Source organism: Exiguobacterium sp. s95, from assembly GCF_018618655.1.
GTDB lineage: Bacteria > Bacillota > Bacilli > Exiguobacteriales > Exiguobacteriaceae > Exiguobacterium_A > Exiguobacterium_A oxidotolerans.
Window position 1 is genome coordinate 539,985 of sequence record NZ_JACSMM010000001.1, and the last position, 115,343, is coordinate 655,327.

The following is a 115,343-nucleotide window of genomic DNA, read 5'->3' on the forward strand; positions in this document are numbered from 1 at the left end:
AATCACTTGACGAAGGTCAAGAGGTTTCTTTCGAAGTTGAAGAAGGCCAACGCGGACCGCAAGCAACTAACGTTACTAAACTTTAATTTTTTTAAGACCTTGCTGATGCAAGGTCTTTTTTTAATTTCATTCATGATAAACTTCATACGTATAGAAAGGAGAATTTCCATGCAACTCTCAACACAAGAACAACTGCAACATGTCTTACAAGCAAGACACGACCATTTGATGGCTGGAAACCGAGAAGCGATGAACGAACTTTTAACTCCTAGTTTCTCGTTCATCGATGGACTTGGACGACAATTCGACGCAGAAACTTATTTAGACCACTATGTTGACGTTGATTTGATAAAATGGGTTTCTTCTATAGATGAATCGATGACTGTCGAGCTTTTTGAGACGACTGCCTTGGTACAAACATTGACAGAAGACCAGTTTCAATATGGGACGACGTCTTATGTAGGACGTTTTCGTATCGTTTCTCTTTATCAACTGACGGACACAGGCTGGAAGTGGCATTTTTCGCAAGCGACGTCGCTTGATCAAAATTAAATGACATGGATCCACTCCTCTCATTTACTGCGATGACGATCAACGGCCTTAACAAGGAATGGCTCTCTCACTTTTTCTCGGGTGAGACAAAAGCCCGTTTCCCTGCTCACTATGGACAGGGAAACGGGCCTATTTGTATCTGACGGTGCGAGCTCTTCCGTTTTATTCTGTAAAAGCCGCGTAAAACCGGAACCGTCCGTCACTGCAATTGGTTTTGGAGCAACTTTTGAGTCAGCCTCTTTATTTATTCGAATTCGGTACTTGAAATCTATCTGAAAGCAATTTGAAAATCCGTTTTCATTCCGTTACACTGAAGTTGCATGTATTTTCTGAAAATTAACGAGAAAGAAGGAATTGGATGACTGTTTTTAACTTTTCCGCAGGTCCAGCCGTTTTACCTGAACCTGTCTTACGTAAAGCACAATCGGAATTATTGAATTATCGAGGGTCCCATCAGTCTGTCCTCGAGCTCAGTCATCGCTCCGCCCTATTCGAAGCAATCTTAGACGATGCAACGTCGCTCGTCCGCGAACTGCTTGAAGTGCCGTCAGACTATGATGTCTTGTTCTTACAGGGTGGCGCAACGCTCCAATTCTCTATGTTGCCACTGAACCTTGCGACGACTCATCGTGTCGACTTCATCGATACGGGCGGCTGGTCGCAAAAGGCGATTGCCGATGCTGCTCCTTATGCATCGACACGCATCATCGCCTCTTCCCGAGACGATCACTATCGGTCGATTCCGGCCGGTCCTTTTACTTCGGATGCCGATTATCTACACGTGACATGGAACAACACGCTTGAAGGGACGACTTTTCAGGAAGCTCCACGTGTCAACGTCCCGCTCGTCGCTGATTTTTCTTCATCAATTTTATCAGAACCGATTGATGTCAGCGCGTTCGACGTCATCTATGCAGGCGCCCAAAAAAACCTCGGTGCTGCCGGTATGACACTTGTCATCATCAAAAAAAGTTTAGTCGAGCAGACACCTTCTGCTCTCGGTTCATACTTACGTTACGACGTTCATGCGAAACACCATTCACTCTACAATACACCACCTACGTATAGTATTTATTTAACGAAACTCGTTCTCGAATGGATAAAACAAGAGGGCGGATTACAGACAATCACGGCACGCAACCGTGCTCAAGCCGCCTCGCTTTATGATGCGCTCGACCACTCCGACCTGTTTTCGAATCAAGTCGCTCACGCAGATCGAAGTTTGATGAACATCCCGTTTTCGACAGGACAACAAGCCTTAGACGATGCCTTTATCGCATACGCCGAACGACACGGCTTAGTGAACCTACAAGGACATCGTTCTGTCGGCGGTATGCGGGCTAGCCTTTATAACGCGATGCCGACCACTGGTGTCGAAGCTTTACTATCCGTCTTACGTAAATTTGAACAGGGGGAACGTTAAATGTACCAAATCCAGTTGTGGAATGATTTGTCTGAAAAAGGACTGAGTCGCTTTACGGACGATTACCACGTCCATCGCCAAGTTGAGGCACCAGATGCTTTCCTCGTTCGCAGCAAGGACTTACACGGGATGCAGTTCGCCGACTCCTTGAAGGCGGTCGCCCGTGCTGGCGTCGGTGTCAATACGATCCCGCTCGACCAACTCGCAAATCGTGGGATCCCCGTCTTTTCGACGCCCGGTGCGAATGCGAATGCCGTTAAGGAACTCGTCATCGCCAGTCTTTTTTTAACAGCCCGAAAATTGATACCGAGTATCCTTTGGACGAATAATTTACGCGGACCAGACATCCCGGAACGGATCGAAGCCAACAAGCGGCAATTTGTCGGGACAGAGCTGTTAGGTAAACGAATCGGCATCGTTGGCCTCGGGGCAATCGGGGCAAATCTTGCTAATACGCTGCATGAGTTAGGGATGACCGTTTCCGGTTACGATCCGCATATGTCGATTGAATCCGCATGGCGGGTCTCAAATCAAATTCATCGGGTGACGAATCTTGAAGAACTTCTTGCGACGAGTGACTATGTCACGCTTCACCTTCCACTCGTCGATGCAACACATCACCTGCTCGATGAACGCTTGTTGTCGAAAGTCAAGCAAGGTGCGACGCTACTTAATTTTTCGCGTGGTGAGTTGATTGATGAAGCTGCACTCGCAACCGTCCTGAAATCTGGTCGCCTCGCGAACTATGTGACCGATTTCCCGAATGCCTTCATTTTATCATTACCGCGCGTCATCCCGTTGCCGCATATCGGGGCATCGACGGCTGAAGCGGAGGAAAATTGCGCCATCATGGCCGTCGATCAGCTAAAAACGTTTCTTGAGACCGGCAACATCCGTCATTCCGTCAACTTCCCGTCAGTCGAACTCGCCGATTCAGGTAAACGTCGCTTGACGATTGCCCATCAAAATATTCCGAACATGGTCGGTCAGATTGCTTCTGTCCTCGCGACGGAGCGTATTAACATCGCGAACATGATTAACGGTAGCAAAGGGCCGATTGCCTATACGATCATCGACATCGATAACCATCTTGACGAAACGATTTCCTTGACACAGCTCGATGCGATTCCCGGCATCTTAAAAACGCGACTACTTTAAAGGAGTGATCTCATGCCAACATTCGAACCTTTCCAGGCACTACGACCACAAAGCAAATATGCAGAAACGTTCTCTTCGCTACCTTATGATGTCTTCAACCGGGCTGAAGGACGGGTCGAGGTACGCCGTCGCCCTTTATCCTTCCTTCGGATCGACAAAGCTGAAGTGACGCTACCTGATCTAATCGATGAGCACGACATGCGTGTTTATCAACAAGCTGCCCTCCACTTCAAGGATGCACGCGATAGTCAAATCCTAAAGCTTGACGAAGACGAATGCTATTACCTCTATCGTCTCCGTGATGGCGAACATGTCCAAACAGGTTTTGTCGGTTGCGTGTCCGTAACTGATTACGACGACGGCTTCATCCGTAAACACGAATTTACGCGTCCTGATAAGGAGCGAGATCGCGTCCGTCAAATCGATGCGTTAGAGGCACATACCGGCCCCATCCTACTCGCCCATCAACCGGATGATGAACTCAATCGAATCGTTGCAGAACAGAGTACGAATGTCCCGCTCTATCAGTTCACCACCGAGGACGGGATTGAACATACAATCTTTAAAATTACAAATCGCTCTGACATGCTGACGATTGGGAGTCAGTTTGCTCGTCATGACGCACTGTACATCGCGGACGGACATCACCGGGCAGAAGCGGCATCAAAAGTTGCAAAATTACATCCGGACAACGAAGAGGCACAACTGTTCCTTGCTGTCTCCTTCTCAAGTGACCAATTAAAGATCATGGGGTATCATCGCGCTGTCGAAGATCTTTACGGACAATCGGTCGACGAATTACTCGAACGGATCAGTCAACGCTTCACCGTGACGGTTGGTCGTGCTGAGACGACGCAAAAACACCGGTTTGAGATGTATCTTAAGCAACAATGGTATACGCTCGATTACACGGCGCAACAGACGACTGTCAAAGACAATCTTGACGTCTCTATCCTTCAACATGAACTTTTGACACCCTTTTTAGGAATTGAAGATCCTCGGACCGATGCGCGGATTCAATTCGTCGGGGGCATCCGTGGGTATGCTGGACTAGAACAACTCGTTGATCACGGGACGATGGCAGTTGCCTTTCACTTACATCCGACCGACTTGACGGATTTGATGCAAGTCGCGGATGCAAATCAAGTCATGCCGCCAAAATCGACGTGGTTCGAACCAAAACTGCGTAGCGGTTTACTGATTCATCGCTTTTTCAGCTGACAATATAAAAGGATTGGCGCAAAAATTGCGCCAATCCTTTTTCTTATCCATTCTTTACTTGTAAGATCGTCCCATGGATTGGTCCTACGTTGATTTCACCAGCCCACTCCGTTCCGTCCAGTAAGTCGACTGCACGTCCTGAAAATTCGAATCGCGCTTCTTTCTCCCCATTATTGATGAGGATGAGATAGTCCCCATTTGGTGAGGAGCGCCGGATAACGAACTGATTTTTTTCGTCATCGATTTGCTCAAAGACATACGATGCTTCATTCGCGAGCGCCGGATGGGCTTTTCGTAACGCAATCAATTCCGTTACGTAGCTAAGCAGTTCTGTGTCTTGTTTTTCTTGATCCCACTCCATACATTTCCGGTTTGCCGGATCCTGCCCACCGGTCATACCGATTTCATCACCATAATAGATGACAGGACTTCCCGTGAAGGTTAAGAGCGATAATAACAGCAGTCGCATCCGTTCCTTATCGCCACCCGCTCGTGTCAATGCACGTGGTGTGTCGTGAGAGCCAACTAAGTTAAACATCACCTCGTTGACGTTCATCGCGTTTCCGTTCAAGTTCCGGACGACGGCATCACTAAATTCAGAGGCTGTCGTTTCTCGCGTCGCAAAGAAGGTCAAGAACGCTTCCGTCAGTCCGTAGTTCATGACGGCATCAAATTGATCTCCAAACAACCACTCTTGCGAATCCGTCCAGCATTCTCCAACGATATAGGCTTCCGGACTTGCCATACGTACTTCTTTTCTGAAGTCACGCCAAAAGGCATGATCGACTTCACTCGCGACATCGAGCCGCCAGCCGTCAATTCCAAACTCTTCGACCCAGTATCGTCCGACTTTCAACAGATAGGCTTTGACATCTGCATTCGCCGTGTTCAACTTCGGCATGTTGGCTTCAAAAGCAAATACTTCATAGTTCGGCGGGTCCATCTCGATCGGAAACGAATCAATCATGAACCAATCGGCATATTCTGAATCAGCCCCCCGCTTGATGACATCTTGGAACGTCGGGTGGTCGACACTGACATGATTAAAGACGGCGTCGAGTAATACGCGAATCCCGTTCGCATGTAACAATTCGACCATCTCACGAAACTTCTCTTCCGTCCCGAATGCAGGATCGAGTTTCAAGTAGTCAAGCGTGTCGTACTTATGATTGGAGGGTGCAGCGAAAACCGGACAGAAATAAATCCCGTTGATCCCCAAGTTTTTCAAATAACCGATGTTGTCAATCACACCTTGAAAATCGCCACCAAAGTGATTCTCGTAAGCCGGTGCTTCCGACGCCCACGGGACCGTTCCTTGTCGGTCGTTCGTAACGTCTCCATTCGCAAACCGATCAGGGAAAATTTGATACCAGACCGTCTCTTTGACCCATGCCGGTGCATCGAATACGTCGACTGCATTGATGTACGGAACGGCAAAATAATAACCGGGATGGTCAAGCGGAATCTCGTCGTACCATCCCCGTTCCGTGTAGATTGCCGTTTCCTCAGCAGTCGACAACTCGAATCCATAACGGACGCGTCTTCGACTCGGTTTTATGGCGACGAACCAATAGTCGTGCGTCGCGTCAGCACCTGTCCGAATCATCGGTGTTTGTTGCGTTTTCCAAAACTTTTCTTTATCCGGATCAAAGTTCCAGTCCCGATCTTCTTCTCGTTCTGCATCCCATTCGTATGGATCGCCATGAATCAGTCGGATACGGTCGACATCCCCTTTTGCTGTCGTCAACCTGATATGGACTGTTTCTTGATCGTACTTGTAGACATATGGCGACATCGCCCGGTGAAAAACTGCCTGCTTATTAATGATCCGTCACCCCTTCAGAATAGCTATAGATTTAATTCCTGTTCCCGACTTCGTACCTCTTATAAACGTTTTCCGCAAAAAGTCAGCTATTCCCTCACCATTTTGATTCAGTATGTGCCTGTTTTTGATGTATACTGATAACGCAGAGGAAGCCGTCTGGTTTCCAACTAAAATCGAAGTCATGTGAAAGAGAGAGTGGATTCTGATGGGTCGTAAATGGAATAACATTAAAGAAAAAAAGGCATCGAAAGACAAAAACACCAGCCGGATTTATGCGAAATTCGGTCGTGAAATTTATGTCGCTGCGAAACAAGGTGAACCGGATCCTGAATCAAACCAAGCACTTAAAGTTGTTCTCGAGCGTGCGAAGACGTATAACGTGCCACGGGCAATCGTCGATCGGGCGATTGAAAAAGCAAAAGGCGGCGCGGAAGAGAACTTCGATGTTCTCCGTTATGAAGGATTCGGACCAAGCGGCTCGATGGTCATCGTCGAGACATTAACGAACAACGTCAACCGGACGGCCTCAGACGTGCGGGCTGCCTTTGGGAAAAATGGAGGCAACATGGGTGTCAGTGGTTCCGTTGCCTATATGTTTGACGCGACTGCCATTTTTGCTTTTGAAGGAAAATCGGCGGATGATGTTCTTGAATTGATGATGGAAGCGGATATCGACGTCCGTGACATCCTAGAAGAAGAGGAAGCCGTTATCATCTACGCGGAACCCGATCAGTTCCACACGGTCCAGGAAACATTAAAAAATGCCGGTGTGACGGAATTTTCAGTTGCCGAGCTCGTTATGCTCGCTCAAAACGAAGTCGCTTTATCTGAAGAAGATGTTCAGCAATTCGAAAAAATGGTCGATGCACTCGAAGATTTAGAAGATGTGCAACAGGTCTATCATAACGTTGAACTTTAAACGATAAAAAAGCAGCCTTTTGGCTGCTTTTTCCTTTTTTAGCTGACGCTTGGTTTAACTATCCTTCCAATTACGCGCTACCTTATTTACAAAATACATTATGAAACGCGTTTCATGACAAGCAAAAAAAAGATTCTTTTTTTATGTTTAGTTCTTCAATTTAATGGGAAAATTATTAATCGGAACGGTTAATCTTTGGAATAGCCCGTTTGTTTTGTAAGAGAAGAAGGAGGAATAATCATGTCATATGCAGTCATTGAAACTTTTAAACACATCGTCAACGAGGCTACTCGCTTTAATCGGGTCGACTTTGGTGGTTACGATATTTATATGCAGACGAACGATGGTCGCCTAATTACTGCTCACATCCGTTTCGACGGTGGTGGTGAAGATCAAAACGAGGCGTATTTACTCCTCGAATCAAGCACCGGTCAACGCCGGATGACGACACTGACGTTACATCAGTTCGAACATCTTTCATCCTATACTGCCCATAGCGAACGAATTCAAGCCCTCGAAAGTACGAGTGCTTAAGTGGTTTTCTAATACATGTCAACAGCGCCTCCCATTACAGGACGCGCTGTTTTTTTACACTTCTTCGTTTTCTAGACGTTCACGTTCCGCATGTGTTTGCGGGAAACCATTCGCTTGCCACTCTGCTTTTTGGATAGAATCGAGTTGTGTTAAGCCAACTTCCGATTCATCTTGACCTTGATCGACACTCGGACGACGATCGAGCTCAGCTGAATCACTGATGCTTTGATTTTGTTTCGCGCATGAACGTTTATATTGCTTGATTCCGAAAACAGACACTGCGGCTAAGCTACCTACAAACAGACTGCGCTTTAATGTAGTATTCATGATTTTGTTCCCCCTGCTTTCCATAGTAGATGATCTTACTTGAATAATGTTCCCTCAATGATTGCAGATTAATCACTTTCTAACCAAGGCTAAAAATTTTTTTCAATCCTTTTCACCCGTGTTTCTACATATTTAATATTTCAATCTAAAAACACTGGTCTCCTTTGCTTCATGAGGGTTCTAGTCATGCAGAGACGGCAAATGTACGCTATACTTTTAACAGGTGCTCAATCATAAAATCGAATGAATATGGCTGAGAGGACAAGTCCCAAGCAGAACAAACGCTTGCGTACGAAGTCCTTCTTTCATTTACTCGGTTCATTTCAAAGGAGGGAATCTTGTGTCATTGCTTCATTTGGCCATCTTGTTGCCATTACTTGCTAGTATCTTCATCCCATTCTTGTACAAACAGTTTCGCTCCGTGCATACGGGATGGTTCGTCTTGCTCGTCCCTCTTTCGCTCGTTCTTTACTTTAGTCAATACATCAGTCAGACGATGGCTGGGGAGACTGTCACGCAATCGATGCAGTGGATCCCGTCACTCGGAATCAACTTCGTCGCTTACATCGATGGTCTCGGACTATTGTTCGCCCTGTTGATCACAGGAATCGGGACGCTCGTCGTTCTCTATTCCGTCTATTATCTTGATGCAAAAAAAGAGGCGCTGCATAATTTTTATGTCTACTTGCTTCTTTTCATGACGGCGATGCTCGGAATCGTCCTCTCCGACAACATGATCGTCATGTACATGTTTTGGGAGATGACTTCGATTTCTTCATTCCTGTTGATCGGGTATTGGTATGAACGGGAACGTTCCCGCTATGGTGCTCAAAAATCAATGTTGATCACCGTCTTTGGTGGACTTTCAATGCTCGGTGGAATCTCGATTCTTTCGTTACTATCCGGCTCCTTTAGTATCCGCGAGTCATTCAGTACACTCGGTACGTACAGTAATGATCCGATGTTTCTTGTTGCACTCGTCCTCTTTTTATTGGCAGCCTTTACGAAATCGGCTCAATTCCCGTTTCATATTTGGTTACCGGATGCGATGGAAGCGCCGACACCGGTCAGTGCTTACCTCCACTCGGCAACGATGGTCAAAGCCGGTCTTTATCTCGTCGCTCGGATGAGTCCGATCTTTGCCGAGACGCCACTTTGGTTCTATCTTGTCTCTGGCGTCGGAATGTTCACGCTATTCTGGGGATCTCTCAACGCTGTCAAACAAGTCGATTTAAAAGCAATATTAGCGTACTCGACGATTTCTCAACTCGGTCTCATCATGTCGCTCCTCGGTTTAGGAGCCGCCGCCTTGCAGGTCGAGGCATTGCCTGACAGTTTATATACGATCGCGACCGTCGCGGCCGTCTTCCACTTGATTAATCACGCAACCTTTAAAGGAAGCTTGTTCATGATGGCAGGAATCGTTGACCACGAAACCGGAACACGCGATTTACGTAAGCTCGGTGGTCTATCACAATTGATGCCGGTCACGTTTACAATTGCGATGATTGGAACATTGTCGATGGCAGGTGTCCCACCATTCAACGGTTTCCTAAGTAAAGAGATGTTCTTGACTGGAGTCAACGAAGTATCTGAATCCGGCTTATTCCACTTGGAAACGTTCGGCTTCTTATTCCCACTTTTCGCCGTCGTCGGAAGTATCTTTACGTTTGTTTATAGTTTACTGATCGTCTACCGGACGTTCCTTGGACCAAAACAGCACGATCAGTTACCAAAAAAACCACACGAAGCACCAATCGGGATGTTGATCTCACCTATCATTTTGGCTTCACTCGTCATCTTGATCGGTCTTTTCCCGAATATGTTGTCGGAAACGATCATCCGTCCGGCGGCCGAAGCGATCTTACCGCAGGTCCTAGCTGCTGGTGGTGAAATTGATGTCCACATTAAGCTTTGGCACGGATTGAATCTTGAACTTCTCTTCACCGTCATCATCATTACGGTCGGGTTCATCTTGTTCAAGACCTTCCCGAAATGGCAGTCACTCTATAACCGGATGCCGAAAAGTTTCTCGCTGAACCATCAATATGATGGCTTGTTACGCCGCGGTGAAAAAGTTTCGACGGCGATTCACGATGCGGTCATGACCGGATACATGCGGTCTTATCTCGTTTATATTTTCGGATTCATTGTCCTCCTTGTGTTATCGAGCCTGTTTTTCTTCGATGCCTTCGCCTTCGACGTCGATCCCTTAAGCTCGATTTCCGCTTACGAAATCATCTTAGTGCTCGTCCTCGTCAGCAGTGCGCTTTCGATCACGTTCGCTCGGTCGCGTTTGACATCAATCATTTTGCTCGGAGTCGCCGGTTATTCGGTCGCTTTGTTCTTCGTCTTGTTCCGGGCACCGGATCTCGCTTTGACGCAACTCGTCATCGAGACAGTTTCTGTCGCACTGTTCCTGCTAGTGTTCTATCACATGCCGGAAATCAGTCGTAAAGAAGAACGAATTAAATTTAAACTTGGAAATGCTGCGATTTCAGTATTGGTCGGTCTCAGCGTGACACTCGTTGCCTTGTCATCACTCAGCCAACGCTCGTTTGCCTCAATTGCTAAGTACTATATTGATAACGTGTATGAATTGGCGGCTGGCGGAAACATGGTCAACGTCATCCTCGTTGATTTCCGTGGTTTTGATACACTGTTCGAAATCAGCGTGCTTGCCATTGCTGGTCTTGGCATCTACGCGATGATTCACTTCAGAAAGACAGGAGGCATCGACAAATGAAAAAACCAATGAAAAAGAATACGAATGACGTCATTCTAGAGTCGGCGACGACGTTCATCACCTTCATTATTTTCTTGTTTGCCGTCTACTTGTTCTTCGCTGGACATTATACGCCAGGTGGCGGATTCATCGGTGGACTAGTCACTGCGTCTGCTCTCGTGTTGATTTTGCTTGCCTTCGACATCAAGACGCTTCGGCAAATCCTGCCGTTCGACTACAAGATGGTGACAGCCGTCGGGATGTTGATCGCTGTTTTGACGGCGTCCGGTGCCTTACTGTTTAATGTACCGTTCTTCACCCACGCCCATGGGTACTTTGATTTACCATTGTTCGGAAAAACGTCTTTGCATACGGCCATGTTATTTGACCTAGGTGTCTACTTCGTCGTCGTCGGCGTCACGATGACGATCATTCAAACGATTGGGGAGAGTGATTAACAGATGGAGATTATCATGGCGATAGCTGCAGGCATCTTGACGATGTGTGCCGTCTATCTCATTCTTTCAAAAAGTATTTTACGCATCATCATCGGAACCGGCTTGCTCAGTCACGCTGCCCACTTAATCGTCATGACGATGGGTGGACTGAAGACTGGTGCTGCGCCCGTCCTTGAAGACGGAGTGACGAAATATACCGACCCACTCCCGCAAGCGCTTGTCTTGACCGCAATCGTCATTAGTTTCGGGGTAACAGCATTTTTCCTCGTTCTTGCCTACCGAGCGTATCAAGAGCTTGGGACCGATAATATCGAGGAAATGAAAGGAACCGATACGAATGATTAATTTACCGCTATTACCGATTTTAATTCCACTGCTGACTGGTGTCTTGTTGATGTTTTTCACGAAACGTCTGTGGATGCAACGTATCGTGTCCTTCTTGTCGACGCTGTTGACGATTGGTGTCTCGCTTTACCTCGTCTCTCAAGTCAAGGCAAACGGGATTTTGACGGTCACACTCGGCAGTTGGCCGGCACCGTTCGGCATCACACTTGTTTCAGATATGTTATCCGCATTACTCGTTTTGACGACGAGCGTGCTCGTTTTCTTCGTCATTTGGTATTCGATGACGTATCTGTCGGAGCAACATCAACGTTTTTATTACTACATCGCCGTTCAGTTTTTGCTCGTCGGTGTCAATGGCGCCTTTACGACCGGTGATATTTTTAACATGTTCGTCTTCTTTGAAGTCTTCTTGATTTCATCGTATGTCTTGATTGTGCTCGGTGGTAAACCGGCGCAGTTACGCGAGTCGTTGAAGTATCTGTTGGTCAATGTCATTTCATCTGCTTTGTTCGTCATGACGGTCGCTTTTTTATACGGCATCATCGGCACGCTCAATATGGCAGATATCTCGCAAAAGATTTCTGAAATCAATCAGCCCGGAATCTTGAGTGTCATCGCGATTTTATTTTTAGTCGTCTTCGGCTTAAAAGGAGCGATTTTCCCGCTTTATTTTTGGTTACCTGGCTCGTATCAAGTGCCACCGACACCCGTCCTCGCCTTGTTCGGTGCTCTCTTGACGAAAGTCGGTGTCTATGGCATCTTGCGGACGTATAGTTTGTTCTTTTCGAACGAAATCGGGATCATCCACTCGCTTCTTGGGGGATTGGCACTGGCGACAATCATCATCGGTGTCATCGGCGCCCTCGCGACAAAAGATGCGAAACAAATCTTAATCTACAACATCATCGTTGCCGTCGGCGTCATTCTTTACGGCGTTTCCGTCATGACTCGTCAGTCGCTCGAAGGAGCCGTCTTCTACCTGTTACATGATATGTTAATCAAAGCAGCTCTCTTCTTGCTCGTCGGTATCATGGTCGGAATTGCGGGCTCGAGCCGTCTTAAAAGCATGGGTGGAATGATTAAGGCTTATCCGTTGCTTGGCTGGACGTATTTCATCGCTGCCTTGTCCTTGGCTGGTATCCCGCCGTTCAGCGGGTTCATCGGTAAACTACTGATCGTCCGTGGCGGGATTGAAGCCGGTGACCTCGTCGGACCGTTCATCGTCCTTGCGTCAAGTTTGCTTGTCCTCTATTCCGTCATGCAAATCTTCATTCGCGGATTTTGGGGTACACCGAAGACGTATACGGGTTCACGACGTCATCTCGTCAAACAATTGCTCGCTCCATCAATTCTTTTAGTAATGATTACCGTCGCGTATGGGGTCGGGGCAGAAGCCGTTCGTCCATTCATCACCCAAGCCGTTGATCCGCTCGTCGATCCATCACTTTATATTCAAGCTGTACTGAAGGAGGGCTAATCGATGCCATTTCAATTAATGCTCAATGCTTTTTTAGCCATCTTATGGATGTTTCTATCGAACTCCTTCACGACTTCGTCATTCATCGTCGGTTATCTACTCGGGTTGATTGCGATGTTCGCGATGCGTCGTGGTTTCAGTAGCCGGTTTTATCTCGGTCCGGTCATCGCTCTAGTTCGCCTCTCGATTCGGTTTCTTTACGAATTGGTCGTTGCGAATATCGAAGTTCTGGCCGTCATCTTAAAACCGCGACTCGATATTCAGCCCGGTATCTTTGCGTACGAGACGACGTTAAAGAAAAACTGGGAGATTACGTTACTTTCTATGTTGATTACGTTGACACCCGGAACACTCGTCGTCGATATCTCAGATGATAATAAAACACTGTATATCCACGCGCTTCATATGCCAGAAGCGGATGAAGCTGTCGCTGCCATCCGGAATAGTTTTGAAAAAGCGATTCTGGAGGTGAGTCGATAATGTTTGAAATGCTGATCTATATCGCACTCGGAGGCGTTTTCATTTCCATGCTCGGTTTGTTTTACCGCGTCATCAAAGGACCCTCGATTGCTGATCGCGTCATCGCACTTGATTCAATCGGCATCAGTTTAATCTCCATCGTCGGTTTAGTATCCGTTCTCTTACGGACAAGTGACTATTTAGAAGTCATCTTGTTAATCGGTATTTTAGCTTTCATCGGGACTGTCGCCTTCTCGAAATTCATTGAGAAAGGAGAGATCATCGAACGTGATCGCAATAAATGAAATCTTCGTAGTCGCCTTTGCTTTAATTGGAGCCTTTTTCAGCATCGTCGCGGCTCTCGGGCTGATTCGTCTACCCGATATCTATACACGCGCACACGCAGCCTCTAAGAGCGCCACACTCGGCGTCATGAGTATTTTGATCAGCGTCATCATTTTCTTCGTGACAGAAGAAGGACTCTTTTCATCACGAACATTTTTAGGTATCCTGTTCGTTCTGACGACAGCACCAATCGGAAGTCATTTAATCGCCCGTGCTGCCTACTACAGTGATGTTCCCTTATGGAAAGGATCCGTTCAAGACGACCTCTCGAAAAACAAAGAACATGTCATGCCGAAAAAACGCATCAACCGAGATAACTAATTCTTGTTAATTCAACGCAAAAAGGACATCATCCTCCGATTTTTTACGGGAGATGATGTCCTTTTTCGTGAACGTCGTCACGTGTTTACGATTGAACGGATGTCGTTTCTGATGCAAATAAAAAGGTTAACTCCTCTTTATTTTCAACGAGTTCTGCTAGTGAGTGTTGTTCGAGTTCTTTAAGAAACGCACGTAAAGCGCGTCCAAGAATCCCTTTTAAATGACAATTCGGCTCAATGATGCATCGGCCTTCTTTAGAAAAACATTCAACGATTTCCATCGGTTCCATCTCACGTACGACTTGTCCGATATTGATATTTGCCGGATCCTTTATCAATCGTAATCCACCTGTCCGTCCACGCGTCGATTCAACGTACCCGAGTTTCGTCAACTGTTGCGTGACTTTCATCAAATGATTCGCTGAAATTCCATAATGGCTCGCGATCATCGGCATCGGCGTAACTTTATCTCGATGAACACCGAGATAAATCAGGACCCGTAATCCATAATCCGTATATTGTGTGATGCGCATCCAACCCGTCCTTTCGCTCAAGCGTCTTAAAAAGTTTTAATTCATCCGAATTCTCTATGCCTAGCGTACCATTTTTTAGATAGAATCTGAAAATCAAATGTCCGATTTAAATTTTTTTCATCCTCACGCGTTTCGGCGAATTAACAGTTTTTCATACAAGCATACGTAAGCACATCGCTCTTGGATCGTTTTTTATGAACAATAAAAAAATCAGCTATCTCCTTCCATAACGGGAGACAACTGATTTTTCTGGTATTCATTTATTTCTTTTATTCAGGGCGTGCAACACTTCATTAAATCGATCGGCATAGTTTGTGAAGACTCCGGTTACACCGAAGTCAAGCATCCGCTCCATGTCGACTTTTTCGTTGACTGTATAGGGGTGGAGCAATAACCCACGCTCGCGGATCATCGCTGTATTTTCCCGCGTCAATCCTTTAAAGGACGGTCCGAGTCCGACTGCGTACGTCTGTAGCTCGTCGAGTGCCTCAGGCGTCATCGCTTTGACCGTCGCCGCGTCCATCAATTGAACGAGCGGAAGACGTGCATCCAGCTGCTTGACTTTCAACAAACTTTCTTGACTGAATGATTGAATCATAACTTGCCCCGGTTTGACGTGATCACTTGATAGACCATGACGTTGTAACGTTTTCAATAATTTTTCTTCCATTCCCGGGTAGACTTCAGGAGATTTTGTTTCAATATAATAGTTCGCATGTTTGCCATACGTATCAAAAATCTCATCGAGAGTCGGAACTTGAAGTCCCTTATATTCGTCCTTCGCATATTCAGGGTTCGCTGTATTGAACCAGCTTCCTGCATCAAGTCGCTTGATTTCTGCTAACGTCTTATCTTTGACGGCACCTGTTCCGTTTGTCGTCCGGTCGACCGTCTCATCGTGCATCGCAATCAGCTTACCATCCTTCGTCATCTGTAAATCGATTTCGATGTAGTCGGCTTTCAACTTTTTATGACTCAGTTGGTACGCCGTCATCGTATGTTCAGGTGCGTATCCAGAAGCACCGCGGTGGGCGATGTTGACGACTCGATTCTGATCGAGTAACCCATGTTTCTGTTGATGTGCCGAAGCATCGATGCTCCCGAAATTTGTTGCAACGATTGCTCCTGTAAGTACGGTAACGCCAATCTGTTTCATCATGTTGGATTTCCCCCTTAAAAGTAACTTACAGACTGAATCTTACGCTATGACTGTGAAGGAAACATGTAGTTCGGATGAAGAAGCTTTTAGAAACGATGACAAATACGCAACTACTGATGTCATCCTTTTCCCAAGCAAACAAAAAGGCGTCCTCCCTATTTAAAGGAGAACGCCGCACATGTAACGTTGATTACGCTTCAAAAATCAATGATTCTGGATCTTCAAGTAAATCTTTGATGTGTTTCAAGAACGTCACGGCTTCTTTTCCGTCCACGATCCGGTGATCGTATGAAAGTGCGACATACATCATCGGGCGGTTGGCCATCCGTTCTGCATCGATTGCGACAGGGCGCAAGTTAATCGCATGCATTCCGAGAATCGCAACTTGAGGACCATTCAAAATTGGTGTCGACATCAATGAACCGAATGTCCCACCATTCGTGATCGTAAACGTCCCACCCGTTAAGTCAGACAGCCCTAATTTGTTATCGCGTGCCTTAACAGCCAGACTGATGATATCTTTTTCAATCTCACCAAAATTCTTTTTATCCGCGTCACGAACGACCGGCACGACGAGTCCGTCTGGAGCAGACACGGCAATGCCGATATCATAGAATTTCTTAAGGACGATTTCGTCGCCTTGGATTTCAGCATTCAAGTACGGCATTTTTTTCAGTGCTGCGACGGCTGCTTTCGTAAAGAAGGACATGAAACCAAGTTTGACGTCGTTATCTTTAACGAATTTTTCTTGGCGTCGTTTCCGTAATGCCATCACGGCCGACATATCGATTTCGTTGAATGTCGTCAACATCGCTGCCGTCTGTTGCACTTCGACGAGACGGTTGGCAATCGTCTTACGACGACGTGACATTTTAATCCGTTCTTCCGGTTTACCTGGAGCTGCTTGTGCTGGTGCTTTCGGTGCCGGTGTTGCTTGTTTTTCCTTCACAGATGCTTGCTCACGTGGTGAAACTTCGAACGTCGCGACATCTTGAACACGAATCCGACCGAGTGGGTCTTGCGTCGCCACTTGTGCGAGATCAATTCCTTTTTCCCGTGCCAATTTCCGAGCCGCCGGAGAAGCGATCGGACGATCAGCCGCTGACGTTTTTTCAGTTGCTGCGACTGCGACCGGTTGTTCTTTTTCAGGTTGCTTGGCTTCTTCTTGTTTCGGTTCTGCTTTTGGCGCTTCTGCTTGTTTCGGCGCTTCCGCTTCTCCACCAACCGTGATGACGGCGATTGTTTCCCCGACACGCACTGTATCCCCTTCTGCTGCCATCACTTCTGATAATGTTCCCGCTTCGTCTGACGGTACTTCGATGTTTACTTTGTCCGTTTCCAGCTCAACGATTGCTTCCCCTTTTTCTACGTGATCGCCCGGTTGTTTCAACCATGAAGCGACCGTCCCCTCTGTAATTGATTCGGCAAGTTCTGGTACTTTGATTTCCATCGTTTTTGTCCCCCTATGACTATGGTTCAATCTCTGCTAAATCGCTTTCGTTACGCGTTCGTATTCGATGTTTGTTGTTCGTTCTCCGTCCGTGCTGCTGTCCGAGTCAACGCATCATGAATGGTACGCGCTTGTTCGACTTTGTGACCGGTCGGATCTCCTTCAGCTGTACTCGACCGGCGTCTGCGACCGATGTAACGCACTTGGGTGATCCCGTTTGGTGCGACGGACTCAAGACGTGGTTCGATATAAGACCACGCGCCCATGTTTTTCGGTTCTTCTTGGACCCATACGACTTCTGTCACATTCGGATAACGCGCGACTAACTCTTTCAACTGTTTCGCCGGGAACGGATAGATTTCCTCGACGCGGACGATATGCAGCCAGTCATATGACTCGTCCGACTTCGCGAGTGCATCCGCTAAATCAATCGCAACTTTACCCGTTGCGAACACAAGACGTTCGACGCGTTCCGGTGATTGACCTAACCCCTCTTGTTCGACGATTCGCTTGAACGAACCCGACGTCAATTCCGACAAGTCAGATGTCGCAAGCGGATGACGAAGTAAACTTTTCGGCGTCATCACGACGAGCGGACGAACTTCGTCTTTGCCGAGAATAGCGGCTTGACGACGCAACAAGTGGAAGTACTGCGCTGCACTCGTGACGTTTGCGACGGTCCAGTTCTTTTCACCGGACAATGTCAGGAAACGTTCCAAGCGACCACTTGAGTGTTCTGGACCTTGCCCTTCGTACCCGTGTGGCAAGAGCATGACAAGACCTGATGTTTGACCCCACTTCGCGCGACTTGCGGCGATGAATTGGTCAAAGATGACTTGCCCTGAGTTTGCAAAGTCACCGTATTGCGCTTCCCACAAGACAAGTGTCTCTGGCGCAAAGACGTTATATCCATATTCAAACCCGAGTACGCCAGCTTCCGATAACGGACTGTTATAGACGGCGAATGATGCTTGCGCTGATTCTAACTCGTGCATCGGTGAGAACGATTTCCCTGTTTTCACGTCATTCAAGTTAATGTTACGTTGTGCAAACGTTCCCCGTTCAGAATCTTGACCGCTGAGACGGATTGGTGTGCCATCTGACAGGATTGAAGCAAAGGCAAGCGTTTCTGCATGTCCCCAGTCAATTCCCTTGTGCGTCGTTAAAGCATCCGTTCGCCGTTTTAAAACTTTTTCAAGCTTATGGAAGACCGTGAACCCACTCGGCCATGCGAGTAGCTGGTCATTGTAATGAATCAATTTGTCCTTCTCGACCCCCGTCTCAATCGACGGAACCCCTTTGAATACGACATCCGGCATGATGCCCCCGTATTCTTTTTCGACGTTTGGTACTTTTTCGCGCGCCGCTTTCATCACATCACTAATCTCAGCTTCGATCGTTTTGACTTCCTCTTGCGATACTTCCCCGCGTTCGACAAGATCTTTTGCATAAAGGACACGCGCTGTGTCATGTTTATGGATCAACTCATACAGGACCGGGTTCGTATTCATCGGCTCATCCATCTCATTGTGACCAAACCGGCGATATCCGATCAAATCAATCAAGACATCCTTGTTGAACTTCGCACGGTATTCGCTTGCTAAGAGCGCGACTGCTAAACAGCTTTCCGGCTGATCCGCATTGACGTGGAAGATCGGAATCTCATAACCTTTCGCTAAGTCACTCGAATAACGTGTCGACCGTGAATCGGTTGGCTCTGTCGTGAAGCCAATCGTATTGTTGGCGATGATATGAATTGTACCGCCCGTGTTGTACCCCTTCAAGTTCGTCATGTTCAAGGTCTCTGCGACAATTCCTTGACCAGGAAAGGCAGCATCACCATGAATTAAAATCGCGGCTGCTTTATTTTGACTTTGCGTCGGCATCCCCTTGCTGGAGCGATCGTCTTGCGCCGCCCGCGTGAACCCTTCGACGACAGGATCGACGAACTCGAGGTGTGACGGGTTGTTCGCAAGTGTCACGCGGACGTTCGTCGATTGTTGTTCCATTTTGCGATTGAGCCCGAGGTGATACTTAACATCGCCTGTCCAACCATACGTAATTCCGATTGATCCTTCTGACGGGACAAGGTCATGATTTGGCGCGTGCTGGAACTCTGCGAAAATCATTTCGTACGGTTTCCCGAGCACGTGAGCGAGCACGTTCAAGCGTCCACGGTGAGCCATCCCGATATTGATCGTTTCTGAACCGTTCGCAATCAAGTGACCGATAATCGTATCAAGCAATGGAACCATCGCGTCGAGTCCTTCGATTGAAAAACGTTTTTGTCCGACATATGTTTTATGAAGAAACTTCTCGAACAACTCCGTTTCAGCTAGTCGTTTGAAAAGTTGTTTCTTTTGGTCATTCGTCAGTTTCGCCGTCAATGCGCCTTGTTCGACTTTTTGACGTAACCATTTCTTTTCGTCTAAATCATCAACGTGTTGGAGTTCGACTGCCGCCGCTCCCGTGTATTGCGCTTTTAAGTGCTCGATTGCTTCGAATGCGTCCGAAAGACCTGCAGGTGGATCTGGACAAACGAGTGAGACCGGCATCGTCCGTAAATCTGCCTCCGTTAATCCGAACTGCTCTAATTCAAGCAATTCGTTCTCACGCGGATGATCTTTCAACGGATAAATATCTGCCGCAAGGTGACCCTTCGCCCGAATACGTTCTGCGAGACGATGCGCGGCTAAATATTTTTCGAAATCCCCTGTTTCTACGTGCACTGGTGTGACAGTTTCTGTGACCGGAGCACCGTGTGTTTCAAAATAAGCACGCGTCTCTTCGTCAATCGAAGAAGCATCTTCTAAAAATCGTTCGTACATCTCGATGATGTACCCAAGGTTCGGTCCATAAAATGCTTGTTTCTCCTGTTCCCGGCTTGCCATGTACGGTTCCCCCCGTTTCATTCATTTCACCCTTTGAGCTGCTCAACACAGCCCGTTCCCAACTCTCTACCTGTTAGCGCTTTCAAATATAGTGGCATAAAAAATCGACAGTGGCACTTCCTCTATGAATTAAGATGGATGACCACGACTGAAGGCGTTTATACCAAAGTGTTTGCCTTAGTTATTATCTTACTACTTCTTAAGCCTCAGTGCGTTTCGAATTCCCAATTTCTCTGTGCTAAATGTATAAGTTTTTCTTATGATGTCAGCATCAGTGATTTATGATACAAACATTTCTTTCTCGGTAGTATCATTTCTGCACACGAAAAGAAACGCCCATGCCTATCTTTCAGGCACCGGCGTCCTCGTTTACAACACTTTACTTAAAAACGATTGGGTCCGTTCATGTTGCGGAGAATCAAACAGTTCACTCGGAACATTCTCTTCGACGATATAGCCGCCGTCCATAAAGAGTACGCGATCTCCGACCTCACGGGCGAAGCCCATTTCATGTGTCACGACAATCATTGTCATCCCTTCGATTGCCAATTGTTTCATGACTTCAAGGACATCCCCGACCATCTCCGGATCAAGTGCCGATGTCGGTTCGTCGAACAACATGATTTTCGGATTCATCGCGAGTGCACGGGCAATCGCGACCCGTTGTTTCTGTCCGCCTGAAAGTTCTCCAGGATAGTTGTCCGCTTTTTCGCGGAGCCCTACCTTATCAAGTAATGCAAGCGCACGTTCCTTTGCTTGTCCCTTTTCCGTTTTACGGACTTTAATCGGTGCGAGCATAACATTATCTAAAACCGTCTTATGCGGAAAGAGATTAAAGTGCTGAAAGACCATCCCAACTTCTTCTCGGACTTTATTGATGTCGACTTTCGGGTCCGTAATATTGTGCTTATCGATGATGACTGTCCCACCTGTAATGTCTTCCAGACGATTCAGACAACGAAGAAACGTACTTTTCCCAGAACCAGATGGACCAATGACGCAAACTACTTCTTTCTCTTCTACTTCAACGGAGATATCCTTTAGGACTTCATTTTTTCCGAATGACTTTTTTAAGTTATCTACTTGAATGATACTCATCGTAGCGTAAACCTCCGTTCCAAGAATTTCGCTAACATCGACAGCAGATAGATGATGACGAAATACATTAAGCCGACGACGGACCAGACGATGAACGGTTCAAACGTCGTCGCTTGCTGGACTTGTCCTTGTTGCGTCAAATCGGCGATGCCGATAATCGAGAGCAACGAAGTATCCTTTAAACTAATGATCGATTGGTTCGTAATGGTCGGCAACATTCTCCGAAAAGCTTGCGGTAAAATGATTTGGACCATCGTTTGACGGCCCGTCATCCCGAGCGATCGTGCGGCTTCGGTTTGACCTTTGTCAATCGACTGGATGCCGGCCCGGATGATTTCTGCAAAATAGGCCCCTGCATTGATCGCGACCGTCAAAATCCCCGCGTACATCCGGTCCATCGATAACCATTCGAGTGAGTTCAAACCAAAATAAATGAAGAACAGTTGAACGATGAACGGTGTCCCACGGATCACATCGATATAAACGATTGCGATCCCATTTAAAAGTTTTAATGGAGACAAGCGCATCAAGGCAACGATGAGACCAATCAAGAATCCTGCGATGACGGCGATGATAAAGATATATAAGGTAACTTGTAACCCATCTAAGAAAAACGGAAATGCAGCTTTTGCTACTTCCATCAGCAGCTCAACTCCCTCATCATTCACTCAATCGGGTGATTATTTTAAATAACGATCAACGATTTCGTCGTACTCGCCACTGTCTTTTAAATTCGCTAAACCTGTATTGATTTTTTTCATCAAGTCTTCGTTTTCCCCTTTAAGGACGGCAATCCCGTAATTATCACCATTTAAACGATCTCCCACGAGTTTCAGACCAAGGTTTTGTTGTTTGTTGGCATACGAGATGACTGGATAGTCTTCAATCAAGGCTGCTGCATTCCCATTTTTGACTTCCTGGAACATCGCTGGACTATCATTGAATTGTGTAACTTTAATGCCTAGCTTATCCGCGTTATCCGTTGCATACTTTGCCCCCGTCGTCCCTTTTTTAACTGCCACGCGTTCCCCTTTTAAATCATCAACCGACTTGATGTCATCATTGTTGTCTTTGACGACAAGAATCAGTCCGGCTTCAAAGTACGGGTCAGAGAAGGTAACGACTTTTTCACGTTCCGGTGTGATACTCATCCCGGCAATCGCGATGTCGAGTTGATCCGCCTGCAGAGCAGGAATGATTCCGCTAAAGTCCATCGCTTCAAATTCAATCTTGAAGTTTTGGTCGTCTGCAATCGCTTGAATCAAATCGATATCGATTCCTTTGTACGTATCCCCGTCCTTGTACTCGAATGGTGGATAGGTGACGTCGATCCCGACTTTGTACGTTTTGTCCTCTGACGATGAATCATCATTTGAACCGATGCTACACGCACTTAATACGAACAGACATCCCATCAATAAAAATAAGATAGAAAAACGTTTATTCATACTTTTTACCCCCTTCTTTTGAAGGCACGGCCCTCTATTAGGATATTTTCCTTAATAATGGTCCCTTTGAAACATGTTTTGGTAAAAAAACTGAATTATCTGAAAGAAAACTAAAAAAGTCGCGATTTTCGATCTAATCGCTTTCTAGTGGAAAGCAAACAGGAGCGACCCTGCAGCTTCGCTGTAGCGGCGCGATGTTTGCCACAGGAAGACGCTTAGGAAGGAAAGAGAGAACAAAAAAAGATAGAAAATCACATGCAAGTGACCTTCCATCTAGTTTGTCTACAGTCTGTGACCTACTAACAGGTCTTCAACTTATGGAAATGCCGCCGAGAGGACTTGAACCTCCACAGTGTTGCCACCACTAGATTCTGAGTCTAGCGCGTCTACCGATTCCGCCACGACGACATGACTTATATGATTGTAGAATACGAAATGGACTGATTTTTGTCAATCCATTCCTTCCGCTTCATACACTTTCATTTGTCATGCTGACATTACGCGCCGAACGAACGCCTCGACGACTTCATCGTATCGATCGGGTGCCTCAAAATAAGCCATTGCATGTGCCGCATTCGGAATGACGACGAGTTCCTTCTTCGTTTGGCAAGCATCATACAGTTCATAGACCATCGATGTCGGAACGAACGTATCTGCATCCCCATGAATGAATAAGATCGGTACCGCCGCCTTTTTGACTTGTTTTAATGCGGAAGCTTCACTGAAGAAGTAACCAGCCTTTAATTTCGTCAATAAACTCGTCATCGCAAGGAACGGAAAGTGCGGCAAACGATACATCCGTTTCATCTGATAGGCGAGGACTGCGTTGACTGATGTATAAGCACAGTCGGAGATAATGCCTTTGACTTGAGCAGGTAATGTTTCTCCACTCGTCATCAAAACCGTCGCGCCCCCCATCGATACACCATGTAAAAAGATGGAAGAATCCGTACCAACACATCCGATTAAATAGTCGATCCAGCGCAGACAGTCTTGCCGGTCATGCCACCCGAAACCGATGTAATTTCCATCACTTTTTCCGTGACCACGATTGTCCGGCATCAACACATGAAAACCCGCTTGATGATACAGATAGGCGAATCCTGCTAAGTCTGTTCCGACACCACCGTAACCATGTACGAGAATGACGACTCGATCGGACGGAACGAGTGGCGGTAAGTAATGTGCGCGAAGCGTCAATCCATCATGTGCTTGCGTCGCGACGAGTTCTAACGGTTGTTCCTTAATCCATGTCTGACCCGGTTGCATCAATCGGACCATCTCGTCACTTAAATCACGGTTGTTCGTCAAGAAGGGTTTCGGATTCGTTGCGATTGCCATTTCGTAAAAGTAATAGCTTGCTGCAAGCATCCCTGAACCAATCACGCCTAAACCAATTTTTGTACCTGTTCGCATCCGGTCCTCACTCCTTGTTGTTATAGTTCGATTTCTAGTTGAGCTGACGACTCTGGATGATCATCTTGTAATATGTGCTGGCGCAACCGTTGTTCATGCTGCGCCTTCCGGTAAGCGAATTCGCGAATGAGCTCTTGCCCCGCAAATCCTTCTTCAACGATTTGCGCTAATAATTCGGTCTCCATCTCGACCATCTCGTCTGGATTGCGCATGACGAGGACTTGTCCGACTTGCGCAACCATTACTTCATCCGTCAGCCCGAGTGCATCATAAAAAGGTTCAGGTAACGTCATCCGGCGTGTTTCCGGATTGATGTAGATTCGCTTATATGCACCAAGCGATTGAAAATGTCGTGTCGCCATATGAAATCTCCTTAGTTGAATGTCATATCAAGCCGTGAATCTTTTCCTTGAAGCGTCACTGTTGCCGTCGCACCGTTGACGAGTGTCAATTGGGGCGGCTGATGACCGATGTCTAAATCATAAAAAATCGGCAGTCCTGTCTCTGTTGCAATCATTTGGTAGACATCCAGTAATGTATAGTCTTCGATTGCCTGCCCTGCGCTTGTTCGACCAAACAAAATACCAGTTGCGTTACCAAACCAACCGGCAAGATGCATCTGCATCAAGGAACGGTGAAGATCAGTCGCGCTGGCTTCACAGGCTTCGAAGTACCAAAGAATCGGTTCACCCTCGAGTTGTTGTTCTTGAAATGCACGGACATCGCCATAAGGCGTACCGATTAAATGACGGACGGTTTCGAGGCATCCTCCGAGAAGTCGACCCGTCACCTGAGTGATGGATGGATTCAGGGTTTTCCATTCCGTCGGTTGATCGAAATGGAACATAAAGCGCTCAGGGCGGACGTCGTGATTCCAGGCTGTTTGAAACCTTGTCGACATCCACTGGGTCACGGAACCATCACGCGGTGTTGCAAGCACGCGACGCCAAGCAGCTGTCGTCTCGTCCCATTCTTCACTTCTCAACTCAAGCACGTTCGGACCATGTGCTGTCGCAATCCCCGTTTTTACGGTAATTGCGAACAAGACCGTACTCGTATCTGAATATCCGAGTAACCATTTCACCGGCAGTTCATAAAAGTCTAGATGCGGTAATACATCCAAGGCGCGTTCGCCACCAAACGGCGGCAGGATCGCATCGATATCTGGGTTTTGGAACATCTGCATCAATTCAGATGCCCGAACCGCTGCTGTTGTACTCTGTGCTTTCTTTTGTGTCCAAACCGTATCACCAATCATCGTCTCCATCTGCCGGTCCTCTAAACGTAACTTGGATTCTTCGAGTAAAGGATGGAGCGCATCAGGTAAGCCGGAAGATAATGCTGTTATACCAATCGTTTGCCCTGTCCAGCCGAAAAATGGATACCTCATCTTCTTCCTCCTTCAGTTAAAGATTAACGATTAATTTTCCAAATCGATGATTTCTGTTTTTACAAATTCACTAATCTGCTCCACGCGTTGACGGAATCGTTCGATTGGGACGATTCGTGCCTCGCGGTGCATCTCTTTTCCGTCTAAAAACAAAAGTAAGACAGGGGCGGTGAAAATGGATAACGCTCCTGCAATTTCGGGAACGTCCGATACATCGACACGCGCCGATCGAATTTCCGGGTGTTCCAACATGATGGGTTCGATTTGTGGGAACAAGGATTCACAAACGGAACAATTCGGGCTTGAGACGTATAAAAAACTAGCGTTCGGACCCGAATACCAGGACTGCACGGAATCAATGGACGTCAATCGTGTAAACTCAACCATCAACAAGACCTCCTTTTAAAAAATGTTGCTTTTATTATACCGCTCTTCGCATAGAGAAACCAAATTTCGTGCTAGCGTTCCCCTCACATAGCAAATGAAAAAACACCTAAAACTGCCTCGGTGACATCTCTCACGCGAAGCAGTTTCAGATGTTTTAAAGGGGGTCATCTAGTGTCAGTCTGAAGTGTAGCGTACTCTTCATCCGTAAAGGCACGGGATCGGGTCAGAAAACGTTTCCCTTCGACCCCTTCAAGCGAAAACATGCCACCGCGCCCATCGACAACATCGATGAGGAGTTGCGTGTGTTTCCAATACGTATACTGATCTTCATGAATATAAAATGGACAGCCGCCAATTATCCCAATCAATAAATCGTGATCTGCAAGAAATAAATCCCCTTCCGCAAAGCACATCGGTGAACTGCCATCACAACACCCCCCGGATTGATGAAAGATGAGGGGTCCATGCTTTGCTCGTAACTTGTCAATCAACTCGAGCGTCGCCGCTGTAGCAAGGACACGTTCGACCATACGGACACTTCCTTTCTTCGCTTAGAAGAAACCGAGTTTGTTCGGGCTATAGCTGACGAGAAGGTTTTTCGTCCGCTGGTAATGATTGAGCATCATTTTATGATTTTCTCGACCAATCCCGGACATCTTGTAACCGCCGAATGCCGCATGGGCAGGGTACTGATGGTAACAATTCGTCCAGACACGTCCTGCTTCAATCGCCCGTCCGAAGCGATAGGCACGGTTCATGTCGCGCGTCCATACACCGGCACCGAGACCATATAACGTATCGTTCGCAATCTCAAGCGCTTCGTCATCCGTTTTGAACGTCGTGACGGACAGAACCGGTCCAAAAATTTCTTCTTGGAAAATCCGCATCTTGTTGTGCCCTTTAAAGATCGTCGGCTGGATGTAGAAACCGTCCGCAAGATTGCCGTCCATCTGATTGCGTTCTCCACCAATCAGGCATTCTGCGCCTTCTGATTTACCGATTTCTAGATAAGATAGAATTTTTTCCATTTGTTCATTCGATGCCTGTGCACCCATCATGACGTCGCCGTCAAGTGGATTGCCGAGTTTGATTGCTTTGACGCGTTCAAGTACCCGCTCCATGAACGGTTCATAAATCGACTCCTGAATCAACGCCCGCGATGGACAGGTACAGACTTCCCCTTGATTCAAGGCAAACATTAGTAACCCTTCGATTGCTTTATCGAAAAAGGCGTCATCGGCGTCCATAATATCTTCAAAGAAGATGTTCGGAGATTTTCCACCTAATTCAAGTGTAACGGGAATAATGTTTTGTGACGCATACTGCATGATTAAGCGACCTGTCGTCGTTTCACCCGTGAAGGCGATTTTCGCAATCCGTTTGCTCGACGCAAGTGGTTTCCCTGCCTCTAAACCAAACCCGTTGACGATATTCAAGACGCCTGCCGGGAGCAAGTCTTCAATCATTTCAGTCAAGAGTAAAATACTTGCCGGTGTCTGTTCTGCCGGTTTTAAGACGACACAGTTTCCGGCAGCTAATGCCGGTGCTAGTTTCCAGACGGCCATCAGAATCGGGAAGTTCCACGGAATGATTTGACCGACGACGCCGAGCGGCTCATGAAAATGATAGGCGACGGTATCGTTATCAAGTTCCCCGACAGATCCTTCTTGCGCCCGGATGACACCGGCGAAATAACGGAAATGATCAATCGCCAGTGGTAAATCTGCGTTTAACGTCTCGCGGACGGCTTTCCCGTTTTCTAGCGTCTCGGCGTAGGCTAAAAGTTCTAAATTTTCTTCCATCCGATTGGCGATTTTATTTAAGATGTTCGACCGTTCCGTGACCGATGTTTTTCCCCACTCCTCTTTGGCTGCGTGTGCGGCATCGAGTGCTAATTCGATATCTTCTTTTGTCGAACGCGCGACTTGGCATAATACCTTCCCGGTGATCGGTGTGATGTCATCAAAATATTCTCCATTGACGGGTGCCGTCCATTTCCCGTTGATGAAATTTTCATAACGATCTCTGTACTGTACTTTTGACCCTTGTGTGTTTGGAATCTCGTAAATCATGACTGTTTTCCTCCCTCAAATAAAATGGTCAACCCGAGAAGTTTTTGTATGCGCTTTCATTTTGGTCCCCCGTAAAAAAACCCCTCATGTACATACTAACAAATAAGTATGAAAAGTCAAAATTTTCCGTTAACTTTTTTGATTGAAAAATGCAAGACAGGAAACGATTATCGCCCCTGTCTTGCATCTCTTAATCAACCTCTTATGAACGCGTCGTGTCGATGCCATCTTCATTATCTGACGGCGAGTCTGAGTTTCCGAAGTCACTGACTTTACTAAAGCCATCCGTATCTCCATCAATATCTTTTCCCGTCGCTGTAACAGATGGATCGAGTACATCCTCTTCGACCGGTCGTTGTTGCTCATTCAAGCTATTTTTTTCAGCTTCTTCTTTCGCATCATCAATGCATAAGAGTGTTTCAGGAATGATATCGAGACGCTCTAGCTCGATTTCTTTTCCACATACCTTACAGATTCCGTACGTGCCTTCTTCGATTGCTTTTAGGGCAAGATCGACGTCAGATAACATGTCTGTTTCTAAATCCGTGATCGCTTGATCCCGTTCCCGTAAAAATAATTCGTCACCTGAATCTCCAGGATGATTATCATAACTTGAAAGTGCGCCTTCGTCGTAATCTGTTTCACGGTTCTCGATGTTCGATTCCGTTTTATCTTTTTCCTTAAGTAGACGTTCTTTGAATTCCTCGATTTGTTTCGCTGACAACATGTTCATCATCTCCAATTCTCTATTCTGCTCTAATTATGTTTTAGCCGAATCAGAGGTATCTTAAACGTTTAGTTGCCGTTTATCAAAATCAGGCGAGAATACTCCCACCTCTAAGCGTCTCAGGGCGAAGCCCAGCGCAGGTAGGAGATGAATCGCCTTCGAGCAAGACGTGTCTTGAGACACGTCAATTGCACGACATTCTTGGTTCAAAAACACTCAAAATCAGGAATAAAATCAATGTCATGTTCTTTAAAAACTGAAGATATAGGGTTGTGACAGGGAGTTCGTCTGTCACGTAAAATCTTCAACGTTCACCTTGCGAATGACCGAAGTAGCGAAAACCAAGCAAAGTAGGCATCCGTGCAAAAGAAACTGACAAGATTAACTCTCAACCGTCGGAACGACGGGGTTAGCCTGATAAAGTTTCGACCGATAGGTCGGATCACTCAGGAACCTTCCACCTCTTAGCGTAGCGTAGGTGGAGGTAGTTCAAGAACATTTGTACGAACGAATCGACCCACGATAATCACAGATGACGGTCATGCATTCCTGCCCATCATGAAAACAAATTTGATGGCTTCTGCCATTCTTAGAAGTCGTGATATCATCAATCCATAGTCGTGATTCGTCTGCTGAAGATAACATCGCTACTTTTTCCCGAATCGAAAATAAGTCAAATGGCAATAAATTCAATGATTGAATCACGAGACCATATTTCCGGAACAACGGATCGAGTTGGTACTGCGATAAACTATATAAACTTTTTTCCGAACCACCGATCAACAATTGGATTGAATGCGAAGGTTCATGGCTATCGATCCGTTCCTTTTGAAGAATGATTCTTCCACGAACGCCAGACTCGTCGAAGATGCTTTGTACACGGTCTTGGGTAAACCGTAAACTTGACTCTTTAACATGAAGAACGAGATGCGCGAATTCCGCAAAGTCTGGTTTTCCGATTTCAAGGGATGGGATGTGTCTGACTTCTTCACGTTCAATGATTTCAATCAAATCACGCTCGATTTGCGGATCAACCGTCTTTTCTGCATAAACACGGACATCGACGACATATTGATCAATCACGGTATTGACTTCAAGTGTATACATCAATCCTGTATTTTTATCTTGTTCAATCATCAATCGATTTAAAATCAATTGATGCACTAAGTCGACAGGTGTGTAGGAAAGAAACTGACTCGTATAAATCAAATTTTTGAAACTACCCGATTTCCCATTCTTTGGTCGAGAACCATTGATCATATAGACGTTCACTTTATAATTCAGCATGTTTCCACCTTCTTATAGAAAAAATCGAAACAGACAGGTTCCGTTTCTATAGCGTACAATCTATTTGACGGAAATAATATTCGTTTTCGAATATTCCAAATCTCGTATACAAATTCTTGTTCATTTATGTTAAGAATAGACATCGTTAAAAAGAAATCGGGCGTGCATCACTGAGGACGCACGCCCGATTTCTTTACCCTTCCCTAACTACTTAAGCAAGCGAATTGATTGAATCATTGATTTGATTATATTGGCTGATGATTAATTGACCGAGACGCTCATTCGGCTGAAGGCCAAGATACGTCACTAAAGTCTCTTCGATCCCCTTTGTTTCGATAAATGTTTTCAATTCAACAGATTCCGAATCATTCGGGTCAGAATACGTTAACGCCGCTGCGATTCCGAGTGCTAGTCCATTCGCTTCGATGCCACGCTCCATCAATTCACGCGCTGGTTTGACAAGGCGATCATTCGGACTGAGTTTACGGATTGGCGAACGGGCAACACGAACGATTTCGTCATGAATCCGCGGATTTTCGAACCGTTGAATATTCTTTTGGATATAAGCACTATGCTCTTTCGCGTCAAACCCGTATTTTTCTAGTAACAACCATCCTGTTTCGTAAAGAGCCGTCTGGACCCCGCGTCGGACACGATGATCTTGCAGGCTTTGGGCAATCGTTTCATTTTCGAATAATGCACCTAGATACGATGTGAGTGCATGACCTGTATTGACAGTGAACAGCTTTCGTTCGATGAATGGTGTAATTTCCTCGACATATGTTACGCCTTCTAAAACTGGATAATCTGCCGGCAATCGTTTCGTTTCAATCACCCATTCAAAAAATGGTTCGACTTCAACGTACAACGGATCTTCATGACGCTGAAGCGGTACGATACGATCGACCGCTGCATTTGGAAAATAACTTGCAGCTTCAGTTAACGTCGTATGACGTGCCACTTCTGTTTGTAAGTGTGTCGATCCACCAATCATGTTTTCACAAGCGACGACATAAATGGGTTGATTTTTTGTTCGTTTTTCCAACCCTTTAGCAATCAGGGGTGCAATTTTCGAAAGCAGTGCTGGTCCGACAGCCGTCGTAACAATTTCTGCGTCTGCAATTGCTGCGATGACATCGTTTGCTTCCGTCATACTATTGAGTCCCGTAACACCAGTTACGGTCTCATTTGCCATTCCTTCAGCTGCATAGCCGACTTCATATGTGCCTCGAGACTTTAATTCGTCTACTACGGTCGTGTTGACGTCAACAAAACAAACTTCGTAGTTTGACTTCACAAGTTGTAATCCGATGAAGCCACGTCCAATATTACCTGCTCCAAAATGAACGGCTTTCATTTTTACACCTCCATCGATAACAGTTCGATGATTTCTTGCTTCGTTTTCGCTTGAATCAACTGCTCGACATTGTCTTCATCTGAGCAAATCACTGCGATATTTGATAAAATCTCCAAATGCTCATCACCAACACCAGCAATCCCAATGATTAATTTTGCTGGTTCAGTACCAAACGTTACACCGCCCGGGACTTGAAGAATCGATAATCCTGATTTTTCGACTTCACTTTTTGCTTCTTCCGTACCGTGTGGAATCGCAACATGATTTCCAATATATACACTCGACATTTCGTTTCGAGCTAACATCGAGTCCACATAGGCCGGGCGGACAAAACCGTGATCGACGAGGAGTTTCCCCGCCGCACGAATTGCCGCTTCTTCTGAATCGAATTGCTGATCGAGTAAAATCATATCTTCTGTTAGTTTCATTGCTGTTGCCATTGTAAATCCCCCTCTAATTTTTAAGAAATTTTATTGCGTGCCTTTTCAATTTCTTGAACGAGCTGATCGTAATATGCAGCATTCAAGAAGTTTTCGACCGAGCGATGTTCTGCATCTGGAACTTGTTCGACTGCACGTTCCGTCAAATCTTGGTGCGTAATGACGAACTCTGCGTCTGCTGGCAGGTTACTGATTGACGTGTTCGTCACCTTAATCGGCAAGCCAGCCTTGTTGATCTTATTCCGGAGAACGGAAGCTCCCATCGCACTCGAACCCATTCCAGCATCACACGCAAAGATAATGTGTTCGACTTCAGCGAGTGATTTTTTAGAATCTGCTGCGACAAGTGATGACGTGATTGAACTCTTACCTTTCATTGCACCGACATTCGCCGTTGCTTCTTCAAGTGACGTTTCCTTCGCTTTGCTCGTTTTGAGTAAGACAGCAGAAATTACGAACGTTACCGTTGCAGAGATGAGAACACCCGCAATCAAGCCGACATATGATCCACGTGCTGCCATCGCAAGAACAGCGATGATACTACCTGGTGAAGCTGGAGCGACAAGACCGACATCAAATATAACAAATGTCAAAATCCCACTCATTCCACCCGCGATCATACCGAGAAGAAGAACTGGCTTCATTAGTACGTACGGGAAGTAAATTTCATGAATCCCACCGATGAACTGGATGAATGCAGCACCTGGCGCTGTTTTTTTCGCTGCACCTGAACCAAAGACTGAGTATGCGAGTAATAATCCAAGCCCTGGACCCGGATTCGCTTCAAGTAAGAACAAAACGGATTTTCCTGCTTCACTGACTTGATCGAGACCAAGTGGACTTAAAATTCCGTGGTTAATGGCGTTATTTAAAAATAAGATTTTTGCGGGTTCGATGAAGAGACTCGCAAGTGGTAATAATTGTGCGCTGACGATTGCACCAACTGCCGCCGCCATGACATCATCCAACCCAGTCATGATCGGACCGAAGATTTCAAATCCTCCAATCATCAACAAACCACCGATGATGCCGACAGAGAAGTTGTTAACGAGCATTTCTAAACCTGGTTTCACTTTTCCTTCGATGAAATGATCAAATTTCTTGATGACGAATCCACCGAGAGGCCCCATGATCATTGCTCCAAGGAACATCGGAATTTCCGTCCCGACGATGACACCCATCGTTGCGAGCGCCCCGACGACACCCCCTCGAACGTCATGCATTAATTTACCACCAGTAAAACCAATTAAGAGCGGTAAGAGATACGTGATTGTCGGACCTACCAACTCCGCTAAACTTGCGTTTGGTGCCCAACCGGTTGGAATGAATAGTGCTGTAATGATTCCCCAAGCAATGAATGCACCGATATTCGGCATGACCATCCCACTTAAAAAACTCCCAAATCGTTGTACTTGTACCCGTAATCCACGGATTCCTTTAGTTGCAGTTGCCATCTCTATAGCCTCCATTTCATTAAATTCAGTTAGTCGTTCTTTGCTACATGTTTATTGTATACTGCTTGCAAACGCTTACTCAATCTTTCCTAGTTCGCGTTTTGGCAAGGTAGTTGGACAAGTGAAAAAGATAGTACAGCGGACAATGAAAAATGGAATTCGTCACGAGACGAATTCCATTTTTCATTGTCTATTCGATTCATTCATCACATCAAACTTCCGTAACATTCAACTCCCGTTCAATGACTTTGCGGAACGTTTCATTGAGGACGGTGTCCAATTGTTGTTCATCGCCATATTCAAACTGAGTCGTCCGTTCTTCACTTTCAATGATTGCACCACTGATTGAACTCAGCAATTGAAGAAGTTCATCCGGTGCTTGTTCGGGCGCGACAAGTACTAAAATCCGCTCAACTGGATGGATGACTTGATCCATTCCGAGCAAATCGATAGCTTGATTCAGCTCGAAAATTAAAAAGGCACCCTGTTTGATTGAACTGTCACGTCCATGGAATAATGCGAGCCGTGTTCCTGGAATTCCAAGACCTGACATTTCATGCCGCCGCAACAATTGTGTCGACAGCTGGACCGCTGAATGCGCGATATCTTTCATAACCATCACATTACTTACTTCAAGAAGCAGCTCTTCTAGGCCTTCTGACTGTGAAGCAATCGACTCAATCGAAAAAAATTCTGTCAATTCACGTGCCGTTTTCACAAGTTGTTCTAATCGTTTTAAATCTAACCACCCCTTTACCTCTTTTCGGGCGGGTTGTTTAAATGATTTCGGAAGCGAGACAAGCAGTTTTCTGACGCGATCGACTTCATCTTGCGGAAGTAAGGGGTTGACGAGTAAATGTGGTTGACTGATATCCGGCAACGGAACCGTCGATAATACAAAGTCGTAATCAGTTAAATTCAAACGATCAATCCCGAACAAGGAAGAATTTTCGATTTGATCAAGTTCTAAAAACTCTTGTCGCAACCGGTTCATTAATAATTTGGAAGAGCCAAGTCCTGCTGAACAAACGACCAGAACGCGATACGGAACTTTTACGACAGGTCTACTTAATACCGCTCCAAAATGCATCACCCAAAATGCTAAATCATGATCAGCAAACGCTTGATCCGAAAAGACGGTTTGCGCCACCTGTTTAACCGAATCGAACAGCCGTGGATACTCCCTTTCAATCTGCTTGATGACATAAGACGGATTGATGACGTTTTGTCGCGTATAGGACATGATATGGGAAACGAGTCCCCGCTCAAGGGCACTGTCTTCTGTAAACTGCTCTCCATACAAAAGAGAGACTTCCTCAATCAATCGCTTGACGCGCAATCGAATGACCAATTCTTCAGAACTGTCTAGTTGATCTTGTTGAAAATTGCGTAGTTCTTCTGAAATCCATTGACGCTCCGCAACTGTCAACGCATAGGGTAGACGTCGTCCGATGATGTCTACCCGTTGAAGCACTTCGACCGGGTACGTTTTCAATTCATAGCGCATTGGAAATATTTCCATCCGAATCGCTTGGAGCGCCAAACTAAGTGTGGCTCGCATAATTGACCGGTCGCTCAGTTCCTGTTGCTTTATTACGGGAGCGATTACTGCATAGGATTGATTGATTGCTTCGACCCACTGATTACGCGCCGGATGCAAAAGATCGGGTAATTGATTAAGATCCCCTTGGAGCAACCGGTAAAAGGACAATACATCCCATTGCGTGAAAATAAGCGAAAGCAATAAACGACGCTTATTGATTTCTTCGCCGATGACTTCAGCTCCGATCCCCTTCTTCCGCCGCAACTCTAAATCATATTGTTGAAACCATTCATCAATCCGCTCTAAATCTTGACTGATCGTACTCGGTGCGATGTACATCGCATGCGCAAGTGCCTGTAATTTAATCATGCCCGGTTCTTGTAAGAGACGATAAGTGAGCTCAACTTGCCGGTCATCCGTCGAAGGTAATGCTTTATGTGATAATAACAATGCCTCTCGGAGCTTCCGTTTGTCACTTTCATCCCCAACGAGCACTAATCCTCTTCCTCGAATATAATCCAGTTCTAACTGAAAAGAAGCAATTGTTTGAGCAATCGGTTCTCGTTCACGCTGAATGGTCCGTTCGGACGTTCCAAGCGTTTCTGCAATTTCTTGGACTTGAACAGGCTCTGTTTTTGTCAACAAATAAAATAAGACTTCACGTTCTCGTGTAGAAAACTCAATCAACCTTAATCAACTCTTTTCTTAATACAGTGATCACTTCATCGTAAGCCGCTTCAGACAACAGATGATTGACGATGCATACGCGATAATCCGTCACCCCCGTCACTTGGCGGACAATCTTCTCAGGTCCGACAATCAGATGTATTTCAGTAGGGACCTCCTTCAGACGATAACTCTGAACATCGACTTGCAACTGCTCCTGTCGCAGGCGCTTTCGTAGCACGTTCGCTCCTAGGACGCTCCCTGCTAACCCAGAATCACAGACGAATCCGATTTTAAGACGTTTCACGTCATCACCCACCTCTTTTCTTTAATCCTAGCGGATGTGTCATTAAAAATGTTAATTTCTACAGACATTTTTCAGACTTTTTTTAAGGAACAACAAAAACGTCATGTGTGGAAACTTAACTGTTCCCATACATGACGTTAAATGAATTAGCCCGTTTGAGTCATCAGTGACAGATGTCGTTCGACTGCTTCTGCCACTTCCCGCCCTTCGCGGATCGCCCAGACAATCAAGGACTGTCCGCGCCGTGCGTCCCCTGCAGCGAAGACACCCTTCCGATTTGTTGCATATCCCTTCGTCTTGATTTTCCCTCGCTCTGATTCAACGATGAGTTGATTCAAGACCGTCTGCTCGACTCCGCTGAAGCCGATTGCAATCAGCATCAAGTCGACCGTATAGTATTTTTCTGTTCCTTCAATTGCTCGGAATTCAATTGACCCATCTGCTTGCTTTACTTTTTCATTATGAATCGTCCAAACCCCTGTCAAGCGACCGGAATCACTTGTCGTGTAACGTGTGATCGCGATCAAATATTCGCGAGGATCACGTCCGAATTGATCGAATGCTTCTGCATAACCGTAGTCAAGTGTAAAGAGGTTCGGTGTATCCGGCCACATGTTGTCGTTCGCCCGGACCTGACCTGGCATTTCATGCTTCCCGAACTGGACGACAGAACGGCAACCCTGTCTGAGTGCCGTCGCGACACAGTCCGCTCCCGTATCTCCGCCACCGATGACGAGAACATCTTTACCTCGCGTATCGTGTTGCTCAAGCAGGGATTGATTCGACAACAGATGGCGCGTCACGCTTGTTAAATAGTCCATCGCGTAACCGACACCGCTCGTCGGAAGATTTGGTAACGTTCTTGGTTCCGTTGCACCGACACAAAGAATGACGGCATCAAACGCTTGTTCAAGCTCGTCCAGCGTCACATCAAGACCGATCGTTACGCCGGTCTTAAAGAGAATGCCTTCTGCTTTGAGCAGATCGACACGACGCTCGACGATATCTTTTGATAACTTCATCGCCGGAATCCCGTACGTCAACAGACCTCCGATACGATCTTCCCGTTCAAAAACGGTGACTTGGTGCCCTGCTTGATTCAATTGATCGGCCGCGGCAAGCCCTGCCGGACCAGAACCGACGACTGCCACATGATGGGACGTCCGGTTCAATGGCACCCGCGGAACGACCCATCCTTTTTCAAAGCCGATATCGATGATTGTACGCTCAATCTGTTTAATCGCGACGGCCGGTTCATTAATCGATAACGTACATGAACCTTCGCACGGTGCGGGACAAACACGTCCCGTGAACTCCGGGAAGTTGTTCGTTTGATGCAGGCGCTCGAGCGCTCCTTTAAAGTCTCCTTCTTCGACGAGGAGATTCCACTCGGGAATCAAATTGTAGACCGGACAACCAATTTTGACATGTCCATAGGTCTCGCCGACATGACAAAACGGGGTTCCGCAATCCATACATCGGCTGGCTTGTTCCGACGCCTCACTTTCAGAAAATGCTTCTTTATATTCATTAAAGTCTTGAATCCGTTCTGTACTGGCGCGCTCTCGTCCGGACTGGCGAGGAACACTCATGAATTTATCGCGTCTTTTCATTATTGACCTCCCGTTCCGCGTCCGAGGTGTGTCTCAAACGCTAACAACATCGCTTCTTCCGTATTATGTCCTTTTTTCGCATAATCGGCCATCAATGTCGTGACGACTTGATAGGTCGTCGGAATGACACGAATAAACGAACTCAAAACATGATCCCAGTTTGAAAGAATCGCATGTCCTTGTTCACTGTTCGTCCGTACGACATGACGTTCGATAAATGTTTTTAAGCGTGCCGCTTCTTCCGTGTCTGTTACTGCGCCCATCGTGACGAGCTCGAGATTGACGCGCGAGCGGAACAACGCGATGTCTTTCGGTAAGACGTAGGCGACACCACCTGACATACCGGCAGCGAAGTTCTTTCCGACGTCACCGAGAATGACGACACTCCCGCCCGTCATATATTCCAAGCCATGATTCCCGATTCCTTCGACGACTGCCGTCGCACCACTGTTTCGAACGGCGAACCGTTCGCCTGCCTGTCCATTGACGTACAGTTCCCCACTCGTCGCACCATAAAGCGCGACGTTACCGATGATGACTTGCTCTGAAGAAACAAAACTCGTCTTCATATCAGGACGAACCGAAAGAATTCCTCCAGATAATCCCTTTCCAACGTAATCATTAGCATCCCCGACGACGTTCAACGTCATTCCGCGAGGCACGTATGCACCTAAGCTTTGTCCGGCTGATCCTGTCAGGTTCAATGTTAAGCGATCGGAAGGTAAGCCCATTTCTCCGAACATCCGTGTCAGACGTGATCCGGTATTCGTACCGATTGCCCGGTCTGTATTCGTAATCGCAAGCGCAAATGTTTGTTTTTCCGTAAATGCATCATGATCAAGCAACGGAGCGATTTCACGGTGGTCAAACGACTTCGCGACAGCATGATCTTGCGCTTGTGTCGACGTCGAATCATATGTTGGTTGAACAAGTAGTCGAGAAAAGTCGAGACTGGCTGCTTTCCAGTGATTCGTCAAACGATCCGATGTCATTAAAAGATCCGTCCGTCCGACGAGTTCCGCTAGACTACGGACGCCGAGTTGAGCTAAATATTCACGAACTTCTTCCGCAACGAACGTCATGAAATGGACGACGTGATCGGCAGATCCGGTGAATTTTTCACGCAACTTCGGATCCTGTGTCGCGACACCGACCGGGCACGTATCTAGATGACAGGCACGCATCATGATGCAACCGACGGCAATCAATGGTGCTGTCGCAAATCCATATTCATTCGCCCCGAGCATCGCTGCGATGACGACATCGCGTCCAGTTAGTAACTTACCGTCCGTTTCTAAGCTGACCCGTTCCCGCAGACCATTCAAGGCTAGCGTTTGATGCGTCTCAGCGAGTCCCAGTTCCCACGGTAAGCCCGTATGTTGGATACTCGTCTTCGGGGAAGCCCCCGTTCCTCCATCATGCCCACTGATGACGATGACATCGGCAAGTCCTTTGGCGACACCGGCAGCAATCGTTCCGACGCCTCCTTTTGCGACAAGCTTAACACTGATCCGCGCCTCGTCATTTGCCCGCTTTAGATCGTGAATCAATTGAGCCAAGTCTTCGATTGAATAAATGTCATGATGTGGTGGTGGTGAAATCAGACCGACACCCGGTGTCGAAGCACGGACCCGCGCAATCCACGGATACACTTTTTCGCCTGGGAGTTGTCCCCCTTCGCCTGGCTTCGCGCCTTGTGCGACTTTAATCTGGAGTTCATCCGCATGGATCAAATAATGACTCGTCACGCCGAACCGACCTGATGCAATCTGTTTAATCCGACTCATCCGTGAGTCACCATTTTCGTCGAGTTGATACCGTTCCTCTTCTTCGCCACCTTCACCACTGTTACTCTTACCACCTAGACGGTTCATCGCAATCGCTAGTGTTTCATGAGCTTCCTTCGATAGTGAACCGTACGACATCGCACCGGTCTTAAAGAATTTGACGATTTCACTCGCGGGTTCGACTTCCTCGAGCGGAATCGGTGTCGTTTCCTTGAACGTCAACAAATGGCGCAGGAAGGTTGCGGGTTCTTCTGCAATTTGATTTGAGTACCGTTTAAATAACTGATAGTCCCCAGTTCGGCAAGCATGTTGTAACAAATGGATCGTCGCCGGATTGAACGCATGATGTTCTCCGTCATTACGGTACCGGAAGACACTACCTGATTCCAAGAACGTCCGTTTCGTCCCTTCCTCATGTTGACGTTTCGCTTCCTTTTCAATCAAAGCGAGCGACAGACCACTGAGTTGAGAGACTGTTCCCGTAAAGTAGCGATCGATGACGTCCGTCGAAATCCCGACGACTTCGAAAATCTGCGCCCCCCGATAACTGAAGACGGTCGAAATCCCCATCTTCGACATGACTTTGACGACCCCCTCCGTCACGGCGTTACGATAACGAACAGCATTGTCCGCGTGTTTTTCACCAATCGCTTCATCGAGTGTCGCATATACAAGGTACGGGTAGATTGCGTCAGCTCCGTAACCGAGCAGCGCCGCGAAGTGATGCACTTCCCGGACTTCTCCCCCTTCGATGATTAAACTGACGTTTGTCCGAAGCCCTTTACGGATTAAATGGTGATGCACGGCACTCGTCACGAGCAGGATTGGCATCGGTATGGCTCCAGGTCGAATGTTCCGGTCAGAAAGAATCAACAACTCACAACCCGATTCGACGGCATGAACCGCTTCTTCGAGGAGCGTTTCAAGTGTTTCTTCCATTTGATTCGTAAACAATGTTGATAACGTTTTTTGTTTCAACTTTGTTTGACTGAGCGCATGCGCTTCAGCCGGAACTAGCACCGGTGAGTTCAAGCGGACCCGACGACAGTTTTTCCGGTTCGGGGTCAATAGTTCACCTTGACGCCCGAGCCAGGTCATCGTTGACGTGACGATTTGTTCACGTAACGCATCGATTGGTGGATTGGTGACTTGGGCAAACAATTGTTTGAAGTAACGGAACAACGATTGTGGTCGCTCACTTAATACAGCGAGTGGGATGTCCGTTCCCATCGCACCAAGCGGATCTTTTTTTTCCTCGACGAGAGGAATCAAGTATTGCTCGATATCTTCTCGCGTGTATCCAAACAGACGTTGCGTCGTACCTAATTCCTCAATCGTTTCTGAGTGCATTAACGTCGGTAATTGAATCTGTTCTTCTGATAACCATTCGGCATAAGGATGACGCATCGCAAGATCCCGTTTCACTTCTTCGTCAGAAATCAGCTGACCGGAAGCAAAATCAAGCAATAAAAGCTCACCAGGAATCAAACGTTTCTTATACAAAATCTCTTTTTCCGGAATCGGGAGGACACCTGATTCCGAGGACAACATAAAGTGACCATCGCGCATCATGATATAACGGGCAGGTCTGAGTCCATTTCGGTCAAGTGTCGCGCCAATTTGTTTCCCATTCGTAAATACGATGGCAGACGGACCGTCCCATGGCTCCATCATACTGCTGTGATACTCGAAATAAGCACGTTTCGCCGGCCGTACTTCCGCATGTTCGAATGGCTCTGGAACCAGCATTAAAGCTGTTTCCGCTAACGTCAAACCAGACAAGTATAAAAATTCAAACGCATTATCGAGCATCGACGAGTCACTTCCTGATTCATCGAGGATTGGGAGCACATCATCTGCACGGCGACCATAGGTCGTTTTCGCAAGACTTTTTTCGCGTCCACGCATCGCTTGAATATTGCCTTGTAACGTATTGATTTCTCCATTATGAATCAAATAGCGGTTCGGGTGAGCTCGTTTCCAACTCGGGAAGGTGTTCGTGCTAAAACGTGAGTGAACAATCGCAAACCCTGATTGGTACCGTTCATCACGTAAATCATCAAAATACTGACCGAGCTGATCTGTAGTGACAAGTCCTTTATAGACGATAGTCTCACTCGAACTACTGAGCACGTACTGTTCGATTCCAAGACGATTTGCTTCTCGTTCAAAAGAACGACGAATCATGAATAACGTTCGTTCGAAGGCCAACCCTTCAATGTCCTTCGCTTCAATGAAGCATTGGCGAATGACCGGTTCTGTTTGACGTGCTTTTTCACCAATCACTGTATTCGAGACTGGTACCGTTCTCCACTCGATCACCCGTTGTCCTTCTGATAAAATAATTGATTCTAAAGCGCGTTCGAGTCGCTGTCTCGACCGTTCCTCCCGAGGCAGGAACATCATCATGACACCATAATCTCCTTTTTTCGGTAAGGTTACATTCCGAAATGTCTCCCGAAAGAAACGGTCGGGAATTTGAGTTAAGACACCGGCACCATCCCCTGTTTTCGCATCGCTCCCCTGTCCGCCTCGATGCTCCATCTGACAGAGCATCGCGAGTGCATTTTCGACGATTTCATGGCTCGGTCTCCCGGTTCGGTGCGCATAGACTCCGATTCCACACGCATCATGTTCTTGCTTCGGATCATATAAACCTTGCCGTTCAGGCAATTGATGAAATGACATAATTTCACTCTCCTTAACACGTTCTAAATTTTCTGTATATTCAGTTAAAATATACTTTACACTCTTTTATGATTATTCGCCACCATGTATAAATGAAACTATTATATCCAAATCACTTATGATTCCCTGAGGCTAGACAATGTTAACGCTTCCATAAAGATGAATAATCATTCTAATTATTTTTTCAGAAGAATTATTCTCGTTTAAATTTTATTTTTTGCAACGAGTGTTTCAAGCGTGGTATTTTTAATAAAGAGAAATCTATTATTTTGATTAGAGAGGAAGTACGTTATGAAAAATTCAGTAAAGTGGACAGGGCTCTTGATTGCAGGAACTACCCTTTTCCTTAGCGCTTGTGGTCAGGAAGAAGAGAAGACGACAGCATATGACAAAATCGTTAAGGAGGGGACGTTGACAGTAGCTACTGCCGGAACACTTTATCCAACGTCGTTTCATGATGAAGAGAGCAACAAGTTGACTGGCTTTGACGTCGAAGTCGTTAAAGAAGTCGCAAAACGACTCGATCTAAAAGTAAACTTCAAAGAGATGTCATTCGATGGTATGTTGACGAGCGTCAATACTGGACAAGTCGATCTTGCCGCAAACGATATTACAATCACAGAAGAACGGAAAGCAAAATTCGCATTTTCAAAACCTTACAAGTATACGTACGGAACGGCCATCGTTCGTAAAAGTGATTTATCTGACATACAATCTCTTGAGGATTTAAAAGGTAAAAAAGCAGCTGGCGAGGCAACGACGACTTACATGCAAATCGCTAAAAAATATGGTGCAAAAGAAGTCACATATGATAATGCAACGAACGATCAATATCTCCGCGACGTCTCGAATGGTCGAACGGATGTCATCTTGAACGACTATTATCTTCAAAGCCTTGCTGTCGATTTCTTCAAAGACTTCGACATCACGATCCACCCGGACATCGCCTATAATCCGAGTCAAGTCGGTCTCATCATGGATCTTGATAATAAAGAGCTCCAATCAAACATTAACGCTCAAATCGAGGCGATGAAAAAAGACGGTACGCTCGCAAAATTATCAAAGCAATATTACGCCAACAAAGATGTTTCAAAAATGCCTGACGTCAAAACGACGATTGTGGATGTGAATTGAGCAATGTCGACTGGCGCTCCGTGTTTAATCCTGAGTTAGCGGTTGATGCGTTTCCCTATATCTTAGGAGGACTTGGACATACATTATGGATTGCATTCGCAAGCATGGGATTAGGTCTGATATTCGGCTTGTTGCTTGCACTTGCTCGTTTATCAGCGTCTCGTTTTTTACGCCTGACTGCGACGCTCTATATTTCATTCATGCGCGGTGTACCGATCCTCGTGATTCTTTTCATGCTGTACTTCGGCTTACCTGTGATCAATATCGAACTCGATGCGCTAACAGCAGCGATAACGGGCTTCAGTCTCAACAGTGCTGCGTACATGGCAGAAATCATTCGCTCCGCCATTGTGTCTGTCGACAAAGGACAAAGAGAGGCTGCCCAGTCTCTCGGCCTCTCTCCTTATCGCGTCCTAGTCGGAATCATTCTCCCGCAAGCGATTCGTTTGGCAATCCCACCTTTATCGAACGTTTTACTCGATTTAGTCAAAGCGTCTTCTTTAGCTGCGATGATTACCGTCCCAGAAATCTTTCAACGTGCAAAAATCGTCGGTGGACGCGAATTCGATTACATGACGGTTTATTTCGTAATCGCCTTCATCTACTGGGGAATTTGCGCATTGATTGCAGCTGTACAAGAAGTTCTAGAGCGTCATTTTGCTCGTTATCTTTAACCGACATAAAAAGCACCGCCCGCTTGACGAGGAAAGTCGACTCGTCAAGCGGGCGGTGCTTTAGCCTTGTCTATAGTTCTTAGCTAAAAAGAGTTCAATTTGTATAGCTTGAAGAGGTTTATGGAACAAATAACCTTGCAACGTATGGCACCCTAACTGATTTAATAACCTTGCTTCTTCGACTAACTCGACCCCTTCAGCAACAATCGTCATGTTTAACCGTCTTCCTAACTGAATAATCATCTCGACGATTGCACGCTTCTCATCTGAACGGATTGCTTCTTGAACGATTTCTTTAGGAATCTTTAACTGGTCGAACGGTAATTCTACGAGTGTTTGCATTGAAGAAAAACCTGTCCCGAAATCATCGAGTGCAATTCGAATCCCATGAAGGTGAAGTTCGTTTAAGGTCTCGATAATCTGATTCGTTCCTTCGATAAAAATATGTTCTGTCATTTCGATTTCAAGCAAGTATGCCGGAAAATGTGTCTCTTCAAGAATCGTCAGTACTCTTTCTGTAAAATCGGGTTGCCTTAATTGCCACGGGGAGACATTGACTGCAATCGTAATCGCTCCATGTCCTTGATCCAACCACGTCTTTCCTTGCGCGCAAGCGCGGCGCATCACCCATCCTCCTAGCGTTTCAATAAAACGCGTCCGCTCCGCAATCGGAATGAACTCTAAAGGGGAAATCATTCCATACTTGGGATGATTCCAACGCACAAGCGCTTCCGCTCCAGTAATTTTGTGACTGTCTGCTTCTACTTGCGGTTGAAACAGTACGAAAAAATCTCGATCGAGTTCTGCATCGTACAAATCGCGTGTCAGCTGAAGCGCTCGCTTACGCTGATTTTGAGTCTCTGCATCCGTAATCGCATACGTGTTTTTTCGGTTCGATTTAGCTGTGAACAATGCAATTTCTGCATCATTGATGACATGATCAATGGATTCGTCATAAATAAAAGAAACACCGATGCTCGCTGTGACATTGATTTGTTTGAAATCAATTTGTACGCGTTCAGCGACACATGTTAAAACCTCCTCGCATAACAGTTCAATACCAGCATGACCTTTCGCATGAAGTAAAAACGCACTTCCGCTAGCTTTGGCAACTAAACAATCGGGAAAACGATTCATGAGTCTACTCCCAATCATATGCAACGTGCGATCTCCCGTCCGGTAACCGAAGGCATCATTGACCGTTTTGAAGTCATCTAAATCAATTAAACAAATTGCATCTCCTTCGCTTGAAATTTTTTCGACTTCAAGAACGAAATAAGACCGATTAGCGAGTTTTGTTACCGGATCAAGAAAGGCTTGCTCTTGTAAGCGTGAAAGATACTCGATATTACGTTCTAATCGTGTCACGTACTGACGATGAATCAATAAACTGATCAGCGCAGCAATGATGACTAAGCCGATTCGTGCGATATAATCTGCTGTATTAGTAACGGACGTGACGTTCGGTGCATTAAACCAAATGTATAAGAGAGAAATGATCGTCGTCCCCGTCGCATAGACGAGCATCGTTCGATTAATGACGACAAGAGAACTCAGTAAAAAAAGAATCGCAGCTGCCCAAACGGTCTGAGCACCACTTTCTAGGAAGGGATAATAGATGAAAGGAATTAGTAAAAAAACACTCGACATCACGTGGGGTTTAAGACGATCCGGCATATTACTTTTCCCAAGCAGAAATTGACAAATGCCTACGAGAAAAATAAGTCCAGCACGTAAAAGGTCATACCTGTTCGAGCCGGATGTACTGAGTAAACTAGTAAGCACATACAAAATCGCACCCAAGCTCGTCAGAACTAAAATGATGGAGCCAAACAATTGATAGTTCGCTTTTGCTTCTCGATTATACTGAAGACTGGCGGAAGAAGGTCGCTGCTGATTTTTCATAGAAATCCCTCTTTTCTGTTCTATCCAATTGTCTTTTTCCTTTAGATCATACTTATAAAACCTAATTTTTCCTAAAATAATGATTTAGTTGGAAACGTCTAAATGAAAAGAGAAACGGGTATTCATTAAAAGAAGTGTTAATTATATGCTAAGAAAGGAGCTTAACGATGAGCCATCTGCTGTTTATCGAAGCCAATGATAGTACACATCAATCGAAAAGTCTTAGTTCACAGATGAATAACGCATTCCTTGCTTCCTATCGCAAGGAACATCCAGAAGATGAGATTACCATCCTAAACTTATTTGAAGAACGCCTTCCTTTTTTTGATTTACGTCTCGCTAAATCTGCCGCGAAACTATTTCGAGGGGAAACGCTCGATCAAGAGGAAGCCGAACAGGCGGAACGGTTACAAGAATATTTAAATCGTTTCTTAGAATCAGAAAAAATCGTTTTTTCTTTTCCGATGTGGAATTTAAGTGTTCCTGCTCCCTTGCATAACTATATGGATTATCTCGCGCAATCCGGGCAAACGTTTCATTACACTGCTGAAGGATCCGTCGGACTTGTGACTGGTAAACGTGTACTACTCTTACATTCTCGTGGAGGTGACTATTCAACGCCTGATAAAATCGAATCCGACCATGCCGTACGGTATATGCAGGACATTCTGCAATTTTTCGGAATCACGGATGTCAAATCCATCATTCTCGAAGGGCACCAACAGTATCCGAATCAAGCCGAAGAACGGATTCAAAAAGCCCTCTTTGCATGTGAGAAGGCTGGGATGGATTTTTAGAATGTGAATAATAAAAAGTCCTTTTTTCCGTTAAGTACAATTTTTTCATAAGTCTTTAAATGAAAAGTACGAAATAACGTGTAGGCAACTGTATAGTCTCGCTTCGTCGATTCAATGTTTCCTAATACTTCGTTATAGTATCCACGTTGATAATAAAAATGAGCGATAAAGGAAGAATCATTCAAAGCGAGACTTTCTACTAATGCTTTCTCCGTTAACGCCATTCCTTCATCATATTTTTTTTGAAATGTCAGCAGTTGCGAATGGTTATAATAAATTTTTAATAACTGTTTCTTTAATTCCAACGTATCATATGATAAAGATTCTAATTCTAAATATACTTTTTCTGATAAATGAAATTGGTCATTTTCAGCATACAAATTAGAAATTGCCATTTTGATTCGAATGAACACTTGAGGAGACTCATACCAAATGTCTTCTTTCTCTGTCAGATGAGATAACAATGAAGAGGCCGTTCGATAATCAATATGAGCTATTTTAAATTTTAATAAAATCTCAAAATAAGACTTTAATAACGTCAGTTCTTTCGTTTGATTCACAATTTTTTTAGATATTTCCTCTTCTAATTGCCCGAACTTTTTTTCTCGAAGTAATTGAGAAAAATGCATATCATATTTACGATATTGTTCACTTTCTAATCGATCCTGAAACAATAATGATATGGGTACACGGAGCCGCTTCGCAATTTGTTGTAATAAATCAATTGTTGGAGAATTTCGTCCATTCTCAATTTTACTGATTTCTGCTTGACTGCAAATCCCATCACACAATTGTTTTTGTGTCAATTTTTTTTCTTTTCGAATTCGTTTGATTTCGTTTCCAATGGAAAGTGGTAATGAATTCATTCTTCTTTCCTTCCTTCATACTGAAAGTAAGCTGATAACTTTTTTTAGGACCAATTCAATTAGAATACGATCAATATAAGCAGAACGCTAATCGATCGTAAAATACATTAACTCGAATAGGTATTCATCTAGTATTTCTTTATACGCCTTATTTTCAGTAGCAATAAATACTACGTAAGCCTGCGTATATGCTTCTTTAATTTTTTCTGACGACGCACACACTTGTTCAAGCGCATATCCTTGCTGATAAAAAAAGTGCCCCAGATAACTCATGTCTTGCATTTTGTTGCTTTCATTAATGCCCTCGGTGGACTCTGCAATCACAAGTGAAAATTTTTTCAGTTTAATCAAATTTCTAATATAATTGTATTTTACTTTTAGCATTAATTTTTTATAATCATCGGTCACATAATCTAATTTCAAAGTCTCTTTGTAAATATTGTGCGCATGCATGTATTCTTTATTATTAGTATACAGGACGGCAACAGCCATCTGAATCCTGACATAAATTAAAAAGTACTCTTCAAGGATTAATTTATCATTTACCAACTTCAATAACTGAGAAATACACGTACGATAATCAATTTTTTTCATTTCCACTTCATTAATCAATTGATAATATCTCAATAAAATTCTCGTGCCTTCTGCAGTCGTATTTTTTAGTTTCTGTGGGATGATTTTAAGAATCTCTGCATGTTTTTGAGCACGCATCAATTGTGTTATTTGATGATCAATTCGGTGAAATTCTTCTATCTCTTCTTCCTCCATAAAAAAGAAAGAGACCGGAACACGTAGCTTTTTCGCTACATCTTGAAGTAGTTCAATCGTCGGTGAATTTTTCCCATTTTCTATTTTGCTAATTTCAGCTTGACTACAAATATTTCGGCTCAATTCTTGTTGAGTAATTTTTTTCTTTTGACGTAATTTCTTTAAGCGCGTACCAATTGTTCGTTGTACAGAAGTCATTCTTTTTCTCCTTTAATATAAAACGAGCAAATAGAGTAAAAAAAGTCCCCCGTCCAAGTTAATTTTACTTGTTACGGAAGACTTATTTATTCGATGCTTCCGGCGAGAATCGAACTCGCACTGCAGCATTACCATTGCTGAGGTCTGCCATTAACCTACGGAAGCGTACATATTTCTGATATCAGTATAGCTTAGATGAAACATTTCTTCAATAAAAAAACTGACAGACGTTGCCAAGTCTGCCAATTTAGAAGAGTTATTTACTTATAATACGGTTTTTGTTAGCGAATTATCGAACACGATAAGAACTGAGTAATGTTCGTCTGCTTTTGATGCAACGAATGTAGAAAACTTAAGTGTAATGATTGAATTTGAACCGACTCCGTTTTCTTCGAAGAAATGATTCATTCGTTCTTCTAACTCCTCAGGCGTACGTCCTACCAATACTTTTGAATGCAACATCTTATTCACCCCGTCTATTTTTTGTGTACGATTATGGTTTTTCCCAAAAGCGTACACTCTAAAACCTACAATTTTTCAACTTGCTGAATTTCAATCCGTTCGATAAGGTGAAGACATGAATCATATTTTACGAAGGAGTCGAGGCATATGAAAGATTACATGTTTGATGAAATCATTGATAAAAAAATGACGGGTTCGGTCAAATGGGACGGCTTAAAAGATTTATATGGAGCAGAAGAATTAATTCCGATGTGGGTCGCCGATATGGATATCCGACCAGCGGATTCAATCGTCGGGGCATTAACAAAACGGATTGCACACGGTCATTTCGGCTATTCCCTATTCGAAGATCGAGCCAAACAAGCCATTCAAAACTGGTTTTTGAAACGTTATGATCAACAGATTGAACAATCATCGCTCCTTTATTCGAGTGGCGTCGTCCCTGCTCTAGCACACAGTCTCTTGGCACTGACCGATGAGCATGATGAGGTCATCATTCAAACTCCTGTTTATCCCCCGTTTCACCAAATCATTCAATCGAACAATCGAACGCTCATTGAAAATCCGCTCCGCTTGATTGCAGGACGTTATGAAATTGATTTCTTGAGTCTTGAAGCACAGATGAAAACTGCGAAAATGATGATTTTATGCAGTCCCCATAATCCAACTGGTCGGGTGTTTAATCGGAGTGAACTTGAAACGATTGTTGATTTGGCCAAGAAATATGACGTTTATCTTCTGTCCGATGAAATCCATGCTGATTTGATTTTTTCCGGTAACAAACACCATCCGATTTCAGCATTTTCATATGAGAAGGCAATTCTCGTCAGTGCACCTTCAAAAACATTCAACATTCCAGGACTTTATGCTTCTTATCTAGTTGTTCCGAACGAAACCATTCGTTTGGAAATCGAACGTGTCCAGCAAGCAAACTTTGTTCATCCGAACGCGCTTGCCTCAACGGCAATCATCGCTGCCTATGAGGATAAAGCGAGCGAACAATGGCTTGACCAACTTCTCTTATATTTAGAGCAAAATCGTGACCATGCTCTCAGACGAATCGAAACGGAGATGCCGTTACTATCTGTCGTCAAACCTGATGCAACCTTTTTACTTTGGATTGATTTTGAGCGCCTCGGATTGACCGAAGACGATCGTGCGACTTGGCTCGTTGAACGAGCATCCCTCGCCTTAACCCATGGAAAAGCATTCGGAACGAACGGCGTGACATTCGAACGTTTAAACTTCGGATGCCCGCGGCGCCAACTAGACGAAGCACTCGACCGGCTGCATGACGCATACCTCAGCTTGATGTAAATGATTTTTCTCTAAACAGATTAGCACATGCTAGTCTGTTTTTTAATTTTTCACATTTTACACTAATTTCACAAATACTGAAATACGTTCATCTGATTTAATCATTACAATAAAGTGACGAAAATCAGAAAATTAGAACTTTAGCAGGGACGAAAAGTGTCCCAACCCCTTGATAGACTAGGCTTGAAGCCATTTTCCGCCTGTTTGCAAGGACTTGCAATGTAGTTTTGGCACCTGTAAGGTTGGGAACAAATAAGTCATCGATGTTCACTTTTTAACTTTTTTATCCCGAACAGACGACGACAACTACATGCATGGGAGGATTTATTTTTATGTCGCAAGAATGGATTTCAATTGGCCTGTATCTATTTATGATGCTTGCCATCGGTTACATCGCGTATAAACGAACGACAAACACGGAAGACTACATGTTAGGCGGTCGTAACTTAGGACCGGGCGTAACAGCACTATCTGCTGGTGCTTCTGACATGAGTGGTTGGATGTTGATGGGACTTCCTGGTGCCATGTATGCTACCGGCGTTTCAGCACTTTGGCTTGCATTAGGATTACTGATTGGTTGTTACATCAACTATATCGTCCTCGCTCCACGCTTTCGTCTCTATACGGAAATGGCAAACGATTCAATTACGATTCCAGACTTCTTGGAGAATCGTTTTAAAGATACATCACGTATCTTACGGACGGTCTCTGCGATCGTCATCATCGTCTTCTTTACGTTCTATACTTCAGCCGGTATTGTATCGGGTGGTAAATTGTTCGAAAGTTCATTTGGCTTTGATTATCATTATGGTATGCTCTTGACGATCGCGGTCGTTGTCGCCTATACACTCTTTGGCGGTTTTCTCGCAGTCAGTTGGACCGACTTCGTCCAGGGTTGTATCATGTTCGTCGCTCTCATCCTCGTACCAATCGTCGCATTGACGGATGTTGGTGGTGTCGACGGCGCATTCAACTATGCGGACAACTTAGATCCTACACTATTTGATCCGTTCAAAGGAACGACTGTCCTCGGAATCATCGGATTCCTCGCTTGGGGACTTGGTTACTTCGGTCAACCCCACATCATCGTCCGCTTTATGGCAATTCGTTCTGTTAAGGACTTGAAAAAAGCCCGTCGTATCGGGATTGGTTGGATGTTCTTCTCAATTTTAGGTGCGATGTTGACAGGTCTTGTCGGGATTGCCTACTTTGAAGGACAAGGTAATGCACTCGGTGACCCAGAAACGGTCTTTATTCGTTTCGCTGATGTCTTGTTCCACCCGTATATCACTGGCTTCTTGATGGCAGCCATCTTGGCAGCAATCATGTCGACAATTTCTTCTCAGCTGCTCGTTACATCAAGTGCGCTGACGGAAGACTTCTATAAGACGTTCTTGCATAAAGAAGCGTCAGACAAACAACTTGTTTTAATCGGTCGTGGTGCAGTTTTAGCCATCGCAGTGATCGGAACATTCCTTGCCTGGAACCCTTCAGCGACGATTCTTTCACTTGTCGGTTACGCATGGGCTGGTTTCGGTTCTGCATTCGGACCAATCATCTTGCTTTCACTTTACTGGAAACGGATGACGAAACAAGGGGCACTTGCCGGAATTATCTCTGGTGCCGTCACAGTTATTCTATGGGTCCAACTCAACTTTAGCGATACGCTTTATGAGATGGTTCCAGGATTCTTTACAAGTCTTCTCTTTACAGTCGTCGTCAGCCTTCTTACGAAACAACCTGTTGACTCTGTACAAGACAAGTTTGATGATATGGAAGAAGAATTAAAAGAAGTCACACAATAAACACTAAAAAAATCTCCATCCTGTTCAGTCGTCGACTGATGAGGGTGGAGATTTTTTCGTCGTACTAGATTACGTCAATTCAATCACACCGTAATGAAGTTTCGATGATTTCCGTTTAATACGCTCAAAAGCAAATTGATTAAACAACTCACTCTCAAAATGGGCTTTTAAGACGATTCGTCTCTTTGCGACTCGTTTTGCTTCCTCGATTGCCTCAATCGATAATACTTCATAGTCAGCAAGGGTGCGCAGGCCGTTCAAATGCGTCGACTCCGTCACTGTCTTTTCAAACATTGGATCAAAATAGATGACATCAAATGAATCCGAGGGCAAGGTCTTTAAATAACGGATGTGTTGTTCGTTCAGCACCTCGATCCGGCGCATGGCATCATTGATCGGCTCATAGCCTTCTTGCCAAGCAATCAGTCCTTCACGAACGATGAGTGCCGTTTCTGCTTTACTCTCTAACGCTACGACTTGACCACTTGAGCCGACAGCATGGCTCATGACGATTGCATCCGCTCCTAATCCTAGTGTGCAATCAAGAACGGTCATTCCCGGCTTAAGCTTGGCGATTGCAATTAATGGATCATGACCCGATGCATCAAATTGTTTTATCCGAAAGACCGCACTAGACGGATGAAAGAAAAACGAGGCTTCTTCATCTAACGGATAATATTCCAACCGTTGCTTGTCAACGACTAAAAGGGGTAAGCGGTGGGTTTGTTGTAACGACTGAATGCTGTGTTTTTTACGTTCGACAACCTGAAAGTCTAGCGCTCCCTCTTGCATCAACTGATGTAAGCGTGTTTCGACGGCAGCGGTCGGTCTTAAACATGTTGTCAACAACACCTGTTCTTTCTTCACTTGATTCACTCCCTTGAACTACCTCCACCTACGCTTCGCTTAGAGGTGTAGGATTCCTGAGTTACCCGACCTAACGGTCGAAACCTGATCAGGCTAACCCCGTCGTCCCGACGATTGAAGAAGCTAAAAGGCGTTCAGCTTCTTGTTTGAGGTTCAATCCTGCGTTCACATCGCGGTCGTGGTGGATGCCGCAACTCGGGCATGTCCATTCACGTAAGCCAAGATGTTTCACGTCTTTGTGTTGATGTCCGCAACTGGAACACAGTTGACTAGAAGCAAAGGTCTTGCCGACCTTGACGACAGTCTTCCCGTACCATTCTGCCTTGTATCCGAGCATGCGGAAGAACTCCGACCAACTGACTTCGGAGATGGACTTGCTCAACTTGCGATTCTTCTGCATGTTCTTCACCTGCAAGGTCTCGATGCCGATGACGTCGTGGTTTTTGACGATCTCGGTCGATACCTTGTGCAGGAAATCGGTTCGCTTGTTCGCGATCTTCTCGTGGATGCGGGCGACCTTCCGCTTCTGCTTCTGATAGTTCTTCGCCTCGGAAAGTGTTCCTTTCTTGTCCAAGGTCAACCGTTGACGACGAGAGAGTTTACGTTGTTCACGCGCCAGCTTCTTCTCAAGCGAACGGAAGTAACGGTCGTTCTTGTATACCGTGCCGTCTGACAGGATGGCGAAGTGCTTCAATCCGACATCGACGCCGACGGATGAGCCCGTCTTCGGCATTTCGTTGCTCTCCTGCTCGACGAGCAGGGAGACGAAGTATTTTCCTGAAGCGTTACGTCGGATCGTGGCGTTCAAGATGCGTCCGACGACCTGCCTCGAATTAGCGAAGCGCACCCACTTCAGCTTTGGAATTTTGATCTTGGCGCCGACGATCGAGACTTCTGGAAGTTGAGACTTGCCTTGAATGTTCGTCTTATACGATTGAACAGGGTTGCACTTTGACTTGAAGCGAGGCCGTTCGTTCTGCTTCTTGAAGAAGCGGTCAAAGGCATCAGCAAGATGTTTGACGCTCGTCTGGACAGACGTGCTATCGACTTCCTTCAGCCAGTCGAACGCCTGCTTCAACAACGGAAGTTCTTTCGAACAAGACCCGTAAGACAGTCCTTTACCTGTCGCTTTATACGTCTCATCCCACTTCGCTAAAAAGTGGTTGAAGACGAAGCGCGAACAACCGATCGTCTTCGCAATCAGGATTTCCTGTTCTTTTGTCGGGTAGATTCTGAATGTGTAGGCCTTGTGAGTCAACATGACGTTCACCTCCCTACAACGGATATACCTGAAAGAGAGGGTGGCGATTCATCTCCCACCTTCACTCGATCTTCACCCTGATCGTTTAGAAGTGGGCGTATTCTCGCCTAATTTAGAAAAAAAATAAGCTAGCCCAGGCCAGCTTATTTTTTTTTCTTCAATAACCCTTCGATATCTTCGATGAGTGCTTTTTTAGAAATCAAATCTTCCTGTTTTTCTTGCTCGACTTTTGCGTCGACTGTCGTCCGTTGCAATAATGCCTGCAACGTCTCATCGATACTTGATTTCAAATGATCCCGATCTTCTTTATTTAACGCAACATCATGTCGTACATCATCACCTTGCTCATCCAACTGACGTAAGCGTTCTGTCAATTGTTTTGCCTCACGATTCAAATCAGCATACAATCGTTCGATTTGCTCGAGGCGTAATTTAATACCATCTCGTTCAGTGAACATTTTTCCATCTCCTTCCAATACATATATGTCTACATCATTACTTTACCATATTCGACGTCAAATGATACAACGACATTCCGTTTACAGGTGCTTCCGAATACTTTTTTAAAGATGTCCCTCCTCCCTTCCCATCGGCTATCTTTTGCTTTTTCGTTCTTTTACTCGCTATAATGAACATGCACAGGTAATTGCTATCAGAGGAGGATAACGTCATGGATTTAAAACGTCGAACACTACGACATGTAGACCAAGTGGAATTCGAACATTTCGTAAAATATGGCGAGCCGGCCTACGGACTGACGAAACAAGAGATTCGAGGCTACGATCAGGAACTCGGGACCACTCGTGCCTTTGATTCACTCGAACACAGTTACCCAGAGGATTTCTATTTTGACATTATCGTCGAAGACCAAGTCGTCGGTCGTGTCTTGTTATTAAAAATGGGTCATTACTTCCAGCTCGATTTGATGATTTTTGATTCATACAGCGGGAAAGGTTATGGAACAAAGGCTGTTCAGTCCGCTTTGCATACATCGAACGTCCTTGAAGTATACGAAGTACGTGCTCGCGTCTTACCGACATCACCTCATGAACAGATTGCACGGAAAATTTTCCTTTCCAATGACTTTCAGGAATCAGACGGGTACTTCGTCAAAGGCCGTCGAAAACGTTATTCGCTTCAACGTCCCGATTGACCACCGACGCTCTCGAGCGTCTTTTTTTTGACATATTTTAAAATTACGCGTAAAATTTTGCTCTGTATGACCTAGAAAGGAGCACATTATTTATGAATGAATGGTTATGGTTCCCCTCGATTATCTTAACGATGGGATTGTTATTACTTAGTTATCGTTTTTTTGGTAGAACGGGATTGATGGTCTGGATTGCGATCGCGACAATCATCGCCAATATCCAAGTAACACAACAAGTCGATATCTACTCGTACATTTTCACATTAGGAAATGTCGTGTATGGAAGTTGTTATCTTGCCACGGACATCTTGAATGAAAAATACGGAAAAAAAGTTGCGCGTCAAGGTGTTTTCTTAGGATTCTTCTCTTTGATTGCTACGACCATCCTCATGCAATACAGTCTCCTTTACTCACCTCTAAATGATGCTTTCGCGAAGGACATGTCTTCATCGATGAACTTATTATTCGGTTTATTACCTTGGATTGCACTCGGTAGTCTTTCTGCTTATTTGGTCTCACAACTATTTGATGTCTTCATGTATTCGAAGATTCGTCAAAAGACGGGTGAAAAAAATTTATGGCTCCGAACAACTGGTTCAACAGTCATCAGCCAATTGCTCGATACGTTAACGTTTTGCGCGATTGCTTTTCACAGTCTCCCGTTTGATATTTGGTGGCAAATCTTTTTGACGACGTATGTTGCGAAGTTCGTCATCGCATGGCTCGCGACACCATTTATGTATATCGCGAAACGGATGAACCCGCCTGCTGATTCGACGGATCTCGCAGCCTGACATCAAAAAATCCAATGACTTCATTCATCAAATCGAGGATGGAAGATTTCATTGAATTAACGGATAATGGGAAGTGGGAGGTGGGATGATTGAAAATCAAACGGAATGAACCTTTTCGCTATACCTTTAAAGAACCGATCACAGGTGAGTTTTACCTCGTTAAAGACGGACGCCGCACACCAGCTGGATTGATGCACATCCATAATATTTCTCCAAGTGGTATCGCCATCACGACCCCACTCAAGTTACCTTTACAGAAAACGACAACAATCATCGTCGAGTTTTCGTTGCTTGCCAACACGGAACCTTTAAAAATTGAAGGGCAACTGTTACACGAAAAGTGGATTGGAACGGAGCGGTTATACGGACTACATCTACACACGACTAAACAAGACCGTGAATCGATTGTTCAAGCCGTCAAACATATCGCTAAAAATGAACGTTAAGTGTGATGAAACAGCCCCTTTCTCAATGAGAAAAGGGCTGTTTTTTTATTCCGTTCGATAGACAACCGCTTCATATGGACGCAAAACGACTTCTTGATCTGTATTCGTCGGGGCAGTGGCATAGTTTCCAATTATGATATCCGTGGTATCGTGTTCGACCTCGACTGTTGTCTCCTCTTCTGCAAACGAACAGTACACGTACCACGTTTCTCCTTCATAAGTCCGCGAATACGCATAGATATCATTAGCCGTTTCGAGCAACGCATACTTCCCGTAGACGACCAAATCGTGTTCATGACGCAACTGAATCAGCTTCTTATAGTAATAAAAAATCGAATTCGGATCTTCTAACGCCCGTTCGACATTAATTTCACGATAATTTGGATTGACTTTCAACCACGGCGTTCCTGTCGTAAAGCCGCCATGCTGCTCTGCATTCCACTGGATTGGTGTCCGTGCATTATCGCGTCCTTTTCGATGGACAGCCTGCAGTAATGCTTCAGGATTTGCTCCTTGGACCATCCGTTCCTTCCACATGTTCCGAATCTCGATGTCTTCATACTCTTCAATGGTCTCGAAGGCGACATTGGTCATCCCGATTTCTTCTCCTTGATAGATGTACGGTGTTCCTTTTAACAAGTGTAACAACGTCGCGAGCATCTTCGCCGACTCGACCCGGTACGTCGTATCATTTCCGAAGCGACTGACGACACGCGGTTGATCATGATTGTTCCAATAGAGTGAGTTCCAGCCTTTGTCGTGTAACGCGACTTGCCATTTCGTGAAATTGTCCTTTAATTTTTGTAAGTCGAACGGTAAGACGTCCCACTTTCCACCTGGACCTGAATCTAAATCCATGTGTTCAAACGTAAAGACCATGTTGACCTCGTCACGCGCTGGATCCGTATATAAAATCGCATCTTCCGTCGTCGCCCCTGGCATTTCCCCGACGGTCAGGACATCATAGTTCCCGAACGACGCATCGTTCATCTCTTTTAAGTATTCATGAATCCGCGGACCATTGATGTAGTGTTGTCCCCCGTCGCCATATAATGCCCCCGGTGCAACATCCGCATCCGGCAGGCCTGGAGTTTTCGAAATCAAGTTGATGACATCCATTCGGAACCCATCGATTCCACGGTCTAACCAGCGCGTAATCATCGCATAAATTTCATGACGCAATTGTTCATTTTCCCAGTTCAGATCCGGTTGTTTCTTCGAGAAGAGGTGTAAGTAATATTCATTCGTCGCTTCATCTAACTCCCACGCTGGGCCGGAGAAGATTGAGCCCCAATTGTTCGGCAATGTACCATCGTCATTCGCTGCCCGCCAAATATAATAGTCCCGATACGGATTGTCTTTACTTTTTCGTGATTCTGCGAACCAAGCGTGCTCATCTGAAGAATGATTGACGACTAAATCCATGACGATTTTAATTCCCCGTGCGTGCGCTTGATCAAGCAATTGATCAAAATCATTCATCGTCCCGAACTCATTCATGATCGCTTCATAATCCCGAATATCATATCCATTGTCATCATTCGGCGAATCATAGACCGGGCTCAACCAGATGACGTCAATCCCGAGTAATTTTAAGTAATCCAGTTTTTCAATGATTCCGACGAGGTCCCCGATTCCATCCCCATTCGAATCATTAAAGCTACGCGGATAAATTTGATAGACAACACTATCATGCCACCATTTTTGTTCCATACTTTGTCATCACTCCTCCATGATTGCTTTAGGCAAACGCTTGCACATTTCGGTTAAGCGCTTCCAACGACTTCATCGCCATCGTACCATGTCATTTTGACTTAAAACAAGTGAATTCCAATATTTTAAACAGTACCTTTACATCCGTTTCCACAGACTTTTGATGTTTAAAGTATACTGATTGAGGAAAATAATTTGAGAAGGGAGGCGTTTCATCGTGTATCGTCGCTATTTTTTATTTTTAATTTGGATTGTTGCCATCGTCTTTATTTTATCCTTCGGAAACAATCGTGTTTTTCCGGACGGTTTTTTATTTTCTTTTCTTCGGTTTGATCAAAGTCAATTTGACACGTCAGCCCTGAGCCTGTTTACACTGCTAGGCATTTATCCGCTTGCATTCTTTATGATGTTCTTAGACGAAAAACGATTTTTAAAACCTTCACCGATGTTAGCAAGTATCGGCGCCTTCGTCCTCGGATCGTTCGTTTTGATGCCTTACCTCGCACTCGCCATTCCGCGACAGACATTTCTTCCGTTTCGTCGGCGCACTTGGATATTGATTGCCGTTCCTCTGTTAGCTGTCCTTTCAGCGTGCATCATCTGGATTGCGTTAGCCCGTTCCGATTGGTCGATTTTCTTGCTTTACTTCATGACGAATCAGTTCGTCCGAACGATGGCCGTCGACCTCGTGATGTTTTATATTTTACAAATTTTTATGTTATACCGCATTCGCTCACGCGATGAAAAAAAGTTGATGTGGCGCGATTTCCTCCCGCTATTCGGACTATTCAGCTATCTCTTTCGCCGTCATGTCTCTAGCTCATCTTCCTGATTTCAGATACAATAAGGGAACAGAGAGTTAGAGGGGGAGTTTTGCAAATGAAACAATATCACGACCTATGCCATGAAATTCTGACGAACGGGACAAAAAAAGAAGATCGGACGGGAACCGGGACGACGAGCATCTTCGGTCATCAAATGCGGTTCCCGCTTAAGGACGGATTTCCGATGGTCACGACGAAGAAATTACATATGAAATCAATCATCCATGAATTGATTTGGTTCATTTCTGGGAACACGAACATTGCTTACCTACAAGAAAACGGAGTTCGAATTTGGAATGAGTGGGCAGACGAAGACGGGAATCTAGGTCCGGTTTACGGAGCACAATGGCGTTCCTTTCCTAAGCCAGACGGAACGACAGTTGATCAACTCGCAAATGTCATCGAGCAAATCAAAACAAATCCAGATTCTCGCCGCCTCATCGTCAGTGCCTGGAATCCGGGACAAGTAGACGAGATGGCATTACCGCCGTGCCACCTCTTGTTTCAATTCTACGTCGCCGACGGCAAACTTTCTTGTCAGCTCTACCAGCGTTCGGCAGACGTCTTTTTAGGAGTACCGTTTAATATCGCCTCATACGCCTTATTGACACATATGGTCGCACATGTCTGTAAACTCGAAGTCGGGGATTTTGTCCATACGTTAGGAGATGCACATATCTACTCCAATCACATGGATCAAGTTAATCTTCAATTGAGTCGGACGCCCAAACCACTCCCACGGCTCCGTTTCGCCCGCGAAGTGACTCGTATAGAGGACTTCCGTTTCGAAGATATCATCATCGAAGGGTATGATCCTGATCCACACATTAAAGGAGTCGTCGCCGTATGATTTCACATATCGTCGCCTATACGAAAAATCGTGTCATCGGTCGTGATAATGAGATGCCTTGGCATCTTCCAGCTGACCTCGCTCATTTTAAACGCGTGACACTTGGCAAACCGATCATCATGGGGCGAAAGACTTTTGAATCAATCGGACGTCCGTTACCCGGGCGACAAAATATCGTCGTTACGCGGGATGAACAGTTTCAAGCAGACGGTGTCACGATTTGGTACAATCTCGATTCACTCTCTGCCATAATTAATTCAGAAGAAGAAGTCTTTTTGATCGGGGGCGGCGAACTGTTCCGCCAAACCTTGCCAGTTGCAAAACGTCTCTACGTGACCGAAATTGAAGCCGAGATCGACGGGGATGTTTTTTATCCCTCCATCCCTTCGCACTTCACTTTATTAGAAGAAGCATTTTATCCGGCTAACAAAGAAAATACATTTGCATTCTCGATAAAATGCTTTGAACAATAACATTAAAAGATGACCCCTTTTACTACATAGCAGGGTCATCTTTTTGTATCGTTTAAGAACGCTTCCACATATGAAATTGGAAGGGAAGCACGAAATCAAAGGTCCCTCGTTCAAGAGATTTTTGATTAATCCTTCGATGTCGACTGAGAGTCTTCCTTTACTTTATTTATTAATTTACCACTTTTGTAAAACTCGTCTTTTCCAGATAGTTTTGTTCGATTCGCACAGCAACCAAGTGATACAGAATTGAACTAAAGTCTCCTTGCTGGCTTTTTTGCTGCAAGTCAGCTCCCGTGTAAGGTTCTGGTAAGCTCAGACCGATGTACATAAGCTCATCACCAGAATATACGTTTCCATTCACCCTGTAATTTTTCTCTGGATCAAGCCCGCTCAACTTTAACCGTTTCAAACGTGGATTAGGACGCGCTAATACCTGATAGTGAGCAATAAGGGCCTCTTCTTTATTTCCAGAGATGACGGACCATGCTGTCTCGTTGCCATCTCCGTCAAAAGGACTGACTAATCTTTTAAAGATGCCCGTGTGCAATAACTTACGATGCTTCTTAAAAAAATGAATTTGTTGCTTGATTTCTTCCTGCTCTTCGAAGGACAGTCTAGTGATGTCCAATTCATATCCGAATGTACCAAAGAACGCTACGTTTGCACGAGTGGCAAGACTCGTATGACGGTGGACTTGATGATTCGGTACAGCCGATACATGTGCTCCTATAGAACTGAGCGGATAAACAATTGACGTTCCATATTGAATTTTTAATCGTTCGACTGCATCCGTATCATCACTGGCCCAAGCTTGTGGTGCATAATACAACATACCAGGATCAAATCTGGCCCCCCCGCTTGCACACGATTCAAATAAAATAGCTGGAAACGCTTCGATTAATCGTTCGTAAAGTGCATAAACCCCTAAAATATATCGGTGTGCGACTTCCTGCTGTCGCTCATACGGTAACGTAGCAGAACCAATTTCAGTCATATACCGGTTCATATCCCATTTGACGTAAGATATGTCGGCACTTCCTAATATAGTAGTCATTTGTTCAAAGAGATGATCTACAACCTCTTCGCGGGAAAAATCAAGTACATATTGATGACGCCCATGTGAATGATGATAGCCAGGTACTTCGATAATCCAGTCCGGATGTTCCTGGAATAGTCGGCTTTTTTTTGACACCATTTCCGGTTCAAACCATAAACCAAATGACAGTCCAGTCTGTCTGATCCGGTTGACAAGGTGTGGCATTCCATTTGGAAGTTTCTTTTCATTGATATACCAATCACCAAGAGATGTTGTGTCATCTTCTCTTTGACCGAACCATCCGTCATCGAGAACAAACAATTCAACACCTAGTTTCTGTGCAGTTTGTGCAATCGTAACAATTTTATCTTCATCAAAGTCAAAATAAGTTGCTTCCCAATTATTAATCAAGGTTGGTCGTTCACGATCACGCCAAACACCTCTCGCTAATCGTGTCCGGTATAAACGATGGTAAGTTTCACTCATCTCGTTGATACCTTGATTCGAGTATACTAAAATGACTTCCGGCGTTTCGAATTGTTCCGTGGCATCAAGTATCCATTTAAAATCAAATGGATGAATCCCAAGCTGGACACGGGTCGTATTAAAATGATCAACTTCGATTTGCCCTAAGAAATTTCCACTATAGATTAGGCTGAATCCGAATACTTCACCAGAATGCTCTGTCGTACCGGGACGTTTCAAGGCCAAAAATGGATTGTGTTGACTGCTACTTGTTCCTCGCGTACTTGAGATACTCTGTATCCCAGGACGTAAATGATGTTGCTCTAAATGTCGTTCACGCGCCCACGCACCTGATAGCTGTAGCAGTTCATAATCGGCATCGTCTAAATCAACTGACATGCTGAGTGCACGTGTTAATTCAAGTCGTCCCTGTCCCGTATTACAATACTTAACTTGACGGGATAATGCATTTGTCTGTTCAAAAACACTGTATGACAAAATAGTCTCAAGACCGGATTGTTCATCACGTAACGTTATTTTTAAGGTTGTTGCCTCTGTTTCATCTTCTACATAAGTAGCAGGAAGACCATCAAGTTTCGATTTCCCTTTAAAAAGATCATGTGATACGTATATTAACTCACTTATTCGATGCCCTGTTTCATGTACGACTTGGAATGCAGGTTCGCGATAATCCGTCGTACCGTAACTCGGAAATTCCTGTTGTGTCGTTTCTAACGAAAAAGCAAGGTCACCCTCTGTGACACATGAAAGGGTTGCTCGTGGTACTTGGCGCATAAGATGTGAAAAATTCTTTTGATGCCTGATTTTTCTTCCATAATATAAATGACCAAGCTGACCATTCGGTAAAACGTGAAGAATATAGCTAAAATCCTTACCTTGAATATGAAATTGTGGTGTAGGTGAACTATTGTAATAAATCGCCATAGAAAATTCCTCCTTTCTCTTTTAAGAAGCTTCTTCCTGATTACGTTTCACTTCTTTGACTTGATCCTTGATGAAGAATGTACAGAGTACAACCCCTATCAAGAAGAACAGCGGTAAGTTAAAACCAGCACGAACACCGACAAATTCCATCATATATCCAACGAGCCAAGTTGAAAACATCGCACCTAGACCTGCTGCCGTATATAAAAACCCAAGTGCTGACCCCGCATTTTTAAATAGCGATGTAGCGAGCGCAATTGCCGTCGGGAAAATGACTGAAAAAAATGCACCTGACACACCATATAATATGGCAATCGAATCTGGACCGAATTTAGCGAAGCTAAATGTCAAAATAGCAAGAGATGCAAAAACGAAAATCACTCGTTTTTCACCGTATCGATCGACGATGATTCCCCCCAGTAAACGTCCTATTGTAAAAACAGCGAAGAAAATTGAAAGATACAACGCACCTTTTGAACGGGCTTCTTCCAGTTGAATTCCTTCAAGATAGGCTGGAAGCCAACTGGCAAATCCCGCTTCCGCCCCAACGTATAGTGTTAGTAACAACATCAATAAAACGAACTGACGATTTTTTAACATCCCAAAAAATTGTTTTAAATCAAGGGCTTCCTTTTCAACAGTTTGCTTAGGCATTGGCGCCTTCAGTGTATAGAATGCAAAGAGGATTAAAGTAACCCCGAGTACGATATAGATTGTACGCCAAGATACAGCAACGCCAAATAGATAGTTCAAAAGGAGCGGAGCAATGAATGCACCAATTCCGTATACTCCCATCATGACGTTAAACATTAAGCCTTGTTTTTGTGGAAAAATGGGTGGAACAATTGCATTTGAACCAATCGTCATCGTTCCAAGCCCTATCCCGACGATCGCATAAAACAAAGCAAATATTGCAAAATTGTTTGAAAATCCTGTACCAGTCAAACCGATTATCATAATGATCGTTCCACCTGCCATCATGAACCGGATACCGCGTTTATCTGATATGTATCCTCCAAATAAACTTGATAAGAAAAATCCCGTATAGTAAATTCCCATCATTATGCCAATGTCGTTATAACCAAACCCTAAATCCTCTTGGGCACGCGGGAGTATTACTCCTTTTGAATAATTAATTGCTCCAAGCGTAAACATAACAAAGAACATAATGATCAGCGCAGCTACCTTTTTAGGTGTGTCAAAGTGTTGTTTCCATTCCATTACAATAGACCCCGTTTCCTTTAAATGATGTATGAAGTACTGAATTCGTTATAATTAGTTTATTTTTTTGTAAGCGTTATCACAAGAAGCTATTTCTTCTTCATTTTACGTCTTATTGTGCTCTTTTTTTAAATTTAGAGCGTTTTCTATGTTATTTTATGCTATATTTACGAAATAAATATTTGAAATGATTATTTTTAAATATTTTTAGTTTTATTTAATCATTTTATGCTTTTTAATTAGCTAATTTATGCTATCAGGAGAAATGATATGACAAATGAGATTGAATATGGTTCTTATGCTTTTCGTTTTCCGGAATTCGTAAATGATATTGTTCAAATCTGGTCGGTTGGAAAAGATCATCAAACATCCTCTCTCTATCAGTGGAATGGATTAGAGCGTCGCGATAAAGGAAGTCTGATTTTTCAATATACACTTTCCGGCACAGGTCAATTACGTATAGATGGAAAAAATTATAGACTTGACCCCGGACATGGCTTCATTGTTTCTGTTCCAAGTGATTTTGAATATGGTGTCATTGAGGGAGAGCCTGATTGGACGTTCATCTATATTACATTACAAGGTGAAATTGCTAACCTTTGCTTCACTAAGCTACGAAAACGATTCGGTCCTGTCGTCCGCTTTCATCCGGAATCTGAACCGATTAAACGATTAACCACTATTTATGATGCAGCAGCAAGTGATACGATTTCAGATGGATTTCAAGCTTCGGCTCTTGGTTATACTTTTTTGATGGCACTCGAAACATTTCTTGCTAATCCAACCGACATGCTAACCGACACACCGCCCTCTATCGCTCGTTCTTTAGTTTACGCCCATGAACATTATGCAGATTCGTTGGGTATTGAGGACTTAGCGACGGTCGCTCGGTTATCACGTCACCATTTCTCGCGCTTGTTCAAAAAGACTGTCGGTATGACGCCAAACCATTACATTACTCGGCTTCGTGTCGAACGAGCTGCTGCCCTCTTAACAGAGACGTCTAAAACAATTGATCAAATCGCTAAAGAAATAGGTTATCCAAATTCAAATTACTTCAATAAAGTATTCCGAAAAGAAAGTAGTTATTCACCAAGTGAATTTCGTAAAAAGAAAGCACAATTATCTTTTTAGCCACACTGCAAATAAGGAAATTCCTTTTAGACGTACTCTAAAAGGAATTTCCTTATTTTTTAATACATTTACCGTAAGATTAACTGTCCTTGCGGATATGTAATGGTTACTGTTTTTCCAAAAACAACTCGATTTTCAAGAATATCCTTTGCAACGCGAATCGCAAATAAAGTCCGTTCCAATTCATCGTCCGGTTTATTCTGAGCTTTAATCAATTCTATCAATTGATGTTCCTTCGTAAGAAGCGTTTGATACATATCTTCAGCAACTGCTTTAAATTGTGTCATTATGAACCTCCCTAAACCGTCTGCCTGTCGCAACAGTGATGGTGCTATGATAAGTCGATGACTTGAGTCGGCCTTAAAATTTCACCCTGACCAGCTAAATTTAACATATCATATCTATGCTTAATTGAATCGGAAAATAACGAATAGGATAACATTGATTTATTATAATTTACTTAGTCCGTACTGAAATAGATATCTTCTCCAATCAAGTGCTATGAAGCATTCGAGGATATGCAAGACTTCCGGGAAATATCGTAATCATCAACTTATAGTGCGCAAACCATCACATCGAAAGAATCATGATAACCGAAGCACCCATTGCCGAATCTGTTCTTCGATTTGATTCGATTCGAGGGGAAGTAGACAGTAATCGACGACCCCCCGTTGTAATGCTTCTCCAAGCAGCGTACTTTCCTCCATGACAGTAACAATCGTTTCAATCGTATGTTCGCGTTCGTGTTTCCATTGATCGAGCAGACGGAAATCCGCTTCCGCAATCATAGATAACGGAACAAAGTTAAGTTGCATTACAGCCTCTGCCGGATCCTCGTATGGTAACACACGGAAATGATATTTTGGATGCTCCGGTACGTCAAGCTGACTCAAGTTCTGCAAAGGCATTCCGTCAATTTTTATCAAGCCTTCAATCTTTTCTTTTTCCGTTGCGACCGAGTACGCCACGACACGGTTCCGTCCTTTTCGTTTAGCTTGATAAAGTGCTTCATCTGCTTCGGATGTCATCTCTTCAAGGTCGAACGATGGTTGAGAGACAAGCGTTACACCGATTGAAACGGTGACCTTTAGACCGTTAGGAAATGTATGCCGTTCGATTCGTTCCCGAACTTTCCCCATCGTTACACAGGCAGCTTCCACATGCTCTGTACTAAAGAGCAACATGAATTCCTCTCCACCAAATCGAATCATTTCATCCTCTTGGCGAATTGCTTGTTTCGTTAAAGATGCAAGCTCAGATAGCACGAGATCCCCTGTCGGATGTCCGTGTAAATCGTTAATCCGCTTAAAATGATCGAGATCAAAGATTGCCAGTGCAAATAATTGACCGTCACGCGCAAGGCGTGACACACGCCGTTGAAAAGCATTCTGTAAGTATTTACGATTGAACGCCCCGGTCAGTTCATCAACAAGAATCGTAGATGAGACAATTCGCAGCTTATGTAGTAGCCGTTTCAACCGGATTTGTCGTTCGATGAGCGTCACCGTTTCATCCCAGTAATCATCTGCTCCGAGCTGGTAACAATATTGACGCGTCTGTTGATTTTCCTCTCCGATAATAATCAAAGGGGTGAACGTCGCCTCTAATTTTTTGATTAACTTATCTAGCTGTACCTTTTTTGAAGCCCGGACAAGTTCATAGTCAATCAACAATGCATCCGTCGGTAAATCGTAACCGACCTCAAGCATATCTTCGACTGATCCAAAAAAACGGGTCATGTAACGTTCGTTTTCTAACGCCTTTTTCCACTGGACATTATCAAGAAACCGTTTCGTGATTGAGACGATTAATTCTTTTCGGACCATTTTTTTACGACCATATGCAGATAAATAGTCGATGACAGGTCGTAATTGAAGTTTTACCACCTCATGACCAATCGTCTTTTCTTCTGAAGGAAGTTCTTGTTCAAGCCGCGTCGCTTGTCGCGCAAAGAACTCCATGCTTTCTTGTTGACCGAGCCGCTCAAGCCAACTGGCGAACACTAGTAATTCCGCTGTCGGGACGGATTCCATCCGCAATAAACGTTCTACCATCAGAATCGTCTGATTGATTTGTTTCTCCAACTGCATTTGTTTATTTCTCAAAACATCCTCCCCCTCTTTCTCTACAACCGAAGCAGTGTTGCTTCGAGTGAAGAGAAAGCGAGGGAGGCACCCTCACTTTCAAATTAAGCCTTTAAATTCGGACTAATCATATCGGCTGGAACAATCCAGGAGTCATATTGTTCTTCTGTCAATAATCCTGTCGCCAATGCCGCTTCTTTTAACGTCGTTCCATTCTTATGTGCAGCTTTTGCAATCTTCGCTGCATTTTCATACCCGATGTGTGGATTTAAGGCTGTGACGAGCATGAGCGAGCGCTCTACATTTTCATCGATGACTGCTCGCTCCGGCTCGATACCAACTGCGCAGTGGTCGTTGAATGAATGGAGCGCGTCCGTCAACAGACGAACGGACTGAATGAAATTATACATAATGACCGGTTTGAAGACATTCAGCTCAAAGTTTCCCTGGCTCGCAGCAAATCCAATCGTCGCATCATTTCCAAGCACTTGTGCCGCGACCATCGTCAATGCTTCACTCTGTGTCGGATTGACTTTCCCTGGCATGATTGAACTACCCGGCTCATTTTCAGGAATCGTGATTTCACCAATTCCTGCTCGTGGACCTGACGCGAGCCAGCGGACATCATTGGCGATTTTCATCGCGTCCATCGCAAGCGCTTTAATGGCACCATGCGCGAAGACAAGCTGATCATGGCTCGTCAAGGCATGAAATTTGTTCTCAGCGCTGACGAATGCTTTTCCTGTCTCTTGACTCATTTTTTCAGCAGCCCGGTCCCCGAACTCTGGGTGCGCATTGATCCCTGTCCCGACAGCCGTTCCTCCAATCGCGAGTTCCGTCAATGGATCAAGCGTCAACGTAATCATTTTTTTCGATAAATCGAGCATTCGGACCCAGCCGCTGATTTCCTGACCGAGTGTAATCGGTGTCGCGTCTTGTAAATGTGTCCGTCCAATCTTGACGATGTCAGAAAATGCCTTCGCTTTTTCGTCAAGCGTCGCATGAATGGCTTCAATCGCCGGGAACAAGTCATCAATGACGACCGTTTTGGCTGCGATGTGCATGGCCGTCGGATATGTATCATTTGAACTTTGTGATTTATTGACGTCATCATTCGGATGAATCGTCAAGTCGCTGCCACGTTCTTGTAACTTACGTGTCCCAACGCGTGCAATCACTTCGTTGACGTTCATGTTCGATTGTGTGCCGGACCCCGTCTGCCACACGACCAGTGGAAACTCCTCATCGAATTGCCCCGCGATGATCTCGTCACAAACTTCTGCAATCACGTCTGCCTTTTCCCGGTCGAGTACACCGAGGTCTCGATTGGCTAACGCTGCGCCTTTTTTTAAGACGGCAAAGGCACGAATAATTTCGATTGGCATCTTTTCTGTACCGATTTTAAAGTTCTCTAAACTCCGTTGTGTTTGTGCGCCCCATTCCTTTGAATCCAAAACACGAATTTCCCCCATCGTGTCTCGCTCTAAACGATATTCCATTGTTGTTTCCCCCTTTTTTTCATCTTACACCTTATCAGTTTAACGGAAAAAACGTTGAATGGGAATGATAGAGCGTTGTTTGGGGAATAGTTTGTTAATCGAAAAGGAGTGAATGCAGTATGTGGTTTATCAATCTGACGATTGTCTTACTTTTAATCGTCGCAAACGGGATTTTTGCAATGACCGAACTTGCGCTGTTGTCTTCAAAACGCCAGAAACTGCAACAGTATGCGGATGAAGGAAAAAAATCAGCCCAAATTGCACTTGATTTTTTAGATCGTCCGACGGATTTACTATCGACGGTCCAAGTCGGCATCACTTTGATTGGAATCGTCAACGGCGCGTTCGGCGGCGCTGCTTTATCGCAACCTGTCATCCGCTGGCTCGGTCAATTTTCTTGGCTTGAAGCCTATGCCAGTACGCTCGGATATATTTTCGTCGTCACAATCATCACGTATATTTCACTTGTCATCGGTGAATTAGTCCCGAAACGGATTGCTCTCGTCAGTCCGGAACGTGTCACGATGTGGCTCGCCCAACCGATGCGTTTTTTTTCAACACTCCTTCGTCCGTTCATCTACATTTTGAGTAAGTCGACGAGTGGCATTTTCCGATTGATTGGCCTCGATCGTCTCGAAAGCGAAGATGAGACAGAAGATGAAGTGAAACAGTTGTTGATTCGTGGTGCTCAGGAAGGAATCTTTGCAGATTCGGAAGCCGAACAAGTCTCTCGTGTCTTTGCGTTCCACGATCAATACGCCTATGAATTAATGGAACCCCGGACCGTCACGGAGTGGATTGATTTAAACGATTCACCTGAACAAATCTTAAATGATTTACGTCGGGCGAAGCACCGGAATTTGCCCGTCGGACACGATGATTTGGATCATTTTGTGGGCTATATCGATGCGAAAGAAGTCTTAGCATCCGATACTCCCGCCTTGACGATTGAACGCTACATCCAGACACCGCTTATTGTCCCTCGACAGCTTAAAGCAACAGACTTACTCGAGCGGATGCGGAAAGAAACCGTCTCGATTGCCTTTGTCCTCGATGAATACGGTGGTTTTTTAGGAATGATAACATTATTTGATATATTGGAAGCCTTCGTCGGAGAAATTTCAACGATCGAGGAAGAACCAGAGCTGATCATGCGAAGTGATGGCTCCTATTTAGCAGACGGATTGTTGCATATCGATGATTTGAAACGAACGCTCGGTTTGACGACACCACTCCCGGGTGAAGTCCAGAATGCGTATCATACGGTAGCTGGACTGATTTTATATACACTCGGCGAATTTCCACAGCGTGGCAGTCACGTCATGATCGCCGATTATCGTTTTGAAGTCGTTGATTTGGATGGACGTCGCATCGATCAAGTCTTAATCGAAAAAGCCGCTCCTGATTTGTAATATCAGAAAAACGACCTGATTGCACCGAGTTACTCGGACAAACAGGTCGTTTTTAAATTAAAACTCATTTAATGCTTCACGTGCCACACGGTCCGCTTTATTTTCAGACCGCGGAATCCACTTGACGAATGCCAGTGGTAATTGTGAATACCGTTCGAATGCCGGATCAAAATAAACTTGAATGCGCTTGTTCTTGGCAAACTCGCGTTCGACCGCTAACGAAACTGCTTCCGAGTCCGTCCGGAACGAAAAGACACTTTCTCCTGCGTTCAATAACTCTTCCGCTAATTCGACCGCTCGTGCAAACGCCTGGAATTCCGCTTCATGATTGTTGACCGCGGTAATCCGAAACGTTCGTTCGATGACTTCTCCTGCGGAATTCTTACAGAAGATTCCTACCGTCGCGTCATCATTCGATGGCCGAACAGCCCCATCAAAATACATTTCAACCATGTTCAATCGCCGCCTTTACACCTTTTCGGATTGCTTGTTCATCTAAATTTTTTCCGATGAAAACTAGCGTCGTTTGTTTCTCTTGCTCGAACATTCCACGTACTGCTGTTCCGTAAATCATTCCGGTGCCTTGAAGAATCGTCTTTTGATCCGTATCCGCGAAATGAATGATTCCTTTATAGCGGTATAAATCTTCCGCATAGGCTTCGAGTACTTCACGCAAAACGGCACCGAAACGATTCCGATTCAACGGCTGCACTTCCGTAATCGTCAATGCCGTGAACGAATCTGCCGCTCGTTCGAAGCGATCATCTTGTTGTAATAAACGTTCTTCTTCCGCTTTTGGAAAATGGAACGTTTCAAATAAATTTGCTACCTCGACACGTGACTCGACTGTCGGAATGATATGTGCCGTCGGATTCAAGACTTCGAGCCGGGCGATGATGTCGGTTCGTGCAGCATCCGGTACCAAATCCACTTTATTCAGTAACAAAACATCGGCAAAGCCAATTTGTCTGACATTCTCTTCAAACGTCAATTCTCGTTCGAGATGGTACGCGTCGACGACCGTGATGACGCTCGAGAGTTGATATTGTTGTTCAATTGCCGGTTCAAAGTAGAATGTTTGGAGGATTGGGCCCGGATCAGCAATTCCTGTCGTTTCAATCAATAAACGATTGAATACCATCTCACCTGCGCGTCGTTTTTTAGCAATCCGTAATAACGCCTCTCGTAAATCGCCACGAATCGAACAGCAGATGCATCCATTCGTCAATTCAATCATCTCTTCGTCACTTCGTTCAATCAAAGCTTCATCGATATGGACTGATCCTACCTCATTGACGAGCAGCGCCACCTTTTCGGTCGGATGGGAGACAATATGATTCAACAGTGTCGTTTTTCCCGCTCCTAAAAAACCCGTAATCAATGTCGTTTTAATTCGTTCTTGCATAACTTTCACTCCTTACAGCAGTTGTGCCGTTCGCCATTTCTCTTTTCGTGCGTCGAGTAAATCAATCGCATGCAAATACCAGGATTCCGTTGTTTGTGGCGTGACACTTGAACCCCATTCTTTTTTTCCATGATGCGATAAGATGAGATGCATCATCCGATGATGCATGTCTAACGGAATCCGGAGTGCCTCGTCACGCAACGCGCGTTCGAACACAAAACAGCCGTATGGCATATGTCCGACTAGACTTCCAAGCGGATCAATCGCAATACCGGATAACGTTTCCTCTGCCGCATCGACTTGCAGTAAGTCCGTGAAGCGACTTGGTGTTGCGCCGAGATGATTATACTCCCAAATCTTTCCGATGTCATGCAACAAGACACCTAACAAGAGTTCATCCTGATTCGGTTCTTGATCGAGAAGCGTAATCGACCGTGCCGCCTGATAAAGAGAATCGAAGCTGTCGTCCCAGGCAAATTGACGTGTCGCTCGCTCAGGAGCTTGAAATAAATCGTTTTTATGATCAGCTTCTGCTTCTTGAATACACTTGAGTAACGTCAAATAAGGTCGCTCCGATTGACAGATTCCTGCCGCGATCGTCATCATACAAGCAGTGTGCTTCATCAACCCACCAATATAGGCATGGTGATGGAACAATGCCGCTGGTCTCGTCGAAAAATCATCCCAATACAAGTTTAGACAACGCAGGGCAAGCTGGCGGTAAGGTTGTTGCATTTGCTCGACTAGGCCAATCAATTGATCCCGGTAATCGCTCGCAGACTCTTCCATCGGCATCTGAGGTAACAATGTCGTTCCAGCGACATCATGGACGGCCTTGACGCGTTGAACAGTCAACGACTTATTGCCTGAGTCGACGGGATATTCCTCGACCTTGGCAGTAACGTGGACGATCCGCGTCTCTAGATAAGGACGCATCGCCTCTTCCGCCGTTCCTTGATTCAACCATTGTTTTCCTTTACAAGAACCACTCGATGAATTGAATGTAAACTGTAACCATTCACGCCCTGTCTGACTCGTTCTGATTTCCGCAGAAGCGACTAAAAGTGTCTCTTCGATTTGTTCTCCCGGAACGTGACGTTCAATCAAAAAGCCGCCTGACGCATTTGATACGTCAACCACAAATTCATCCCCAAGGTAAGGTGGCATCTGTTGCTCTGGAATTGCTTTAAATAAGCGAATCATTTCCGAATCACTCCTCTCATCTCTATTGTCCATCATATCAAAGTCGCTCACCACCTGTACAAAACAAAAGAATGATTGTAAGCGTTTACTTAATCAGCTATGATGAATGCATATGTACAATACTTCCAATTAAGGAGGACTTTCATGATGCTTCGCTCACTCTCTTCAAGTTATGATGTCGTGATGCGCACAGCGCGAGATACAGTCGATCCAGCAACACGTGCTCAACTGAGGCAGGCCGTCGTCGCCTATGGCATAACGGCTAAAGATGAATCACCTTTACAGGCTTTAATCGAACAGGAGCTCCACTTATGTTGTATTCAAGTACAGCATGCCGGACTCGACGTTCAATCCGACCTCGTCAAGTTACTCGTCTTGTCCGCTTTCAGTAGTGATGCGGGATTTAGCACCGCAGAACTGAACAGTATGACACCAAATGCAATCAAAAGACAATTGTCTTCATACGATGCCATCTTCGCGCGTCTCATCCAAAAACTTTTTCTCCATCAGACACAAGTCGATATCATTTGCCAACGGCTACAACGTGTTCTGTGTGGTGCAGCAGCACAAAAGTGTTCGATTCGGGCACGTCGACTACAAGAGTCAACCCGCGTCACCTACTCTCATTAAAAAAGTCCTGACTCGAGTGAGTCAGGACTTTTTTTCAACGACCTGGCATTCCAGCTCCTTGAAAGGTGTATATTATGAAAATGCGGCATTCCGCTTCGTCATATTCTATAATCATCATCACAGATATTGGAGGTTCTGTCAATTGATTTTCAAAAAAAGTGGGTTGATCTCGTTAGAAATCAACCCGAATGGAAGAGTGAATAATTACCATGGCAATGCTTGATTTCATCATACAATGCAATGGAAGCGTTTACAAGCCTTTATCTAAAATTTTCTCAAGAAAATATTGTTCTGTTAATGGCAAATGTACGACTTCAATCCCGCTTTGGCGCATCAAGTTTAATCCATCGCCGTATTCATAACCCGTCGTATAGACGACGCGATCAATTTTTGAAGCGATTAAAGCTAAACTACATGCGTGACACGGACTATGCGTGACATAAGCCGTCGCATGACGCGCACTCGTCGAATCCGCAGCAAGTTTTCCTAACGCATTAATCTCCGCATGAATTTCATGTTGCTTTGACCATTCATGATGTTCTTGTTGGTTATTACAACGATAAAAAACTTCGCCATTATGTATAGTAGTATCAGATTCCAACACATTTTCATTGATTGATTTATAGAAAACCCCGTGTTGCTTTAAAAAAATTTCGTTGCAGTTCACATGCTGACTCGGTGTTCCATTGATTCCAATCGAAATTGGCTTTTCATCCTTGACGATGACGCATGCGACAGACTTCGACGCACATTTCGAATGACGTTCTGCCATCATCTGGGCAAACAGTAACCAGGTCGTATCCCATTTCTCTTGTTTCGGATCCATAACGTTCACTCCTTAAACAATACGAAGGAACACGTAAACGTGTCCCTTAGTATCGTTGATTTGGTAATTCGCGACTTTTCGAAGCGACTTCAATGACTTTTTGTTTTAATTCATTTTCCATCCGCTCTAACTCATGCTCTGCATCGCGACGTTTCTGCTTCCCATCTTGTTGAATCCGCAGTGTCTCATCAAGCGTCTCGATTAAATTTTGATGCGCGACTTTTAACGATTCGACCGATACGATTCCTTTTTCATTCTCTTCTGCGATTTCGATCGATGAATCTTTTAAGAGACGTGAATTTTGTTCGAGCAATTGATTCGTCGTATTTGTAACATCCTTTTGCATCTGCAAAGCACTCTTTTGCCTAGACAGACTGAGTGAGAGGACGACTTGGTTTTTCCAAAGTGGAATCGTATTGACGACTGCAGATTCAATTTTTTCAGCAAGAATCTGGTTATTCTGCTGAATGACACGGATTTGCGGTGCCATTTGAAGACTGATCGTACGTGATAACTTTAAGTCGTGAATTTTTTTCTCGAACCGGTCCGTCAATTGAATCAAATCATTTAATTCTTGTAGTTTCGTCTGGTCACGTGAAACCTCGACTTCTGTCCGAAGCGGTTCGATCTCATTTTCTCTGACGTGTGCAATCTTCGTCTCACCCGCTGCGATGTAAAGATTTAGTTCCTCGAAGTAACGTCGATTTTTTTGATACATTTGATCAAGTAACGTAATATCTTTCATTAAGCCGAACTTCGAACGATCTAAATTATGAACGACCTCTTCTAAATAAGCACTCATCTTTTCATATTGTAAGAAGTAGGTCTCCGCTTTTTTCTTCGCCCGTCCGATGACGGGAACGTTTGACCAAAAGCTTTTCTTTTCTTGTAACGAATCCGGATCCATTTGACGGACACGTTGCATTAAATCCGACAACAGTTTTCCGGCGTCGCCACCATCTTTCATTTTGACTTCGCTTAACACTTGATCTGAAAATTGCGAGAGTTCCCGTTGAACCGGTGCTCCGAATTGCATGACGGCATCGGATTTATTCAAATCAATCACTTGAAGTAAACGTTCGATTTTTTGACGCTGTTCAGCTGGAACGTCACTTGGAATCATTTCTTCAACCGGACGAACTGGCGTCCGGTGTTTTGGTGTTTCCGCAAGATTCAGGTCAACTGATGGATCAGAAATCGTTGGTTGTGCCTGTTCCTCTGTTTTGGATTCGTCCGGCCACTCTTGCCATGAATTGTTATCAGAATGGGTCATGTTTATAACTCTCCTCCTGTTTTCTTTGTTCCGATTCTTGTGCCAAAACTTTTTCAATCGTTAAAAGTTCACGCTCTAAGTCGACCGTATCCCCTTCTAACAGCAAGGATTGGTGTTGTTTTAATTTTTGAGCAATCATCTTCAAGTTCGCTTGCAGTTGTTCGCGTGTATCAAATTGCACTTGAGCCCCACGTCGTTCTAAATCTGCGAATTTTTCTGAAATCGATAATAAGGAATCGAGATAAAACGTGAAGAAGTCGCGTACTTTTTTTACTTCACGTGGTGCATTAAATAATTCTTCAAATAACACATGTGCTTCGCGCGAGACGATTCGCATATCTGAACGTACTTCGCTGTCTCGGATCGATGGGATAATGCCATCGAATGCCTGTAACTTTACGAAACCTTCTTCGACGGTCCGTTGCAAGACTTGCAACTCCAAATCATCCGTTTCATCAAATCTGCGCGTCGCTTGTTCAGGCTTTAAGATGACGCTTCCGACAAATTGATCATCATCATCGAGTAACAATTTCTTTTTGACATTTTGTCGTTTTATCTCTGTTGATTTTCGTTCTGTCCGGTACCGCTTCCCGGGTTTCGCCCGGTAACCGCTCCAAATGAACCATAAACCGAGCGCTACGAAGATTCCGGAAAAGTTTAACGTATCTGCTATCTGAAGAAATACGAACATCAAACCAATCGATCCGAAAATCCACCATGTAGAAGATTTCATGTCATCCCCTCTTTCTATTGACTCCATCTATTTGTGTCATGAATGAATCTACTGTTTCTTATATCTTACCATTACGGATGTCTTAACAAAAAGTTTCCCGTTTTCGATAAATGTTAGTCCTCTCTACTCTTTATTTCACCATAATCTTTCACCGGCCGCATCCGTCTCTAGATGTACGATGCTGAATGGATTGCATCTACTTTTTACTTTTTACTTTTCTTGAGTAACATATACGCATAAGATTTTTCGATTATTCAAAAATCACTTTCATCAAAAAAACTAGCTTCCGTTAATCAAAACGAAAGCTAGTGCTCGTGATCATATTCTGATTCAATCAAACATTCAAGAGAATACGAGTGGCCAAATCAGAATGATTAAAATGGCGAGCGGACTCAAGTAGCATACACTAAAGCGCCAAAATGGAATCATTCGTTTTAACAGGGGACCTGTCGCTAGCTCACGTTCGACAATCGCCCGATCAAGTTTAAATCCAGCAAATATTGAAATCAAGAGTGCACCGATTGGCATCAAAATATTCGATACGAGGAAATCCATCCAATCAAAAATTGTCTTATCGAACCACATGATGTCGCTCGCGACTCCAAAGGAGAGTGCTGATGGAACACCTACTATTGCGACAAGGATTGTCGTAATAATCGTATTACGTTTCTTATTTTGGACGGTCGCATCTTCTTTTCGATCAGTAATCGATGAAACCACAACTTCTAGCATCGCGATTGAAGAAGTGATCGACGCGAAAGCAAAGAGTAAGAAAAACAACGTTAAGAAGACTGTTCCAAATTGGACTTGGCTGAATACTGTTGGTAACACGATGAATAAGAGTGAAGGACCTTCAGCAGGATCAAGACCTGAAGCGAAGACCGCTGGGAAGATCGCGAATCCGGCTAGTAGTGACACGACGATGTTTAAAGAGACGATCCATCCTGCTGACCGATTGATTTGACCACGCTCTTTCATATACGAGGCATACGTCAACATTGCGGAGACGCCGAGCGATAATGAAAAGAAGGCTTGTCCGAGCGCACTCAGGACCGATGTCCGGTTCAGCGCTGAGAAATCCGGTTCGATGAAGAAACGAACCCCTTCACTTGCACCTTCAAGGGTCAATGACCGACTCACTAATATAATGAAACAAAGGAATAATAATGGCATCAAGATTTTACTCATTTTTTCAATTCCCGACTGAACACCTCGCAAGACGATTAATCCCGTAATGATGAGGAATACGACTTGGCCTAAAATCGCATAGAGTGGAGAGGCGGATATCGTTCCGAAGAGTTCTCCTAACTGATCCCCACTCATGGAAGTCAAATTTCCGGAAAAACCAAGAACCGTATAAATCAATACCCATCCCCCGATGACGCTGTAAAAGGATAAGAGTAAGAAACAGGTGATGACACCTAACACGCCAATAAAGGTGAATTTCTTATGCCCCAACTCTTCGAAAGCGCGCAACGCCGTTTTTCCACTCGTTCGACCGATTAAAAATTCTGCAATCAATACCGGGAGACCGAGGAGCAAGGTGAACACTAAAAATAGTAGTAAAAAAGCGCCTCCACCATTCGTTCCTGTCGTATATGGAAACTTCCATATCGCACCGAGTCCAATCGCTGATCCTGCTGCTGCTAAGATAAACCCAACTTTTGAAGCCCATGCATTGCTTTTCATGGTACTCCACCTCCTTTTCAAAAATACTTCCTTATTGTACAAAAGTTAAATCAAGAAGTCATCCTTTATCAAACATTTTCTTTAAAGCGTCAAAGCATAACCGCATATTCGCATGTTTGTATTAAAACAAAAAGCTTATGCACTAAAAAAGGAGAGACATGGATTCTTCTTCGAATCTTTTTTGTCTCTCCTGATACAATCTTGTTAAGTTCGATTCAGTTTACGATTTTGTCCAGCGTACATTTTTAAGAATTCCGGTAAGACCTTCACCTCGACAGGCGAGTTCAGCGCCTTCTCACCATCCGTATCGATGACTTTTGGAGAATCCGTTTTTAAGGTAAAACCACTCGTTAAGATGTGCGTGAAAGAGGGGTCGTTTGCTAGTCCGATTTTTTGAAGGATCACGTCACGGATTGTCGCTAAGTTGACTTCATCGACAATCACTAAATCCAGTTTTCCATCATTGTATGCACCGTTCGATAGATTCGTTTCAATTCCCCCAAGCGACTCGCCGTTCGCTGCTAAAATCAAAACGGCTTCTCCTGTCATTTTTTGCCCTTCATTTAATTCAAGTTCGTAGGCAAACGGTTTTGCATCCAAGCTTGAGCGGATGGTTGAGAGATAATACCCCATTTTCCCAAGTCGGACTTTTTCTTCTGTATCAATGCCAATTGATGCTTCAGCAATTAATCCGAGACCCAAAAAATTAAGGAAGTACGTATCGTTGACTTGTCCAAGATCGACTTCGACGATTTGTTGGGTCGCAATCATCTCTGCAGCAAGACGCGGCACCATCGGTAAACCGAGTGTCCGTGCAAAATCGTTACACGTTCCCCCTGGCACGATGCCAAGAATCGGACGCGTCTCCAGTTTGGCTAATCCATTAATGACTTCAAATACGGTTCCATCACCACCGAGGACGACAAGGGCATCGAAGTCTCCCGCTTCTTCTGCAAACTCCTGTGCATCTCCTGCCCGACTCGTTTGCTTAATGACGATTTCATTGAATTGTTCCGCAAGTGGACTAATAACATCTTCTAGAAGACCACTCCGGTTCGTCCCGGCGGAAGGGTTACTAATCATCAATAGTTTCATTGAATGATTCCTTCTTTCTTCAAATAATTATTTGCCACTTCGTTGGCAGTTTTACCACCATAGGCGACTTCTTCATTCATTTTAGACATTTCTTCATCCGTGATTTTTCCATCTAATTTCTTTAATGCTTGCCCGACTTCCGGGTACTCATCAAGCGTCTCTTGGCGCAACAGAGGTGCCCCTTCATACGGAGGGAACAGTTGTTGATCGTCTTTCAAGACGACCATGTCATATTTCGCGATTTCCGGATCGGTCGAATAGGCATCGATGACTTCGATGTCTCCTGATTCGATTGCCTTGTATCGTAATTTCGGTTCCATCGTCACGACTTCTTTAAAATTGACACCATATTTTTCTTGAATCCCTTTGTAACCATCTTGACGATCTTTAAACTCTAACGTGAAGCCTGCCGTTAATTGACTCGCAACCCGCTTGATGTCGGAAATCGTTTTTAAGTCATACCGTTCCGCGATTTTTTTCGGAACTGCGATGGCGTAGGTGTTATTGTAGTCCATCGGCGGTAAAAGCGCGAGGTCCTGTTTGACCAATCCATCTCGTGCTTGCTCGTAAACCGCTTGTGCATCATTTGAGACCGGTTTTTCATTCGTTAAGCTAGCAAGGACCGTCCCTGTGAATTCCGGGTACAGATCGATATCACCCGATTGCAAGGCTTTATAGACGAACGTCGTCTTTCCGAAGTTCGGTTTGACTTGGACGTTTAAGTCCGTTTCATCCTCGATGACGATTTTATACATGTTCATTAAGATTTCTGGTTCGACCCCTAATTTCCCGGCGACGACCAAGTCAGGTTGTTCCGTCCGTCCGAGTGCGAACGGCGTGATAATCAGTGTCGCAATCAAGGCCAGGGCGACGACCATCCGGCTCGTTTGCCGTTTTTTTGTGGCGACTTCCGTCTGACGTAATAAAAAATCGAACAATAACGCGAGTAAGGCTGCCGGGATAGCTCCTAATAATAAGAGATTGTTATCATTTCGGTCGATTCCGAGCAAGATGATCGATCCGAGTCCCCCTGCCCCAATCAAAGCAGCAATCGTCGCCGTCCCGATGATAAGAACCATCGCTGTCCGAACACCAGCCATCATGACCGGTAAAGCGAGCGGTAACTCAACCTTCAACAAACTTTGCGTCGGTGTCATTCCGCAGGCACGGGCCGCTTCTTTAATTGAAGGGTCGACTTCTGCTAATCCCGTAAACGTGTTACGGACGATTGGTAAAAGAGCATATAGAACAAGTGCAATGACAGACGGGAGTGTGCCGATTCCAACAAGCGGAATCATCAGTCCGAGTAGTGCGAGCGAAGGAATCGTTTGGATGACGGATGTCACACCAATCGACCATTCACTAATTTTTTTATTTCGTGATAAGTAAACGCCTAAAGGAATGGCAATCAAACATGCGATTAATAACGAAATGACCGAAAGTTGAATATGTTCGATTAATGCCTGCAGTAATTCTTCTTTTCGATTTTGAAACGTTTCGACTAAACCGTTCATCATATCGTCCCCCTGACTTGTCCCATGAACTCTTTGATGAAGGGATCGTCACTCGCTAAGACTTCCTCTTTTGTTCCGATAAATACGATTTCGCCCTCGTTCATCAAGCAGATGCGACTGCCGAGCTTCAACGCTTCATTCATGTCATGGGTGACGAACAAAATCGTTTTACCGAGTTCACCGTTCAATCGAATCAAGTCATTTTGAAGTTGGTCTCGAGAAATCGGATCAAGGGCTGAAAATGGTTCATCCATCAGAATGACATCTTGCTCTGCAGCGAGCGCACGCATGACGCCGACGCGTTGTTGTTGTCCACCCGATAGTTCACTTGGATATTTCTTTTTTAAATTTTCATTAAGACCCGTCAACTCGAATAATGTGTCGACGCGCTTCGCAACTTTTTTCTTGTCCCACTTTAACAACTGCGGAACGACAGCGACATTTTCTTCAATCGTCATATGGGGAAAAAGTGCAATTTGTTGCAGAACATAGCCGATTTTCCGGCGAAGTTCATGTTCATCAATCGACATGATTGGCTCTCCATTAATCCATATCTGACCTGCTGTATGATCAATCAATCGGTTGACCATCTTCATCGTCGTCGTCTTTCCACAACCAGATGGACCAATCAAACAAAAGATTTCGCCTTCTTCCACTGTAAAATTCAAATTTTGGACCGCTTTTGTTCCGTCGGCATAAGTTTTTCCGACTTCTTTAAATTCAATCACAGATGATCCCTCCGTTTCCTATTTGTTTTATTATCTTTGTAAAATTTCCCTTAATCAGTGTTTCCAAAACCTGATTTTTTAGCAGTTTCATTAAAAAAGAGCCATCTCGACCGAAACGTTCGGTCGAGATGGCTCTTTTAGTCTTATTCGTAAATCGTAACTTGGACCGAACGTCGGCCCCAGTTGATTGCTTCTTGTTCCGTTTCCATCATTAAATCCATGATTTTCCCATGGATGACGCCTCCCGTATCGAGAGCAATCGCATCTCCAAATCCTTCAACATGCACTTTCGTACCGAGGGGGATGACGTTTGGATCAACCGCAACAATCCGTCGGCCTTCAAAATGAATCGTATGTGTAACATCATAGCCTGAAGCCGTTAAAACTTTTCCATCATATGAACCATTCAGCGCTGCATCATTCGTATAAGCCGTCGTTTCAAATGTCTCTTGGCGCCCACCAGTTTCATTTTTGGCAGCTACTTTTTTTGGTTCGACAGTCGATGCCGCTTCTTTTTGATTTTCCTGTTGTTTACGTTTCGCTTCGTCTTGTGCTTGTTGTTTTTTCTGTGCTTGTTGTTTTTTCTGTGCTTCTGCCTTTTCTAATGTTTCCTTTTTTTGCTTTGCTTCCTGCTCGGCTTTCGCCTGGCGTTCACGTTCTTGTTGCGCTGCCTGTTCTGCAGCACGTTGTTTCGCCTGTTCTTCAGCTCGTTTTGCTGCTTGCTTCTCTTTTTCCAATCGAATAGCCTCTCGTTTCATCTGGAGCGGATTTTGGACGATTTTCTTTTCCGTCCCGATTCCAATTTGTGCGGCTTCCGTATGCATATGTGGTAAAAGAATAAGTCCTGTAAAAGTAAAAATGATTGTAAGTACGATCTGTTTTAGTTTCATCTTTCAAAACAACCTTTCCGGCCTTTAACGGCTCGAACACCTTACCATGATGAATTTGCGGATGAAAACCCTAAAAGGTCATTTGAAATATATCTGTCAAAAAGTAACGAAATGGTTACACGCTTTCAAAATATGCTCTTATCGTTGATATCAAGCCATTTCTATGATTGTTACCGTTCTGTCATCTTTTTATTCTTGTAACGTCTTTGTAATGATTACGATTGTTCATGAAATTCTGTTAATTTATTCTTAAAATTGAGGTCATCCAATCGATTCAGCGATCAAATGACTGATTTGTTTATAACTTTTCATCCACGCTTTGAATATTTATTCAAAATCAGACGATTCATCTCCCACTTCTAAACGTTCAGGGTGAACTCCTCGTGTAAATAGGAGATGAATCGTCTTCGGGCAAGATAAACGGTCCACCGTCGGGACGACGGGGTTAGCCTGATCAATTTTCGACCGATAGATTGAATAGCTCAGGAAGCCTCCACCTCTAAGCGAAGTGGAGGTGGTTCAATCAAACAAAAAACCCGACAATATGTTGTCGGGTCCCGTGTTATTTTGTTTTACGTTCTAACAATTCAATCTCTGATTTGAGGAGAACTTGTTTTTCAAATTCGAATCCAAGTGATTCAAAGTTTTTTGTATGCGAGAGATCACCGACAACCGTATTTGTTAATACAGCCGTAACTTCCGCGACCCATCCTTCTTTCGTTTTGACCATATCGCCCACGATATAATCAAATAACTCTTCTGTTTCTTCCATCTCAATCATCTCCTGACACGTTCAGATAGTACTAATCATATAAAAGAACTCACAAAAAAGCTAGTATCGTGAAATCATACTCAACACTTGGCGAAGAATCTTTGCCGTCAATCCCCAAATCAAGTAGTCCTCATGCTCATAAAAATGTTCGACGACTTTGTACGTCCGATCAAGATAAGCTTCCCGATTCGCCATCCGACTTGTCGGAACCGCTTTCCCCGGGCGAATTCGCCATTCCATCTCTCCTTCAATCGGACGCGCGTTCAACAGTGCGTTTAACGGGACATAAAAAATATGATCGACTTCATCCGGAGAGGGATCGATTTGATTCGCTTGTATGATTCCGACGTATGGATAGATGATGGAGCGGTTCGGTGTCACGAGCGGTTCTAACGTCCCGATGACTTCAATTTCTTCCACTGTCACATTGAGTTCTTCTCGCGTTTCCCGGATTGCCGCTTCTTTCGGTTGTTCTCCGACATCGATTCGTCCACCCGGAAAAGAAATCTCTCCGGGTTGCGAACGTAACGTTTTTGCCCGCACTTGAAAGAGGAGGCAGATTTCCCCGTCGCGTTCGACTAACGGGACAAGAACTGCTGCTGCTTGCCGCGGAAGGCTGTCCCTTGTCGATTTGAATACATCTTTGATTTGATCGAATACGGGATTATTCATCGTCCTTCCTGCGAAACTCTCTGATACGCTTCCTCTAAGTGACGCATCCGAACAATCAAATCGGCGTTCTTCGCGATTCGGTCTGCAAGAATCGAGCCCGAAACGACTTTATAATACGCATTCAATGCTTGTGTCTTTGTCATATATGCCTCATTTTGTCGAATATACTCTTTGAAATTCGCTACTAAACGGTCTGCTGTAAATAACTGTTCGTTCAACCGACTCATCCTCTCTTGCGGTTAGCCGCTAGGTGTATAGTTTAATGGTAGCTACTTTTGGCTAAGAAGTAAAATAAGGGGGGCTTATTCGTGAAGAAAAACATAGATGTATTGATTATCGGGGCCGGACCGACCGGATTGACACTTGCACTCGCGCTCTCACGGTATGGCTTAACATTCCGGATCATCGAGCGAGCGAGCGGACCATCTGTCGTCTCAAAGGCAATCGGTATTCAAGCACGCTCACTTGAATTGTTTGCCCGTCTCGGTGTTGCCGAGGAACTGATGGCAGAAGCGATTAAGATTAATCAAGGAAATCTCTATGTGAATGGAGCTTGGCAAGCAAAACTTGATTTTACGGATTTGAATACACCTTTCCCATTTGTAACACTCTTACCTCAAAGTGAAACGGAACGGATTCTTGAACAACGCCTACTTGATTACGGACATCGTGTCGAACGGGATACCGAGTTGACCGGCTTCGCTCAATTTCCAACATTCGTCACGGCATCGATTCGAAAAAACAATGTCGTCGAGACAGTCGATGCCTCGTTCGTAGTCGGCGCAGACGGTGCGAACAGCTTCGTCCGGCGTGAACTAGGACTTCCCTTCAGTGGCAAGTCGTTCAAGGAATCTTGGGCGCTTGCTGATATTGAAGTCGACTGGCCGCTTTCGTCAGAAGAAGTCCATATTTTCTTTTCCGATCATGGAGTAATCGAGTCGTTCCCATTACAATCAAACTTATTTCGAATTACGGGCAATTTAACGGACGGTGTCGTGCCGACGGATCATGCGGCGATTGAAGACTTTCTTAAAAATCGGGCGAAAGTACCCTTTAAACTTAAAAAAGTCCATTGGTATTCCATGTTCCGTGTCCACAATCGAATCATCGAAAAGTTTGGTCACCACCGGATTTACTTAATCGGTGATGCAGCGCATATTAACTCGCCTGTCGGCGGACAAGGGATGAATACGGGAATCGCAGACGCGATGAATCTAGCCTGGAAGCTTTGGTGTGTTCATGAGTTTAAAGCAAGTTTCCCGTTGCTCGACTCTTATAGTACGGAACGGCGGGAAGCGGCACGTGGAATTTTACGTTCGACGAACCTTGCGACTGAATTGTTGCAAATCAATGTGCCATTTTTACTACCTCTGCAAGAAAAAGTCATTCGGAACAGTTTAAAAATCACACCGCTTCATCATTACGTGACGAACCGGATTGCTCAATTGAATAGTAACTATCATCCATCCGATACGTTTGTCACGCAAGGGAGATTTGGCTTACTTGCACCGAAACCGGGTGAACCGATGCCGTACAGCGAAGTTGTAAATCCGCGGACGAAAAAAAATGAGTTACTGCTACGTCGCGCTGATCGAAATTTCTTATTGCTGCTCTTTTTACCGCGTCAGTCCGATGAATCAGAACTGACCCCTTATAAAGAGCTCGCCTACTCCTATCCGGACCTGTTTGAGACCGTCTCGATTCATCAAGAGCTAAAAGAAGACGGGGTCGTCGACCAGGGGGGAGAACTCGCACGGAAGTTCGGGATTAAGCAATGTGGTCTGTATTTGATTCGTCCAGACGGCTACATCGCTTATCGTCAGCAAGGCTTGAAGATTAAACCTTTCTCTCGCTACCTTGAACGTTTACTTTATGCCCGGTAAGCACGTATGATAGGTATGAGGTGATAAGATCCATGGAGTTTATGAATATACGATACTTTTTGATCATCGTTCTAGTTGTTCTGTTCATCATCATCGTCGCCCGTCGCACAAAAGAGTCTTTGCGTTGGGTCCTCGTCGGTGAAGAATTTGGAGAAAAAGGCGAACAGCTTCATCGAGATTACGAGCTACTAGCGGATGCCGGTTTTGAAGTTCGGCTCGAACGAGGTGTTAAAACCTCTATCTTTTTCCGAAGGTTCAGTAAAGATTTAGCCGATCGTGTTGCAATTTATGCACTTAAAGAAGATATCGACCGTGTCGAACGTTTTCTCACTCAACCTAAAAAAAGACGTTAAAAAATAAGCAGCCTCTCCGTAAGTTGAGAGGTTGCTTATTTTTGATGGTTTGCCAGTATAAAAGCAACCTGTTTACGATCTTTCTCCGTCACAGGAGTTCCTTGTCGTCTTGCGATCCATGGCTTGATGGCGGCAAAGGACTGGCCAATCGGAAACTTAACCCGCGTCATACGCAACTTTGGCGCTTGTTTGAATACTATCATCGTGTGAACAGGAATCGACACGCCTTCCGCCTTTAAAAGTGATCTGACATGTTTCGTGAGGCGTTGTGCCTCTATTACTGGGTGCCGTTGTTCAACCCGTTGAACACGTTGCTCGTCTTCGACGTGATAGGTTTGATCACTTAGCAATACAGCAGCCTCTTGATTGACAAGGACTAAAAACAATCCTTTTGGCCCGATTAAGGCAAATTCAATCTTCATGCGGCGGTCGAGCTCGACGTTTTCAAATAACATCCAATCGTACCGACAAATATGTCGCACTTGATCACAGACGAGTTCTAAGTCGTTCACCTTACTTGGAACTGAACGTTTAAAGGAAAAGAAACGCCGCTCTTCTAGAGGTGTCATTTTTTTTGCCATCACCTGTAACATATTGTCTCCCCTTACGTCTATGTATTATTAGTTAGTTTACCATCCTTTTGCACAAGCGGTGTGCGCTTTCAAAATCAGGGGAATTTCGTAACAAAAAAAGACATCCACTTCTTTTTAAGTAGATGTCTTGACGTTTATTGATTTTCTTGGTGAGGACGTCCAAAAACAGCTTTTTCAAGATTTGAAATCCGGCGTAGCATGTCATAATTCGATGGATTAGACACTGGGGCTTCCGCCTCAACGATTCGCTCTTCGGGTTTCGGCGCCGTCGCTTTTGCTGCTTCTAGTTCTTTCTTCAAACGCTCGATTTCGCGCTCGAATCCTTCGTAATCTTTGATGACTTGATCCAAGTATCCATCCACTTCTTCAATCACGTAACCGCGTAGGCCCGTCTTAAATTCTTTTTTGTAAATATCATCTGCTGTCAATAAGGGTTTATACATCGTCTTCACTCCCACTGATCATTATAGTTCAGTTCCTGTTCCATCATCGATAAATCATCTTGTGTGATTAAGAACAGTTGATAATCGGTCCGTTCCATCTCTATTCTAGCACGCTCGACGAGATACTTCGCTGAGCCACCGTGTTCTTCATCAAAAACGGATAACAGACCTTGGCTTTTTTCAATCATGAATTCCGTTTTGTTACGAAGCTGACTCGGATTCTCATAAGGCTTTTGGCTGATTGCATCGACGAAGTCCGCCTGGTTCAGTACCGCTAAATACTGAGCTTGTACAGGTTCCTTCCATTTAGCCTCTTGCTCTAAAAAGGGCAATAAAATCCCGAGACGAATGTCCGGATAGTCTGCTTTTAGTTCTAAGATGACTTCACAGGCCCACAGTTCACAGCCTGGAGTCGCGCTTGTTACGAACCATGTCGTCCCCATGTCTTCAATGAGTCGAATCAAGCGTTCGCGGTACGCCGCTTTGATAACCGGAATACCAGGATGTTTTTGATCAAAAATTCCTAGTTCAGTTGGCTTATAACCCGTGATGGCAACGACTTTCATTCTTGACACTTCCTTTGTAACCGATTGCTCCGATGTGTAAGTTCAGCGGTCAAACGTTCCCGCCGTGTTGTTAGTAACACCTGTCCTTCTAACAGTTGTTTTGCTTGCTCAGTATAATCATAAGCAAGCTGTGGCTCTTTTGCAATGTGCTCCGCCCATTTCGCCAACTCGATGTATCCGCGGAATGTCTCACTCTTTTCAAAGCAGTTGACTGCTTCCTGATGCCGTTTCATTTTTTTGTGCAGAAGTCCTTGCCGTAACCAACCTTCTGCCGATAGATCGTTTGCCTGATGAAAATGCTCGACCGATTGCTCATTGATGCCTAAATCGGCTAACCAGACGGCAATGTTTTCCCCAATTCGAGGTGATACCTCTTTTCGATGGGTCACGAGATGATTGCATTCATCGTACAGACTGACAAGTGTCAGACAGTCATGCAGGTGATGTTCAAGGACGCCATCCATGATGGACGGATTTTGATGTTCGACGTATTGAAAGTAATGCATCGGGGCTAAAAATCCTGGCAAATCACCCGCTCGTTCAAATCCGATTTGCTCTTCCATCGCTGTCAGACGGTACGAATCGGATAACCCTTTAAAAATCCGCCGACAGACATGGAGTAAATCCAGGTGACCGACTTTCGGCAGACGCGGTACACGTTCACGGACGAAGACATGTCGCGTCTTGATTTGCGGCCAATCAAAGCTTTTTCCGTTATAGGTGACGAATCGGACGTCTTCTCCGATATCAGTCAAAAAGTGATGATAAAAAGCTGCTTCATAGTGCGGATGCGGCAGGAAGTATTGCCGCATCAATAGCTCGCCTTGTTCAAAACGGGCGAACCCCATCAAAAAAATCGTTGTCCCCGTTCCACGTAAACCGGTCGTTTCCGTATCGAAAAAGATGATCTGTTCGAGCGGGACATCGAGCGCGAGTGGTGGATGCGGTAGTTGGAGTGATTCGTACCCGGCACCAAACGTCCGGTGTCCATGGCTTTCTGTCAGTGGATAGCGCTGATCGATTCGAACGATCCACTCATCTTCGAACGTTAAAATTTCCGCCCCCTTCTCCACCCAGGCGGCTTGTTCGTTCGCAATCTTCGGATCGACGGCGTGCGTCGAAGTCTTTTCTATCGTTTGCCGTTGTCCACTCTCCTGATTCGTCGGTTTTAACATTCGTCTTAATTTATTTTTCATGTTAACTCCCTTTCCATCTCAGTCAACATCTGAATCGTCCGCTCCTTTTCGTCTGCGAGACCGACCATGCCGATACAGGCCGGGCAACCGTCAAGGCAGGGACATGTCTCAATCGAGTCGCGTGCTGCCCGTAACATGATGCTCCGTTGTTTATAGATTGAAGAAGCTAAGCCGACCCCTCCAGGATACCGGTCATACAAATAGATGGTCGGTTTCTGCGTGTGTGTCGCCTTGACTTGCGGCACGACGAAAACATCACTCGCGTCACACATTAAATAAAGAGGTGCCACACGCCGTAGGCTGTTCGCGACCCCTTCCAGTACTTGTTCGAGCTCCGTACTGGAAGCAGATGTAGCAGGCAACGTAAACCAGACGCCTGTCGTATGGATTTCCCGTTCAGGTAAATGAATCGGACCAGACCCGATGTTTTCGTGGGTACCGAACTTAATTTTTTTGAACATCGTCGCCATCCCACGAACACTGACATCACCACGGGCCACACTAAACAGATCATTCGAATAGCTTTCATCTTCTTCAAGGACAGACAAATCGACTGAAAAATTAGCATCGGTATAATAATCGACATCAACGGCACGGACGAACGCTTTTTTCTCCTCAAAATCGAGTGTCTCGACTTGATATTGATCCGCCCCATGCAAGTAAATCGCTTCATCGTGAAGTAACGTCATTGCACTAAATGTATCCATCTCACCGATGACCCGATTCGGGACTTCCGTCTGATCGACGATGACGACGTTTTCTTGATCACTTGAGCGTAACGAGATCTCATGTGCCGGAAACGCATCATTCATCCAATAGAAACGCTCTCCCCGCTGATGCAGGACACGTTCTTCAACTAAATACTCGAGAATATCTTCCGTCTCGAGTGTGCCGAATCTTTCACTTTGCCGAAACGGAAGTTCGAATGCGGCACATTTTATATGGTCGACGGCGATGATTAAATTATCGGGATCGAGTCGTGCCGCCTCTGGTGATTGATTTAAAAATAACTCCGGTCGTTCTGCCACGTATTGATCGAGCATCCCGGACGAGGCGACGAGGATGATTAAAGCATCATCTTGCCGTCTTCCGGCACGCCCGGCCTGTTGCCAAAGCGAAGCAATCGTTCCCGGATAACCATTCATGATACAGACTTGCAATTGACCGATATCGACGCCCAGTTCTAACGCATTCGTCGAGACGATGCCGGTGATTTCACCTTTTCTTAGACGCCGTTCGATATCACGTCGCTCCGTCGGTAAATAACCACCACGGTATCCTTCAATCGATTTCGGACCGAGTTCATGGCGAACCAAACTGCGTAGATACGTCAGCAACACCTCGACGCGGACACGTGAACGGGCAAAGACGATCGTCTGAAACTTCTTTTTGATGAATCGGGATGCCAGTTGTTTGGTTTCGAGTGTCGCCGAACGTCGAATTCCGAGTTGGGCATTGACGATTGGTGGTTGATAGACGATGAAATGTTTTCGCCCGGTCGGAGCACCGTTGTCATCGATCAGACTGACCTGCTTCTCAATCAGCCGTTCCGCCAGTTCTTGTGGGTTGGCAATCGTCGCGCTCGTCATGATGAAGACAGGGTCACTCCCGTAATAGTGACAAATCCGGCGTAACCGTCGGATGACATTCGCGACGTGACTCCCGAAGACGCCACGGTACGTATGCAACTCATCGATGACGATATACTTCAGGTTTTCGAACAGTTCAATCCACTTCGTATGATGCGGCAAAATGCCCGAGTGAAGCATATCTGGATTTGTAATGACGATGTTCCCCGCTTTGCGGACTTTCGTCCGAATCGTCGGTGACGTATCTCCGTCGTACGTAAAACAACGAATCGGTGCTTCGAGCTCATCAATCAACTCGAGCAGTTCACTGTTTTGATCTTGTGCGAGAGCTTTCGTCGGATAGAGATACAGTGCCCGGTCGTTCGGATGCTCCAGTAGATGCGAGAGAATCGGTAAATTAAAGCAATATGTTTTCCCGGAAGCCGTCGGCGTGACGATGACCGTCGATTTCCCTGCCATGACTTGATCAAATGCTAATGCTTGATGCCGGTATAAGGCATCGATGCCACGTGCTTTGATAGCTTGTTGTAATCGTTTTGGCATCTGTTCCGGAAAAGGTGAGTACCGTCCTGCTGTAGCTTCCATCGTCTTCATATATGTGACGCGCTCCATAAAGGCGCGATCAGCTTTTAATTCCTCTAAATAAGTAACGAGTGATTGTCTCGGTTCCATCGACTCACTTCCTTCCTTCTTCACTCATTATACAAAAAAAAAGAGGTAAGACTGTAGCGACAGGTTCGCCACTTCAGTCTTGACCTTCAATTCATTCCTCTGTTTCTTATTCCGTGCTTTGGGAATCCTCTTTTTTGTCCGTCTTTTCTTTATCGGATTGTTTTTTCTTATCATTTTCTTTTGCTTTTTCATCCGTTGATTGTGTAGAGACTGACTCATCCGTTGCCGGTTCGTCCGTTGCCGGTTCATCCGTCGCTGGTTCGTCCGTTGCCGGTTCGTCCGTTGCCGGTTCATCGGTCGTCGGTTCGTCCGTTGCCGGTTCATCGGTCGTCGGTTCGTCTGTCGTCGGTTCATCCGTTGCCGGTTCATCTGTTGCCGGTTCATCTGTTGCCGGTTCATCCGTCACTGGTTCCTCAGTCTCTGGTTCAGCGACTGTGACTGACGTCGCAACAGGACCTGACTCTTCTCCTGATGCTTTCGCGACGAGTGTGAACTCTGTTCGTCCTGGTTTTAGACTGTTGATACCAATTCGATTCGTCGAACTCGTCCCAAGAACCGATGTATTGCCATCCGGATCTTTCATCGATACTTCAAATGTTACGCTATCGTATCCGTTCGTCCGCAACGCTGAATCGTTGTAATTCCAAGTCAGCTCACCTGACTGCGCTTCTTCATCGTAAGAAGCTTGCAATCCAGTCGGAGCTGGTACGGCCTTTTTTTCGACGACCGGCTCCTTCGTTCCTTTCACATACAGTTCGTCACCGATACTGAGGACCGAGCTTGGTTGTTCGAACGGCGCTGGTGTCCGGTCACGTGTTTTGGTCACAAAATCTTTCCATAGGTTTTGTGCCATTCTACTCTCGGTTTGCCCTTCGAGGCCGATCCCGTTATTATTTCCAGATGTCGTCGTTCCTGTCCAAACACTAATGGAGACATCAGAAGTATAACCAACGAACCAAACATCCTTATAGGCATTCGTCGTTCCGGTTTTTCCTGCTGCATCAAATGAAAGTCCAGCCGTCGGGAACGTACCGCCCGGCTTCAGGACGTCACGAAGCATGTCCGTCAACATATAGGCTGTATAGTCTTCCATCGCTTTTTTCGATTTGATTGGTGATTTGATTTTTGATCCATCACTGTACTCAATTGACTTGATGATGTGTGGCTCCACATAATCGCCACCGTTTCCGAGTGTCGCATAAGCGCCCGCCATCTCAGTCGTGTTGAATCCGTGTTTCATCCCACCGATTGCGTACGCTGGAGAAATTGATTCATCTTTTTCTAATGCCAAACCAGATTTAGCAGCAAACGATTCGACCGCATCGCCACCAATCTCTTGGAACGTTTGGATTGCCGGCGTATTGGCTGAAATCTTCAACCAGTTTCGAATCGTGTTTGTTCCTTTGTAACCGTCGTAATAGTTTTGAATCGTCTTGCCGTTAATCTTCGTTTCTTGGTCCGTGATTTGTTTTGCTGTCGACCATTTTTCATTTTCAATCGCTGGACCATACGCGAAGAAGGGTTTCGCAGAAGAACCCGGTTGGTGCGGTTCATTCGCGTAGTTACGGCGTGCCGTGTCTTCCCCTGGATTTTTTCCATCGACGACGGCTAAGACTTCACCCGTTTTTGTGTTGACGGCAGAGGCCGCAGCTTCGGCATAATCTGGTAATTGTACGACTTTGTCTTCTTTAATGGCTTCATTCATATAATCATGCATCGGTTTATCAATCGATGTATAAATTTTGAGTCCTTGGCCATAGATGTCTTTTCCTTCAAGACCAAAGACATCTTCTAATTCTTTTGAGACCATATCAAAGATGACGCTATCGTACGAAGCATCTGTCGTCGATTTTGGAGCGGGATCAATCAATTTAGAAATCGGTTGATCGACTCCTTGGTCACGTTGTTTTTGCGTGATGACGCCTGTCGTCAACATCGCATCTAATACTTGTGTTTGACGCCCCTTCGTTAACTTCGGATCCCCTTTAATCGGGTCATATGCTGTCGGACGCTGTGGCAATCCGGCAAGCATCGCTGCTTCTGCATAATCTAATTTATCGACTGTCTTATTGAAATAGGCTTTTGAAGCCGTCTGAATTCCGAACGAATTCTGACCATAGTAGTTTTTATTCAAGTACATTTCTAAAATTTGATCTTTCGTGTAGTCTTGTTCTAGACGAATCGCTAACCACTGTTCTTGTACTTTCCGTGTGATTGTTTTTTCAGAACTTAAAAACGATTGTTTGATGACCTGTTGCGTGATTGTTGATGCCCCTTCCGAGCCGAATCCATCGGTGATGTTCGCGATGATCGCTCCACCGAGACGACGGAAGTCAATCCCTTTGTGTTGGTAAAAACGTCGATCTTCAATCGCGATGAAGGCGTCTTTGACGACTTCAGGAACTTCTTTAATCGAGACGTACTCGCGACTCGTTCCACCCTGTTTGATTTCCTCTTTGTTGCTCGCATAAATTTTCAGCGGGAGCGCATCCCGTAGTTTCGTCTCATCGAGTTCCGGAGCAGTGGCAATCGCATACGCAGCAAACCCACCTCCGACAAGCATCATGATGATGAATAAGCCGGTTGCAATCATTAATAGCTTTTTAAAAAGTGGACCTTTTCCAGATCCACCTGAACCACCGGACTTCTTTTTTTTCGGACGTTTCGTCCGATTCGATTGTTTAGTTGACGTCTTCGTTTCTTCACGACGTGCGACACGACTTCTTTCCATATGCTATCCTTCTCCTTCAATCCGTAAGTTTCTCAAGTGAAATATAATTCGTCTACTGCTTCGAGATAATCGATCGCAGGGAACGCACCTGTCTTGATTTTTATACCATGTTGTTCGATTTGGTCGAGCGGAATTGATTTACGACCCGTTTCTAATTGCTCCCACCAAGGGAACACGTGCTCGACTGAAAGCACATATTGCACATTATACATACTGAACCGAATGATGACAAAACAAATTCCTCCATGTGCTACGCATTGTCGCATGTGTTCGATTTGGTGGGGGTGGAAGTTCTTGAGTGGAAAAGAGGTTTTATGATTCGTTTCCTTCGCTTCAAAATCAATATATTTCCCCCGATAGACACCATTATAATCGGTCGTCGACGGTTGTTTGAAATAGGCTTCTTTCACGACAGCCGCAGAACGTTTCGGGTAATCGACTTGAACGATTTGAAGGGGGGTTGGCTTCTTGTGAATAATTGCCCGATTATGCGTCAAGTAAAACGTATTGCTTTCATTAATCAATTTTTCAAGCTTCATCCCCCGATTAGAAAACGTCGATGCTTGTGAGCGTGCTTTTTTTATCGTCGTTCCATGAGGTTCGAGAGGCTTTTGAAATTTTTTACCGTTCGGATAATTCAAAACGATTCCCCTCCTATCGCGTTTATTGTACCATGATATGTGATTGTATCGTATCGGCCGAGAGGAGTAGTTAAAAACAAATGACAATTGAACCGTTACTTCAAGAAATCGAAAAAATTTATCAAGCAGGTCGCGCCGGAACAGAATATGACTTCAACGAGGATGTCATTCCGTTCGTCGAACAAGCAGATGTGCTCATCGCCGATTGGCAACATAATGCGCAGAACAGCCCTTATTTACGCCCGGCGATGGTCGAGAGTGCCGTCGATCAACTGAAACAACTATCAGTCCAGGCGTTCCAACCAAAAACAAGTTTAAAACGTTTCAATGAAACAATTAAGTCTGTTCGCTATATCGATCAACTGATGCAGTGATTTCTCTCACTTAAGGTTTTACTTTTTTTAGCAGGAAATCTTGGTATACTTGTCGTACACAGTATAGTGTGGGAGACAGTTACAACTGGTCCTGTAGAACCGCGCGAGGAGGAATCTGATTGGCAACACCTAAATCGAATTCGCGCCATGAATCAAAAATGATTCCTAGAGCGTCGAACAACACTGCGAAAAAATACGTCATGTTCGTCGATGAGACGGGGACACCTAAAGGGAATACGCAATTTAATTTGACAGGTGTCTTGATGGAATACAAATATGCCATCGATTCGGACGAAACGGGTGAACCGAGCCCTTTACGGAAACGCTTGATGGAATTTAAGTCGAGTGTGTTTGAAGATCCACACATTCCACTCCATTTAAAAGAAATTTTAAAGGCGGAGCATCCTTACGGCAAAGAAGACGGGATCACGATTGATATGTTACGTCATTTTTGGGTCGCATTACCTGACTTCCTAGTCGATATCGACTGTACGATTGTCAGTGTCGAAGTCGATAAACAGAAGCTGCAAGATTTTTATTCGACACCAAAAGATCCTTACGTCGTCGCCTTTGCCCACTTGATGAAATCTTTTTACGCTTTTTTAGAGGAGACGGAAGCGACGAGTGCTCGTGTCGTCCTCGAAAGTCGTGATGATTATCAAAACTTATTAATTCAAAAAGCGTTCTTCGATATCTTTAACTCGGGGACGGTCCACCTTGACGTCGAAAAAAGTCGTCAAAAAATTAAAGGCTTCATCTTTGCTGAAAAGGATAGCGACCTCTACCAATCCGGTCTTGAGATTGCTGACCTCGTCTGTCTTCCCCTTTCACGCGTACGTCGTGGCGTGATTGAGGTGAAACCACGGTTTGTCCATTACGGGGACGAAAACCGAATCTTTAAAGCAATCAAAGAAAAAATTTACATTCGTCGCGATAGTCCCGATCAAGATTTCCGAAACTGGGGATTCAAAAAAGTTCCGATCACGAAAAAGCGTCGGGAATGGTCCGATACGCCTTGGAATGGTTAAACATACGCGCGTATGATGGACAAGAGACATTTTATTTCACACGAATAAAGGATAGCACGCTTCCGGGGTTTCTTCCGGAAACGCGCTATCCTTTTTTTGCTTTCAAGCATCATTTAAATAATTCTTCGTTAATCGACAGGGATGATTGTCCCTTTCGTCCGTTTTTTTCCTTCCCGACACATGTCGAGTAATGGGCATTCAAGGCAGTGCGGACGTTGCGCCTTGCAGTGATACCGTCCGAAAAAAATGAATTGATGATGAAGCTTCGACCAGCGTTCCCGCTTGAATCGTTTCATCAACGTCGCTTCGACTTGTGTGACATTATCTTTCCAGCGACAGATACCGAGGCGTTTCGAGACCCGTTCGACATGCGTATCGACTGCGAATGCCGGGACATCGAATGCAACCGATAACACGACGTTCGCTGTTTTTCGCCCGACGCCGGGTAACGCTTCGAGTCCGGCGCGGTCCGTTGGTACTTCGCCTTCATGCAACGTGATGAGGCGTTCCGCGAGTGCTTTGATATTTTTCGCTTTATTGCGATAGAGACCGAGTCGTTTGATTTTCTCTTCGATGGCAGCGACCGGTGCAGTGGCTAGGTCGCTTGGCGTCGGATACGCGGCAAACAATCCCGGCGTGACTTGATTGACGAGCACGTCCGTCGCTTGCGCACTCAAGGCGACGGCGACGACGAGTTCAAACGGATTTTTATGAATCAGTTCACAAAAAGCGTCCGGAAACATCTCTTCGAGGGTCAATTCAATCCGGTCGATTTCAGCTACTCGTAACATGATTCACCCTCCTCTCGTCGCAAGATCTTCGAGTGTTTTAATACCCTCGCGTTCCCACGTCCGCAAAATTTGATTGATATAGGTCATCTTCCGGACGTTATGGTAGACGGCTTCGCGAAGCGCAGCAAGGACTAGCTCTTCCGCGATGTTTTCAATCGTCAGCCACTGAATGATTTGTTCCATTTGAAACGGCGACATCATTCCGAGTTCCCGCTCAAATTGTTGGAAGACCGATGGATTGATCGTATCGAAATTCGGCGCCTCTTGTTCCGGTGGTGCCATTAATTTTTCATAGAGTGGAACTAACGAATAGCGTTCCGATCCGGCGACGTTTTCCATCGCCAGCAACCCCTTCTGTAACAAACCGAGCGTCGTCTCAATCGTTTCCGTCTCGGACAGCCCGAGACGATTGCTCAATTCTTCCGGTGAAGGCATCTCCATCCCTTCCGCACGGCAAGCGAACAGTTGACCGATTAACGTAAACTCGACGAAGCTGATCCCAAGCCGCTTCGCTTCCGTGAACAATCGTTTCGGAAGCACGACGGTCCCTTCTTCGAAAAGTTGGATTAAATTATGATTCATGACACTTCCTCGATTCTTTAGTCTAAGCAAGAAATCGACCCGTCTAAACGATGGGTCGATTTCAGTCTAAATTACGGATACAACCGGTTGAGTAGACGTGGGAATGGAATCGTCTCCCGAACGTGCTCGACGCCCGTGATCCAAGCGACAGTCCGTTCAAGTCCTAAACCAAAGCCACTGTGCGGTACTGAACCATACTTGCGTGTTTCAAGATACCATTTATAGGCGCCTGTCTCATCCAAGTTATGTTCTTTCATATCAGCAAGCAGTTTGTCGTAATCTTCTTCACGTTGCGAACCACCGACGATTTCGCCGTATCCTTCCGGTGCAATCAAGTCGTCACACAGAACGAATCCCGGGTTTTCCGGATCTTCTTTCATGTAGAACGGTTTGATGGCTTTCGGCCAGTGCGTGATGAAGACCGGGCGGGCAAAACTATTTGCGATTGCTGTTTCATGTGGTGCACCAAAATCATCTCCGAATTCGATGTCATCGAATCCTTGCTCTTTCAACATATCGATTGCTTCCGTATACCGGACGCGTGGGAATGGTGCTTGAATCGTTTCAAGAACCGTCAAGTCACGCCCGAGCAACTCGAGTTCCGCTTTACAGTTCTTCAAGGCGGACTGAACGAGATGCGAGACATAGTTTTCTTGGACTTCGAGGTTCATCTCGTGGTCGTAGAACGCCATCTCCGGCTCCATCATCCAAAACTCAATCAAGTGGCGACGTGTTTTTGATTTTTCAGCACGGAATGTCGGACCGAATGAAAAGACTTTCCCGAGCGCCATCGCTGCCGCTTCCATGTAGAGTTGACCCGATTGTGACAAGTACGCATCTTCATCGAAGTATTTCGTTTGGAACAATTCGGTTGTTCCTTCCGGTGCACTGCCCGTCAAGATTGGTGGGTCGACTTTGATGAACCCTTCTTGGTTAAAGAACTCATATGTCGCACGGATCAATTCATTTCGAACGACCATGACGGCATGCTGGCGTTTTGACCGCAACCAAAGGTGACGGTTATCCATCAAGAAATCTGTTCCGTGTGCTTTCGGTGTAATCGGGTAGTCGATTGCTTCATGGATGATTTCAATTGAAGTGATCTCCATCTCATGTCCAAGTGCTGTTCGCTCACCATCTGATTTGATGACTCCCGTCACCCAAAGTGATGATTCTTGCGTTAGACCTTTCGCTGTTTTGAATAAGTCTTCTCCGACCGTTTCTTTGACGACGACACCTTGCATAAAGCCGGAACCGTCACGTAACTGAAGGAAGGCGATTTTACCGCTTGAACGTTTGTTCGCTAACCAACAGCCAATCGTGATTTCCTCTCCCACATGTTTTGCTACATCTCGAATCATTGCTTTCAAAAGTCAACATCCTCTCTAAGTTAAACGGCTGTACGAGCCGCGATAAATCCTTCAATCCGATCGAGCGCTTCTAGGACACGCTTCGGGTCTGTTGCGTACGATAGACGTACATATTCCGGCGCACCAAATCCTGAACCTGGAATCAAGGCTACTTTTGCTTCTGACAAGACGGCTGTACACCAGTCATCGACGTTTGCATAACCACACATCTTCGCTGCCTCTAAGGCATGTGGGAACAAGTAGAAGGCACCTTCCGGCTTCAAGCACGTCAAACCAGGAATTTGAATCAAGCGTTCGTAAATTTGTTCGAGCCGTTCTTCGAACACGACACGCATCGCTTCGACCGGGGCATCCCCTTCTTCGTAGGCCGCGACAGAAGCAGCTTGCGCGATTGACGTCGGGTTCGACGTCGAATGGCTCGCAAGGTTTGTCATTGCGCCGATGATTGCTTTCGGTCCGATCGCATAACCAATCCGCCAGCCCGTCATCGCATGCGATTTCGAGACACCATTGATGATGATTGTCCGTTCCCGCATTCCTGGAAGTGTCGCAATCGATAAGTGCGTCACACCGTTATACAGTAATTTCTCATAAATTTCATCGCTGATGACGAGAATGTCATGTTGAATCGCCATCTCTGCTACCATCTCTAACTCTTCTTTCGTGTAGACCATACCTGTCGGGTTCGAAGGTGAGTTCAAGACGATTGCTTTCGTTTTCGGTGTGATGTGTTGCTCGAGCAACTCACGTGTCACCTTGAAACGTGACGCTTCCGTCGTCTCTAAAACGACCGGTACGCCGTCACTCAACTTGATTTGCTCAGGGTAGCTGACCCAGTACGGAGCAGGAACGATGACTTCATCTTCCGGGTCGAGAATGGCTTGGAAGAGTGTCGATAAAGCATGTTTCGCACCAGACGCGACCATGACTTCCGAGCGATCATACGATACCCATAAATCGCGACGTGTCTTCTCGATAATCGCGTCTTTCAACGCAACCGTTCCGCCTGAAGGCGTATACTTTGTATCGCCTGCTTCTGCTGCCGCAAATGCCGCTTGAATGATGAACTCCGGCGTGTTGAAATCCGGTTCACCAGCCCCAAGACCGATGATATCTTGACCGGATGCCCGCAGTTCCTTCGCTTTCGCCGTGATGGCAAGCGTTGTAGAAGGCGTCAATTGTTGTACGCGTTTTGATAACATGTCGCACACTCCTTTTAGTTAATCCGTAGTCGTTTGATGAAAGATCCCTCTTGATACGTATAGTACGAATATTCATAGCCCGTCTCGGTTTCCGCGACGATCTCAATTAAGGCGCGATCTTCGAAACCATATTTCGTGGAAACGATTTTTCCTTGATCTCTACTTTGACGAATGACTTCATCCACCTTAATGCCGTCTTTAACCGGGCGTGTCTCAATCTTACCTTTTGACGGGACAAAAGCGCGTAACGCCTCTCCCTCTTTTTTAATCGAGAAGACGGTGTACTGGTCTTTTCCGTTAAAGACATTTTCGAATGTCACGGCGTCCGGGGCTATTTCTTGTGTTAAACGTTTTTCTGCCCGCTTGACGACTTCTTGTTCTCGCCCCTTTGCTTCACCAACCGTTAACTGGTAGATTCCTGTACCGATTAGCGTAATCAAAAGAACGACCGAAATCAAACCGATGGCGATTTTCCACTTCATGTGCGGTAGATGGTGAAGACCATCTGCTCCTTGTCTTTCTCATCTAGAGCTAAACCAAACATTAAGTCCTCCGTTTTTAACGTGCGATTCAATAAGTCTACGATTTTGTACGTATCGTCATGGCGATTGACCTTGACCGTTGCGAGTGTCTCGATTTTCGAATCCATCTTATATCCTCCCTCATTTTTCTTAACCTATTATAATGCGATAATGGTTATTTTAATAGACTCAATCCGTATCATTCAAGAACAATTCGAGTTCTGCCGTCAATTCTTGAAGTGGTTTTGATAAAACAGGCACATTTGGCAAACTTGAAACAAAACGTTTTCCGTAACGTGTCGTCTCAATTCGACGGTCAAACACGAACACGACACCACGGTCATTCGTCGTTCGAATCAAACGACCGAACCCTTGTTTAAAACGAATGATCGCTTGCGGTAAGCTGTATTCAAAAAACGAAGATTTACCTTGTTGTTCGATTTGTTCCGATCGTGCCTGAACGATGGGTTGGTCAGGCGGTGCGAAGGGTAGACGAACGATGACAAGACAACTTAAGTCGTCACCCGGAACATCGATCCCTTCCCAAAAACTCGCAGTCCCAAAAAGAACGCAGGCATCGAGTTGCTTAAACTGTTTCATCAAGCGTTGCCGGGATCCTTGTGTGATCCCTTGCGACAGCAACGTAAATCGTGCCGGAAGTGCCTGCTTCGTCGCATCATGCGTTTGTCGCAACATGTCATTGGATGTGAACAAAACGAGCATCCGCCCTTCCGTCACTTCAGCGATTTCGATGATGGCTTCCGCTATCGTTTCAGCATATTTCGCAGGTGGGACGTCCTGCAGTAACGGCAAGTCCGTCGGAACCATCAGCCGGACTTTTTCCGCGTACCCGAATGGTGACGGGACAATGAACCGCCGTGTCTCGAGTTCGCTTAAACCAAGCCGCTTTTCAATGAATTGAAACTTGTTCGAGACCGTCAACGTCGCGGATGTCAAAATGCTCGTCCGTTTCGAGAAGACATCCCGGTATAAGCGTTCTGAAATATCGATTGGTTGCGTATAAATCCGTGTCAACTTCCGATTTTTTGCAGTCGTCTCAATCCAGGATACTGTTTCATCATGAGGCGCGAGCATCGTCTCAAAAATCGCATTCTCGACATCCTCGATTTGACCGATCACGGATTTGAGATCCGCGACGACGGACCGTTCCCGGTAACTCATGTGTTCGCGTTGATCGTGGAATAATTTATGAATCGCCCGAATCGCTTGTCGTAATCGACGTAAGACCAATTCGACCCGTTTCGCACTTTCCTGAACGGCCCGCATCGAATGATCGAGTCGTTTGAAGCGGACTGTGACACGTCCTTCCCGTCGCTCTTTCCGGGAAGAGAGATCAAGTCCATAGGCTTGGATGATCATCAACAGGTTATCTGCCTCTTCGATTAGCTCCGTCATCGTCTCATCAATCACTTCACTATGCGCTTCGACCATCTCCGTCAAATCAAACTGATCGGAGAGGCTGACGAGACGCGTCAATAGTTTTTTATCCGCGGAGAATCCGAGTTGTCTAAAAATCCGGTCGAATGAATGCCCGTCGAAGACGAGTCCGAAATGGTGGCTCGCGACTTCCTCGATTTGATGGGCCTCATCTAAAATCAACGGACAGCCTTTCGGTAAGACACCCGCCTCATACTGAATATCACTAAACAATAAGGCGTGGTTCGTGACGATGATCGTCGCGTCCTTCGCTCTACGGACGGCATGTTGGAAAAAGTCACGGCTAAACCATGGATCGAATCGCCCGAGTTGCGACTGGCTATCCGACTGGATCAACTGTTTGATGGCGATGTTCCCTTGTGCTGCTCCACCGGGAAGACTGACTTCTTCCAAGTCTCCCGTCGTCGTTTCAGTCAACCAAACGAGCAATGTTGCTTTCGCTAACGTAAAATTATACGGTTCTTCTGTTTCATTCAGGAAAAACTCGAATTTACGTAAATCAATATAATTGTTCCGCCCTTTGAGCAATGTAATGTCGACTGGGGCATCGAACAGTTGACGCAACAGCGGTAAATCACGGGCGAACAGTTGCTCTTGCAGTTGAATCGTATGTGTACTGACGATAATCGGCGTCTCGTGTTCAATCGCATAATGTGTCGCCGGAACAAGATAGCCAAGAGATTTTCCGGTACCCGTCCCAGCTTCGACGAGCAATGGTACTTCTTGATCAAGTGATTGATAGACATGACGCATCATCTCAAGTTGACCGGTTCGTTGCTCATAACCCCTGAACAGCTTCGGAAAGATCTCTTGATTCAAGTGATCAACGAACGGTCCGAATGGCTGGAGTTCCGACCGGTGCGGCATCAGTTCCGGATCAAGACGTTTTTTCAGCGCAATCTTTCGGAACGAATCGAACCGATCGTCTGTCTCGATGCCGACTGCTTGAATCGCAAAATCAATCTCTTCTTCCATCGCACTGAATAATTTTGGGGCTAAGCGACGCAACTGTTTTAATGTATCAAGCGGTAGCTCGCGAAGTCGACTTAACAGTTCGAGTAATAATTCTGCCGTCGCTTCTGCATCGCTGCCCGCCCGGTGAGCTTCTTGATGCGTCAACTGTAAACTTTCCGTCAGGTGCGATAAGGAGTGACTCTCTGCCGTTGGTAATAGAATCCGTGCCAGTTCGACCGTATCGATGACGGGACCCGTGTACGGTAAGTAACCTTCTTCTTCAAGCGCTTCATTTAAAAATGTTAAATCGAATTGGACATTGTGCGCGACAAACACTCCACCATCTAACATCGAGAGGACGCGCGGTGCAATGACATCAAATGTGTCTGCGTCCCTTACATCTAAATCGGATATTCCTGTCAATTGCGAGATGAACGGCGGAATCGGATTTTTCGGTCGAACGAAAGCCGACAGACGTTCCGTCACGTGCCCTTGTTCGACGACCGCTACGCCGATTTCAATCATCTCATCTCCAGCTTTAATCGAATGACCTGTCGTCTCTAGGTCGATCACCACATACTTCTTCTCCACGACTTATCTCCACCTTTAACCATCCATCTGTTACGTATCGAACTTCTCATGTTTCATCTTAACAAAAATAGAGACCCGAATGTGTTCCGGGTCTCTGAATTTCATAAGATCGTATGCGCGATTTCTTGAGAAAGCATCTGTTTGATGTTATTCGTTTCATCGAGAACAGCCACCTTCGGCTCGTGGACGAGGATTTCTTCATTCGTCAATTGTGCATATGCCATGATGATGACTTCGTCTCCAACTTGGAAATGGCGAGCTGCCGCACCATTCAAACAAATGACACCGGAGCCACGTTCACCCTTGATCGCATATGTTTCGATCCGGGCACCGTTTTGATTGTTCGTCACTTGAACTTTTTCATTTTCAAAGATTCCGACCGCATCAAGCAAATCTTCATCAATCGTGATGGAACCGACGTAATGGAGGTTCGCCTCCGTCACTCGAGCTTTGTGTAGTTTAGCGTGCATGAATGTCCGTAACATAAATCATGCTCCTCTCGTATAAAGTAAATTATCAATCAAGCGCGCTGATTCAAACTGAACCGCGACGGCTAATAAAATCGTTTTCGTTTCTGATGTAACCGGTCCGAGCGTCGGATAGTCGACCGCTTCGACATAATCAAGCGCCGTTCCTTCAAGATGCAAAGCATCTTTCGTCCGTTCGACGACTTCCTCGACGGCTGTGCCTGCTTCAAGTAACGCGTTTGCTTGCTGGAGAGCTTGTTGCAAACGCGGTGCTTGACTGCGTTCTTGCTCAGACAGATAGACATTTCGTGAGGACTTTGCGAGACCGTCCGCTTCCCGGATAATCGGACACCGTTTAATCTCGACCGGGACGAAATAATCTGCAACATATCCTTCAATCAAGGCTAACTGCTGAGCATCTTTCAGTCCGAAATAGGCACGGGTCGGGTGGACGATGTTCAACAATTTACTGACGACCGTCAAGACGCCATCGAAATGTCCTGGTCGTGACGCACCACAAAGGACGTCGTCGCCCGTTCTGACCGTCACGCGCGCCATATCGAGCGGATACATCGTTTCATTCGTCGGATAAAATACATAATCGACGCCTGCCGCACGCGCCAGTTGTTGATCGCGTTGTTCGTCACGTGGATACCGTTCTAAATCTTCGTTTGGTCCGAACTGCGTCGGATTGACAAAAATACTCAACACGACAATCTCATTTTCACGTCGTGCTTGTTCGAGTAACGAACCATGACCTTCATGCAAAAACCCCATTGTCGGTACAAAACCAATCGAGTCATAGGCTGCTAATTCTTGCCGTAGTTCGTCGATGTCTTGAATGACTTTCATTCTTTACCGCCTCCATAAAGCGAATCGATCAATTCTTCATCCATCGTGAACGTATGTTCAATAGATGGGAATACACCTTGTTTTACTTCTTCGACGTAGCTAGCAATCGCTGCTGTCCCTGACGTATTCCAGTCCGTATACGCTTTAACAAACTTCGGTAGACGTCCGACACCATATGTCAGGATGTCATGGTAGACGAGGACTTGTCCATCGACATCAACGCCGGCACCAATCCCGATGACAGGAATCTGAAGTAATTCGCTGACTCGTTTCGCAAGTTGGTGCGGGACACATTCCAGGACGAGCATCTTCGCACCGGCTTGTTCCGCTGCTAAACTGTCTGCAATCAACTGTTCCGCTGCTGCAAGCGATTTTCCTTGTACTTTAAAACCTTCGAGTACGCCAACTGATTGGGGTGTCAATCCAAGATGTGCGACACAAGGCATCCCTGCGTCCGTCAAGCGACGAATCGTCGTCAAGATGTCCCCAGCACCTTCAAGTTTTAAGGCATCGGCCTGACTTTCTTGAAAAATACGTGCCGCAGCATCAAGCGTCCGGTCGAACGAACCGTGGTAACTTGCGAATGGCATGTCAACGACCATGAATGTCTTCGGTGCCCCACGGCGGACCGCCCGTGCATGATGAATCATGTCCTCAACCGTCACGGCAATCGTCGAATCATATCCTAAAATTACGTTTCCAAGTGAATCACCGACGAGTAAGAGATCGACGGCTCCTGCTTCTGCTAATTTCGCTGACGGATAATCATACGCCGTCAACATAACGAGTTTTTCTCCCGTTGCTTGTTTTTTTAGTAAAGGTGTCATTGTGTGCATGTGTGTTCTCTCCTTCGTTAGTGTAGAGAGGACAAAAGGAAACGCCTTCCTTCCTAAAAATACCCATAGGAAAGAAGGCGTGAATAAGTGCAACATCGTCCTTCTGTCCCTGTCCGAAATAGGATCAAGGCAGGTCGTACTAGCGATAAAAAAAGTTTTCTACCGGTATGACTCCTAACGGCTATCATCCTTCGCTTTATTATACATGATTCAAATTGGCAACTGCAAACGTCGGGATTTTAGTTTTCTGTCCAGTAGACGAGTTCCGCCGAATGGAATGCTTCCATTCCTTGGTCCGTTTCGACCATCAGCGTTCCATCGGCGCGAATTCCGCGCAAATAACCAGACAAGGTTTGTTGACGCGAGCGTAGTGTAACGGGTTGATTGAGCTTATCCGCAAGATGTTCCCACGCTTCGACAAAAGAGCCGAATCCATCGACCAACCACCGTTCGTACATCTGCTCAAACTGATTTAAGAAGGATGCAACGATTTCTGCCCGCCGAAACGTTCGATTGGTCGCGAGTTTAAGGGACGTCGCCCGATCAGCGATTGCCGTACTAAAGACGTCATGGTGAACATTGATTCCAATTCCAATGATGACCGAGCTGATCCGGTTTGCTTCCGTCTGCATTTCCGTCAAAATCCCTGCGACCTTTCGACCATCAATCAATAAATCATTCGGCCATTTGATTGTCACTGGCACGTCGAACTCACGTAAAGATGTCGCTAGGGCAATGCCAGACACGAGTGTTAATTGTCCTGCCTGATCGAGCGGGACGTCTGGTCTTACTATCAAACTCATCGCAATTCCGTTTCCTTTCGTCTCGTGCCAAACACGACCGAGCTGTCCGCGCCCACTCGTCTGGTAGTCACAGACGACGAGTTTCCCTTCTTTGACCTGCTGTTGTGCTAAATCATGCGCAATCCGTTGCGTCGTCTCCGTCTCCTCGACATGAAAAATATCGCGTCCGAAAAATTTCGTCTGTAAGTACTGTTCGATTGCAAGTGCTGTTAAATGATCACCACGATCGATGAGGTGGTACCCGGTTTTTTTATTCGATTCAATCGCGTACCCTGCTTCTTTTAAAGACGCAATTTGTTTCCAAATAGCGGTACGTGAAATATTTAACTGGTCAGCTAAATCTTGACCTGAAATCCAATCCGTCTGCATCAATCGTTGCAAGATTACGTCTCGTGTTGATTTTTCCATTTGCTCACTTCCTCTAACAGAATCGACCGTTGATTTTCAAGGTGTCCGTTTACGACATGCTGTTCCAAATAATGGAGTGCTTCTTTGATTTCTTGTTTTTTCAGCCCGGCAGCAATCATGTCGCGTCCGCCGACTCGTAAATCTTTTAACGAGCGGATCGCTAAAGTTGTCCGGTCTGCGTGACTCCGACCTGTCATTTGATTTAAGACGAGCAGTTCCTCGTCCGTCAATGTATACCGTTGCCAGTCCGTTAGTTGCTCCAGTCGAACAAGCGCTACGAGTCTTTTTGCCCGCTGCTCCTGTTTTTTCGAACGTTTAAAGACACGTAACCGTTCTTGCGGAAACCCGGCGTCGAGCAGCAGCGTCCACACATTTTCTGTCGAGACACCCTGTAATGATGATTGTGCTAATCGTCCCATCACTTCTGAAGTGACGTGTGGAAGATAGGTCGCGAGTCCTGTGCGTAACATCGCTTGTAACGCTGCAACACGCCCCGGTCCAAGGAGCAGTTTTTCGAACTCAATCGCGACACGTTCGATTGCGACGTGTTGAATCGTCTCCGCTTGCTTCGCGATGGCCCGCTCCGTCAAACCGTCTAACGAGAACTCGAGCTGACTCATGAAGCGAAAGGCACGAATCATCCGTAAGGCATCTTCTTCGAAGCGCTCTTCTGGCCGGCCGACCGTTCGAATGATTTTGCTCGCAAGGTCGGCTTGTCCGCCAAAGAGATCGACGAGCCCGGTTGGTTTTAACGCCATCGCGTTGATCGTAAAATCACGTCGTGTCAAATCTTCTTCCAGCGAGACGCCAAGCGTCACGTGGTCTGGTCTACGGCGGTCGCTATAGGTTGACTCAGAACGAAACGTCGTCACTTCGAACGGTACGTGTTCTAAGACGATCGTCACCGTCCCGTGCTCGAGTCCGGTCGGGATGACGACCGGAAACAACGGGATGACCTCGTCCGGTAAGAGTGACGTCGCTAAATCATAATCGCCAGGCACGCGTCCGAGTAACGTGTCGCGAACAGCTCCACCGACGACATACGCTTCGCCACCTGCACGTTCGATTGTTTCAATGATCGTATTCGCCAGCTCAGACATTTTCATATCGTGCACACACCCGTTCATAGACCTGTTCATACTTCCGGACGATTTCATTTGAATCGAACCGTTGCCGTGTATCGCGAATTCCGGCATCCGCCATCTGTTCGCGTAACTCGGGTGTATCGGCTAACTGGCCGATTCGTTCCGCCGCTGCCTTGACGTCATACGTCGGAACGATGAATCCGGTTTGTCCGTCTTGGATCACTTCTGGTAAGCCACCGGCATTCGAGACGACACTTGGGACTCCGACCGCCATCGCTTCAAGGACGACGAGTCCGAACGCTTCTTTTTCCGACAACAATAAATGGATGTCACTGATTGCGAGCAACTGGGCGACATGTTCTTGTTTTCCGGCAAAGATGATTTTTTCATAGACCCCGAGTTCTTTTGCCCGGCGGCGCGTCTGCCCCATCTCCGGACCATCTCCGACGAGTAATAGCCGCATGTCACGATTATTTGCAGCAATTGCAAATGCGACGAGCGTATCATCGATGCGTTTGACGGGGCGGAAGTTCGAAATATGTATGACGACGACTTCTCCCGGCTCAATCCCATAATGTCGTTTTAGACGTTCGTCGCGCATCGGATAATACACACTCTCATCAATCGAGTTCGCAATGACGTCAATATCGTACTCGGCATGCAACGTCATGTTCGTCTCAAGAGCAAGACTTTCCGAGACGGCCGTCACAGCATCCGAACTTTCGATTCCGTAACGGATGGCTGGCTGCATCTCTAAGTCTTGACCGATGACCGTGATGTCCGTTCCATGTAAAGTCGTCACGACAGCGACGCCTTTCTTCTTCGCCATATTGCGTCCGAGCTCTGCACAGACGGCATGCGGGACGGCGTAGTGGGCATGGATGATGTCGAGATCGAACACATCGATGACTTCTGCGACTTTCGAAGCCAATGTAATATCATAAGGCGGATATTTAAATACAGAATATTGGTTGACTTCTACGAGGTGAACCGTGATATTCGGACGATATTCCGTCAAGCGAAACGGCATGCTTGATGTAATGAAGTGGACATCATGCCCACGGTCTGCAAGTTTCATCCCGAGTTCCGTCGCGACGACACCACTTCCGCCTACGGACGGGTAACAAAGGATTCCAATCGATTTTTTCATATAAGATCACTCTCTCTTTAATTAGGTTAACCTTGTCTTCTCGATTCAATTGTAAACAAAACGCCTCTTAAAAACTACATCGACCACTTTCCAAGGAGATTTCCGTAGAAAAGCTAGTCTTTTTCAACGTCTACCGTTACCCTAGAGAAAGAGTCTTGTTAGAGAGGAGCAACCTGTTATGGCACCCCCATTTCAATTTCCGATTCGCTTCCGAAATATTTTTTGGATTTTAATCGGATCATTTATCTTTGCGTTCGGCATTTATCATTTTAATGTTCAAAATGAGTTAGCTGAGGGTGGATTCACGGGAATCACCCTTATTTTAAAGGGCTTGTTCGGTTTATCCCCGTCGATTACGAACCTCGTCTTAAACGTCCCGTTATTTTTCGTCAGCTATAAAATGCTCGGGCGGACGACGTTCATCTATACCTTGATCGGCACGTTCAGCTTTTCTCTTTGGTACGGCCTAATCGCCAAATATTCACCGCTTGAAATCATGTTGAAAGACGATATGGTGCTCGCTTCGTTGTTCGCCGGTGTCTTCATCGGTGTCGGCCTCGGCATCATCTTCAACAACGGCGGGACGACGGGCGGGGTCGATATCATCGCCCGACTGACGAAGCGGTATTTCGGATGGTCGATCGGTCGGACGTTCATGATTTTTGATTTTTTCGTCATCGTCGCTTCATTGACATATCTCGACTACAAACAGGCGATGTATACGTTGCTTGCCGTCTACGTCGGGGCCCGTGTCATCGACTGGATGCAGGAAGGAACGTATGCTGGTAAAGCCGCGATGATCATCAGTGATCACCGGACGGAGATCGCCGACGGGATTCACGCGACGATGAACCGCGGAACGACGCGGTTACTCGCGAAAGGTGGATTCTCCGGTCGCGACCTTGAAGTCTTGTATGTCGTCGTCGCCCGCAATGAAATCACCCGGTTGAAGACGCTCGTCAAAACAGTTGACCAACATGCTTTCATCACACTCCATGATGTGTATGAAGTAACCGGCGAAGGATTTACGTTCGATGAAAATCGTGTTCCGATCAAGGAAACGTAAAAACAAAAAAACACCCGGTTGATTCGATTCTGAAGAAGAAGATCGAACCAGCCGGGTGTTTATTTTTTATTAATTTGTACGCGTTACTCTTGAATTACTCGTCAGACGGTGCAAAGACCATCAAAGCGAGGCGGAGGAATTCGGCGACAGCGACGAGTGTCGCAGCGACGTAAGTCCAGGCGGCGGCGTTCAAGACACGGCGTGAGCCACGCTCTTCTTCCGCATCGATGATCCCGTGTTCCGTTAACTGAGCCATCGCCCGTTTCGACGCATCGAACTCAACCGGCAACGTCACGAGCTGGAAGACGACGGCACCGAGCATCAAGATGACACCAAGCATCGCAAGACCAGTCATCCCAGCGAAGAAACCAACGAGTAATAACGGGAATGACAGATTCGACGTAATTGACGCAACCGGTGCAATCCGGTGACGGACACGCATCATGTTATAGTCCGTCGCATCTTGGATGACGTGCCCGATTTCGTGCGCTGCAATCGAAACGGCAGAAACCGTTGAACCATGATACACATCTTCCGAAAGACGAACGACTTTATTCGTCGGATCGTAATGATCGGACATCGTTCCGCCGATTGCTTCGAGACGGACATCCGTAATCCCATTCTGTTTCATGATGAAGTCAGCGACTTGAGCGCCTGTCACCCCACTATGAATCGGAACTTCTTGGTATTTTTTATACGTTTTTCGGACTCGCATTTGTGCCCAGATGGGAACAATGATGATGATGGCGAGGTAAATCAGATAGTTAGCCATGTAACATCTGTCCTTTCCTAAAAGATTATATCCTTATTTTACGTTCAAGCGACCTTATTGTCAATCGAATCGCGTGCGACAAAGAAATATCCCATCAAAATACATAATCCCGTCAACCAGAACGAACCATAGCCAATCCACTGGATGTACTCCGCGAGCGCCGGATAGCGTGGCCACTGACCGAGCACGTAGTCGACGACATCGTTATGGATGACCCAAATCGAGACAAGGACAAGTTCCTTGACGCGAAACGTCATGAATGGAACATAAAGCAGTGCCTGGAATGCCATCGCGCCGTGCGAGACCATCAACATCAGTGCCATTGCCGTCAAATAACTGTTACCTGTCCCGAGTTCTTGAAGCATCAAGGCATTCATGACGACGGCCCAAACACCATATTTAATCAACGTGACGAACGCGAGCGCTTCAAACAGTCGGGAACGACGATTGAAGATCCATAAAAACACGATAATCGTAAAAAATAGCGACGCCGTCGGACTGTCCGGGATGAACGGATAATAGTACCATTTCGCCGTCTCGAGTTGCGGTTGATACCAATAATAGCCGTATAACGTTCCCGCTAGATTGATTAATCCGAGCGGCCAAAGGAGGGCTTTATGTTTTAAAATCTGCAAAAACGGCACATTCATTCACCTCATGATAGACAAAAGCCGGAGGAATTATTCCCCCGGCTCTTCTCTTATTTATTGTTCTCTCCGCCTTCACCGTAAGAAGCGATGAATTTAGCGAGTTCTTTACGATCTGCATCTGAACCTTTGTACTGTCCAGCAGGCATCGCACCGACACCTTTATCTGCGATTTCATAAATTTCATCTTCTGTCTTTTGTGTCCCGACGAGGGCAGGAGCGGCTGCTCCACCTTCGAGGTTCTTACCATGACAGTTGACACATGACTGGTTCGAGTAAATTTCATACCCTTTCGCCGCTGTATCGATTTCAGGACCTTCGTTCATCGTCAACTCACCTTGTTTATGGATTGTATCCCAGTGTGTTGTTTGAACAGATTCCCAAGTCAAGAAAATGATTGAGACGATTCCGAGTAACATCATGCTGACTGCGACTGGACGTTTTGCCGGGCGACGTTCAATCCCTTGGTCGAGCCACGGTGCTACGAGTAACGCCGTAAAAGCAAGACCTGGAAGAATGACAGTTCCCATCAAAATGTACGGACCGGCAGCAAATTGATATTTCAAGAGCTGATAGAGGAATAGGAAGTACCAGTCCGGAAGTGGAATGTACGACGTATTCGTCGGGTCAGCTATGTTTTGTAGTGGTGCTGCTTCAACGATTGTCAGCGTCATGAAGCCGATCAAGAAGACCGCTCCTACCATCCATTCGCGAAGTAAGAAGTTTGGCCAGAACGCTTCCGTCCGACCTGGATACTCAGAATAGTCTTTCGACTTATTCGGCATCCGGTTATTGATCGACACCCGTGAATCGGTGACGAATTTCATTCCTTTACCACGATGCATCGTGTTCTCCCCCTTTTAGGTTGCCTAAGTTGATTGTCGGTTTAAAGTGGTCCAGAGATCCCTTGTTTACGGATCATCATGAAGTGGGCCCCGAGCAAGACGAACAATGCCGCAGGAAGGAAGAAGACGTGAATCGCAAAGAATCGAGCAATCGTACTTGCACCGACGATTTCTCCACCCGCGAGGAGCGTCTTCGCGATGCCACCGATGACCGGTATGCTTTCCGCGATTTGAATCGTAACTTTCGTCGCGAACAATGCTTTCATGTCCCAAGGCAACAAGTATCCGGTTAGACCAAGTGCTAAGACAACGAAGAACAAGAGGACACCGACGACCCAGTTCAATTCACGTGGCTTTTTGTATGATCCTGTGAAGAAGACGCGTAATGTATGTAAGAACAACATTACGATGACGACTGATGCGCCCCAGTGGTGCATACCACGAACGATTTGACCGTGTGCGACTTCGTTTTGAAGATAGTACACTGACGCATGGGCATTGATGATATCTGGTACGTAATACATCGTCAAGAACATCCCTGAAAGAATCTGGATGACGATTGTAAAGAACGTCAACCCGCCAAAACAATAAACGAATGCTGAAAAGTTATGGGCAGGGTTTACGTGTTCTGGAACTTCATGATCGGCGATATCTCGCCAAAGCGGAGTGATATCAACCCGCTCATCAATCCAATCATAGATTTTTTGCATCATCGCTTACGCACCTCTTTCGACTGGTTTACCTAAGTAGAGGAAACCATCTTTCTCTTGCATTTCATATTCATCAAGCGGCTTCGTCGGAGGCGTTCCTGGTACGTTGACGCCATCTTTCGTGTACCGTCCGAAATGACATGGGCAATAGAATTGCTCTGGGTGCGTCGGATCTGCTCCGAAACTGACTTGGCATCCTAAATGCTTACAGATCGGTGATAGTGCGAGAATTTCGCCCTTATCATTTTTGAAGACCCATGCTGATAATGTTTCTTCGAAATCATACCAAGCATCCTGTGTTTGCTTCTTGAAGTCGACCCGTTTTGGTTCTGTTGTGATGTCCGACAACTTCATTACTTTTACTTTATCGCCTGATCCTGATTTCTTCAGGACCGGATCAACTGCGAAGTTGACCATCGGCATGACCATCGTCGCTGCCATAAAGCCACCGACTCCAGTCAGTGTATACGTCAAGAATTGACGACGTGTTACGTTAGACCCGTTTTGAGCCATTTCGATCCCCCCTTGTGATGTACGCCGTGCCCCAAGACCACTGTACTTCACACAAATTTCTCACATGGTAATAGTATCTTAATAAAATCATCGCGTCAACCGCTTCATAGCGCGGTCCAACGGTTTCCTAACTGTTCGAGAACTTGTCCTACAAAATTCCCGACCATCTGACCTTGCTGGTCGCGACTCATCGTCTCGAGCGATAATCGTGGAACATAGACGATGTCGTCGACCGCTGTGTCTTTCCAGCGTAAATCTGCCGTAATGAACGTGACAAAACGGAATTGCTCGGCAGATGCCGCTTCCCGCCAACCGTTCAATTGATCGAGTGACGGTATACCGACATACGTCATTGCTGGAAGGAGCATCGCCCGACCGGACAGTTGCCGTTCGACTTCTGACGCAACCGTCAATGTCATGTCAGCACATTCCGCAAAAGCATGCATCGATTCATCAAATCCGATCGGTATCAATGGGACGACCAACGTATCGATATACGCTTGTTCGTTTCTCGTCCTTTGAACATCGGATGGTTTGAAACGCAAATCATTTCCCCCTTTCCTGTTCACTTACATTTCGTCACATTTAATGTATCATATCCGCTTTTATTACTGCTCGCTTAATGTGAACGTTTTATGAAATTCCATTCTATTTTTCTTCATATTTAGGTTTTTTTCAAACTCAAATAAAATCATCCTCTTCTTTATCCGAAGAGGATGACTGCAGACGAACGCGTATGAAGATTGAAAAGTGTATTTTAGTTATTGGAGTTGGCTCCGAATCGTCCGCAATTCTTCCGAGAGTGATTGAAAACGACTCCGATCGCGTGCATCAAGTGCTTCATCAATCAAACGAATCAATCGCTCTTCCTCTTGCCGATTGACCGTCGCCGCGATGAAATTCATCGCTTCGTCCGCTAATCGTGGTTCAACAGTGACCTCCGGACGAAACGGGTTCTCTTCAAGTAGGGACAAGTATTCATCATCCATCATCATCCCTTGAAAATTTAACTCGATATAAATCGGTTCGTCCGTCAATCGGATGTCGTGATATGCCTTTTCCGGGTCAGTCGTTTTAACCTCACCTTTTTTAAAGAGAAACGGTTCAGCGTCAAACCCGTATGTCGTCATGATGATTGCTTTTGGCGCGAACATCGCATTTTGAACAAAATGAACTTGATCCAGTTTCGCATCATTACGAAGCCAATAATCAAGGATCCATTTGGATTCCCGACGCTTCAACGTGTAATAGGTCAAGATGCGGCGCAAGAAACGCTGTTTTCTCTCTGTCATCTCAATCCTACTCCCTTCTCCAATCGAATCAACTATCCATCCGTTCGACATAATCGACGAGATCAGCATCTTCTGGAGCGAACATCGCTGCCCGACGCAACAATGCTTGTCCCTCTTCACGTCGTCCTTCTTCAACCAATGCGAAACCATATTCTTTCAAGAAGAGGGCATCATCCGCGAATGCAGATTCAACTTGAGCATACTGCTTCATTGCATTCGTATAATCTTCCAGCGCATAGAGTGATCGAGCACGGTACCACGTCAAGATTGGTGCCGTGACGTGTTCTTCGATTGCTGAAATCGTTTCAATCGTCGCCTCATGGTCCTCATCTTCAGCGAGGAGCGCAAGTAAACGTTCCGCAGCGAGCAAGGATTCCGGGTTAAGGGCAAGAGCTTCACGTAAGGCGTTGACACTCCCTTGGCGGTCTCCTAGCTTCAAGAGGAATAAAGCTTCCATCGTCCGGAGCTCATCATTATAATCGTCTCGCTCCATCCCTTGCTTAATGACATTCAACGCTTCCTTCGTCAAGCCGAGTTCTGCTTGACTCTCGGCGTAAGGCACGTAAGCCGACGTATAATCTGGATCTTGGGCAATCAGTTGTTGGAACGTTTCGACCGCTTTTTGGTGTAGTCCGACGCGGTGGGCGGTCATCGCAAGTCCAAACAGCGTATGCAAGTCAGACCGTTCCGCGACTGCACGTTCATATAAGGGAATCGCTTCTTCGAATTCACCGATCATTGCGAGCGACTCGGCGTACAGGGCATCCAGTGGCAATTCTTCTCTTAATGCCGGAACAGCTGCAATTTCAGCGAACAATGGGACCGCTTGATCAAATGCTCCAAGTGTCATATAGAGTTCAGCCAGTCCGTAAGCGAGCAACGGTTCATCCGGCGCAAGTGACCGTGCCTCTTTTAATTTCGCGAGCGCTACTTCGTCGAGTCCTTGTGATTGATAAAGGTCCGCTAACAACACTAATGTCCGAGGTCCATTTTCGCTATCCGTCTTATCGACTTGTTCAAGGACGGTG

112 protein-coding genes and 2 tRNA genes (1 of these 114 only partly in view) are annotated in these 115,343 nt (G+C 45.5%); 33 read left to right on the top strand and 81 right to left on the bottom strand.

Annotation, left to right across the window (positions count from 1 at the left end; genetic code table 11):
* The 5 genes from KNP99_RS03065 to KNP99_RS03085 all read left to right on the top strand — a co-directional run.
* Positions 1-86, top strand: an 86-nt coding sequence (locus tag KNP99_RS03065; RefSeq protein WP_214771847.1) for a cold-shock protein, incomplete at its 5' end; no start/stop codon positions are given.
* 82 nt (positions 87-168) lie between these two features.
* Positions 169-552: a nuclear transport factor 2 family protein gene (locus KNP99_RS03070; RefSeq protein WP_088837232.1), complete on the top strand. Its 384-nt coding sequence runs from the start codon at positions 169-171 to the stop codon at positions 550-552.
* A 358-nt stretch (positions 553-910) separates the two neighbouring features.
* On the top strand, positions 911-1,975 hold the full coding sequence (gene serC / locus KNP99_RS03075; RefSeq protein WP_214771142.1) for a 3-phosphoserine/phosphohydroxythreonine transaminase: 1,065 nt from the start codon (positions 911-913) through the stop codon (positions 1,973-1,975).
* Entirely contained in the window at positions 1,976-3,133 is a 1,158-nt protein-coding gene (locus KNP99_RS03080) for a phosphoglycerate dehydrogenase (protein WP_088837234.1), read from the top strand. It begins immediately after the preceding gene.
* A 12-nt stretch (positions 3,134-3,145) separates the two neighbouring features.
* Positions 3,146-4,354: a DUF1015 domain-containing protein gene (locus KNP99_RS03085; protein WP_214765061.1), complete on the top strand. Its 1,209-nt coding sequence runs from the start codon at positions 3,146-3,148 to the stop codon at positions 4,352-4,354.
* A 43-nt stretch (positions 4,355-4,397) separates the two neighbouring features.
* On the opposite strand, the gene KNP99_RS03090 is transcribed toward KNP99_RS03085, so the two are convergent.
* On the bottom strand, positions 4,398-6,179 hold the full coding sequence (locus tag KNP99_RS03090) for a glycoside hydrolase family 13 protein (RefSeq protein WP_215193046.1): 1,782 nt from the start codon (positions 6,177-6,179) through the stop codon (positions 4,398-4,400).
* Between the two features lie 205 nt (positions 6,180-6,384).
* On the opposite strand from KNP99_RS03090, the gene KNP99_RS03095 reads away from it, so the two are divergent.
* Positions 6,385-7,098, top strand: a complete 714-nt coding sequence (locus tag KNP99_RS03095; protein WP_029330405.1) for a YebC/PmpR family DNA-binding transcriptional regulator — start codon at positions 6,385-6,387, stop codon at positions 7,096-7,098.
* Positions 7,099-7,338: 240 nt separating this feature from the next.
* Positions 7,339-7,632: a hypothetical protein gene (locus tag KNP99_RS03100; protein ID WP_088837237.1), complete on the top strand. Its 294-nt coding sequence runs from the start codon at positions 7,339-7,341 to the stop codon at positions 7,630-7,632.
* A gap of 54 nt (positions 7,633-7,686) precedes the next feature.
* Here the strand turns inward: KNP99_RS03100 and KNP99_RS03105 are convergent, their stop codons facing one another.
* Positions 7,687-7,959 carry a hypothetical protein gene (locus tag KNP99_RS03105; protein WP_088837238.1) on the bottom strand — a complete coding sequence of 91 codons (273 nt, stop codon included), beginning with the start codon at positions 7,957-7,959 and terminating at the stop codon, positions 7,687-7,689.
* A 340-nt stretch (positions 7,960-8,299) separates the two neighbouring features.
* On the opposite strand from KNP99_RS03105, the gene KNP99_RS03110 reads away from it, so the two are divergent.
* The 7 genes from KNP99_RS03110 to mnhG are packed head-to-tail and all read left to right on the top strand — an operon-like array spanning position 8,300 to position 14,089.
* The gene (locus tag KNP99_RS03110; protein ID WP_088837239.1) at positions 8,300-10,705 is read left to right on the top strand and encodes a Na+/H+ antiporter subunit A; all 2,406 of its coding nucleotides are present in this window, start codon (positions 8,300-8,302) and stop codon (positions 10,703-10,705) included.
* A complete protein-coding gene (locus KNP99_RS03115) occupies positions 10,702-11,142 on the top strand; it encodes a Na(+)/H(+) antiporter subunit B (RefSeq protein ID WP_200872396.1) in 441 nt (146 codons plus the stop codon). The genes KNP99_RS03110 and KNP99_RS03115 overlap by 4 nt, the downstream gene beginning before the upstream one ends.
* A 3-nt stretch (positions 11,143-11,145) precedes the next feature.
* Entirely contained in the window at positions 11,146-11,487 is a 342-nt protein-coding gene (locus KNP99_RS03120) for a Na(+)/H(+) antiporter subunit C (protein WP_088837240.1), read from the top strand.
* A complete protein-coding gene (locus tag KNP99_RS03125; RefSeq protein ID WP_088837241.1) occupies positions 11,480-12,964 on the top strand; it encodes a Na+/H+ antiporter subunit D in 1,485 nt (494 codons plus the stop codon). The genes KNP99_RS03120 and KNP99_RS03125 overlap by 8 nt, the downstream gene beginning before the upstream one ends.
* A gap of 3 nt (positions 12,965-12,967) precedes the next feature.
* Positions 12,968-13,444: a Na+/H+ antiporter subunit E gene (locus tag KNP99_RS03130; protein WP_088837242.1), complete on the top strand. Its 477-nt coding sequence runs from the start codon at positions 12,968-12,970 to the stop codon at positions 13,442-13,444.
* Between the two features lie 8 nt (positions 13,445-13,452).
* Entirely contained in the window at positions 13,453-13,728 is a 276-nt protein-coding gene (locus KNP99_RS03135; protein WP_369834785.1) for a Na(+)/H(+) antiporter subunit F1, read from the top strand.
* On the top strand, positions 13,712-14,089 hold the full coding sequence (gene mnhG, locus KNP99_RS03140; protein WP_088837244.1) for a monovalent cation/H(+) antiporter subunit G: 378 nt from the start codon (positions 13,712-13,714) through the stop codon (positions 14,087-14,089). Before KNP99_RS03135 ends, mnhG begins: the two co-directional genes overlap by 17 nt.
* 85 nt (positions 14,090-14,174) lie before the next feature.
* Here mnhG and KNP99_RS03145 read toward each other — a convergent pair whose 3' ends face one another.
* The 23 genes from KNP99_RS03145 to gltB all read right to left on the bottom strand — a co-directional run bounded on the left by KNP99_RS03145 (position 14,175) and on the right by gltB (position 41,801).
* On the bottom strand, positions 14,175-14,621 hold the full coding sequence (locus tag KNP99_RS03145; protein ID WP_088837245.1) for an Rrf2 family transcriptional regulator: 447 nt from the start codon (positions 14,619-14,621) through the stop codon (positions 14,175-14,177).
* A 256-nt stretch (positions 14,622-14,877) separates the two neighbouring features.
* On the bottom strand, positions 14,878-15,780 hold the full coding sequence (locus tag KNP99_RS03150) for a glycerophosphodiester phosphodiesterase (protein ID WP_371816353.1): 903 nt from the start codon (positions 15,778-15,780) through the stop codon (positions 14,878-14,880).
* A 190-nt stretch (positions 15,781-15,970) separates the two neighbouring features.
* On the bottom strand, positions 15,971-17,230 hold the full coding sequence (gene odhB / locus KNP99_RS03155; protein WP_088837247.1) for a 2-oxoglutarate dehydrogenase complex dihydrolipoyllysine-residue succinyltransferase: 1,260 nt from the start codon (positions 17,228-17,230) through the stop codon (positions 15,971-15,973).
* 50 nt (positions 17,231-17,280) lie between these two features.
* A complete protein-coding gene (locus KNP99_RS03160) occupies positions 17,281-20,142 on the bottom strand; it encodes a 2-oxoglutarate dehydrogenase E1 component (RefSeq protein WP_215193038.1) in 2,862 nt (953 codons plus the stop codon).
* Positions 20,143-20,490: 348 nt separating this feature from the next.
* Positions 20,491-21,219: an amino acid ABC transporter ATP-binding protein gene (locus KNP99_RS03165; protein ID WP_029330448.1), complete on the bottom strand. Its 729-nt coding sequence runs from the start codon at positions 21,217-21,219 to the stop codon at positions 20,491-20,493.
* Positions 21,216-21,860 carry an amino acid ABC transporter permease gene (locus KNP99_RS03170; protein WP_088837249.1) on the bottom strand — a complete coding sequence of 215 codons (645 nt, stop codon included), beginning with the start codon at positions 21,858-21,860 and terminating at the stop codon, positions 21,216-21,218. The genes KNP99_RS03165 and KNP99_RS03170 overlap by 4 nt, the downstream gene beginning before the upstream one ends.
* A 39-nt stretch (positions 21,861-21,899) precedes the next feature.
* Positions 21,900-22,667 (bottom strand): transporter substrate-binding domain-containing protein, encoded by a 768-nt coding sequence (locus KNP99_RS03175; RefSeq protein WP_088837250.1) that lies wholly within the window; start codon positions 22,665-22,667, stop codon positions 21,900-21,902.
* Between the two features lie 324 nt (positions 22,668-22,991).
* Positions 22,992-23,075, bottom strand: a tRNA-Leu gene (locus tag KNP99_RS03180).
* Between the two features lie 78 nt (positions 23,076-23,153).
* On the bottom strand, positions 23,154-24,083 hold the full coding sequence (locus KNP99_RS03185; protein ID WP_214845101.1) for an alpha/beta hydrolase: 930 nt from the start codon (positions 24,081-24,083) through the stop codon (positions 23,154-23,156).
* Positions 24,084-24,103: 20 nt separating this feature from the next.
* A complete protein-coding gene (locus KNP99_RS03190) occupies positions 24,104-24,445 on the bottom strand; it encodes a hypothetical protein (protein WP_214801792.1) in 342 nt (113 codons plus the stop codon).
* Between the two features lie 11 nt (positions 24,446-24,456).
* Positions 24,457-25,473, bottom strand: coding sequence for a S66 family peptidase (locus KNP99_RS03195; RefSeq protein WP_215193039.1), 1,017 nt, complete (start codon positions 25,471-25,473; stop codon positions 24,457-24,459).
* A 30-nt stretch (positions 25,474-25,503) separates the two neighbouring features.
* A complete protein-coding gene (locus KNP99_RS03200; protein WP_214845104.1) occupies positions 25,504-25,860 on the bottom strand; it encodes a thioredoxin family protein in 357 nt (118 codons plus the stop codon).
* A 164-nt stretch (positions 25,861-26,024) separates the two neighbouring features.
* The gene (locus tag KNP99_RS03205) at positions 26,025-26,390 is read right to left on the bottom strand and encodes a DUF779 domain-containing protein (RefSeq protein WP_214771162.1); all 366 of its coding nucleotides are present in this window, start codon (positions 26,388-26,390) and stop codon (positions 26,025-26,027) included.
* Positions 26,391-26,411: 21 nt separating this feature from the next.
* Positions 26,412-27,932 (bottom strand): aldehyde dehydrogenase, encoded by a 1,521-nt coding sequence (adh, locus tag KNP99_RS03210; protein ID WP_214845105.1) that lies wholly within the window; start codon positions 27,930-27,932, stop codon positions 26,412-26,414.
* Positions 27,933-28,134: 202 nt separating this feature from the next.
* On the bottom strand, positions 28,135-28,659 hold the full coding sequence (locus tag KNP99_RS03215; RefSeq protein ID WP_029330472.1) for a TraR/DksA C4-type zinc finger protein: 525 nt from the start codon (positions 28,657-28,659) through the stop codon (positions 28,135-28,137).
* Positions 28,660-29,148: 489 nt separating this feature from the next.
* Positions 29,149-29,946 carry a hypothetical protein gene (locus tag KNP99_RS03220; RefSeq protein WP_088837258.1) on the bottom strand — a complete coding sequence of 266 codons (798 nt, stop codon included), beginning with the start codon at positions 29,944-29,946 and terminating at the stop codon, positions 29,149-29,151.
* A gap of 211 nt (positions 29,947-30,157) precedes the next feature.
* On the bottom strand, positions 30,158-31,303 hold the full coding sequence (locus KNP99_RS03225) for a mannitol-1-phosphate 5-dehydrogenase (RefSeq protein WP_214804475.1): 1,146 nt from the start codon (positions 31,301-31,303) through the stop codon (positions 30,158-30,160).
* 2 nt (positions 31,304-31,305) lie between these two features.
* Complete coding sequence (locus tag KNP99_RS03230; RefSeq protein WP_088837260.1) at positions 31,306-31,743, bottom strand: PTS mannitol transporter subunit IIA; 438 nt, start codon at positions 31,741-31,743, stop codon at positions 31,306-31,308.
* A gap of 20 nt (positions 31,744-31,763) precedes the next feature.
* Complete coding sequence (locus KNP99_RS03235; RefSeq protein ID WP_088837261.1) at positions 31,764-33,197, bottom strand: PTS mannitol transporter subunit IIBC; 1,434 nt, start codon at positions 33,195-33,197, stop codon at positions 31,764-31,766.
* Positions 33,198-33,408: 211 nt separating this feature from the next.
* Positions 33,409-35,427 carry a BglG family transcription antiterminator gene (locus KNP99_RS03240; protein WP_088837262.1) on the bottom strand — a complete coding sequence of 673 codons (2,019 nt, stop codon included), beginning with the start codon at positions 35,425-35,427 and terminating at the stop codon, positions 33,409-33,411.
* On the bottom strand, positions 35,420-35,713 hold the full coding sequence (locus KNP99_RS03245) for a PTS sugar transporter subunit IIB (RefSeq protein WP_214845107.1): 294 nt from the start codon (positions 35,711-35,713) through the stop codon (positions 35,420-35,422). Before KNP99_RS03245 ends, KNP99_RS03240 begins: the two co-directional genes overlap by 8 nt.
* A gap of 146 nt (positions 35,714-35,859) precedes the next feature.
* On the bottom strand, positions 35,860-37,326 hold the full coding sequence (locus KNP99_RS03250; protein ID WP_088837264.1) for a glutamate synthase subunit beta: 1,467 nt from the start codon (positions 37,324-37,326) through the stop codon (positions 35,860-35,862).
* Positions 37,326-41,801 carry a glutamate synthase large subunit gene (gltB, locus tag KNP99_RS03255; protein WP_215193040.1) on the bottom strand — a complete coding sequence of 1,492 codons (4,476 nt, stop codon included), beginning with the start codon at positions 41,799-41,801 and terminating at the stop codon, positions 37,326-37,328. Before gltB ends, KNP99_RS03250 begins: the two co-directional genes overlap by 1 nt.
* A 291-nt stretch (positions 41,802-42,092) precedes the next feature.
* Between gltB and KNP99_RS03260 the strand changes: the two genes are divergently transcribed.
* Entirely contained in the window at positions 42,093-42,935 is an 843-nt protein-coding gene (locus KNP99_RS03260) for a transporter substrate-binding domain-containing protein (protein WP_088837266.1), read from the top strand.
* Entirely contained in the window at positions 42,932-43,609 is a 678-nt protein-coding gene (locus tag KNP99_RS03265) for an amino acid ABC transporter permease (protein WP_088837267.1), read from the top strand. Before KNP99_RS03260 ends, KNP99_RS03265 begins: the two co-directional genes overlap by 4 nt.
* A 60-nt stretch (positions 43,610-43,669) precedes the next feature.
* Here KNP99_RS03265 and KNP99_RS03270 read toward each other — a convergent pair whose 3' ends face one another.
* Entirely contained in the window at positions 43,670-45,514 is a 1,845-nt protein-coding gene (locus tag KNP99_RS03270; protein WP_214768548.1) for a putative bifunctional diguanylate cyclase/phosphodiesterase, read from the bottom strand.
* Between the two features lie 167 nt (positions 45,515-45,681).
* Here KNP99_RS03270 and KNP99_RS03275 point away from each other — a divergent pair, with 167 nt between their 5' ends.
* Positions 45,682-46,311 (top strand): FMN-dependent NADH-azoreductase, encoded by a 630-nt coding sequence (locus tag KNP99_RS03275; RefSeq protein ID WP_088837269.1) that lies wholly within the window; start codon positions 45,682-45,684, stop codon positions 46,309-46,311.
* Here the strand turns inward: KNP99_RS03275 and KNP99_RS03280 are convergent.
* The 4 genes from KNP99_RS03280 to KNP99_RS03295 form a co-directional block, all read right to left on the bottom strand.
* Positions 46,308-47,177, bottom strand: coding sequence for a helix-turn-helix domain-containing protein (locus KNP99_RS03280; RefSeq protein WP_088837270.1), 870 nt, complete (start codon positions 47,175-47,177; stop codon positions 46,308-46,310). The two genes, KNP99_RS03275 and KNP99_RS03280, sit on opposite strands and share 4 nt — an antisense overlap.
* An 87-nt stretch (positions 47,178-47,264) precedes the next feature.
* Complete coding sequence (locus KNP99_RS03285; RefSeq protein ID WP_088837271.1) at positions 47,265-48,143, bottom strand: helix-turn-helix domain-containing protein; 879 nt, start codon at positions 48,141-48,143, stop codon at positions 47,265-47,267.
* 94 nt (positions 48,144-48,237) lie between these two features.
* Positions 48,238-48,308 (bottom strand) — tRNA-Thr (locus KNP99_RS03290).
* A 99-nt stretch (positions 48,309-48,407) separates the two neighbouring features.
* Positions 48,408-48,605: a hypothetical protein gene (locus KNP99_RS03295; protein ID WP_029330508.1), complete on the bottom strand. Its 198-nt coding sequence runs from the start codon at positions 48,603-48,605 to the stop codon at positions 48,408-48,410.
* 147 nt (positions 48,606-48,752) lie between these two features.
* On the opposite strand from KNP99_RS03295, the gene KNP99_RS03300 reads away from it, so the two are divergent.
* Together KNP99_RS03300 and putP are read left to right on the top strand one after the other, a co-directional pair.
* Entirely contained in the window at positions 48,753-49,922 is a 1,170-nt protein-coding gene (locus KNP99_RS03300; RefSeq protein ID WP_088837272.1) for a MalY/PatB family protein, read from the top strand.
* A 332-nt stretch (positions 49,923-50,254) separates the two neighbouring features.
* Positions 50,255-51,727, top strand: a complete 1,473-nt coding sequence (gene putP, locus KNP99_RS03305) for a sodium/proline symporter PutP (RefSeq protein WP_088837273.1) — start codon at positions 50,255-50,257, stop codon at positions 51,725-51,727.
* 69 nt (positions 51,728-51,796) lie between these two features.
* On the opposite strand, the gene KNP99_RS03310 is transcribed toward putP, so the two are convergent.
* From KNP99_RS03310 to KNP99_RS03320, 3 genes are all read right to left on the bottom strand, one after another.
* Complete coding sequence (locus tag KNP99_RS03310; RefSeq protein ID WP_088837274.1) at positions 51,797-52,594, bottom strand: class I SAM-dependent methyltransferase; 798 nt, start codon at positions 52,592-52,594, stop codon at positions 51,797-51,799.
* An 88-nt stretch (positions 52,595-52,682) separates the two neighbouring features.
* Positions 52,683-53,855, bottom strand: a complete 1,173-nt coding sequence (gene tnpB / locus KNP99_RS03315) for an IS200/IS605 family element RNA-guided endonuclease TnpB (protein ID WP_088837275.1) — start codon at positions 53,853-53,855, stop codon at positions 52,683-52,685.
* Between the two features lie 143 nt (positions 53,856-53,998).
* Positions 53,999-54,313 (bottom strand): hypothetical protein, encoded by a 315-nt coding sequence (locus KNP99_RS03320; protein ID WP_029330516.1) that lies wholly within the window; start codon positions 54,311-54,313, stop codon positions 53,999-54,001.
* A 212-nt stretch (positions 54,314-54,525) separates the two neighbouring features.
* Between KNP99_RS03320 and KNP99_RS03325 the strand changes: the two genes are divergently transcribed.
* From KNP99_RS03325 to KNP99_RS03335, 3 genes are all read left to right on the top strand, one after another.
* Positions 54,526-55,008 carry a GNAT family N-acetyltransferase gene (locus KNP99_RS03325; RefSeq protein ID WP_088837276.1) on the top strand — a complete coding sequence of 161 codons (483 nt, stop codon included), beginning with the start codon at positions 54,526-54,528 and terminating at the stop codon, positions 55,006-55,008.
* Positions 55,009-55,100: 92 nt separating this feature from the next.
* Positions 55,101-55,799 (top strand): queuosine precursor transporter, encoded by a 699-nt coding sequence (locus tag KNP99_RS03330; RefSeq protein ID WP_088837277.1) that lies wholly within the window; start codon positions 55,101-55,103, stop codon positions 55,797-55,799.
* A gap of 89 nt (positions 55,800-55,888) precedes the next feature.
* The gene (locus tag KNP99_RS03335) at positions 55,889-56,245 is read left to right on the top strand and encodes a PilZ domain-containing protein (protein ID WP_088837278.1); all 357 of its coding nucleotides are present in this window, start codon (positions 55,889-55,891) and stop codon (positions 56,243-56,245) included.
* A 45-nt stretch (positions 56,246-56,290) separates the two neighbouring features.
* On the opposite strand, the gene KNP99_RS03340 is transcribed toward KNP99_RS03335, so the two are convergent.
* Complete coding sequence (locus tag KNP99_RS03340) at positions 56,291-57,958, bottom strand: glycoside hydrolase family 13 protein (protein WP_088837279.1); 1,668 nt, start codon at positions 57,956-57,958, stop codon at positions 56,291-56,293.
* A 217-nt stretch (positions 57,959-58,175) separates the two neighbouring features.
* On the opposite strand from KNP99_RS03340, the gene KNP99_RS03345 reads away from it, so the two are divergent.
* The 3 genes from KNP99_RS03345 to KNP99_RS03355 are packed head-to-tail and all read left to right on the top strand — an operon-like array spanning position 58,176 to position 60,105.
* A complete protein-coding gene (locus KNP99_RS03345; protein WP_088837280.1) occupies positions 58,176-58,790 on the top strand; it encodes a hypothetical protein in 615 nt (204 codons plus the stop codon).
* Positions 58,791-58,837: 47 nt separating this feature from the next.
* Entirely contained in the window at positions 58,838-59,632 is a 795-nt protein-coding gene (locus KNP99_RS03350) for a thymidylate synthase (protein WP_088837281.1), read from the top strand.
* Complete coding sequence (locus KNP99_RS03355) at positions 59,629-60,105, top strand: dihydrofolate reductase (protein WP_088837282.1); 477 nt, start codon at positions 59,629-59,631, stop codon at positions 60,103-60,105. The genes KNP99_RS03350 and KNP99_RS03355 overlap by 4 nt, the downstream gene beginning before the upstream one ends.
* Before the next feature lie 169 nt (positions 60,106-60,274).
* Here KNP99_RS03355 and KNP99_RS03360 read toward each other — a convergent pair whose 3' ends face one another.
* Positions 60,275-62,551, bottom strand: coding sequence for an alpha-galactosidase (locus KNP99_RS03360; RefSeq protein WP_214801810.1), 2,277 nt, complete (start codon positions 62,549-62,551; stop codon positions 60,275-60,277).
* Between the two features lie 21 nt (positions 62,552-62,572).
* Entirely contained in the window at positions 62,573-63,772 is a 1,200-nt protein-coding gene (locus KNP99_RS03365) for an MFS transporter (protein ID WP_088837284.1), read from the bottom strand.
* A 270-nt stretch (positions 63,773-64,042) separates the two neighbouring features.
* On the opposite strand from KNP99_RS03365, the gene KNP99_RS03370 reads away from it, so the two are divergent.
* Complete coding sequence (locus tag KNP99_RS03370) at positions 64,043-64,906, top strand: AraC family transcriptional regulator (protein WP_214765090.1); 864 nt, start codon at positions 64,043-64,045, stop codon at positions 64,904-64,906.
* A gap of 68 nt (positions 64,907-64,974) precedes the next feature.
* Here the strand turns inward: KNP99_RS03370 and KNP99_RS03375 are convergent, their stop codons facing one another.
* The 3 genes from KNP99_RS03375 to fumC all read right to left on the bottom strand — a co-directional run bounded on the left by KNP99_RS03375 (position 64,975) and on the right by fumC (position 68,489).
* The gene (locus KNP99_RS03375; protein ID WP_088837286.1) at positions 64,975-65,193 is read right to left on the bottom strand and encodes a hypothetical protein; all 219 of its coding nucleotides are present in this window, start codon (positions 65,191-65,193) and stop codon (positions 64,975-64,977) included.
* A 297-nt stretch (positions 65,194-65,490) separates the two neighbouring features.
* Positions 65,491-67,011, bottom strand: coding sequence for a GGDEF domain-containing protein (locus KNP99_RS03380; RefSeq protein WP_088837287.1), 1,521 nt, complete (start codon positions 67,009-67,011; stop codon positions 65,491-65,493).
* A gap of 83 nt (positions 67,012-67,094) precedes the next feature.
* A complete protein-coding gene (gene fumC / locus KNP99_RS03385; RefSeq protein ID WP_088837288.1) occupies positions 67,095-68,489 on the bottom strand; it encodes a class II fumarate hydratase in 1,395 nt (464 codons plus the stop codon).
* 119 nt (positions 68,490-68,608) lie between these two features.
* On the opposite strand from fumC, the gene KNP99_RS03390 reads away from it, so the two are divergent.
* The gene (locus KNP99_RS03390; protein WP_214765092.1) at positions 68,609-69,901 is read left to right on the top strand and encodes a hemolysin family protein; all 1,293 of its coding nucleotides are present in this window, start codon (positions 68,609-68,611) and stop codon (positions 69,899-69,901) included.
* A gap of 57 nt (positions 69,902-69,958) precedes the next feature.
* On the opposite strand, the gene KNP99_RS03395 is transcribed toward KNP99_RS03390, so the two are convergent.
* The 3 genes from KNP99_RS03395 to KNP99_RS03405 are packed head-to-tail and all read right to left on the bottom strand — an operon-like array spanning position 69,959 to position 72,509.
* On the bottom strand, positions 69,959-70,354 hold the full coding sequence (locus tag KNP99_RS03395; protein ID WP_029330538.1) for a ribonuclease HI family protein: 396 nt from the start codon (positions 70,352-70,354) through the stop codon (positions 69,959-69,961).
* A complete protein-coding gene (locus KNP99_RS03400) occupies positions 70,347-71,306 on the bottom strand; it encodes a CobW family GTP-binding protein (protein WP_214845111.1) in 960 nt (319 codons plus the stop codon). The genes KNP99_RS03395 and KNP99_RS03400 overlap by 8 nt, the downstream gene beginning before the upstream one ends.
* Before the next feature lie 12 nt (positions 71,307-71,318).
* Positions 71,319-72,509, bottom strand: a complete 1,191-nt coding sequence (locus tag KNP99_RS03405; RefSeq protein ID WP_214845113.1) for an HD domain-containing protein — start codon at positions 72,507-72,509, stop codon at positions 71,319-71,321.
* Between the two features lie 144 nt (positions 72,510-72,653).
* Here KNP99_RS03405 and KNP99_RS03410 point away from each other — a divergent pair, with 144 nt between their 5' ends.
* On the top strand, positions 72,654-73,139 hold the full coding sequence (locus KNP99_RS03410) for a hypothetical protein (RefSeq protein ID WP_088837292.1): 486 nt from the start codon (positions 72,654-72,656) through the stop codon (positions 73,137-73,139).
* 250 nt (positions 73,140-73,389) lie between these two features.
* Here the strand turns inward: KNP99_RS03410 and KNP99_RS03415 are convergent, their stop codons facing one another.
* From KNP99_RS03415 to yvfG, 11 genes are all read right to left on the bottom strand, one after another.
* Positions 73,390-73,965 carry a deoxycytidylate deaminase gene (locus tag KNP99_RS03415; RefSeq protein ID WP_088837293.1) on the bottom strand — a complete coding sequence of 192 codons (576 nt, stop codon included), beginning with the start codon at positions 73,963-73,965 and terminating at the stop codon, positions 73,390-73,392.
* Between the two features lie 46 nt (positions 73,966-74,011).
* Positions 74,012-75,238 carry a toxic anion resistance protein gene (locus KNP99_RS03420; RefSeq protein WP_051667285.1) on the bottom strand — a complete coding sequence of 409 codons (1,227 nt, stop codon included), beginning with the start codon at positions 75,236-75,238 and terminating at the stop codon, positions 74,012-74,014.
* On the bottom strand, positions 75,225-75,971 hold the full coding sequence (locus KNP99_RS03425) for a 5-bromo-4-chloroindolyl phosphate hydrolysis family protein (protein ID WP_088837294.1): 747 nt from the start codon (positions 75,969-75,971) through the stop codon (positions 75,225-75,227). Before KNP99_RS03425 ends, KNP99_RS03420 begins: the two co-directional genes overlap by 14 nt.
* Before the next feature lie 342 nt (positions 75,972-76,313).
* Complete coding sequence (locus tag KNP99_RS03430; protein ID WP_088837295.1) at positions 76,314-77,660, bottom strand: sodium-dependent transporter; 1,347 nt, start codon at positions 77,658-77,660, stop codon at positions 76,314-76,316.
* Between the two features lie 204 nt (positions 77,661-77,864).
* Positions 77,865-78,755, bottom strand: coding sequence for a diacylglycerol/lipid kinase family protein (locus KNP99_RS03435; protein ID WP_214804460.1), 891 nt, complete (start codon positions 78,753-78,755; stop codon positions 77,865-77,867).
* On the bottom strand, positions 78,752-80,269 hold the full coding sequence (locus tag KNP99_RS03440) for an ABC transporter permease/substrate-binding protein (protein ID WP_029330560.1): 1,518 nt from the start codon (positions 80,267-80,269) through the stop codon (positions 78,752-78,754). The genes KNP99_RS03435 and KNP99_RS03440 overlap by 4 nt, the downstream gene beginning before the upstream one ends.
* Positions 80,269-80,997 carry an ABC transporter ATP-binding protein gene (locus tag KNP99_RS03445; protein WP_088837297.1) on the bottom strand — a complete coding sequence of 243 codons (729 nt, stop codon included), beginning with the start codon at positions 80,995-80,997 and terminating at the stop codon, positions 80,269-80,271. Before KNP99_RS03445 ends, KNP99_RS03440 begins: the two co-directional genes overlap by 1 nt.
* 143 nt (positions 80,998-81,140) lie before the next feature.
* Positions 81,141-81,887, bottom strand: a complete 747-nt coding sequence (locus tag KNP99_RS03450) for a 3D domain-containing protein (protein WP_214845114.1) — start codon at positions 81,885-81,887, stop codon at positions 81,141-81,143.
* Between the two features lie 562 nt (positions 81,888-82,449).
* Positions 82,450-82,659, bottom strand: coding sequence for a hypothetical protein (locus KNP99_RS03455; RefSeq protein WP_029330566.1), 210 nt, complete (start codon positions 82,657-82,659; stop codon positions 82,450-82,452).
* Between the two features lie 60 nt (positions 82,660-82,719).
* Positions 82,720-83,331: an NUDIX hydrolase gene (locus KNP99_RS03460; RefSeq protein WP_214768558.1), complete on the bottom strand. Its 612-nt coding sequence runs from the start codon at positions 83,329-83,331 to the stop codon at positions 82,720-82,722.
* The gene (gene yvfG, locus KNP99_RS03465) at positions 83,328-83,549 is read right to left on the bottom strand and encodes a protein YvfG (protein ID WP_029330575.1); all 222 of its coding nucleotides are present in this window, start codon (positions 83,547-83,549) and stop codon (positions 83,328-83,330) included. Before yvfG ends, KNP99_RS03460 begins: the two co-directional genes overlap by 4 nt.
* Positions 83,550-83,639: 90 nt before the next feature.
* Here yvfG and KNP99_RS03470 point away from each other — a divergent pair, with 90 nt between their 5' ends.
* A complete protein-coding gene (locus KNP99_RS03470; RefSeq protein WP_088837300.1) occupies positions 83,640-85,214 on the top strand; it encodes an FAD-dependent monooxygenase in 1,575 nt (524 codons plus the stop codon).
* Positions 85,215-85,246: 32 nt separating this feature from the next.
* Positions 85,247-85,567, top strand: coding sequence for a hypothetical protein (locus KNP99_RS03475; RefSeq protein ID WP_088837301.1), 321 nt, complete (start codon positions 85,247-85,249; stop codon positions 85,565-85,567).
* A 35-nt stretch (positions 85,568-85,602) separates the two neighbouring features.
* Here the strand turns inward: KNP99_RS03475 and KNP99_RS03480 are convergent, their stop codons facing one another.
* The 7 genes from KNP99_RS03480 to recU all read right to left on the bottom strand — a co-directional run bounded on the left by KNP99_RS03480 (position 85,603) and on the right by recU (position 94,004).
* On the bottom strand, positions 85,603-86,160 hold the full coding sequence (locus tag KNP99_RS03480; protein WP_088837302.1) for a nuclease-related domain-containing protein: 558 nt from the start codon (positions 86,158-86,160) through the stop codon (positions 85,603-85,605).
* A 134-nt stretch (positions 86,161-86,294) separates the two neighbouring features.
* A complete protein-coding gene (gene gpsB / locus KNP99_RS03485; protein ID WP_088837303.1) occupies positions 86,295-86,603 on the bottom strand; it encodes a cell division regulator GpsB in 309 nt (102 codons plus the stop codon).
* A gap of 5 nt (positions 86,604-86,608) precedes the next feature.
* The gene (locus tag KNP99_RS03490) at positions 86,609-87,169 is read right to left on the bottom strand and encodes an SLOG family protein (protein ID WP_088837304.1); all 561 of its coding nucleotides are present in this window, start codon (positions 87,167-87,169) and stop codon (positions 86,609-86,611) included.
* On the bottom strand, positions 87,166-88,365 hold the full coding sequence (locus KNP99_RS03495; RefSeq protein WP_088837305.1) for a ribonuclease H-like domain-containing protein: 1,200 nt from the start codon (positions 88,363-88,365) through the stop codon (positions 87,166-87,168). Before KNP99_RS03495 ends, KNP99_RS03490 begins: the two co-directional genes overlap by 4 nt.
* Entirely contained in the window at positions 88,362-90,626 is a 2,265-nt protein-coding gene (locus KNP99_RS03500; RefSeq protein ID WP_088837306.1) for a DEAD/DEAH box helicase, read from the bottom strand. Before KNP99_RS03500 ends, KNP99_RS03495 begins: the two co-directional genes overlap by 4 nt.
* Positions 90,627-90,732: 106 nt before the next feature.
* Positions 90,733-93,357 (bottom strand): transglycosylase domain-containing protein, encoded by a 2,625-nt coding sequence (locus KNP99_RS03505; RefSeq protein WP_214804453.1) that lies wholly within the window; start codon positions 93,355-93,357, stop codon positions 90,733-90,735.
* Positions 93,358-93,389: 32 nt separating this feature from the next.
* Positions 93,390-94,004 (bottom strand): Holliday junction resolvase RecU, encoded by a 615-nt coding sequence (gene recU / locus KNP99_RS03510; RefSeq protein ID WP_204251435.1) that lies wholly within the window; start codon positions 94,002-94,004, stop codon positions 93,390-93,392.
* 74 nt (positions 94,005-94,078) lie between these two features.
* Here recU and KNP99_RS03515 point away from each other — a divergent pair, with 74 nt between their 5' ends.
* A complete protein-coding gene (locus tag KNP99_RS03515) occupies positions 94,079-94,372 on the top strand; it encodes a DUF1798 family protein (protein WP_088837309.1) in 294 nt (97 codons plus the stop codon).
* A 119-nt stretch (positions 94,373-94,491) separates the two neighbouring features.
* On the top strand, positions 94,492-95,400 hold the full coding sequence (locus KNP99_RS03520; protein ID WP_239456727.1) for a DUF3800 domain-containing protein: 909 nt from the start codon (positions 94,492-94,494) through the stop codon (positions 95,398-95,400).
* 128 nt (positions 95,401-95,528) lie between these two features.
* Here the strand turns inward: KNP99_RS03520 and nth are convergent, their stop codons facing one another.
* From nth to bshA, 13 genes are all read right to left on the bottom strand, one after another.
* Entirely contained in the window at positions 95,529-96,191 is a 663-nt protein-coding gene (nth, locus tag KNP99_RS03525) for an endonuclease III (protein WP_088837310.1), read from the bottom strand.
* 3 nt (positions 96,192-96,194) lie between these two features.
* Positions 96,195-96,773, bottom strand: a complete 579-nt coding sequence (locus tag KNP99_RS03530) for a DnaD domain-containing protein (RefSeq protein WP_029330601.1) — start codon at positions 96,771-96,773, stop codon at positions 96,195-96,197.
* A 71-nt stretch (positions 96,774-96,844) separates the two neighbouring features.
* Positions 96,845-98,134, bottom strand: a complete 1,290-nt coding sequence (gene asnS / locus KNP99_RS03535; RefSeq protein WP_152638933.1) for an asparagine--tRNA ligase — start codon at positions 98,132-98,134, stop codon at positions 96,845-96,847.
* A gap of 29 nt (positions 98,135-98,163) precedes the next feature.
* A complete protein-coding gene (locus KNP99_RS03540; protein WP_029330605.1) occupies positions 98,164-99,345 on the bottom strand; it encodes a pyridoxal phosphate-dependent aminotransferase in 1,182 nt (393 codons plus the stop codon).
* Between the two features lie 14 nt (positions 99,346-99,359).
* Positions 99,360-99,827 (bottom strand): hypothetical protein, encoded by a 468-nt coding sequence (locus KNP99_RS03545; RefSeq protein ID WP_214845115.1) that lies wholly within the window; start codon positions 99,825-99,827, stop codon positions 99,360-99,362.
* Positions 99,824-99,994, bottom strand: coding sequence for a YpmA family protein (locus KNP99_RS03550; protein ID WP_012370646.1), 171 nt, complete (start codon positions 99,992-99,994; stop codon positions 99,824-99,826). Before KNP99_RS03550 ends, KNP99_RS03545 begins: the two co-directional genes overlap by 4 nt.
* Positions 99,995-100,055: 61 nt before the next feature.
* A complete protein-coding gene (gene dinG / locus KNP99_RS03555; RefSeq protein ID WP_214845116.1) occupies positions 100,056-102,869 on the bottom strand; it encodes an ATP-dependent DNA helicase DinG in 2,814 nt (937 codons plus the stop codon).
* Positions 102,870-102,970: 101 nt separating this feature from the next.
* Positions 102,971-103,354, bottom strand: a complete 384-nt coding sequence (gene panD, locus KNP99_RS03560; protein WP_029330611.1) for an aspartate 1-decarboxylase — start codon at positions 103,352-103,354, stop codon at positions 102,971-102,973.
* 3 nt (positions 103,355-103,357) lie between these two features.
* Positions 103,358-104,188, bottom strand: a complete 831-nt coding sequence (panC, locus tag KNP99_RS03565; RefSeq protein WP_214765100.1) for a pantoate--beta-alanine ligase — start codon at positions 104,186-104,188, stop codon at positions 103,358-103,360.
* Positions 104,185-105,024 carry a 3-methyl-2-oxobutanoate hydroxymethyltransferase gene (gene panB / locus KNP99_RS03570; protein WP_029330615.1) on the bottom strand — a complete coding sequence of 280 codons (840 nt, stop codon included), beginning with the start codon at positions 105,022-105,024 and terminating at the stop codon, positions 104,185-104,187. Before panB ends, panC begins: the two co-directional genes overlap by 4 nt.
* 239 nt (positions 105,025-105,263) lie before the next feature.
* Positions 105,264-106,235, bottom strand: coding sequence for a biotin--[acetyl-CoA-carboxylase] ligase (locus tag KNP99_RS03575; protein ID WP_088837315.1), 972 nt, complete (start codon positions 106,233-106,235; stop codon positions 105,264-105,266).
* Positions 106,211-107,341, bottom strand: coding sequence for a CCA tRNA nucleotidyltransferase (locus KNP99_RS03580; protein ID WP_251132170.1), 1,131 nt, complete (start codon positions 107,339-107,341; stop codon positions 106,211-106,213). The genes KNP99_RS03575 and KNP99_RS03580 overlap by 25 nt, the downstream gene beginning before the upstream one ends.
* Complete coding sequence (gene bshA / locus KNP99_RS03585; RefSeq protein WP_088837316.1) at positions 107,328-108,470, bottom strand: N-acetyl-alpha-D-glucosaminyl L-malate synthase BshA; 1,143 nt, start codon at positions 108,468-108,470, stop codon at positions 107,328-107,330. Before bshA ends, KNP99_RS03580 begins: the two co-directional genes overlap by 14 nt.
* A gap of 178 nt (positions 108,471-108,648) precedes the next feature.
* On the opposite strand from bshA, the gene KNP99_RS03590 reads away from it, so the two are divergent.
* Positions 108,649-109,536, top strand: a complete 888-nt coding sequence (locus KNP99_RS03590) for a YitT family protein (protein ID WP_029330623.1) — start codon at positions 108,649-108,651, stop codon at positions 109,534-109,536.
* 94 nt (positions 109,537-109,630) lie between these two features.
* Here the strand turns inward: KNP99_RS03590 and KNP99_RS03595 are convergent, their stop codons facing one another.
* The 8 genes from KNP99_RS03595 to KNP99_RS03630 all read right to left on the bottom strand — a co-directional run.
* Positions 109,631-110,308, bottom strand: a complete 678-nt coding sequence (locus tag KNP99_RS03595) for a zinc metallopeptidase (protein ID WP_088837317.1) — start codon at positions 110,306-110,308, stop codon at positions 109,631-109,633.
* A gap of 44 nt (positions 110,309-110,352) precedes the next feature.
* Positions 110,353-110,958: a DUF1405 domain-containing protein gene (locus KNP99_RS03600; RefSeq protein ID WP_239456729.1), complete on the bottom strand. Its 606-nt coding sequence runs from the start codon at positions 110,956-110,958 to the stop codon at positions 110,353-110,355.
* 50 nt (positions 110,959-111,008) lie between these two features.
* A complete protein-coding gene (locus KNP99_RS03605; RefSeq protein ID WP_029330628.1) occupies positions 111,009-111,800 on the bottom strand; it encodes a menaquinol-cytochrome c reductase cytochrome b/c subunit in 792 nt (263 codons plus the stop codon).
* A gap of 41 nt (positions 111,801-111,841) precedes the next feature.
* Positions 111,842-112,513 (bottom strand): menaquinol-cytochrome c reductase cytochrome b subunit, encoded by a 672-nt coding sequence (gene qcrB, locus KNP99_RS03610; protein ID WP_012370658.1) that lies wholly within the window; start codon positions 112,511-112,513, stop codon positions 111,842-111,844.
* A 3-nt stretch (positions 112,514-112,516) separates the two neighbouring features.
* Positions 112,517-113,023: a ubiquinol-cytochrome c reductase iron-sulfur subunit gene (locus KNP99_RS03615; RefSeq protein ID WP_029330633.1), complete on the bottom strand. Its 507-nt coding sequence runs from the start codon at positions 113,021-113,023 to the stop codon at positions 112,517-112,519.
* 104 nt (positions 113,024-113,127) lie between these two features.
* The gene (locus tag KNP99_RS03620; protein WP_029330635.1) at positions 113,128-113,568 is read right to left on the bottom strand and encodes a DUF2487 family protein; all 441 of its coding nucleotides are present in this window, start codon (positions 113,566-113,568) and stop codon (positions 113,128-113,130) included.
* 216 nt (positions 113,569-113,784) lie between these two features.
* Positions 113,785-114,315, bottom strand: a complete 531-nt coding sequence (locus KNP99_RS03625) for a ReoY family proteolytic degradation factor (protein WP_029330637.1) — start codon at positions 114,313-114,315, stop codon at positions 113,785-113,787.
* A 28-nt stretch (positions 114,316-114,343) separates the two neighbouring features.
* Positions 114,344-115,343 carry the 3' portion of a tetratricopeptide repeat protein gene (locus KNP99_RS03630; protein WP_029330640.1) on the bottom strand. The gene runs 263 nt beyond the window's last position, so the window shows 1,000 of its 1,263 coding nt (coding positions 264-1,263); the start codon falls outside the window, past its right edge; the stop codon is at positions 114,344-114,346.

Bases quoted from the DNA above. Each gene is read 5' to 3' on its own strand.
- KNP99_RS03070 (WP_088837232.1), top strand. From the start codon at position 169: ATGCAACTCTCAACACAAGAACAACTGCAACATGTCTTACAAGCAAGA.
- serC (WP_214771142.1), top strand. From the start codon at position 911: ATGACTGTTTTTAACTTTTCCGCAGGTCCAGCCGTTTTACCTGAACCT.
- KNP99_RS03080 (WP_088837234.1), top strand. From the start codon at position 1,976: ATGTACCAAATCCAGTTGTGGAATGATTTGTCTGAAAAAGGACTGAGT.
- KNP99_RS03085 (WP_214765061.1), top strand. From the start codon at position 3,146: ATGCCAACATTCGAACCTTTCCAGGCACTACGACCACAAAGCAAATAT.
- KNP99_RS03095 (WP_029330405.1), top strand. From the start codon at position 6,385: ATGGGTCGTAAATGGAATAACATTAAAGAAAAAAAGGCATCGAAAGAC.
- KNP99_RS03100 (WP_088837237.1), top strand. From the start codon at position 7,339: ATGTCATATGCAGTCATTGAAACTTTTAAACACATCGTCAACGAGGCT.
- KNP99_RS03105 (WP_088837238.1), bottom strand. From the start codon at position 7,959: ATGAATACTACATTAAAGCGCAGTCTGTTTGTAGGTAGCTTAGCCGCA.
- KNP99_RS03115 (WP_200872396.1), top strand. From the start codon at position 10,702: ATGAAAAAACCAATGAAAAAGAATACGAATGACGTCATTCTAGAGTCG.
- KNP99_RS03120 (WP_088837240.1), top strand. From the start codon at position 11,146: ATGGAGATTATCATGGCGATAGCTGCAGGCATCTTGACGATGTGTGCC.
- KNP99_RS03125 (WP_088837241.1), top strand. From the start codon at position 11,480: ATGATTAATTTACCGCTATTACCGATTTTAATTCCACTGCTGACTGGT.
- KNP99_RS03130 (WP_088837242.1), top strand. From the start codon at position 12,968: ATGCCATTTCAATTAATGCTCAATGCTTTTTTAGCCATCTTATGGATG.
- KNP99_RS03135 (WP_369834785.1), top strand. From the start codon at position 13,453: ATGCTGATCTATATCGCACTCGGAGGCGTTTTCATTTCCATGCTCGGT.
- KNP99_RS03145 (WP_088837245.1), bottom strand. From the start codon at position 14,621: ATGCGCATCACACAATATACGGATTATGGATTACGGGTCCTGATTTAT.
- KNP99_RS03150 (WP_371816353.1), bottom strand. From the start codon at position 15,780: ATGATGAAACAGATTGGCGTTACCGTACTTACAGGAGCAATCGTTGCA.
- odhB (WP_088837247.1), bottom strand. From the start codon at position 17,230: ATGGAAATCAAAGTACCAGAACTTGCCGAATCAATTACAGAGGGGACG.
- KNP99_RS03160 (WP_215193038.1), bottom strand. From the start codon at position 20,142: ATGAAACGGGGGGAACCGTACATGGCAAGCCGGGAACAGGAGAAACAA.
- KNP99_RS03165 (WP_029330448.1), bottom strand. From the start codon at position 21,219: ATGAGTATCATTCAAGTAGATAACTTAAAAAAGTCATTCGGAAAAAAT.
- KNP99_RS03170 (WP_088837249.1), bottom strand. From the start codon at position 21,860: ATGGAAGTAGCAAAAGCTGCATTTCCGTTTTTCTTAGATGGGTTACAA.
- KNP99_RS03175 (WP_088837250.1), bottom strand. From the start codon at position 22,667: ATGAATAAACGTTTTTCTATCTTATTTTTATTGATGGGATGTCTGTTC.
- KNP99_RS03185 (WP_214845101.1), bottom strand. From the start codon at position 24,083: ATGCGAACAGGTACAAAAATTGGTTTAGGCGTGATTGGTTCAGGGATG.
- KNP99_RS03190 (WP_214801792.1), bottom strand. From the start codon at position 24,445: ATGGCGACACGACATTTTCAATCGCTTGGTGCATATAAGCGAATCTAC.
- KNP99_RS03195 (WP_215193039.1), bottom strand. From the start codon at position 25,473: ATGAGGTATCCATTTTTCGGCTGGACAGGGCAAACGATTGGTATAACA.
- KNP99_RS03200 (WP_214845104.1), bottom strand. From the start codon at position 25,860: ATGGTTGAGTTTACACGATTGACGTCCATTGATTCCGTGCAGTCCTGG.
- KNP99_RS03205 (WP_214771162.1), bottom strand. From the start codon at position 26,390: ATGGTCGAACGTGTCCTTGCTACAGCGGCGACGCTCGAGTTGATTGAC.
- adh (WP_214845105.1), bottom strand. From the start codon at position 27,932: ATGATTTACGAGATTCCAAACACACAAGGGTCAAAAGTACAGTACAGA.
- KNP99_RS03215 (WP_029330472.1), bottom strand. From the start codon at position 28,659: ATGTTGTCAGCGAAACAAATCGAGGAATTCAAAGAACGTCTACTTAAG.
- KNP99_RS03220 (WP_088837258.1), bottom strand. From the start codon at position 29,946: ATGCTGAATTATAAAGTGAACGTCTATATGATCAATGGTTCTCGACCA.
- KNP99_RS03225 (WP_214804475.1), bottom strand. From the start codon at position 31,303: ATGAAAGCCGTTCATTTTGGAGCAGGTAATATTGGACGTGGCTTCATC.
- KNP99_RS03230 (WP_088837260.1), bottom strand. From the start codon at position 31,743: ATGGCAACAGCAATGAAACTAACAGAAGATATGATTTTACTCGATCAG.
- KNP99_RS03235 (WP_088837261.1), bottom strand. From the start codon at position 33,197: ATGGCAACTGCAACTAAAGGAATCCGTGGATTACGGGTACAAGTACAA.
- KNP99_RS03250 (WP_088837264.1), bottom strand. From the start codon at position 37,326: ATGAAAAGACGCGATAAATTCATGAGTGTTCCTCGCCAGTCCGGACGA.
- gltB (WP_215193040.1), bottom strand. From the start codon at position 41,801: ATGTCATTTCATCAATTGCCTGAACGGCAAGGTTTATATGATCCGAAG.
- KNP99_RS03260 (WP_088837266.1), top strand. From the start codon at position 42,093: ATGAAAAATTCAGTAAAGTGGACAGGGCTCTTGATTGCAGGAACTACC.
- KNP99_RS03270 (WP_214768548.1), bottom strand. From the start codon at position 45,514: ATGAAAAATCAGCAGCGACCTTCTTCCGCCAGTCTTCAGTATAATCGA.
- KNP99_RS03275 (WP_088837269.1), top strand. From the start codon at position 45,682: ATGAGCCATCTGCTGTTTATCGAAGCCAATGATAGTACACATCAATCG.
- KNP99_RS03280 (WP_088837270.1), bottom strand. From the start codon at position 47,177: ATGAATTCATTACCACTTTCCATTGGAAACGAAATCAAACGAATTCGA.
- KNP99_RS03285 (WP_088837271.1), bottom strand. From the start codon at position 48,143: ATGACTTCTGTACAACGAACAATTGGTACGCGCTTAAAGAAATTACGT.
- KNP99_RS03295 (WP_029330508.1), bottom strand. From the start codon at position 48,605: ATGTTGCATTCAAAAGTATTGGTAGGACGTACGCCTGAGGAGTTAGAA.
- KNP99_RS03300 (WP_088837272.1), top strand. From the start codon at position 48,753: ATGAAAGATTACATGTTTGATGAAATCATTGATAAAAAAATGACGGGT.
- putP (WP_088837273.1), top strand. From the start codon at position 50,255: ATGTCGCAAGAATGGATTTCAATTGGCCTGTATCTATTTATGATGCTT.
- tnpB (WP_088837275.1), bottom strand. From the start codon at position 53,855: ATGTTGACTCACAAGGCCTACACATTCAGAATCTACCCGACAAAAGAA.
- KNP99_RS03320 (WP_029330516.1), bottom strand. From the start codon at position 54,313: ATGTTCACTGAACGAGATGGTATTAAATTACGCCTCGAGCAAATCGAA.
- KNP99_RS03325 (WP_088837276.1), top strand. From the start codon at position 54,526: ATGGATTTAAAACGTCGAACACTACGACATGTAGACCAAGTGGAATTC.
- KNP99_RS03330 (WP_088837277.1), top strand. From the start codon at position 55,101: ATGAATGAATGGTTATGGTTCCCCTCGATTATCTTAACGATGGGATTG.
- KNP99_RS03340 (WP_088837279.1), bottom strand. From the start codon at position 57,958: ATGGAACAAAAATGGTGGCATGATAGTGTTGTCTATCAAATTTATCCG.
- KNP99_RS03350 (WP_088837281.1), top strand. From the start codon at position 58,838: ATGAAACAATATCACGACCTATGCCATGAAATTCTGACGAACGGGACA.
- KNP99_RS03355 (WP_088837282.1), top strand. From the start codon at position 59,629: ATGATTTCACATATCGTCGCCTATACGAAAAATCGTGTCATCGGTCGT.
- KNP99_RS03360 (WP_214801810.1), bottom strand. From the start codon at position 62,551: ATGGCGATTTATTACAATAGTTCACCTACACCACAATTTCATATTCAA.
- KNP99_RS03365 (WP_088837284.1), bottom strand. From the start codon at position 63,772: ATGGAATGGAAACAACACTTTGACACACCTAAAAAGGTAGCTGCGCTG.
- KNP99_RS03370 (WP_214765090.1), top strand. From the start codon at position 64,043: ATGACAAATGAGATTGAATATGGTTCTTATGCTTTTCGTTTTCCGGAA.
- KNP99_RS03375 (WP_088837286.1), bottom strand. From the start codon at position 65,193: ATGACACAATTTAAAGCAGTTGCTGAAGATATGTATCAAACGCTTCTT.
- fumC (WP_088837288.1), bottom strand. From the start codon at position 68,489: ATGGAATATCGTTTAGAGCGAGACACGATGGGGGAAATTCGTGTTTTG.
- KNP99_RS03390 (WP_214765092.1), top strand. From the start codon at position 68,609: ATGTGGTTTATCAATCTGACGATTGTCTTACTTTTAATCGTCGCAAAC.
- KNP99_RS03395 (WP_029330538.1), bottom strand. From the start codon at position 70,354: ATGGTTGAAATGTATTTTGATGGGGCTGTTCGGCCATCGAATGATGAC.
- KNP99_RS03400 (WP_214845111.1), bottom strand. From the start codon at position 71,306: ATGCAAGAACGAATTAAAACGACATTGATTACGGGTTTTTTAGGAGCG.
- KNP99_RS03405 (WP_214845113.1), bottom strand. From the start codon at position 72,509: ATGATTCGCTTATTTAAAGCAATTCCAGAGCAACAGATGCCACCTTAC.
- KNP99_RS03410 (WP_088837292.1), top strand. From the start codon at position 72,654: ATGATGCTTCGCTCACTCTCTTCAAGTTATGATGTCGTGATGCGCACA.
- KNP99_RS03415 (WP_088837293.1), bottom strand. From the start codon at position 73,965: ATGGATCCGAAACAAGAGAAATGGGATACGACCTGGTTACTGTTTGCC.
- KNP99_RS03420 (WP_051667285.1), bottom strand. From the start codon at position 75,238: ATGACCCATTCTGATAACAATTCATGGCAAGAGTGGCCGGACGAATCC.
- KNP99_RS03425 (WP_088837294.1), bottom strand. From the start codon at position 75,971: ATGAAATCTTCTACATGGTGGATTTTCGGATCGATTGGTTTGATGTTC.
- KNP99_RS03430 (WP_088837295.1), bottom strand. From the start codon at position 77,660: ATGAAAAGCAATGCATGGGCTTCAAAAGTTGGGTTTATCTTAGCAGCA.
- KNP99_RS03435 (WP_214804460.1), bottom strand. From the start codon at position 78,755: ATGAAACTATTGATGATTAGTAACCCTTCCGCCGGGACGAACCGGAGT.
- KNP99_RS03440 (WP_029330560.1), bottom strand. From the start codon at position 80,269: ATGAACGGTTTAGTCGAAACGTTTCAAAATCGAAAAGAAGAATTACTG.
- KNP99_RS03450 (WP_214845114.1), bottom strand. From the start codon at position 81,887: ATGAAACTAAAACAGATCGTACTTACAATCATTTTTACTTTTACAGGA.
- KNP99_RS03455 (WP_029330566.1), bottom strand. From the start codon at position 82,659: ATGGAAGAAACAGAAGAGTTATTTGATTATATCGTGGGCGATATGGTC.
- KNP99_RS03460 (WP_214768558.1), bottom strand. From the start codon at position 83,331: ATGAATAATCCCGTATTCGATCAAATCAAAGATGTATTCAAATCGACA.
- KNP99_RS03475 (WP_088837301.1), top strand. From the start codon at position 85,247: ATGGAGTTTATGAATATACGATACTTTTTGATCATCGTTCTAGTTGTT.
- KNP99_RS03480 (WP_088837302.1), bottom strand. From the start codon at position 86,160: ATGTTACAGGTGATGGCAAAAAAAATGACACCTCTAGAAGAGCGGCGT.
- gpsB (WP_088837303.1), bottom strand. From the start codon at position 86,603: ATGTATAAACCCTTATTGACAGCAGATGATATTTACAAAAAAGAATTT.
- KNP99_RS03490 (WP_088837304.1), bottom strand. From the start codon at position 87,169: ATGAAAGTCGTTGCCATCACGGGTTATAAGCCAACTGAACTAGGAATT.
- KNP99_RS03495 (WP_088837305.1), bottom strand. From the start codon at position 88,365: ATGAAAAATAAATTAAGACGAATGTTAAAACCGACGAATCAGGAGAGT.
- KNP99_RS03500 (WP_088837306.1), bottom strand. From the start codon at position 90,626: ATGGAACCGAGACAATCACTCGTTACTTATTTAGAGGAATTAAAAGCT.
- KNP99_RS03505 (WP_214804453.1), bottom strand. From the start codon at position 93,357: ATGGAAAGAAGTCGTGTCGCACGTCGTGAAGAAACGAAGACGTCAACT.
- KNP99_RS03515 (WP_088837309.1), top strand. From the start codon at position 94,079: ATGACAATTGAACCGTTACTTCAAGAAATCGAAAAAATTTATCAAGCA.
- nth (WP_088837310.1), bottom strand. From the start codon at position 96,191: ATGTTACGAGTAGCTGAAATCGACCGGATTGAATTGACCCTCGAAGAG.
- KNP99_RS03530 (WP_029330601.1), bottom strand. From the start codon at position 96,773: ATGAATCATAATTTAATCCAACTTTTCGAAGAAGGGACCGTCGTGCTT.
- asnS (WP_152638933.1), bottom strand. From the start codon at position 98,134: ATGATTCGAGATGTAGCAAAACATGTGGGAGAGGAAATCACGATTGGC.
- KNP99_RS03540 (WP_029330605.1), bottom strand. From the start codon at position 99,345: ATGTTATCAAAACGCGTACAACAATTGACGCCTTCTACAACGCTTGCC.
- KNP99_RS03545 (WP_214845115.1), bottom strand. From the start codon at position 99,827: ATGAAGTGGAAAATCGCCATCGGTTTGATTTCGGTCGTTCTTTTGATT.
- KNP99_RS03550 (WP_012370646.1), bottom strand. From the start codon at position 99,994: ATGGATTCGAAAATCGAGACACTCGCAACGGTCAAGGTCAATCGCCAT.
- panD (WP_029330611.1), bottom strand. From the start codon at position 103,354: ATGTTACGGACATTCATGCACGCTAAACTACACAAAGCTCGAGTGACG.
- panC (WP_214765100.1), bottom strand. From the start codon at position 104,188: ATGAAAGTCATTCAAGACATCGACGAACTACGGCAAGAATTAGCAGCC.
- panB (WP_029330615.1), bottom strand. From the start codon at position 105,024: ATGCACACAATGACACCTTTACTAAAAAAACAAGCAACGGGAGAAAAA.
- KNP99_RS03575 (WP_088837315.1), bottom strand. From the start codon at position 106,235: ATGGAAAAATCAACACGAGACGTAATCTTGCAACGATTGATGCAGACG.
- KNP99_RS03580 (WP_251132170.1), bottom strand. From the start codon at position 107,341: ATGAAAATGTCTGAGCTGGCGAATACGATCATTGAAACAATCGAACGT.
- bshA (WP_088837316.1), bottom strand. From the start codon at position 108,470: ATGAAAAAATCGATTGGAATCCTTTGTTACCCGTCCGTAGGCGGAAGT.
- KNP99_RS03590 (WP_029330623.1), top strand. From the start codon at position 108,649: ATGGCACCCCCATTTCAATTTCCGATTCGCTTCCGAAATATTTTTTGG.
- KNP99_RS03595 (WP_088837317.1), bottom strand. From the start codon at position 110,308: ATGGCTAACTATCTGATTTACCTCGCCATCATCATCATTGTTCCCATC.
- KNP99_RS03600 (WP_239456729.1), bottom strand. From the start codon at position 110,958: ATGAATGTGCCGTTTTTGCAGATTTTAAAACATAAAGCCCTCCTTTGG.
- KNP99_RS03605 (WP_029330628.1), bottom strand. From the start codon at position 111,800: ATGCATCGTGGTAAAGGAATGAAATTCGTCACCGATTCACGGGTGTCG.
- qcrB (WP_012370658.1), bottom strand. From the start codon at position 112,513: ATGATGCAAAAAATCTATGATTGGATTGATGAGCGGGTTGATATCACT.
- KNP99_RS03615 (WP_029330633.1), bottom strand. From the start codon at position 113,023: ATGGCTCAAAACGGGTCTAACGTAACACGTCGTCAATTCTTGACGTAT.
- KNP99_RS03625 (WP_029330637.1), bottom strand. From the start codon at position 114,315: ATGACAGAGAGAAAACAGCGTTTCTTGCGCCGCATCTTGACCTATTAC.